Below are 111995 nucleotides of genomic sequence, written 5' to 3' on the forward strand. Positions count from 1 at the left end.
GTTGGGGGTGGGGGCGGTGTTGCTGGCGGGTTTGGGGCGTCTGACGCAAGTCTCTCAGCCCAGCCCTCCCGAAACGTCGGACCGCCCAAGTGGGGAGGGGGCCGACCGACTCGATTATGGATTCAACGCCGATCGTTCAAGTCGGTGAAATTTTCCAATATCCCCCAATCAGTTCCCTCTCCCTTTGGGAGAGGGCTAGCGATCAGAAGGACACCACCGCCGGTTGCGACAAACGCAACACCGACAAATCCCCCGTAATCCGCTTGAACGCCAGACGAATCGCTTCGATATCGGCGTCATGTTTCGCCGTGTTCTCGTGCAGGATCACGATCACCTTGGTCGCCAGCCGCTCCGGCTCTTTGGCCCCGTGATCCCGCCACTGACCATAGGCATCGAACACACTGAAACCGTCCGGAAACCGCGACGTGACTTCCTGATCGAGAAACTCGCGCCAGCGCGCGGGGCTGACCACGCCTTCCTTGCCCTCCAGCGGCCCCACCGAGAAATACAGCTCGGTGCGGATCCACTGTGCCTGCGCCGGCCGTGTGGGGTCGCCTTGCAGGGTGGAACTGGCGGGATCTTTGGTATGAATGGAGGCGGGCGGCGTGGCACAACCGGCGATGGCGAGAAACAGCGCGGCCACGACAAGGCTTTTTGGCATGGAACTTCCCTTTATTAATGAGGTGCAGGCAGAGGCACATTATAAAGGGCGAGGTTAATAGCGATAAAAGATTAAAAAGTTTCCATCGACAAACTTATGGAATAAGAAAGCCTGCGGAAAATAAATCAGCCTGGTTAGAACGATTATTTCTGGCGGTTATTTAAATAGATGTACTTGGCATATCCATAACCTGTATTTCATCGTTACTGTTACATGCTTCTCTGCAATCACATCCATTTAGAAGCTAAAGCATTTAAAACCCGATCAGCCACGACACTATTGCAGTTCCCGCGCCGTTTTTTGCTGCTCGGCCATCATCTTGTTGTCCCCCCGGCAATCCTTAGAATCGCTCCCATCAGCTTTGTCCGACTCTTCAATCCTTCAGGGAGCTCCACATGATGAACGCCATGCAGATGCAAATGCCGATGAACGCCAACATGCCAATGATGCCGATGATGGGCATGCCGATGATGATGGCGACCATGAGCTGCGAAATGATGGACGACGGCATGATGTGTAAGATGATGCCGGCCGCTGGCATGGACATGGCCATGTTCAAGAACAGCGCTGAAATGATGCAGATGATGATGAACTGTGGCATGCCGATGATGATGCACTGCGGCAACATGAGCATGATGTGCATGTCCCAGGCGGCCATGGCCATGCCGATGATGAACATGATGATGCCAATGCCGATGATGGGCATGCCGATGCCGTCGATGAAGTGCGTCATGGAATGCACCATGATGGCTGACGGCATGATGTGCAAAATCATGCCGATGGCCGGCATGAACATGGACATGATGAAGAACTGCTGCGCCCTGATGATGAAGATGATGAACGACTGCAGCATGCCGATGATGATGAGCTGCAACGGCATGCCGATGATGTGCTGCACCTGCTGATTCACGGGATTTCGTGAACCACGCAAAAGCCCCCGAGGCCATGGGCCTCGGGGGCTTTTTCATTGCCGGTCAGTCCAGGCGTTCGGGGTAGGTGACCACCAGGTAGGCCACCGCTTCGCTGTCGGCGGGGTTGCGGTAGCGGTGGGGCTGGTCGGCGTAGAACAGGATCGAGTCGCCGGTCGACAACAGATAGCGCTCGTCATTGACGCTGATTTCCAGTACGCCCTGGGCGACCACCAGATTTTCCTGAACACCGGGGCCATGGCCTTCGGAGTGATCTTCACCCAACGCGCTCAAGCGCAATTCGTAGAATTCCGACTGACGCGCCACGTCGAACGGGAACAGCGCGCGGCTGACGAAGGCGCCATTGGCACTCACCAGCCGTTTGCTCTGGCTCGCCGACAACACGGCCACCCCTTCAAAGGCGCGGTGTTCGAGAAACGCGGCCACCGACACCTTCAGCCCTTTGGCGATCTTGCACAGTACCTTGATCGACGGCACGCTGCGCCCGGATTCGATCTGCGCCAGCATCGCCCGGCTCACGCCGCACTGGCGGGCGAGTGCATCGAGCGACAAGTGCCGTTTGCCGCGCAGGCGTTGCAGGTTCTGCGCGACCCGCTCGCAGATCGGGTCTTCTTCCAGTGATTCGAGGTTGTTCAAGTCCAGCACAGGTTCGTCGGCGCTCGCCAGAAAGCGCGAGGGTTCGTGCGCGTTCACGCTTGCCGGGGCTCGTTCGAACGGGCGGTCTGCACCCACTGAAAGGCCTGGTAGCCGGCATTGCGCGCATACATTTCCCACATGGCCCGCGCCCGTTGCTGGGCCTGGCGGCGTTTGCGGTAGCTGGCGAAGTCGATCAGGTTGTCAGTTGGCTTCATGGCGCACTTCACTGTGTTCAATGACGGGATGGAGTGAGAGTACGCGGATATTTTTATAACGATAAATACTTATTTTGTATTTATTAATTCTTTTTTGTTCTTTGCTGCGCTGCCCGGATTTTCTCCCTTATCGCCCCTCATGCTGCTTGCGAAACGCCCCCGGCTGCACGCCCATCGCCTTGGCGAACGCGCGGGTAAACGCCGCGATCGACTGATAGCCGACAGCCGCGCACACCTGCTCGACCGTGTGATTGGCCTTGAGCAACTGGCAGGCATGGCGGATGCGCAGCGCCAGCAACACTTGCCCCGGCGACTGGCCGGCCAGTTCATTGAAACGCTTGAAGAACGCCGAGCGCGAAAGGCCGATGCACTCGGCCATGCTTTCCAGCGACCACGGCAACTGTGGCTGCGCGATCAATTGATCCAGCAGCGGCGCGAATTGCGGATTGCGCGCCAGCGCCACCAGCCCGCCCAGCGACGGGTTGTCCGCCATTTGCTGGCGCAGCACGTAGAGAAACAGCAAATGACTCAAGCGCTCCAGCAGCGCCGAGGAGGGCGCCGGCAGGCGTTCGCATTCTTGGAGAATCAATTCGAACAAGGCCCGCGCCGCACTCGAGGCAGGGTCCCCGGCACGCAGAATGATCCAGCCCGGCAGGCCTTCGATGATCAAGGACGACAATCCCGACTTGAAATGGAAGAAGCCGCAGACCAGTCCGACGCCGTCTTCGGCCTGGGCGTCCAGGCTGGTCATTGCCATGCGCGGCAAGGCGTGCGCGGTCTGCACATCCTCGGCGCTGGACAGCCGGTAATCCAGGTCGCGCAGGAGAAACACCGCATCCCCGGCATTCAGGCGCAACGCCTGGGCCTGCCCGTCGAGATGCAGCCAGCAATGTCCTTGCACGATCAGGTGAAAACTTGCCCGCGCCAGGCCGTGGGTGCTGGCATGCCAGCCACCGCAGTAGCGCCCGACGTGGAACAGGCTGGCGTCGAGTTCGAGACTTTCTAATAACCAATCAACCAGTGGGCTGGACGAAATCATCTAATGGAAACACTCAGGAGCAAGTAATCGCTACTTTAGAATATGGATCGGAATTCTTATAACCAACAGACTTGCCGGACACCCCATCGCAGGAGTCCATCCCATGTCACGCGTCACTCTACACACCCTGCAAAGCGCTCCCGAAGCGGCCCGGCCGTTCCTGGAAAACGCGCAGAAGAATTCTGGATTCATTCCAAACCTGCTGGCCGTCCTGGCCAATGCGCCGGCGGCGCTGGAAACCTACGTTACGGTATCGGCGCTCAATGGCAAAGCCGAGCTGAGCCTGGCCGAGCGCGAAGTGGTGCAGTTGATCGCGGCCACTCACCACGGCTGCGATTTCTGTGTCGCAGGTCATACCGCCGTCGCGCTGAATAAGGCAAAACTGCCGCCGGAAGTAGTCAGCGCCCTGCGTGAGAAAGCCACCGTGCCGGTGGAAAAACTCGAAACCCTGGCCGCGTTCGCCCGTGAAGTCATCGCCACCCGGGGCAACGTCAGCGAGCAGACCTACCACCAGTTCAAGGCCGCCGGTTACACCGAGGGCAATGCGCTGGAAGTGATCCTCGGCGTGAGTCTGGCGACCCTGTGCAACTTCGCCAATGTCTTCGCTGATACGCCGCTCAACCCGGAACTGGCGCCGTATCGCGCGTGACCGGCCCGACAACGATTCAAGCTGCGTGGTCTATGGTTGACGCTGCGCACGGACAAGGAGAGACACGACATGCTCAATCCGGCATTGAGTCAATGGCTGGACAGCCACGCCCAGGCACTGGATCTGGGTGACAGCGATCCGCAGCAGGTGCTTACGCAACTGGCCGCTGCCGACGTCTTGCGGGTCGGTTTCGATGCGCATCTGGGCGGCAGTGGCGGCAACGTCTCGGACGCCGTGGAAGTGCTGGCCGAGGTTGCCAGTCATTCGTTGGCCGCCGCGTTTGTGTTCTGGGGGCAGCGGGCGTTCATCGAGTACCTGCTGCAAAGCCCTAACGCAGACCTGCGCGAACGCCTGCTGCCGTCGCTGCTCAGCGGCGAGCTGGCCGGGGCGACCGGTTTGTCGAACGCGATGAAATTCCTCTCCGGGATCGAATCCCTGCAAGTCCGCGCCCGGGCCGAAGCCAAAGGCTGGAGCCTGAGCGGGCGGTTGCATTGGGTGACCAATCTGCGCAAAAGCGGCTTTGTGGTGGCGGCCGCCATCGAACGCGGGGAGGGCGGTTCGCCGTTTGTCCTGGCGATTCCCGGTGACGCCAATGGCGTGCATCGTTCGGCGGATTTGCAATTGATGGGCTTGCAGTCGAGCAACACCGCCGCCATCGATTTCGCTCAGGTGCAGGTCGACCGCCAATGGTTGCTGCATGACGATGCGCGGACGTTCTTGCCGGCGGTGCGGCCAGCGTTTCTCGGCTTGCAGTGCGGCATGGCGATCGGTCTGGCGCGGCGTGCCCTGGCGGAGGTGGAAAGTCATTTGCAGGACGGCCGCTCGATCCTGCTGGAGCCGTTGCGCGAACAGCTTCAGCAGTTGGCGCAGGCCGTGGATACGCTTAAGCAAGGCCTGCTCGACGGGCGATTCCTGGCGAAACCGGCGGCGCTTTTCCAGGTGCGCATTGCCCTCGCCGAATCGGCGGCGAACGCTGTGCAACTGGAGCTTCAGGCCAGTGGCGGCAAAGCCTATCTGAACGAGCATGGCAGCGGTTTCGCCCGTCGCTGGCGCGAGTCGGCGTTCGTGCCGATCGTCACGCCGAGCCTGGTGCAACTGCGTGCCGAACTGCAACGGCAGAAGCAGGAAGCGGCGGTATGAGTCATCCGTTGCTGCATGCCCGCGACATCAGTCTTGGCTATCCGCGTGCCGAGGGTTGGCACACGGTTCTGGAGGCGTTCGATTTGCGCCTGCAGCCGGGGGAGGTGGTGTCGATCCTCGGCCCCAGCGGCGTCGGCAAATCCAGTCTGTTGCGGGTGTTGGCCGGTCTGCAACCGCCCCGGCAGGGCAGCGTCAGCCTCAATGGCGAGGCGCTGGCCGGCCCGCATCCTCGGGTCGCGGTGGCGTTTCAGGATCCGAGCCTGTTGCCTTGGCTGACCCTGGAGAAGAACGTCGCCTTCGGCCTGGATTTCGCCCGGCAGCCGAATCTGAGCGCGGAGCAACGCAAGGCCCGGGTCGACCACGCCATCGCGGCGGTCGGCCTCGAACACGCCCGGCAGTTTCACCCGGCGCAGTTGTCTGGCGGCATGGCCCAGCGCACGGCGCTGGCCCGTTGCCTGGCGCGGCAGCCGCAGGTGTTGTTGCTCGATGAACCCTTCGGCGCTCTGGATGAAATCACCCGTGCCGACATGCAACAGCTGTTGCTGCAACTGATTGCCGAGCACCACACCGCGGCGGTGTTGATTACGCATGACATTGACGAAGCCCTGCTGCTCTCCGAGCGGATTCTGCTACTGGGTAACAGCCCGGCGCGGATCCTCGGTGAGTGGCGCGTCGACCTGCCTCAGCCTCGCGCGGAGCTGGTGGACGAACTGGGCGCACTGCGTATCGAGATTCTCAAAACCCTTCGGCGGGCGAGCCGCAATCCACTTTCCCCACCATTGCCCGAACCGTCGGAGATTGACCATGTGCCTGGACGACTTCACTCACACACGTCGTGACTTCCTCAAACTCAGCGCCTTGCTGACCGCTGGCGGCGCCTTGCCGCTGCTCAACAGCCTCAACGCGCGAGCGGCGTCGGAGCCGAATGCGCCGGTGCGCATCGGCTATTTGCCGATCACCGACGCCACGCCGCTGTTGGTGGCGCATAACAACGGGCTGTTCGAAGCCGAGGGCATCCAGGCCGAGCGTCCGGTGCTGCTGCGCAGCTGGGCGCAAGTGATCGAGGCGTTTCTGTCCGGGCAGGTCAACGTGATTCACCTGCTGTCGCCGATGACGGTCTGGGCGCGTTATGGCAGCAAGGTGCCGGCCAAGGTCGTGGCCTGGAACCATGTCGGCGGTTCGGGCCTGACCGTCGCGCCGGGCATCACTGACGTCAAGCAACTGGGCGGGCAAGCGGTGGCGATTCCGTTCTGGTACTCGATCCATAACGTGGTGGTGCAGCAACTGTTCCGCGATCACGGCCTGGAGCCGGTGAGCAAACCGGCCAGCGCCGCACTGGCGGCGAACGAGGTCAATCTGCTGGTATTGCCACCGTCGGACATGCCGCCGGCACTGGCGAGCAAACGGATTGCCGGCTACATCGTCGCCGAGCCGTTCAACGCCCTGGCCGAAGAACTCAAGGTTGGCCGGGTGCAGCGCTTTACCGGCGACGTCTGGCGCAATCACGCCTGCTGCGTGGTGTTCATGCACGAGCAGGATCTGAACAACCGCCCCGAGTGGTCGCAGAAAGTGGTCAACGCCATCGTCAAGGCCCAGGTGTGGACCCGCGAAAACCGCGCCGAGGCGGCCAAATTGCTGTCCAAGGACGGCGACAATCGCTACACCCCGCACGCTCAGACCGTGTTGAACCGGGTGCTGGCGCCGGCTGCGGCGGATCGTCAGCAGTACGTGGCGAGCGGCGCGATCCAGCACAGCCATTGGGACGAGCAGCGCATCGACTTCCAGCCGTACCCGTTCCCCAGCTACACCGAGGAACTGGTCAAGCGCCTCAAGGACACGCTGATCGAGGGTGACAAGGGTTTTCTCGCCAACCTCGATCCGCAACATGCCGCCCGGGACCTGGTGGACGACCGCTTCGTGCGCAATGCAATCGCGGCGGTCGGCGGCATGCAGGCGTTCGGCCTGCCCGAAGGCTTTGAGCGCAGCGAGGAGTTCAGTCTCTGATGAGCAAACCGACTTCAACGCTTGTCCATGGCGCTCTGGGCGCAGCAGGGCTGTTGGCCCTGTTGCTGCTGTGGGGGCTGGGCGTGCATCTGGCCGGTGGCGGCGAAGGGCTGGCGGCGCGTTTTTCGCCGCAAGCCACGTTGACGAGTCTGATTGAACTGCTCGGTCGTGCCGAGTTGTACGAGCATGTGCTGGTCAGCCTGAAACGAATCGTCGTCGGTCTGCTGCTGGCGTTGCTGATCGGCGTGCCGCTGGGGCTGATGATCGGCAGTTACCGCCACCTCGAAGCGGCAACCACTCCGGCCTTTCAGTTTCTGCGGATGATTTCGCCGCTGTCGTGGATGCCGGTGGTGGTGATGCTGATGGGCGTGGGCGATCAACCGATCTACTTCCTGCTGACCTTCGCCGCGATCTGGCCGATCCTGCTCAACACCGCGGCCGGCGTGCGACAACTCGATCCACGCTGGCTGCAATTGAGCCGCAGCCTCAGCGCGACCCGCTGGGAAACCCTGCGCAAAGTCATCCTGCCCGGCGTGGTCGGCCATGTGCTGACCGGCGTGCGGCTGTCCATCGGCATTCTGTGGATTGTGCTGGTGCCGTGCGAAATGCTCGGCGTCAGCGCGGGGCTGGGCTATTTCATCCTCGATACGCGGGATCGCCTCGCGTACTCGGAGCTGATGGCGATGGTGCTGTTGATCGGCGTGCTGGGATTCGCTCTCGATGCGCTGGCGCGTGGGCTGCATCGGCGCTGGGCGCCGGCCTGAACGGTTGCAGATAAAGTTGCGGTCATCGATGCAAAAACGGCGCGAGGCTTCCAAACCTCGCGCCGAATGCTTATTTACTGGCGTTCAACACAATCCGATACCGCGCCTTGCCGCTGCGCAGGTGATCCACGGCTTCGTTGACCCGGCTCATCGGGAATTCCTCGACCTGCGGCAGGATCTGATGCCGGGCGCAGAACTCCAGCATGGTCGCCGTGGTGCCGGGCGAGCCAACCGGTGAGGCGGACAGGCTTTTCTGCTGCGGAATCAAATTGAACACATGCACCGGAATGGCGTCGGGCACCACGCCGACAAAGTGCAGGCGGCCCTTGCCGCGCAGGGTGGCGAGCATCGCCGTCCAGTCGAGGTTGGCGTTGGCCGTCACCAGCAGGAAGTCCAGGGTGCCGGCAATGCGTTTCAGCGCATCGCTGTCGGTGGAGGCGACCACGTTATGCGCACCGAGGCGTTTGGCTTCCTCTTGCTTGCTCAATGACGAGGTGAAGGCGGTGACTTCACAGCCCCAGGCGTTGAGGAAACGCAAGGCCAGATGCCCCAGCCCGCCGATGCCGACCACGCCGACCCGGTCGGTTGGTTTGATGCCGAACTGCACCAGCGGATTGAACACCGTGGAGCCCGCGCAGAACAGCGGGCCGGCCTTCGCCGGGTCCAGACCGTCGGGAATCGGCGTTGCCCAGGCCCAGTGCGCACGCAGGTGATCGGCGAAGCCGCCGTTGCTGCCAATGATCGTCGGTTGCACCGTGGTGCACAGGTGATGGGAACCGCCCATGCACGAAGAACAATGCATGCAACTGCCCTTGTACCAGCCGATGCCGACCCGCTGGCCGACCTTGAGTCCGCGTGCCTGCGGGCCGATGCGCACGATGCTGCCCACCACTTCATGGCCGGGGATGAACGGGTACTGGCTGATGCCCCAGTCGTTGTCGATCAGCGACTGGTCGGAATGGCAGACGCCGCAATATTCCACGGCGACTTCGACTTCCTCGTCTCCCAGCGGGCCGGGATCGTAGCTGTAGCGCTCCAGCGGCGCGCCGGCTGCTGTGGCGGCCCAGCCGGTGAAGGTCGAGAGTTCGGTGCTGTTGCTCATAGGGACACCTCCGGATCAGGAGACCGGGGCCTGGCAGCCCTGGCGCCGCGGACGCAGCGTGAAGAGTCTAGCGGGTCATCGAGTAATCGCTACAGCCAGTTTTCGACGATGCGCCGATCCAGTTCCTCCCAGAGCGCCATGCCCAGCACGCGGGTGGTGTTCAACCCACGCAGATAGCCACGCAACTGATTGGCGGTATCGCGCACGCGTTCGGCGTCGGTGTCTTTCTGGATCAGCACGGTTTCGTATTCCACCAGATAGTCGGCCACGCGCTCGCGGAACTCGGGCAATACGGCATCGCGGATCAGATCAAAGGTTCGCACAAGTCATCCTCGGTTTTTTTCGTTGTATTGAGTGTGTCGCAGTCTGCACGGGGTTGAACTATCGCTTCAAGTAATAGTGACCATCACCAAACGCAAGTTCTGCTTTGGCGCCGATGAGCGGAAAATCGCCTCCATCGAAACGCTGCTCAAGGAATTTGCGCGATGAACAGATTGACCCGACTGGCTGTAGTCGCCCTGCTGATGGGCGGGGTTGCAACGATTGCACCGGCTTACGCAGACGACACCCAGTCGTGCCACTTTCTACCCATCGCCGGCAGCAGCGCCGGGCTTGCGCACTCGCAAACGGTCGGTGTGCTGTACAGCGAAAACACGCTGGACGACCTGCAATACCTTGAGCGCTACCACGATGTGGCAGTGAACGGTGCGAAAGACGCGCTCGATGCGCGGATTCGCGAGGCCTTCGTCAGCAGCTCCGACCCGGAACTGGCGATCGACTGGCTGACCCGTTCGCTGCAACAGCAATTTCTCTCGGTGACGGTCTACGCCAGTCTCGATGAACTGGTGCAGGCCAAACCTGATCTGGTGGTGATGCTCGACACCCACAACCGCTTGCTGACCCAGCGCAACAGCCAGGTAGAAGCACGCTTCGCCGCGCGCTTCTACGACGCCGGCCTGCAATACATCGGCAAGGCCGAAGGGGCGGTCGAGAAGCAGATGCCGTCGGTGTGGGTCCACAACAAGGGAGCGCCGGAGATTGCCGCGCAGATCGAGCAACAACGTGATCTGCAACTGAGTGCCTTGAAGCAGTTCGACGATTCGCTCAAGGCCCTGGTGACCGCTGGCTGATGGCATGACTCAAAACAGCGACGAAAGCGCCCGTAACGCCGAACGTCGCTGAGAACCGAACCTTTATTTTCAGGATTTTATCCATGCGTGCTTTTTTTGTTCCCGCCCTGGCGTTTGCCGCTTTGCTGACGGGGTGTGCTTCGGCACCGAACGACCCGACGCTGACCCTGCAAACCCACAAGACGCCTGCGCAGTACGCCGAATGCGTGGTGCCGAAACTGCAGGGCAGTTCGCTGAACCCGACGGTGTCCCAGACCCAGCGCAGCTACCGCATCGTGGTGCCGAGCAAAGTCGCGGCGGACAACGTACTGGAGGCTTACAAGGCCCAGGATGGTGGCAAGGTGTTCTTGTACGAGCGCCACTTGCTGGCCTCGAGCTTCATGCCTTCGAGTTTTGAACGTGCCGCCCAGGAATGCCTGTAACCGCTGAACGTTTTTGAAGATGCTCCTTTGGTTGGCCGCAACCAACCAATTTTTTGCCCCGCGCCATGCGGGGCTTTTTTTTGCCTGGCGTTTTTCATGGGCAAGCGAGCGCTGGATCGGCAGCTACGCTGGTGGGGTTACGAACCCGCAAGCAAGGGAGCACGAACATCATGAGTGAAGAGCAGCAAGGCCCGGCTTCGGCGCTGATCGACGCCAGAATCAAGGAGCTGGGCGACTGGCGCGGCCAAATGCTGGCCGAGATCCGGGCGATCATCCATGGGGCGGATGCCGAGGTGGTCGAGGAGTGGAAGTGGCGGGGCGTGCCGGTCTGGTCACGGCACGGAATCATCTGCACGGGGGAGACTTACAAGTCGGCGGTGAAGATGACATTCGCCAAGGGGGCCGCGCTGAAAGATCCGTCGAAACTGTTCAACGCCAGCCTCGAAGGCAATACCCGGCGCGCGATTGATTTTCACGAAGGCGACAGCATCGATGCCCAGGCGTTGAAAACGCTGGTGCGTGCGGCAATTGAGTTGAATAAAAAGAAATGAATCTGACCACTTGAACAAGTGATCTGGAGGATTTTGCGGAGGGAGGAGATAGAGAAAATGGCAGGGGCGGCTGGATTCGAACCAACGCATGGCAGGATCAAAACCTGCTGCCTTACCGCTTGGCGACGCCCCTGAAGCTTTTGCCGCAGTCCCGAAGGGTCTGCTGCAAGAACGGGCGGAAATTTACCAACATTCGAGGCGTCTGGGAACCCCCGAAGGCAAATAAATTTCATGGAAAACAGCTACTTATTTTCCGAACCGGCCGAAATGCAGGTTTTGCCGCCGATTTGCTCCGGCAAACCCGACGCAAAACCTGCAAGCGGACCACCCTCAATTGCCGTCCGCCACCTTGCGCTCGATCTCGTCGACCTTGCGTTGCAACGCTTCGGCGTCCTGTTCCTTGGTGCGGGTGGAAGAGGGCGTGATGACCTCGTCCACGGCTGCGGTAGCGCGATCCGGGTCCGTCAGATCCCGTTCCACGACATTCACCGGTTTACCCGAGGTATCGGTGGGCGGGGCATTGGACGGGGCGGTGGATGAGCGGTCGTCGTTGTTCATGATGCTGTCCTCCGTAGGTTTAAACGTTGGATGCAGCGGCAGAACGCGAGTTCGAGTTTTTTACCGGCCGCCCCGGCCTTGAGGACAGAAAGCGCATCTTGCGGACCGATCGCGCAGGCATTTGATTCGCGAGGCAACTTGTCACAATCGGTATTTTTTCATTGCCGATAGTGATCAGCCCAACGCGTTTTCAATGAGGCTGCATCGTGTTTCAACGTCTTCTGTGTTCGCTGTCCGTCCTGAGCCTGTCCATCGCCGCCGCCCAGGCCGCCGACGATTCCACCGCCCTCAATACCCCGCGCCTGACCGGGATCGACAACTTTCGCGACATCGCCGGCACCACCACCGCCTACGCCACGGCTCACGACGGCATCATGCGCGCCGGGGTGTTCTATCGCTCCAATGCGTTGACGCCGACCGCCTCGGACCTGACGACCCTCAACGGTCTGGGCATCAAGGCCATCTACGACCTGCGCACGCCCAGCGAAATCGCGGCCACCCCCGATACCCTGATCAGCGGCGCGACCTACCAGAACATCGACATCATCGGCAGCGCCACGTCCGGCGCCAACATCACCACTGTTTCGTTCAAAAGCGCCGCCGATGCTATCGCGATGATGCAGCAGACCAACCGCGCGTTCGTCAGCGATGCCGGCATGCGCAGTCAATTCAGCGTGCTGTTCAATGAACTGGCCCGGGTCGATGGCGCGGCGCTGTTCCATTGCACCGCCGGCAAGGATCGCACCGGCTGGACCGCTGCCGTGTTGCAGAGCATCGCCGGGGTCGACAGCGCGACCATCATGAACAACTACCTGGCGACCAACGATTACACCGCCGCCCGTGTGGCCGCGACCTTGAAGGCATTGCCGCCGAGCATGGCGACGGTTTATGCGCCGTTGCTGGGTGTCGAGGCCAGTTACCTGCAAGCGGGCCTGGATCAGGTCACCGCGCAATACGGCAGCATGGACAACTACCTCAAGCAAGGGCTGGGATTGTCCCAGGAAACCCTTTACGTGCTGCGCGGCAAAATGGTCGAGTACAACAGTCTGCCCGGCCAGGCGGGTCTGGTCGGCAACGCCGCTGCCGGCGCGCAGTTGTTGCAGCAGTTGCAGAACAGCGACCTGTCGGGCACCTACAGCGCCTACAATTACTACCTGCAATCGGCGATCGACGGCGGCAGCCTGGGAGGCGTCGAGTCCACGGTCGGCGGTCAGGTGCACGCCGATGCGGCGAGTTACCTGCTGCGTCAGGACGCGATGATCGAGCAGGCCGCCGCGCCCTACGCCAGCGGCACTGACCTTAAGGTCGGCCAATATCGCCTCTGGACGACGGCGCTCGCCGGTTATCTGGGCACCGACGGTTCGTCCCACGCCGCCAGCAGCAATGAACACAGCCAGGGCATGATGGTGGGCGTCACCCGGCGTTTCAGCGAACAACTCAGCGCCCATGGCGGTTTCGGCTACAGCAAGGGCAGCGTCGGCGGGGCCGGTGGCGAGGCGGATACCGATTACACCTTCCTCGCACTGGGCGCACGTTTCGCCCCCAATGGACTGGAGCGCGGGCTGTTTGTCGACGCCGATGCCAGCGCCGGTTACATCGACTACGACAGCAAGCGCGACCTCGGCGCTGGCCTGGGTTCTGCCAAGGGCAACAGCCACGGCAACCTGACCGGCGCAACGCTGGCGCTGGGTTACCGTTTGCCGGTCGATGGCGTGACCCTCGAACCGCGCCTCGGTATGCGGATCAGCCGCGTGGACCTGGCCGGTTTCAAGGAAAAGGGCAGCGAACTGGCGCTCGATGTCGATGACCTGCAGCAAACCCGTCGCAGTGCCGTCGCCGATCTGAATGCGTCATTCGCACCGGTGACGATGGGGGCCTGGCAACTGGTGCCCGGTGTTCGCGTCGGTTACGAACATGTGCTGGGAGACCATGAGGTCGACAGCGAAGGCCATCTGTTGGGGCTGGATATCGAACAGCACGCGGCGTTCGATAACCGCGACCAGTTCAGTGGCGCGGTGAACGTCATGGCCAATCTTGGCCCGCTGAGCGTGGGGGCCGAAGTCGGTGCCAGTGGGGGCGGTGACAGCCATGGCTTTGCTGGCAGCCTCAAGGCCAGCTACCTGTTCTGACCGGCCAGCGGTGGCGAGGAAGCGAGGTTCTTCGCCACCGTTTCAACGCAGTCCTTTGCGGACATCTGCCGGACTGACGCCGTAAGCACGCTGAAAATACTGACAAAACCTGCCGACATTGCTGAACCCGTATTGCAGCGCCACCTCGCTCACCGACGACACCGTGCCTAGCGCCAATGCCTCACGGGCACGCGCCAGCCGCACCTGCCGCTGATACGCGACAATCGAAGTCCCCGTAAACCGCCGAAACCCGTCCTGCAAGGCGCGCAGACTGACGTTGCTCAACTGCGCCAGATCCGTACCGCTGACCAGGTGCTGCGGATGCGCCTGGATGTATTCGATCGCCTGTTTCACATGTCGGGGCGCAATCATCGGCTGTGGATGGCGCAACGCTTCGCTGAAATTGTGCGGCCAGGCTTCCAGCACCGCATCCACCAGCATCTCGCGCAGGCGTGACGGCAGCAGGGTGCCAGCGCTCATCAGCAGGTCGAACTCGGTGCCGGTCGCCAGGTCGATCAGCGCACGGATGCCCTGGCACGCCGCGCTGTCGAGATTGACCTTGGGTTCGAACTGCAGCTTTTGCAGGATCGGCCTGCCGAGCAGCGTCGACAGGCGCTCGGTGAGAATCCGGCGGCCAATCGACATGCCGCGATGGGCGTGATCGTCGATGAAACGCATCGAACGCAGTTCGGCCTTGTCAACGGCCAGCCCGACCTGCGTCGTGCCCAGCGATTCGGTGGCGTGGTTGAAGAGGATTTTGCCGGCGCTGGGAATGACAAACGTCACTTCATCGAACGGCAGCGGAAATTCGACGGCGAAATCGCCGCGATAGTGCATGCGCCGGAAACTCACGTCTTCGTAGCGGCCATACACGCCGCCAATGACGATGTTCTTGGGCGGTGGCGGAGAGTCGCCGTAGCGGTTGCCGAACATTTTGGAGAACAGGGCGCCGAAGTCGTCGCAGTTCATGTCATTGGATCTGAGGATGATGTGCTGTCGCGTCGTGCCTGAGTACACCTGAGGTCGCCTTGGCTATGTGCGGGTCGGACAAACGCCGGGACGTTAGCAGGCAGAAATGACAGATTCGTGACTGGCAGGCCGGCGGGCCTGCCAGTGTTCGCGGGCGGTCGGCATCAGGCCGACAGTGACCATGCCCATTCAAGGGCATGGACGGGTCAGGATGAAAAATTCGTCAAATTCGCTTAATTGATTAGCCCGCGGCCGGGCCCGCATTGATCCGCAGTTCGGCACACAGTCCGCCCTGAGGGCGGTTGTAGAGTTGCAGCGTGCTGCCGAGCTTGTTGACGATCATCTGCACGATCGCCAATCCCAGGCCTGCACCATTGGCATGGCCCTGGCTGTAGAAACGCTCGAACAACCGCGCGTAGTCCTGTTCGTCGATACCCGGACCTGCGTCTTCGACGCTGATGCATGCGGCGCCGCAGGGGTGGGGGGCGACCTGAACCCGGACTTCGCTGCCGGGCGGCGCGAAGTTGAGCGCGTTGGTTACCAGGTTCTGCAAGGCGATGGCGAGGGCCACCGGATCGGTTTCGACCGGGCAATGCTGGTCGCTGTCGAGGATCAGATCGACGTTTTTGGCCAAGGCCAGTGGTGTTAACTCGGCAAGTTCTTCACGCACCAGCGCGGTCAGCTCGACCCGGGTTTTTTCCGCCGCCGCCAGGCGCGGTTCGATGCGGGCCATGGTCAGCAACTGACTGGCGATACGCGTGGCGCGATCCACGGCGCTGACCAGAAACTCCAGCGCCTCGGCCTGTTGCTGCGCACTGGTGGCCAGTTGCGCGTTCTGTGCATGGATGCGCAGGATCGCCAGCGGTGTGCGCAGCTCGTGGGCCGCATCGGCGATAAAACGCCGCTCCCGTGCCAGCAGGTCATCGATCTGCTGCAACAGGCGGTTGAGCGCGGTTTGCATCGGTTCGAGATCGTTAGGCAGAGGACTCAGGTGCAACGGCTTGAGGGTGTCGGTGTCGCGACCCCGGATTGACTGGGCCATGACCCGCAACGGTTGCAAGCCCCAGCCGATGGTCAGCCAGATCAACGTCGCCAGCAACGGCACGCCGATCAGGCTTGGCCACAGTGTGTGGCCGACGATGCGCTGGATCAGATCCTGCCGGATGTCATCCCGTTCGCCGACCCAGATCAGCAGCCCCTGTTGCGTATCCTTGAGCAGAAACGCGCACCAGTCTCGACCGTTTTCCATCAGGTCATGGGAGCCGAGGGTGGCCGGCGGTTGATCGAGCAGCGGCGCCTCAGCCGAGCGCACCAGCAACTGGCCGTCGTTGCGCCAGACCTGAAAGGTCAAACGCGTCTCGTAGGGATGTAACGCCTCGCCATCGTCCATCCGGCTCATGGCCTCATCGAAGGCGCGATGCAGGCGATCCCAGTCGTTATCGTCGGGATCGCGCTGGGCCAGCACGCCTTGCAGCAGGCGCGCACTCTGCGCCAGTTGGGCGTCGTAGATCTCTTCGATTTCGTGGTGGCTGTAACGCACCACCAGCCATGAAATCAGCACATCGCCGATCAACACCAGAATCAGCACCGGCACCAGAATCCGCGCACGTATGGACATCATGGCTTGAGTTCCACGACGTAGCCGACGCCGCGTACGGTGCGGATCAGTTCGGCGCAAAGCTTTTTACGCAGATTATGGATCAGTACCTCCAGCGTGTTGCTCTCGACCCGTTCCTGCCAGCCGTACAGCGTGCGGGACAGACGTTCGCGGGTGACGACCTTGCCGGGGCGGACCATCAATTGATGGAGCAGCTGATACTCCATCGGCGTCATCACCACGTCGTTTCCTCGCCACGTGACCTGCTGGCTGACGGGGTCGAGGCAGACGCCGGCATGTTCCAGCACCGGTTGCGCACGCCCCTGGCTGCGCCGCAACAAGGCACGGATACGGGCCTTGAGTTCGTCGACATCGAACGGTTTGATCAGGTAGTCGTCGGCTCCGGCATCCAGCCCGGCGATGCGTTCTGCGGTGCCGTCGCGCGCGGTGAGGATCAGCACCGGCAGATCCTGCTGGCTGCTGCGCAACTGTTGCAGCAGCGTCAGGCCATCGAGCTTCGGCAGGCCGAGATCCAGCAGCAACAGGTCGAAGCTCTCGCTGCGCAAGGCATGCAAGGCACTGGCGCCGTCCTGCAGCCAGTCGAGGGTGTAACCCTCGTTGCTCAGGGCAACGCGGATGCCCTGGATGAGGGCGAGGTCATCTTCGACCAGAAGTAGGCGCATGGTGGTGCTCGCAAGGCAATCGATGGCGTGACGGCGCAATCATGCCGTCCGCGCGGGCGTCATGGCAGTTCTGACATCGGTAAAGATGTAACGGCGCGTTGCCAACTAAGGTTTCACTAAGGTTGCTTTCGCACAGTGGAGCTTTCCCGTCCCGTGAGAGTGTTTCCATGCGCAAGCTACTGCTGTTGTCCCTGATCGTCGCCAGCCCGCTGGCCATCGCCGGCCCGCAATGCACCACTGCCGAGCGTTCGCAATGGCAAGACCAGAAGGCCTTTCAGGAACAACTGAAAAGCCAGGGTTATGAAATCAGTAAATTCAAAGTCACCGATGGCAATTGCTACGAGATCTACGGCTTCGACAAGGACAAACGCAAGGTCGAGATCTATCACGACCCGGTCAGCGGTAAAGCAGTCAAGACCGAGATCAAGGGCTGATGCCAGGCGAATCCCTGCGCCTGTGGGACCCCGTAGTGCGGCTGTTCCACCTGTCCATCGCCGGCGTCTTCGTTGGCAATTACTTCTTTAATGAAGCGGGCGACGACTGGCATGTCTGGCTGGGTTACTACGCCATGGGCTGGCTGCTGGTGCGGCTGGTGTGGGGATTCATCGGTCCGGCCAGCGCGCGCTGGTCGGACTTCTGGCCGACGCGCGCGAGACTGGCAGCCCATGTTCGGTCGCTGCTTGAGCGGCGTCCGGAGCACCGTCTCGGGCATTCGCCGATCGGTGCGCTGGTGATGATTCTCTTGCTGTTGGCGATGCTGACCGCCGGTCTGAGCGGCTGGGCCATGGAAGAAGTCGATGCCTTGTGGGGGGCCGACTGGCCGCTGCAAGTACACGAAACTGCTGCCGACGCCTTGCTGGTGATGGTCGCGATTCACATCGCGGCAGCGCTGTTCGAGAGTTTCCAGGTGCGCGACAACCTGCCGTTGTCGATGCTCACGGGACGCCGGCGGCGTTTACCGGACGATCCGCAGCGCTGACACGGAGGTTTTTTTTGATGCCTTTTCATCCTGAATCTGCCGTGAGCCTTTTATGCGTGCGCTGTCCTTTCGCTTGAAATTCCTTATCGTGGCGCTTGCCGTCAGCCTGATTTTTTTCGCGGCGTGGCGCAGTCATCCCGCGCATGTGCTGGCGCCTTTCGCCGACACTACTCCCGACGTGCCGGCACCGGTGGCCGTTGCCGAGCCGACCTACAGCAGTCGTTTCGTGTCATCCGAACTGGATGATTTCGTTCATTCGTCATCGGTCACGGCGCTGCCCGGCGGCGACCTGATGGCTGTGTGGTTCGCCGGCTCGCGTGAAGGCGCCGCCGACGTGCAGATCCGCACCGCACGTTTCAACGCGAGGGCGGCCGAGTGGGGCGCCGAGCAAGTGCTGGCGACCCGCGAATCGACGATCGCCGGCACGGGGCGCTACATCCGCAAATTGGGCAATCCGGTGATTGCCCTGGCACCGGATCAGCGTCTGTGGATGTTCTATGTCTCGGTGTCCGTGGGCGGTTGGGCCACCAGCGCGATCAACGTGATGGTTTCCGATGACCTGGGGCGCAACTGGTCGGCGTCGCGTCAACTGGTCACGTCGCCGTTCTTCAATATCAGCACGCTGGTGCGCGCGGCGCCGGTGTTCCATGCCGATGGCTCGATTGGCCTGCCGGTGTATCACGAGTTCATGGGCAAGTTTGCCGAGTACCTGTATCTGAGCGCGGATGGCGAGGTGATCGACAAATTCCGCATCAGTCGGGGCAAGCATTCGTTGCAGCCGACCATCGTCCCGCTCGACGAGCGCCGCGCGGTGGCGATGCTGCGCTATGCCGGTGACACCCATCATCGGGTCCTGGCCAGCCGCACCGACGACGCCGGCCAGACCTGGAGCGAACCGTATCCGCTGGAACCGTCCAACCCCAACTCGTCGCTGGCGGCGGTGGGCACCGCCGATGACGGTTTGCTGGTGGCGCTCAATGACCTGCGCGACGGGCGCTTCAAGCTCAGCCTGTACGGCACGGATGCCAGTCTCAACGACTGGCGCAGTGTGATCGAGCTTGATCAGTCACCGGACCCGCGCGGTCAACCATTCTCGCCTGAGGCCTACAAGGCAATTATCGGCGAAGGTTTTCGTGCATCCAGCGGCGCGCAACGTCTGCCGCTGGAACAGCGTTTCCTGAGCAATCTGGACTACCGGGTGTGCAAGCCCGAAGGCTGTGAGTTCGAGTACGAGTACCCGTATTTCAGCCGTGGCAGCGATGGCCTTTATCACCTGGTTTATTCGTGGAACAACACCTTCATCAAACATGTCAGCTTCAACGATGCCTGGCTGGCGGAGCGCCTGTGATGCTGTTTCTCTGGCAAGCCCATTTGACGTTCATCCTGCTCGGTTTTGTTCTGCTGGGCTCATTGCGTGCCACCCATGGCTGGCGTCCGTGGCTGTTACCCGTGCTGGCAGTGACAAGCTTTGTTCCACTCAACGGTCTGCCGCTGGCGGCGTATGTGCGCAGCTATACCGATGATCTGGCGATCACGACGCTGGTGTTTCTCGGTTGGGCCAGTCTGTCGCGTTTGGGTGTCGCACAGCCATTGCAGCGGCCTGCACGCCTTCAGGTGCTGCTCCTGTTTGCCGGTCTGGCGCTATCGCTGTATCCGGCGACCTTGGGCCTGACCTATTTCGACCCTTACCGCTGGGGTTTCAATCCGCGCCCGATGATTGTCCTGACGGGGCTGGCGGCGCTGGTTCTGCTGTGGCTGCGCAATGGCTTGGCGGTGGCGATGCTGGCCCTCGCCACACTGGCGTTCGCCCTGCGCCTCAAGGCATCGGAAAACTATTGGGATTACCTGATCGATCCGCTGCTGGCGGGGTACTGCCTGATCGCCGCAATCATGCTTGCCGCCAAAGCGCTGTGGCAGCGGCTGCGTCGCCCATCAACAGCGGCGACGCCTTCAATCTGAACGAATGACATCGAGGTAAACGATGGGGTGGTTGCAATCGCGTCGCCTACGCTACGGCGTGGGTGCGGCAGGCCTGTTGTTCGCGCTGCTGGCGCTGCTCAGGCTGGGGTTTGTGCTCGGGTTTTCCGGGATCGAAGCCGGACGGCTTTTTGCTGATCCGCAGTGGCTGGAAACGCTGGGCATCGGCCTGCGTTTCGACTTGCGTCTGGCAATCTTGCTGATGTTGCCATTGGCGCTGCTGGCCTGGCTGCCGCGCTGGAACCTCACCCGTGTGGCGCTGCTGCGCAAGGTGGCAAGGGCCTACTGGCTGCTGGTGTTGGGGCTGATCGGTCTGGTGTACGTCATCGATTTCGGCCATTACGCCTACCTCGGTGTGCGGATCAATGCCACGGTGTTGCGCTATCTGGAGGATGCGCAGATCTCATGGCAAATGGTCTGGGAAACGTACCCGGTGCTGTGGATCGCTCTCGGCTGGCTGGCCGGCGTGATGCTGTGGTTCCTGGGGTTCTTGCGCCTGGAGCGGCTGACGCTGGCGCAGAAACCTCGGCAGATTCGCCGTGCTTCGCTGGCATTGGGCACGGGAGCAGCAATGGTCGCTGTGCTGCTGGCCCTTCTCGGACGGGTGGAAAACCTCAACCTGGAAAACCCGGTGCCCCTGCGCTGGAGCGATGCGTTCTTTTCCGGCAATGCGCAGGTCGCTGCGCTGGGGCTCAACCCGGTGCTGTTTTTCTACGACACCCTCAAGGCCGGACAAGCGCAGTTCGATGAAGCGCAGGTGAGGGAGCATTACCCGGTGGTATCGCGCTATCTGGGAGTGGATCAGCCTGACCCGCAGGCCTTGAACTTCGACCGTCAGCAAGGAGTGCAGCCCTATCGGGTTGCGGCCGGGCGGGCGCCGAACGTGATGTTTGTCATGCTCGAATCCCTTGGCGCCAGCGCCGTGGGCGCCTACGGCAATCCGCTGAATCCGACACCGAATCTTGATCGCCTGGCGACCCAGAGCTGGTTCTTCAAGCACTTCTATGTGCCCGTCACCGGCACCGCGAAAACCGTGTGGGCGAGCATCACTGGCGTACCGGACGTGACCCGCCAGGAAACCGCGACCCGCCATCCGCTGATCACCCGTCAGCACACGCTGATCAACGCCTTCAGCGATTATCAGAAGCTGTACATGATCGGTGGCAATGCCGGGTGGGCCAATATCAATGCGTTGATCCAGCAAAGCATCGATGGGGTGCGCCTGTATCAGGAAAGCGACTGGCGTTCGCCGCTGGTGGATGTGTGGGGAATCTCCGATCTGGATCTGTTCAAGGAGGGCGACCGGATTCTGCGTGAGCTGCCGCAAGACCGACCCTTCTTCGCCTACGTACAAACCTCGGGCAACCACCGACCGTTCACCATTCCCAGGGACAACGACGGTTTCGAAGTCAGCGCGCTGTCTCTCGAACAGGTACAGAGCGCCGGATCGCGCAGCGTCGAACAATACAACGCAGTGCGTCTGCTGGACTTCAACATCGGTCGGCTGATGGAGCTGGCCAAGGCTGGCGGTTATTACGACAACACGATCTTTGTGTTCTTCGGCGATCACAACACGCGCATCAGCCGCATCCCGCACATGCCCCCGGCGTTCGAGCAACTGGGGCTGGAAAGCAACCATGTGCCGCTGCTGATTCACGCGCCAGGCCTGCTTGAACCCCGGGTGTTCGACGAGGCGACCGGGCTGGCTGATTTACTGCCGACGGTGGCCGGCATCGCGGGTATCCCGTTCAGCAACGGCGCGATGGGACGTGACATTCAGCAACCGTCTGCTGAGGGTGAACGGGTGGTGCCGCTGGTGCTGCGCGAAGGCACCTTCCCGGTGATCGGCGGAGTGACCCGCGATTACCTGCTGCAAATGCAGCACGACGGCAGCGCGCCGACCTTGCATGATTTGAAGTCGAACACGCCGCTGGAAAACGTCGCCGGGCAGCACCCCGAGGAGTTTCGGCGCCTGACCGAACTCACCCGAGGCCTGCACGAAAGCGCACGGCTGATGCTCTACCGCAACGTGCGCTGAGCGGCATCAACTCAAGGTACTGGGCGCCACTCCCAGCAGACGCGTCAGGTTGTTCATGATCGCTTGCTGGCGCATCCGGTCGGCCTGGTATTCGGCTTCGGCGGCGGCGACATCGGCGGCGCAGTGCGGGCAGGTCGACTCGTGGGGGTGGATGTACTGGCGACAGCCGCGACACAGGCTCAGGCGTTGCGGGATGCGGCCCTCGTCCGGTGATTTCTGGCCCTGATTGATCCACGCCAGTTTGATCACCTGGCCGCTGTCGCTGACGCTGGCGACCTGTTCGCCGGTGTCGATGCGTTCGGTGATCAGGTCGAAGCGGCCGACGGCGAAGGATTTCTGCGCGGCGTCTTCAAGCTTGACGATGCGTTCGCGCAGTCCGCGTTTTTCCAGTTCCAGGGTGCGGTAATGGCAGTAGGGGTTGTTGCCGGGTTTGCCCAGAAGCGAGTGTGACGTCCAGGTGCAACCACCCCGGCAGACGTCGTTGTAATAGCAGGTGCGGCAATAACCCCACAGGTCATCGACCGAGCGCAGACGGCCGAAGTGGATGCCTTCGCTGTAGTGCCAGATGTCGTGCAGGCTCATGTTGCGTACGTTGCCGCCGGAGAAACCGACGGTGGCCAGCGACGGACAGCCTTTCACCGTGCCGTCCGCTTCCAGCGCCAGCACGGTCTGGCCGGCCGCGCAGCCGCTCCAGTGAATGCGCTCGTCGCCGAAACCGCGCCACAGGTGTTCGTAAGGGCCGTAGTAACCGATGTTGTTGCCGACGTTCATCAGCAGGCCACGGTCCAGGCCTTCGCGATACAGCCGCGCGAGCAGCGGCATCACGTCGAGCAATTGATAAGGCTGCAACAGCAGCTCCGGGTGATCGACCGCGTTGCCCATCGCCACGGTGAGCTGGATCTGCCAGTGGGTGGCGCCGAGTTCGATGATGGTGTCCATCAACTCCGGCAGGTCGGGCAGGGTGGCCGCACCAATCTGCGTGTTGACGCTGACCGCGAGTCCCGCAGCCTTGGCGCGGCGCAGGGTGTCCACGGCCTTGTCGAATGAGCCGGGTACATTGCGCACTGCGTCGTGCAAGGGCGCGAGTCCGTCGAGGGAAATGCCCACGCCGTTGAGGCCGGCGTCCACCGCTGCCTGCATCTTCGCCGGGGTCAGGTTGCGCCCGCCGGTCTGGATGGCGCAGTACATGCCGTGGTCGTGAATGGCGCGAATCAGTTGCGTCCAGTCCTTGCGCAGATAGGCCTCGCCGCCGATCAGGGTGATCTCGCGGGTGCCGAGGGCGGCCAGGGAGTCGATGACGTCCAGGCATTCGCGGGTATTGAGCTCGTCGGGGCGCCGATGCCCGGCGCGGGAGCCGCAATGCAGGCACTTGAGGTCGCAGGCCAGGGTGATCTCCCAGACCACGTGTACCGGCACGTAGCGTTTGAGATCGGTTTCGCTGAGGTAGCGGGCAGGGCGGTTGTCTGTCATGGGAATCCTTTTGCACAGGCCTGTGCACGGCACGAATGGACTGACCTCGGGGGTGCTGGAACACCGGGCGCGACCCCTTTCGGCGGCGCCCGGTGTTGTCGCTTAGCGCGCTTCCAGTCGCGCGATTTCCGCGTTCAGCTGACCGAGCGCAGTGCGCAAGGCGTCGTGGTGAGCCAGTTGCTGTTCGCCCTGTTGCACGGCGACCTTGATCTGCGCCAGATCACCGCTTTCCCGGGCCGTCTGCACGGCCACCGCATACAGCGGCACAGCGTGATGGGGCGGCGGCTCGACGGTCGATGCCTGATGCACCGCCACGTGTCTGACCTGGTGCCACTGACCGCCTTCGTTGTAGCGGTAATCGACAAACCCGCTGGTCCAGTTGTCGAGGATGCCCTTGAGGCCGAAAGTCTGGGCGATCTGGCTCAGCGGACCGCTCGGGCTGCCGGCGAGGGTGAGGATGATGTGACTCTCGACCGACGGGGTCAGTTTGGCCTCGGAATAGTCGCCCCAGACGCGGGCATGGAAATTGAGCGGCGGCCAGGTGCTTTGAAAGATGCTGGCAACGCCGCTGACTTTTTTGCTGACGGTGTTGACCAGCAGGTCGAGGGTCAGAACCGGTGCGCCGAGCAGTGAATTGCTGGCGATGAGGCGGGTGTGGAAAAGTCCGATCGACATGATGTTACTCCCTTGAATGATTGGCGGATTCAGTGGCCGGATCAGCGTGCTTGCAGCTTGCTGATTTCGCCCTTCGCGGCTTTTACTGCCTCCTGCAGTTCGGGCTGCTGATCCAGTTGCTGTTGGGCCAGCTTCGCCAGGCTCTTCATCTGGGCCAGGTCACCGCTGCTGATTGCGCTCTGGATCGGCGCGGCGTACAGCGGCAGGATCGGCGGGTTCGGGAGAATGACCGGGCCGGGATTGAAGGGTTGAAAGACGTGCGACGGAACCTCGACCAGATGCGCGGGCACGTTGTTCACCTCATGCCAGCGCTGGCCATCGAAGTATTCATAGTTGGCCACGCCTTCGCGCCAGTCTTCGCCGACCACCAGATGGATCTTGAAATTCACGATGGAGTTGGAGCCGGGGCCGCCGTGGTTACCCTGGGCGGTGATCAGGATCTTGCTGACGGCGGGTTTCATGACCGTCATGTAGGTGTATTCGCCCCAGACGTCCGAGTCGATGTCGAGCGGCGGGTTGGTCGCCTGGGTGATGGCGGCGGTGCCGGTGACATGCTTGTCTGGCGTGGAAACCAGCAGGCTGAGTGAAAGGCTTTGCGCACCCGGCAGGCCCGTGCCGATCCGGTAACTCACAGGAAACAAGCCGACGTTTTGTTGCTGAACAGAACCAGACATGTTGATTGCCTCCATTGCAGTGGGTAATGGCCCTAGGGTTTTTCCAGACGGGAAACTTCCCTGGCCAGTTTTTCGTACGCGGTTTTCAGCTCTTTCGCTTCCGGCTTCGTCGAATCGCGCTGCTTCAACAAAGTCTTCATCTGCTGCAGGTTGCCTCCAGTGATCGCGTCCTGGATGGCCACCCCGTAAGGGGGCATGTTGTGATTTGCACCGGTCATATCGAGGGCTTCCTCGCAGGTGTTGCCGTACAGCCCCCGTCGACGCAGGGGCGCCTTTCCTGGCGGGCAGGCAACATCTCTCGTCTGGAAAACCGGCAATGGTTTTCCCGGTGAGGTCGCGACCTGAACCGTCCGGATCTGGTGGTGAATTCGAGTCTGCGCGGCTCGACGAACAGTCGTCGGGTCAGGCGCGGGCGCCGTCAGCCGAAACCGTCAGGTCTGGCCGCAGGGGGCAACGAAGGGGGCTGCCGGAGGGGCAAGCGGGGGAAGTGCGTCTGTACGTTGTTCATCTTTCTGTCCTTGATAGAAAGCAACGAAATACAGGGATCGGTCATTCACTCTTCAAGAGTGCAAACCTGCGCAAGCACAAAAAACCATCCCTGATTTATCTTCCAGTGCTGCTGATGGCGAGCGACAGACGGGCTGCTCGTCACGTGGCCAGCATTTCGCCAGCCACGCAACCCTAGACCCGAATCCGCGCGCCTGCCAGAAAAAGCGCCGAACGGTCATGGTGGTTTGCAAGAGGGAAATTGGCGGTTCAGCAAAGGGGTTGACGATAACCGCTTCAACCGCTTGATTTGCGTTCCTTATCCCGCCCGGCCCGGATTTACGGGAGAAGAACGGGGCGCTGGCGACTCGGGTCGCAAGCTTGCTACCCATTGCTGCACGGACCCGAGTGAAGTCATCATGCGCGCGATGCTCACCCCAACCGCCGAGGCCGACATGCCCCTGACCTTGCTCCTTCGCTGCAACGATCTGGCCAGCACCCGCGACCATTACCGGGATGTCCTCGGCTTTACCGTGACGGACTCATTCGAGCCGACCATCACCGCGCAGCTCGAGGACAGCCGGCTGATCTTCACCGGGCAGGATCTCTGGTCGCTGCCGGTTTCCTGCTCCGGGACGTTCTACTTTGCGGTCAGCGATGTCGAGCGTTACTACCAGTCGATCAAGGACAAAGCCGAGATTGTCTGGCCGCTTCAGGAAATGGCCTATGGCTCACGGGACTTCGGCATTCGCGACTGCAATGGCTACCACCTGGCGTTTTCCCAGATCGAGCCGCGCTGATCTTCAGGCAAAAATTCCCAGCAGCAGCGTCGCCAGAATCACCGTCGAAGCCCCGCCGATCCGCGTGGAAATCTGCGCGAACGGCATCAGTGACATGCGATTCGACGCCGACAGGATCGCCACATCGCCGGTGCCGCCCAGGCCGCTGTGGCAGCAGGTGACGATGGCCGATTCGATGGGGTACATCTTCATCAGGTTGCCGATGAAGAAACCGGCGACGGTCATCGACACCACCACGCTGATGCACACCAGCACATACCCCACCGAGAACACCTTCACCACGCTGTCGAGCGGCACATAGAGCATGCCCAGGCCGATCATCACCGGCCAGATGAACGCTGACGACACCAGTTTGTAGAACGACTGCGCGCCTTTCTCCAGCCGCTCCGGCAGCACCCGCACGTATTTGAACAGCACCGCCGCGAGAATCATCATCACCGGCCCCGGAATGCCGACGACTTTTTCCAGCAGGCCGCCAAGCACGAAGAATGCGCAGATGATCAATACGCCGGCACCCATCAGTCGCAGGTCGATGTGGGTGGCGGTTTCTTCCTTGACCTTGAATTTGTCGTTCTCGGCCTTCGCCCGAATCAGCGCGCCTTCGCCGTTGATCGCCGGGCGTTTCAGGGCCATGCGGGCGAGGTAACCGGCGCAGATGATCGCCGCGATGTTACCTACCACGGCGGCCGGCACCAGTTGTGCGACATAGATGTCCGGCGTGCCCCCGAGGATTGCCGAGTAGGCCAGGGACAGCGGCAGAATCCCTTCGCCAATCCCGCCACCGATGATTGGCACGATGATGAAAAAGAACGTGTGGTAAACGCTGTAGCCGGCGAGTTTGCCGACGATCAGCCCGCTGGCGACCGCCGCCAGAGTGCCGACGAGCAGCGGGATGAACATGCGCAGCATGCCCTGCACGAGAATGAACCGGCTCATGCCCAGAATGCTGCCGACCACCAGGCTGGCGATCACGAAATACAGGAAGTTGGCTTCCTTCATCAGCATCTTCGTGGCGTCGAGGGTCGGCGCGCCGAAGAAGCCGTAGAACACCAGGATCGACGGCAGCATCAGGCACAGGATCGCACCTCCGCCGATTTCCTTGAGCAGCGGCAGGCGCGAGCCGATCTGGCCGAAAAAAACGCCCATGGTCATGATCACCGCGAGGCCGCCGATCATGTTTTTCGGCAGAAAACCCAAGTGTGCCGAGAGAAACACGATCACGGCGATGCCGAGGAATATCGGCAGCGGGATCACGCCGATTTCGTAACTGCGCAGGCGTTGCAGCCAGCCGCCGGAGCGGCCGTCGTCAAGTTTCAGGGATTGCTCAAGGGCATCGTTCATGACGCTGTTCCTCATGTTTGTTTTTATCGAGGATTCAAGGAAAACCACGGTGAACCGGCAGCGCGTGGCGGTCCGGTGATTTGATGGTATCTTTCGCAAATCACGCGATAAACAACGGAAGTATGCGGCGTATGAACACGAATCGTGACCAATTCCCCTTGCCCGAAGACCTCAAGGTCTTCCTCACCGTGATCCGCAAAAACGGCTTCGCCAGCGCCGCCGACGAGCTGGGTTATTCCCCGGCCTACGTCAGCAAACGCATCTCGGTGCTGGAAAGCACGCTGGCGACGCGACTGTTGCACCGCACCACCCGGCGCATCGCGTTGACCGACGACGGTGAGCGAGTGCGGGTCTGGGCGGAAAAACTGCTGGGGGAGTTCGATCATTTTCTCGGCGAGATCTCCCAGGCCCGGCACCAGCCCAGCGGTTCGCTGCACATTTGCAGCAGCTTCGGTTTCGGGCGCAATCACGTAGCGCCGGCGATCTGCAAGCTGTCGCAGACCTATCCCAAACTCGACATTCGCCTGGATGTGTTCGACCGGGTGGTGGACATCGTCGGCGAGGGTTTCGATCTGGAAATCCTCGTCGGCGACGACCTGCCGGGTCAGCACCTGGGGCGCAAACTGGTGAGCAACCGCCGCGTGCTGTGCGCAACGCCCGAGTACCTGGCGCGGCGCGGTACGCCGCAATCCCTCGATGACCTGAAAGATCACGATTGCCTGGTGCTCAAGGAGCGCAACAATTCGTTCGGCGTGTGGAACCTGACTCGCGACGGGCAGGAGGAATCGGTGCGGGTCAGCGGCCCGTTGTCCTCCAACAGCGGCGAGATCGTGCTGGAGTGGGCGTTGAGCGGCGGCGGGATTCTGCTGCGTTCGATGTGGGACGTGAAACCGATGCTGGAGCAGGGCCGGCTGGTGCAGGTGCTGGAGCAATACACCCAGAGCGCCAACGTCTGGGCGGTTTATCCAACCCGGCTCAGCGAGTCGGCGAAATTGCGGGTTTGCGTGGAGTTTCTGGAAGCATATTTCCGCGACATGTCTGTCGAATAAAAAGCTCGGGCGCTATCAGCGCCCGGGCTTTTTTATCAGCCCAACCAGGGATTGTCCGCCAGATGCCGGGCTTCGAAGGCGCGGATCTGCCCGGCCCGTTGCAGCGTGGTGCCAATGGCATCGAGCCCCAGCAGCAGCGATTGCTTGCGCAGTTGATCGATCTCGAAACCGATCACTGAGCCGTCCGCCAGTTCGATGCGTTGTTCCGGCAGATTGACGCTGATCTGCGCCGTGGCGGCGATGCTGCTGGCCTCGGCAACGCGCTTGAATTCGGCCTCGTCCAGTTGAATCACCAACACGCCGTTGCGCTGGCAGTTGTCGTAGAAAATCCCGGCGAACGTGGTGCCGATCAGTGCGCGGATGCCGACTTGCTTCAAGCCCCAGACCGCATGCTCGCGACTGGAGCCGCAACCGAAGTTGGGGCCGGTGACCAGAAACGTCGCGGTATTCCACGGCGCCTGGTTGAGCACGAACTGCGGATTCGGCTCGCCGGAAGCGAGGAACCGCGAATCGAAGAACAAGCCGCGATCCAGCCCCTGGCGATCAATGCCCTTGAGAAACTGCTTGGGCATGATCACGTCGGTGTCGATGTTGGCGGCCAGCAACGGCGCGGCGCTGCCGGTGACGGTGTTGAATGTCTGCATGGTTCAAGCCTCCTGCGCGAACGTGCGCACGTCAGTCAAATGCCCGCTGATGGCGGCGGCGGCGACCATCGCCGGGCTCATCAAGTGAGTACGCGCCCCGGCGCCTTGACGGCCCTCGAAATTGCGATTGGTGCTGGAGGCGCAACGGTCGCCGGGGGCGAGTACGTCATCGTTCATCGCCAGGCACATCGAGCAACCCGATTGTCGCCATTCGAAACCGGCGTCGAGAAATATCTGCGCCAGCCCTTCATCTTCGGCCTGCTGCCGAACCAGCGTCGAACCCGGCACGATCATCGCCCGTACGTGAGTCGCCACATGCTTGCCGCGCACGACACGGGCGACGTCACGCAAGTCTTCGATCCGTGCGTTGGTGCAGGAGCCGATGAAGGCATGGCTGATCACCACGTCGCTCAGGGGCATGCCAGGTTGCAGGCCCATGTAGTCGAGGGCGCGTTGCAGGCCCTGACGCAAAATCGGGTCGGGTTGCGCGGCCGGGTCCGGCACATGCCCGCCGACCGGGGCGGCCTGGTCGGGGCTGGTGCCCCAGGTGACCATCGGCTCCAGCGCCGCGACGTCGAGGGTTACCTCGCGATCGAACACGGCGCCGTCGTCGCTGTGCAGCGTTTTCCAGTGCTCGACGGCACGCGTCCAAAGTTCGCCCTTGGGTGCGCGCGGCTTGAGTTGCAGGTAGGCGAAGACCTTGTCGTCCGGCGCCATGAACGCGCCTCTGGCACCGGCCTCCACGGCCATGTTGCAGATGGTCATGCGCGCTTCGACGCTGAGGGCTTCGATCGCCGGGCCGGCAAATTCGATCGCATAACCGGTGGCCCCGGATGCGCCGATGTTCTCGATCAGCGCCATGATGATGTCCTTCGAAGTAACGCCTGCGCCGAGCACGCCGTTGACCGTCACGCGTAGGGTTTTCAGGCGTTTGTAGACCAGGGTCTGGGTCGCCAGCAGGTGCTCGATCTCCGAGGTGCCGATGCCAAAACCAAAGGCGCCCAGCGCACCGTAAGTGGTGGTATGGCTGTCACCGGCGGCCACGACCATGCCGGGCAGAATGAAGCCTTGCTCCGGCGCCACCACATGTTCGATGCCCTGGCGTTTGTCGAGGACATCGAACAGCTCGATACCGAAATCCCGGCAATTCTTCTCGAAATACGACACTTGCTGCGCGCCGCCGGCGTCCGGCATCGTCGCCGTGCGGGCAGGGGCGGTGGGGTTCACATGATCGACCACCGCCAGCGTCGCCCCCGGCCGCCAGACTTCACGTCCAGCCTCGCGCATCCCGCTGAAGGCTTGCGGGCTGGTGTACTCGTTGGCGACCTGACGGTTCACATAAAGCAGCACATGGCCCTGATCGTCGAGGGTGCAAACGGTGTGGCTGTCGATGTGCTTCTGGTACAGCGTTCTGGGGCGGCTCATGGGCGTTGGCTCTTTTCGGTCGGTTCGGACTACCGAAAGAATATTCAACGCGGGATTTGCATCAAGATTGCTTTAGTAAAGCTGTTAATCATGAAGTGTGAATAATCAAAGGCTGTGGCGTTGTTGCCCTCTCCCTTGGGAGAGGGCCTGGGTGATGGGGCGAGGGATTGCAGCTCAAACCTCCGGCAGCTTCGCAATCACCTTGATCTCGAAATCAAACCCGTACAGCCACGTCACCCCCACAGCGGTGATGTTCGGAAACGGCGCCTCGCCCCAGAACTCCGGCACGACTTCCCAAATGGTTTCGAACTTGGCCTGCGGGTCGACCATGAACACGGTCACATCCACCACATCGTCAAAACTGCAGCCCGCCGCATCGAGAACGGCATTGAGGTTGCTGAACGCCAACCGCACCTGCTGTCGCAGATCCGGCTCAGGCGAGCCGTCTTCGTGGCTGCCGACTTGCCCCGAGACAAACAGAAAACCATTGGAGCGCACGGCTGGCGAGTAGCGATTGCGCTCGTAAAGCGCCTGGCGTTTGGGTGGGAAAACGACGTCACGGGTCATGGGGTGTCTCCTTCAAGGGGGTTGAACCTGTGTTGAAGGAAATTTAAAGCGCTTGCGCCGGGCGGATAAACCAGCAACCTTGGCGATCACTGTTTTTGAAATCCAAACAATCGGCGCGAAATCCGGGGTGCCAATGGACCGTTTTGATGCAATGCAGGCGTTCGCGCGGGTGGTGGAGGCGGGCAGCTTCACCAAGGCGGCGCAGACGCTGCACATGAGCAAGACCACCGTGACGCATCTGGTGCAGCAACTGGAAGCACGACTGCGGGTCAAGTTGCTCAACCGCACCACGCGCAAGGTCAACGTCACCGTGGACGGCGCGGCGTACTACGAACGGGTTATCAGGCTGCTGGCCGACATGGAGGACGCCGAAACCAGCCTGTCCGGCGCTTCGGTCCAGCCCAAGGGACGTCTGCGTGTGGACGTGCCCAGTCCGTTGGCAAAGCTGATTCTGGTCCCCGCGTTGCCCGGGTTCTATGCGCGCTACCCGGACATCCAGATCGAGATGGGCGTCAGTGATCGCATCGTCGACATCATCGATGAGAACGTCGATTGCGTGGTACGTGGCGGTGAATTGCGGGATCAGTCGCTGATGGCCCGGCGGGTCGCCGATCTTCAACTCGGAGTGTTTGCGGCGCCGGATTACCTGGCCCGCGCCGGCACTCCGGTAGATCCTCGGGAGCTGGAAAACTCCGATCATCGCGTGGTCGGCTTCCTCTGGGCGCGCACCGGCAAACCGTTGCCTTACTCCCTGAGCAATCACAACGAACGACTGGAAATACGCGGCCGTCATGCCCTGGCCGTGGATGACGGCAATGCCTATCTGGCAGCGGGCCTTGCCGGTCTGGGGGTCATATGGCTGCCCAAATACATGTCCGATGCCCATCAGGTGCGGGGTGAACTGGTGCCGCTGTTCGAAGACTGGCGCCTCGATCCGATGCCGCTGTACGTCGCCTATCCGCCGAACCGGCATCTGAGCCGCAAGGTGCGGGTGTTCATCGACTGGGTCGCCGAGGTCATGGCCCGGCACGCACCGCTCATTGATCGGCCAGATGCTTTAGCAGCCACTCGGTAAAGGCCCGCGCCATCGGGTCGCTTTCACTGTCGCGGTGGGTCAGTAACGCCCAGTTCGGGCCGCGGATGGTGTTCTCCGCCAACGGCTGCAACAGCCCGTCGGCGCGCGCCTGGCGGCTGAGCAACTGGCTGACCAGGGCAATGCCGAGCCCGCTGCAGGCGGCGTCCAGCAACAGCCCCGGGTCGGAAAAATTCAGCCCCTGACCTTGCTGGCCGACATCGATCCCGGACTCCACCGCCCAATGGCTCCAGTCCATCTCCCGCTCGCCGTGCAGGGTGGTGCGCCGGGCTGGCGCAACCGCCAGCAGGCTCGGATGGCACGCCGGATACAGCCGATCGGCATGCAGCACACGGAAGCTGCATTCAGCCTGCGAACTGATGTCGTCGCGCACCGCGAGGTCGATGGTCTGGGTCGCCATGTCTGGCACTTCGTCGGTGCTGAAAATCCACAAATCCACCTCTGGATGCTCGCGACGGAATTCGCCCAGGCGCGGCAGCAACCAGTGCCGGGCGAACGCCGGTGTGGTGTTGAGCACCAGTTGATTGGGTTTCTGATATTGCCCCAGGCGCCGGATGCCCACGGCCAATTGCTGGAGCATCGCCTGGGTGGTGCTGAGCAGATCGTGGCCGGCATCGGTCAGGGCGACGCTGCGTCCGCTGCGGAAAAACAGCGGCTGCTCAAGGTATGCCTCAAGGCTGCGGATCTGCTGGCTGATCGCTGACTGGGTAAGGCTCAGCTCTTCGGCGGCCTTGTGAAAACTCCCCAGTCGAGCCGCCGCTTCGAAGCCGCGCAGGGAGCTGAGAGGTGGCCAGTGTTTCAGCATGATCGATAAGTTCCTCTAATCATTTATCCGCTAAATCCATCGTTTGTTCGCCCTGAAGGGCCTGCGTAGCATAGCTGCCAACGCCGCCAAGGCTGTTTTTCATTGAACACAATGGCTTAACTCAAAGGGCTTTTACCATGCAGCAGAACAATAAAAACAACAACGGTTGGATGATGCCGGCTGAGTGGGTGACCCACGCCGCGACGTGGATGGTCTGGCCGCACAATCAGGCGCTGTGGGAGTCCGGTTGGGGCGTGACGCTGCCGCTGGTGCAGGAAGATTTCGCCCGGGTGGCCAACGCCATCGCCCGGTTCGAACCGGTGAAAATGGTGGTCGATCCTTCCGCCGTCGCCAGCGCCAAGGCCCTGTGCGGGCCGAACATCGAATTGATTGAGCTGGCGGTCAACGACAGTTGGTGCCGCGACTCCGGCCCGAGTTTCGTCTGCCATCCGCAACAAGGCCTGGCCGGGGTGAGCTGGCGCTTCAACGCCTGGGGCGGCAAATCGGCCCATGATCTGGACGAAAGCCTGGCCCGCCGCGTGCTCAATCAGTTGGGCGGCGAATGTTTCGGCACGTCCCTGAGCAACGAAGGCGGGGCGATTCACGTCGATGGCGAAGGCACGCTGATCACCACCGAATCGGTGCTGCTCAATCCCAATCGCAACCCCGGCGTGAGCAAGGCCGAAATGGAAGAAATCTTCAGCCGCCTGCTCGGCGTGAAGAAAACCATCTGGCTGCCGGGTGACCCGGATTATGTGACCGGCGACATGACCGACGGCCACGTTGATGGCGTCTGCGCCTTCGCCCGTCCGGGCGTGCTGCTGGTGGACGCGACCCATGACGGCAGCTCGGTGTACGCCGAAGTCGTGCGGGAAAACCGTCGTGCGCTGGAGCTGGCGACCGACGCTCAGGGACGCAAATTCGAGCTGATCGAACTTTATGAAGCCAGCGATGCGGTGGACACCGAGGCCGAAGTGTTCTGCGCCTCGTACACCAATTTCTACATCGCCAACGGCGCGATCATCATGCCGGCCTACGGCATCGACGCTGACAAGGTCGCCGCCGAAACGCTTGCCCGGGCCTTCCCGGGCCGCGAAGTGGTGTCGGTGCGCATCAATCATCTGGCCCATGGCGGCGGCGGGGTGCACTGCATCACCCAGCAACAGCCGGCCTGGCCGGTGGAGGGTTGAGTCATGACGCTGTTGAACATCGCCACCACCCAGATGCCCTGCACCTGGGATCTGAAAAGCAACCTCGATCTGGCTGAGGTGCTGGTACGCGAAGCCGCCGCGAAGGGCGCGCAGGTGATCCTGTTGCAGGAGCTGTTCGCCACGCCGTACTTCTGCATCGAACAGAACCATGCGCACATGGCCCTGGCCGAGGAATACCGCGACAGCAAAGTGTTGGCGCGCTTCGCCGCCCTGGCCCGTGAACTGGGTGTGGTGTTGCCGCTGAGCTGGTATGAAAAGGCCGGCAACGCCTACTTCAACTCCCTGAGCGTGGCCGATGCCGACGGACGCCTGCTCGGGGTCTATCGCAAGACCCACATCCCGAACGCCATCGGCTATCAGGAGAAGGAATATTTCAGCCCCGGCGACACCGGTTTCCGCGTCTGGGACACCGCGTTCGGCCGGCTCGGCGTGGGCATCTGCTGGGACCAGTGGTTCCCCGAGACTGCGCGCTGCCTGGCGCTGATGGGCGCCGAAGTGCTGCTGTTTCCCACCGCCATCGGTTCGGAACCGGGCTGCGCGGAGCTGGATTCCCGGGACCACTGGCAGATGACCATGCGCGGCCACGCCGCTGCCAACCTGCTGCCGGTGATCGCGTCCAACCGGGTGGGTCATGAAGTGGCGGGCAGCGACGCGGATCTGCAAATGCGCTTCTACGGCTCGTCGTTCATCAGCAACCACAAGGGCAAGTTGCTCGCCGAAGCCGACCGTGACAGCACTGGCGTGCTGGTGCACACCCTTGATCTGGCAGCCATGCGCGAAGACCGTTTGAGCTGGGGCATTTATCGCGACCGGCGCCCGGAAATGTATGGCGCCTTGTTGAGCCAGGACGGCCGCCACCTTCACGCCCGCTGGAATCCTCAAGGAGTCTGATATGCATACCCCGAACAAGTGGTTGCTGGGCGCTCTGGGCTTGGCGCTGGCCGGTTTGGTGCCCGCCGTACACGCCGAAGACAAGACCCTGCGGTTGTACAACTGGGCGGATTATTTCGCCGAAGACACGCTGACGAAGTTCACCGCCGAGACCGGAATCAAGGTGATCTATGACGTCATGGACGGCAGCGAAACCCTGGAAGCCAAGATGCTCTCCGGCGGTAGTGGTTACGACCTGATTTTCCCCGGCGACACCGTGGCCGAGCGCCTGATGCGCGCCGGCAGTCTGTTGCCGCTGGAACCAGCGAAAATCGCCGCGATGAGTGATATCGAACCGGGTCTGCAAAAACTGCGCAGCCACTACGAACATTCGAACAAGGCCACTGTGCCGTATACCTGGGGCACTATCGGCCTGACCTACAACGCCGAACAGATCAGACAGCGCATGGCCGATGCGCCGGTGAACAGCCTGGACATGCTGTTCAAGCCGGAGCTGGCGGCGAAGTTTGCCGATTGCGGGATTTCGATGATCGACTCGCCGGACGAAGCGCTGGCGGTGGTGCTCAACTACCTCGGTCGTGATCCGCGCAGCGGCAAGCCGGCGGATCTGGCGGCGGCCAGTGAAGTGCTGATGAAGCTGCGGCCGTACATCCGCAAGTTCCAGTCGCAACCGGTGACCGATCTGGTCAACGGCAACCTGTGCCTGTCGCTCGGCTACAGCGGCGACATGACCCAGGCCCAGCGCACTTCGGACAGCGCCGGCAAGAAGACCCAATTCCAGTACCGCGTGCCCCGCGAGGGCACCACGGTGTGGATGGACACCATGGCCATTCCGGTCGATGCCAAACACCCGGAGTACGCCTACGCCTTCATCAACTTCGTGATGCGCCCGGAAAACATGGCCGCCATCAGCAATTTCACCGGTTACCCGACCTCCAACGCCAAGGCCCGGGCCGGGGTGGACGAGGTCATGCGCAACAACCCGGACATCTACCTCGACGAAGCGACCTATGCTCGTCTGATACCGGGCAAGGACATTCCCCAGGCCGACATGCGCGCGCGTATGCGCACCTGGACCAAGTTCAAGACCGCCACTGCAAAGTGATTTTTATCCGGGCCGCCCGGCGGCCCATTACAACATCAGGAACGTACACATGCCGACTCGTCGCGAGTTCATCAAACAGGTTTCCGTCGCCGCCGGTGTCGGCGCCGCTGTCATGGGCCTCGGCCTGTCACCGGCCCGCGTGCTGGCGGCCGGCGCAGGGCGCTGGTTCATGCCCGACGAGGGCGACAAACATGAGCGCGCGTTCATGGCATTCGGCGCGCAGGACGCGATCTGGGAAGACTTCACCGAAGACGTCCAGGAAGCCCTCGGCCGCATCGCCCGGGCCATTGCCCGTTATGAGCCGCTGACGATCTATTGCCGCAGCGGTGAACGCAGCCTGGCTGAAGAGATTTGTGGTACATCGAACATCACCTACCAGACCGCCGCGCTGGATGACATCTGGATGCGCGACATCAGCGCCAACTTCGTCATCGACGACAACAACGGCCTCGGCGCGGTGGATTTCAACTTCAGCGGCTGGGGCGGCAAGCAGCAACATGCCAAGGACGCGAAGATCGCCAAGCGTGTCGCAGCCGATGCGCAAGCGACCTACATCCGCAGCGAGCTGGTGGGCGAGGGCGGCGGTATCGAAGTCGACGGCCACGGCACCGCGATCATGACCGAGAGCTGCTGGATCAACAGCAATCGCAACCCGGACTGGAGCAAGGCGGATGTCGAGGCCGAACTCAAGGCACGCCTGGGCCTGCGCAAGATCATCTGGCTGCCGGGGATCAAGAACAAGGACATCACCGACGCTCACGTCGACTTCTATGCGCGCTTCGTCAAACCGGGCGTGGTGATCGCCAACCTCGACACCGACGAGGAGTCCTACGATCACAAGGTCACCCTGGCGCACCTGGAAATCCTCAAGAAAGCCACCGACGCCGATGGTCGTGCGCTGCAAATCCATGTGGTGTCGCCACCGCTGAAACCGCGCAAGAGCAAGTTCAACCAGGACAATCCGGACTTCGCCGCCGGCTACATCAACTACTTCGTGATCAACGGCGCGGTCATCGCCCCGGAGTTCGGCGACAAGGCAGCGGACAAGAAGGCCTACGATTTGCTGAGCCAGCTCTACCCGGACCGCGAGGTGGTGCAAATCAACATCGACGCCATTGCGGCGGGGGGTGGCGGGATTCACTGCGTGACCAGTCATCAACCGGCGTAATACCCGTAATGACTGCTCCCACGCAGAGCGTGGGAACCTTCGATAACAGATCAGCGGAAACGCGCGGGAAGCGCCTCGGCGAACGGATAGAAGTCAAACCACGGTTTGGCTTCTTCGAGAACCTGGGCAACGGAAGGGCGCTGCACCAGTCGTTCGAAATAGGCATGCAACCGGTGGTGATCCTCGGGAATTGGCACCAGTGTGCTCGCATAGAACAACGCGGGGGCGGCAGAGCAGTCGGCCAGGCTGAAATCCGGGCTGGCGACCCATTGGCCGCTCGCCAACTGCTGTTCCAGCATGCCGTACATCGTCAGCAGGGTGGCCCGTTCGCCGCTCAGGTCAGCGTTGCCGGCATGGATGCGGTCGGCAACGATTCTCTGCAACGGCGTCTGCCCGTAGTGATCGAAAATCCGGTCCCATAACCGTACTTGCAACGCGGTGTCCCAGTCTTCGGGAATCAGCTTCGTCGAGCCGCCATGGACGTGATCCAGATACTCGATGATCACACTCGACTCCGCGATATTGCGCTGGCGGGCGCGATCCTGAATCACCGGGAACTTTACCAGCGGCCACAAGGCCCGCAACTCCTCGCGTTCGGCCTCGCTGGAGAGGTCGATCAGGCGTTTTTCGAAGGCGACCCCCTGTTCATACAGGGCGATCAGCACCTTGTGGCAATAGGACGACAGCGGGTGGTAGTAGAGGGTCAGATCCATGGGGCGGTGCTCCGGGGCAGCGGCAAAAGGCACTACACAGGTATAGCTCGCCTGTGCACCGGCAGTCTTCACTTCGCTTGATAGTAGCGGATCAATTGCCTCGATTTGATGAAGGTGACGTAGCCGAGCGCGGCCATCAGCAATAACGCCAGTGCCGGACCAGCAGCGTTGGCTCCCGTGTTGAATTGGACATAGAGCGAAAAGACGAGGATCAGTGCGACGTAACTTGCCAGGTGTTTGTTGAAAAACGCCAGAAGCAGCGCAACGCTTGCGACGATCACTGAGTGGGCGACGGTGATCAGTCCCATTTCCATCAACAGTGAAGAGGGGATGCTACCGAATTTGAGTTGGGCGACCGTCACCGGGATTTCGTACAGAAACCATTGCAACGTGCCGACCAGCAGCAGGCTGAGGGCAGTGATCGACAGTAAGTGTTTTGTTCTGGAGCTCATTGGCCTTCCTTGCGTTCATGCGCCGCTGCGGCGAGTTGTTCAGTGTCTACCCGCACAAAAACCGAGTCGCCCACCGCTGTCAGCACATCTCCGGCGTAGACCTCGCAGATCACCCGGGTCTTGCGCCCGACTTCGCCCTCGACTCTTGCGCTAAGGGTCAGCGGCACGCCCATTGGTGTCGGTTTGATGAACTTGATGCCGAGGTTGCCGGTGACGCAGTTGATGCGCGGCAGGCTCTGCGGTTCGCGCTGTTCGGCGCGGTAGTGGTAGGCCATTGCGGTCCAGTTGGAATGGCAGTCCACCAGCATGGCGATCAGCCCGCCGTAGACCAGTTCCGGCCAGCCGCAGTACATGGCTTCGGGCAGGTGCTCGGCGATGACATGCACGCCGTCCTCGTGCCAATGGCTCTTGATGTGCAGACCATGGGGATTGCTGCTGCCGCAGCCGAAACAAACCCCTTCCGGAGCAGCGGTGTCTTGCAGGGCAGTGCCGAGAGTCGTCATGCCGGGATCATCCTTAAACAGTGAGCAGAACCGGGGCGGATTCTAACCCTGAACGGCTCGGTTTGAGGATGCTCTCCTACAGTTTCGGAGGACTCCTTGTGGGAGCGGGGCTTGCCCGCGAAGGCGTCGGGTCAGTCAATATTATTGCGACTGGTCCGACGCCTTCGCGAGCAAGGCCGCTCCCACGAGGAGGGGGAGCGGTTTCAAGAATGCTGAATATCCCGATCCTTGGTTTCCGGCAGGAAGAAGATTCCCAGCACCGCTGTCATCACCGCAATCACGATCGGATACCACAAGCCGTAATAGATATCTCCGGTTGCGGCGACCATGGCAAACGCCACCGTCGGCAGGAACCCGCCAAACCAGCCGTTACCGATGTGATACGGCAGCGACATCGAGGTGTAGCGAATCCGCGCCGGGAACAGTTCCACCAGCCACGCCGCAATCGGCCCGTACACCATGGTCACGTAGATCACCAGAATGGTCAGCAGGAGCAGCACCATCGGGTAGTTGGTCTTGGCCGGGTCTGCTTTCTCCGGATATCCGGCCTCTTTGAGTGCGGCGCCGAGGCTGGCGGTGAAGGCGTCGTTGCGGGTCTTGAAGTCGGCGGCGGGCAGGGCGCTGCCCTCGAAGCTCTCGATCACTTTGTCACCGATACGCACCTGCGCCACGGTGTTCGGTTCGGACACGACGTTTTCGTAAGGAATGGCCCGCTTGGCCAGCACGGTTTTCGCCAGATCGCACGAACTGGTGAATTTGGCCTTGCCCACCGGGTCGAACTGGAACGAGCACTGGTCGGGGTTGGCGATCACTTTGACCGGGTTCTTCTCCTGGGCGACGAACACATCCGGGTTCCCGTACTGGGTCAGCGCATGGAAGATCGGGAAGTAGGTCACCGCCGCCAGAATGCACCCGGCCATGATGATGCCCTTGCGGCCAATGCGGTCGGACAGGCTACCGAACAGCACGAAAAACGGCGTGCCGATCAGCAGCGAACCGGCGATCAGCAGGTTGGCGGTCTGCGGGTCGATCTTCAGCGTCTGCAACAGGAAAAACAGCGCGTAGAACTGCCCGGTGTACCAGACCACCGCCTGGCCGGCGGTGCCGCCGAGCAGGGCCATGATCACGATTTTCAGGTTGTCCCAGCGGGCGAAGGATTCGGTCAGCGGCGCTTTCGACGCCTTGCCTTCGGCTTTCATCTTCATGAACACCGGCGATTCGTTCAGTTGCAGGCGGATGTACACCGACACCGCCAGCAGCAGGATCGACAGCAGGAACGGAATCCGCCAGCCCCAGGCCTCGAACGCTTCAGTACCCAGCGCGGTGCGGCACGCGAGGATCACCAGCAGCGACAGAAACAGCCCAAGGGTCGCGGTGGTTTGAATCCACGAAGTGAAATAGCCACGCTTGCCCTTCGGCGCGTGCTCGGCCACATAGGTCGCCGCGCCGCCGTATTCACCGCCCAACGCCAGGCCTTGCAGCAGCCGCAGGGTGATCAGAATGATCGGCGCCGCGACCCCGATGGTCGCGTAACCGGGCAGGAAACCCACAATGGCCGTCGACACACCCATGATCACGATCGTGATCAGAAACGTGTGCTTGCGCCCGATCATGTCGCCCAACCGCCCAAACACAATCGCCCCGAACGGCCGCACCGCAAAACCGGCGGCGAAGGCGAGCAGGGCGAAGATAAAGGACGTGGTCTCATTCACACCGGCAAAGAAGTGTTTGGCGATGATCGCCGCCAGAGAGCCGTAAAGGTAAAAGTCGTACCACTCGAACACCGTCCCCAGGGACGAGGCAAAAATGACCTTGCGCTCCTCCTTGCTGACACTGTGATGCGGGGCACTGCCTGTAGACATGCTGTCGAGAACCGCCATGAGTGTTTCTCCGTCGTGCTTTTTATTGTTGCAGGCCGGAGCACCTGACAGTGTTGCTGTACCCATGGCCTGGGGTCGTTGTCGCATCGCCCGTGTATCAAGCGGGCACAGACTGACGGCCTCACCCTTGGGGGGAGGTTCCCTTGAGCATAGCTGTCGAAACACGTTCCTTCTTCAAACGGCGCCCGGGGCCTGTAAACTGGCCGCCCGAAATGGCGCGCATCCTTGAATGAACGCGCCGTCGATCACTTTCAGCAAAGGATTTTCCCATGGCCAATCAAGACCTCAGCTACACCCCGGACCCGGATGCAGACTCGATTTCTTCGGACGTCGTCGGCTTCAACGGGATTCTGGTGTCGACCCAGATTCCGACCCGCGCCGATGGCAGCCTGGAGCTGGGGGATGTCACGTTGCAGAGCGAATGCACCTTGCAGGCGCTGAAAGTGGCGCTGGAGAAGGCCGGCAGCTCCATGGATCGGGTGATGCACCTGACCATTTATCTGACCGATATGGCTGATCGTGCGGCGTTCAACGAGGTTTACAAGCGTTTCTTCGCCAAGCCCTGGCCCGTGCGTGCGGCGGTCGGCGTGGCTGCGCTGGCGGTGGAAGGGATGAAGGTCGAAGTCACCGCGATGGCCGCCAAGGCCTGAGCCTTGCCTGACCCGGTGGGAGCGGGCTTGCCCGCGAAGGCGGCCGAATGGCCTGACCAGGGCAGTTGCTCCCACGGGATCGGCGGTGTTTTTGCCGCCTCGGTTGCCACCCGGCAGCACAGGCGTGCCCGGCGGGCGTTTCGCGGCTACAATGCGCGCCTCGACCGTGAAAGCCTGACTAAAAAAACATATGTCCTTGCCCAAGCATCATCTGGAATTGCTCAGCCCTGCCCGTGACGTGGCCATCGCCCGCGAGGCGATCCTGCACGGCGCCGATGCCGTGTACATCGGTGGCCCGAGCTTTGGCGCGCGCCACAACGCCTGTAACGAGGTGAGCGAAATCGCCGAGCTGGTGGAGTTCGCCCGCCGTTACCACGCGCGGATCTTCACCACCATCAACACCATCCTGCACGACAACGAACTGGAGCCGGCGCGCAAGCTGATCCATCAGTTGTACGACGCCGGTGTCGATGCGCTGATCGTCCAGGATCTGGGCGTGATGGAGCTGGACATTCCGCCGATCGAGCTGCACGCCAGTACCCAGACCGACATTCGCACCCTGGAGCGGGCCAAGTTCCTCGATCAGGCCGGTTTCTCGCAACTGGTGCTCGCTCGTGAGCTGAACCTGCAGGAAATCCGCGCCATCGCCGACGAAACCGACGCGGCCATCGAATTCTTCATTCATGGCGCGCTGTGCGTGGCGTTTTCCGGCCAGTGCAACATTTCCCACGCGCAGACCGGGCGCAGCGCCAACCGTGGCGACTGCTCCCAGGCCTGCCGTCTGCCGTACACCCTCAAGGATGAAAAGGGCGGCGTGATCGCCTACGAAAAACACCTGCTGTCGATGAAGGACAACAACCAGAGCGCCAACATCCGCGCGTTGGTCGAGGCCGGTGTGCGTTCGTTCAAGATCGAAGGTCGCTACAAGGACATGGGCTATGTGAAGAACATCACCGCCTATTACCGCCAGCGTCTGGACGCCGTGCTCGAGGACCGCCCGGACTTGGCCCGCGCCTCCAGCGGCCGTACCGCGCACTTCTTCGTGCCGGACCCGGAAAAAACCTTCCACCGGGGCAGCACCGACTACTTCGTCAGCGAGCGCAAGATCGACATCGGCGCCTTCGACTCGCCGACCTTCACCGGTCTGCCGGTGGGCATCGTCGAGAAAGTCGGCAAGCGTGACATGCAAGTGGTCACCCATGAGCCGCTGTCCAACGGTGACGGCCTCAATGTGCTGGTCAAGCGTGAAGTGGTCGGTTTCCGCGCCAACATCGCCGAGCCGAAAGGGGAGTTCGACGAAGACGGCCAGAAACGCTACCGCTACCGCGTCGAGCCGAACGAGATGCCGGACGGCATGTACAAGCTGCGCCCGAACCATCCGCTGAGTCGCAACCTCGACCACAACTGGCAGCAGGCCTTGCTCAAGACTTCCGCCGAGCGTCGTATCGGCGTGAGCTGGCTGGCGAAGCTGCGTGAAGAACGTCTGGAACTGACCGTGACCAGCGAGGAGGGCATCAGTGCCAGTGTCGCTCTGGACGGCCCGTTCGGCGCGGCCAACAAGCCGGAACAGGCGCTGGACACCTTGCAGGATCTGCTCGGCCAACTGGGCACCACCCAGTACCACGCCACTTCGATCAAGCTGGACGCGCCACAGGCGTTCTTCATCCCGAACTCGCAGCTCAAGTCGCTGCGCCGGGAAGTGATCGAAGCGCTGACCGAGGCCCGCGTCGCCGCCCACCCACGCGGTGGCCGCAAGGCCGAAACCACGCCGCCGCCGGTGTACCCGGAAGCGCACCTGTCGTTCCTCGCCAACGTCTACAACCAGAAAGCTCGCGACTTCTACCATCGTCACGGCGTGAAACTGATCGACGCCGCCTACGAGGCCCACGAAGAGGCGGGCGAAGTGCCGGTGATGATCACCAAGCACTGCCTGCGTTTCTCCTTCAACCTGTGCCCGAAACAGGCCAAGGGCGTGACCGGCGTGCGCACCAAGGTCGCGCCGATGCAGTTGATCCACGGCGATGAAGTGCTGACGCTGAAGTTCGATTGCAAACCGTGCGAGATGCACGTCATCGGCAAGATGAAGGGCCACATCCTCAATCTGCCGCAACCGGGCAGCGTGGTGGGGCATATCAGTCCGGAAGACCTGATGAAGACCATTCCGCGGGCGCCGCACTGATCGAGCGGTTGTACAACGGGCAATAAAAAACCGGTGACATGAGTCACCGGTTTTTTATTGCCTGGACGAAACCTCAGCCGGCTTCGAAACGCGAGGCCGGTGGCGGCGCGGCTTCGCCGCTCAAGGCATCGACCATCGGCGGATGTTCCTGGGCTGCCTGGCGCAAGTCTTCGGTGACCCGCAGTTCCGCACCGGTCGGCGAGAACGTCGCCGCTGCCGCGAACGGCGCCGGATTGGCCGGCACCGGGCGCTTGCCTCGGCGCCAGAGGAAGAACATCACCATCCCCAGGTTGACCAGCGCAAAGGCCCAGAACAGGCCGGTTTCGCCGTGAGCATTCATTGCCGGGGAAATCAGCAGCGGACTCATGGCCGAGCCCAGCGAGTTGATCAGCAGCATGCCCTGGATCATCGGCACCAGCGTCTCGACCGGGGCGCGGTCGGCGGCGTGGCTGACCGCCACCGGGTACAACGCGAAGATCCCGCCGCCCAGCAGGAACAACATTGCCGCGAGCATCGCCGAGGACAACGGCACCAGCACGATCACCAGCGATAGCACGGTGCAAACCGCACAGAGCACGGTCAGCACTTGCAGGCGATCCTTGCGGTCGGACCAACGCCCGACCGGGTATTGCAGCAACATCGCGCCGAGGATCGTCCAGGCCATCATGTTGCCGACTTCGCCGATGTTCAGGCCGATGCGTTGCAGGTACAGCGGCAGCAGGGTGTAGACCGCCGCGATGGTCACGCCGGAGCCGAAGCAACCGACCAGCCCGGTCGGCGACACACCCAGCAGCGCCCGAGGCTTGAGCGGCTCGACCTGTTCCAGCAGCGGCGAGACGCGCGGCAGGATCACGATCGGCAGCACCGAGAGGGTCGCGAGCATGCCCGCGACCATGAACGGCGCGCCGTCGCTCAGACCGGTGATCTTGCCGAGGAAGGCCTGGCCGAGCACGCCGGCGCCGTAGAGGACGATCATGTACAGCGCGAGCAGGCGGCCACGGATCTTCGCGTCGCCGGCCAGCAGCAGCCAGCTTTCGATCACCAGAAACACGCCCACCGTCGCCCAGCCGTTGATCAGACGCAGGACGAGCCAGCCCCAGGTGTCATAAAACAGCCCTTGCAGGAGGATGGTCGCGGCGATCAGCGAAGCGAAGCTGCTGTAGGCGCGGATATGGCCGATGCGCAGGATCAGCCGGTCGTTGAAGATCGCGCCGAGGGTCAGGCCGATGAAATAGCCGGAGGACACCAGGCCGATCATCGTCGCCGATTCGCCGGCGGCGCCCAGGCGCAGGGTGGTCAGGGAAGACAGAAAACCGTTGCCCAACGCAACAATGAACAGCCCGAGCAGGGGCGCCAGCGCCATGGCCAGCAAACGCGGTGTCATAAAAACCTCAAGTGATCGAACAGCGGAACGTGCGCCTCTGCGCAAGCGCGTGCCAAGCCGAAGTGTGTTGTGGGCAAACGTCGGCCGAACGGGCAGGACGGTTGAGCCGGGCACACTGCGGATGAGTGGTCGGCTGTTCAAACTTGGGTGTTGTCATGGCTGCGGGCAGGCACCGGTCCGGCGACTGCAAGAGGAGGCGCGATTTTAAGCCTTGTGCGGTATTTGCCAAGGTGCGGCGCCTGCGGCGTTGGGACGCACCCCCTCACTCCGGCCCTCTCCCAATCTGCACGCCCGTGCCGGTTGGGGCGAATTGCATTCATTCCCGAGTATTTTGTCCGTCCGGCGGTTAGCATGACGACCTATCCTTGCACTGAACGACCTGTTCCAACGACATCGACGGACCGCATCTTGATCGAACGACGCCAATTCAGCGGTGGCATGAAGGGTAAGAACCTTCGCTACCTCAACGAGTCAACCTCCGGGCCAGGCCGCACGACCCGCGCGGGGTTTGTGCTGCTTGAGCATTTTTCCCTGCCGGCCTTCACCCAGTCGCTGGATACCCTGGTGACTGCGAACCTGCTGCGCCCCGGCCTGTTTTCGTCGCGCACCTTCGGCCTTGCCGATGGCGAAGTCATCAGTGACCTCGGGTTGGTGATTCGCCCGGATGCGCGGCTTGACGCGAGTGCGCTGGGAGAGCTCGATCTGCTGGTGATCTGCGGCGGTTACCGCACCGAGCTGAAGGCCTCGGATGAGTTCGTCGCGTTGCTGAAAACGGCGGCGGAGGCGGGGATCTTGCTCGCGGGGTTGTGGAACGGCGCGTGGTTCCTGGGGCGGGCCGGGGTACTGGAAGGCTACCGCTGCGCGATCCACCCGGAGCATCGGCCGGCGCTGGCGGAGATTTCCAAGGCGACCCAGGTCAGCAGCGAACCCTATGTGATCGACCGCGACCGCCTGACCGCATCGAGTCCGTCCGGGGCCTTTCACATGGCGCTGGACTGGATCAAGAGCCTGCATGACAAGGCGCTGGTCGAGGGTATCGAGGACATTCTGGCGTTCGAGGAATCGCGCTATCGGCGGATCAAACCGACCGAGAACATTTGCGTCAGCGCGCCGCTGCGCGAAGTGGTCAAGCTGATGGACGCCAACCTCGAAGAGCCGCTGGAGCTGGAGCAACTGGCGGTGTATGCCGGGCGTTCCCGGCGCCAGCTCGAACGGTTGTTCAAGGAGCAACTGGGCACCACGCCGCAGCGTTACTACATGGAATTGCGCATCACCGAAGCCCGGCGATTGCTGCAACACACCGAGCTGTCGCAAGTGGACGTGCTGGTGGCTTGCGGGTTTGTCTCGCCGAGCCATTTCAGCAAATGCTACAGCGCCTATTTCGGTTATCGCCCGTCCAAGGAAAAACGGCTGGTCAAGTGACCCGCCGTTTTTTGCGCAAGCGTCAGAGGTGGTCGGCGTCGATGATCGCCTTGGCGAACGCCTGCGGATCTTCCTGCGGCAGGTTGTGGCCGATGCCGCCGTCGATCAGGCGGAACTGGTACTTGCCGGTGAAGCGCTTGGCGTAGTCCTCGGGCGCCGGGTGCGGCGCACCGTTGGCATCGCCTTCCAGGGTGATGGTCGGCACGCTGATGGACGGCGCGGTCGCCAGTTTCTGTTCCAGCACCTCATACCGGCTTTCGCCCTGCACCAGGCCCAGACGCCAGCGGTAGTTGAACACCGTGATCGCGACGTGATCCGGGTTCTGCAACGCTTTGGCGCTGCGGTCATAGGTGGCGTCGTCGAACGCCCATTTCGGTGAGGCCAGTTGCCAGATCAGCTTGGCGAAGTCGTGGGTGTTTTTCGCGTAACCGGCTTCACCCCGCTCGGTGGCGAAGTAGAACTGATACCACCATTGCAGTTCAGCCTTGGGCGGCAATGGTTTCTTGCCCGCCGCCTGGTTGCCGATCAGGTAACCGCTGACCGACACCAGCGCCTTGACCCGCTCCGGCCACAACGCCGAGACGATATCCGCCGAACGCGCGCCCCAGTCGTAACCGCCGAGTACCGCCTGCTGGATCTTCAGCGCGTCCATGAAGTCGATGACATCACTGGCGAGCGCGGCGGGCTGGCCGTTGCGCACGGTTTTGTCGGAGAGGAAATGAGTGTCGCCATAACCCCGGGCGTAAGGCATCAGCACCCGATAACCCTTGGCCGCCAGCAACGGCGCCACTTGGTCGTAGCTATGAATGTCGTACGGCCAGCCGTGCAGCAGAATCACCACCGGGCCATTGGCCGGACCGGTTTCGGCGTAGGCCACGTCAAGCACCCCGGCCTTGACGTGTTTCAGCGGGCCGAAGGGCAGGTCGGCGTTCACGCGGGCGGCAGGCTTGATTGCCTCAGGCGCGGCGGTCTGGGCGTTGGCGGCGCCCATCGCGCCGAATTGCAGCAGTGCGGTCGCCAGAATCGACAGCCCCAGCAGGCGGCGACGGCTATTGGCGGACGGCGAGGTGTGCAGTGCATTCTTCATGGGAAGTCTCCTTTGCGATCGACGGGGGCGGGGTCCGGCTGAACCCTTCAAACCTGGACGCCAGTAAAGCCCGACGACGTATCCGGGCTGTTTCAGATTCCCTCGCAAAATGCCGACGACTGTATCCCCGCCAGGTTCGTACACACTGCGATACAAACCCCGGGCAGAAAAAAGCCCCGAATAATCGGGGCTTCGCCATTTATGTTTTGCGCTTATGCCTGCGTGACATGCTTGGGCCCGGCCAACGCCCAGGCGATCAGTCCGATCAATGGCACAAACACGATGAACACGATCCATACGCCCTTGTCGCTCGATTTCCCTGCGCTCTTGCGCACCCGATTGATGGCCCATAACTCGATGAGCAACAACACGACTGCCAGAACGATCCACGTGGTTTCGATATGCATGAGCTACCTCCTGATGGTCTGTTCGTTAGGCGGGCTCGTGGGGGTGGGGTTCATTAAATTTGCCGGTTGCTGTCGGCCTCGACGCCTGCATGAAGCCAGGACTGTCGTCGCAATCATTTGAATTTCCGCGCAGACCCCGACAGAATCGCGCCCCGATCCGACCCTGGTTGCGGGTCATCCAAGGTTGAGTGAGGTTGCGGTTGAACGAACAGACATTGTCCCGGCGCCTGGAGCGCGTGGCGGCGCATGTGCCGGCCGGTGCGCGGCTGGCCGATATTGGCTCGGATCATGGTTATCTGCCGGTGGCGCTGATGCGCCGTGGCGCGATCGCGGCGGCGGTGGCCGGTGAGGTGGCGTTGACGCCGTTTCGCGCGGCTCAACGTACTGTGCGCGAGAACGACCTGGACGAACAGATCAGCGTGCGTCACGCCAGCGGTCTGGCGGCAATCGAACCGGACGACCGCATCACCGCCATCAGCCTCTGCGGCATGGGCGGTGAAACCATCCGCGACATCCTCGACAGCGGCAAGGCGCGCCTGAGCGGCGAGGAGCGGCTGATCCTGCAACCCAACGGTGGCGAGCAACCGCTGCGTCTGTGGCTGATGGAGAACGGCTACCGCATCCTCTGCGAGGAAGTGCTGCGGGAAAATCGCTTCGACTACGAAATCATCGTCGCCGAGCGTGACGGGCCGGTGATGTACAGCGCCGAGGAACTGTACTTCGGGCCGTTGCAAATGCAGGCGCGCAGTCCGGCGTTTGTGCAGAAATGGCAGCGTATGTTGCTCTTGAAGCGCCAGACGCTGGCCCAATTCGCCAAGGCTCGAAAAGTACCCGAGGACAAGGCAAAGGACATTGCGCGGCAGGCTGAGTGGATCAGTGAACTGTTGGCTTGAGCTGTTACCCGATGGGAGCATCCGCCGGCTCAAAGCGATCGGACGTGTCCATCCGCACATTGCGCAGGCCGACGGTTTGCAGATGCGACGCATACAGCGGCTCTGCAAAGTAACTGATCAGAATGCAGCGTCGACGCCCACCGCTCGCGTTCAGACTGCCGGCATGCACCAGGTCGGCATCGAACACCAGGATGTCGCCCGCCGCGCCTGAAAGCTGCACTGATCGCGATTCGTCATTGAAGTCGTCCGGCGGCGCTCCCGGCTCCGGACGGTGGCTGCCAGGGACAATCCGTGTCGCGCCGTTCTCGGGGCCGTAGTCGTCGAAGTAGGCGAGGGCGTTGACGATGTCGCCGGGTCGTTGCGCCGACAAGTCGCGGTGCAACTGTTGATGACCGCCGCCAGCCACCGGCTCGCGACCTTCCACCTGCGAGAGAAAGAACCGCTCGCCAATCAACTCGCCTACCACCGCCAGCAATGGCGGCAGACGACAGACCGCCTGAATCCGCGAGTCCACATCCAGTTGCGAATGGCGCCAGTCGACGCCACGGGGCACCGGCCATTGATTCGACGGCTTCACGCCGGCATCGAACGTGGCCCGCAGGTCAGCCAGCCATGCGCCGGGGATTGCCTGACGGAGCAGGGCATAGCCGTTTTGGTGGAGGTGTTCGCGGTCACTTGATTTGCGTCGGATCTCCGATAGCCCAGGCAATTCCGTTTCCTCGGTCCAGTGACGTGATAAACGCCATGTCGTGTGGGTCGATGCTGAACCCGAAAATATCAAGGTTCTGGCGCATACGGATGGGGTTCAGGCTTTTGGGCAGCACCGCGTACCCATTCTGGACGCCCCACCTCAGAAGCAACTGTGCCTCGGAAACCGCGTATTTGGCCGCCATGTTCTTGAATACATCGGTGTCGGCCGACGATTCCTTTGGTTTTGCGCTGTCCTGTCCCGCACCGGTTCGCCAGGTGGAGAGTGGCGCCAGACTACTATAGGCAATCGGCGAAATTTCACTGGCCTTCATGTAGGCAAGCAGGTCGGGTTTCTGCGACCAGGGATGCAGTTCGATCTGGTTGGCGTCCGGCGCCGGGAGTCCGGCGAGTTTGATTTCCTCCAGATGGTCCTGATTGAAATTGCTCACCCCCACGGCCCGCACCTTCCCCGCACGCTTGAGTTGCAGAAGGGCGTCCCACTGCTCGATGCGCTTTTCGCCACCGTGCGGTGAGTGAATCAGATACAGGTCGATGTAATCGAGGCCCAGGCGTTTCAGGCTGGCCTCGAATTCAGCGATGGTTTCCGAGGCGGACTTCGGCGACTCACCCCAGCCTGGATTGCCAGGCCAGAGTTTGGTCGTGACGAAAATGTCTGAACGCTTGAGACGGGCGGATTTCAGCCCCTCCTGAACACCTTCGCCGGTGCCGGTTTCGTTCTCGTAAACCGAGGCGGTATCGATATGTCGGTAACCGCATTCAATGGCGTCCGACACCGCTTTGGCGGTATCCGCCGGGGGAATGAGATAAGTCCCGAACCCGACGGCGGGAATCTGTACGCTTTCATTGATGGGAAAGGTGTTCGGCGAAGCGCTCATGACGTGCCCTCACAGGGGTAAAAACGATTGTTTTTTACGATGGCTTGAACAGGTTTTCCCAGCCCAGGAAAGGTCCGAGCGGGATGATGTCCCAGTCGATGAAACCGAACTTCGCCAACGGGAAATCGAGCAACACTTGGCGGGCTTCTTCCGTCGAGTCGCACTCGGCGATGATTGCCACACCCGGCCGGTCCTTTCGAAAGTAAATGTCGCGAATGAACTCACTCTTGTAGAGCTTCCACGCGTGAACCACTTCATCGAGCAGATGAGCGCTGAATTGTTCGTGGTTCACATCCGGCAGCGGGACATCAAGACAGATCATTTTCATGAGGAATACCTGGAGTCATGCAAGGGGCTGGCGGGCTTTTGTCACGCGGCAGGAGTCAGGCGGCTGACCTGCTCGGCGACGCGCTGCCCGAGGTACGCGGCGGTTTCGAGATCGCTGGTGATCGGTGAAATGTCGGGCGAAACGTCATCGGATTGCGCCATGGCGCCCAGCCAGCTGCCCAATCGGTTGAGTTCGTTGGGGCCGCGTCCCGGGAACAGATCGAGACCGACCCACAACATCCCGTGCTGGGCCGCGAAGAGGGCCATGGTGATCAGCGAATTGAGTTTGTCGCCATTCTGCGCGCCGGAGTTGGTGAAGCCGGCAGCAACCTTGTTGCGCCAGGCCATGGGCGTCCAGGCCGTGCGGGTCGCGTCTTCCATGAACTGCTTCAAGCGCGCACTGACGGTTCCGTTGTAAGTCGCAGAGCCGAAAATCAGGGCGTCGCTTTCGGCCAGGGCGTCCCACGAGATTTCGTCAGTACCGACGGCGATCAATCGGGCCTTGGCGCCCGTTACACGCTCCACCCCCTTCGCGGCCGCTTCGGCCTGCTTTTTAGTGTGGCCGTAGCCGCTGTCGTAAACGATGGATACCAACACGGTGATGAACCTCGATAGTGAGTGATGCAGCGGATTTTCACTCGCCGCATTGCCTACCGGAAGAAAGGTACAGGTTGAACCACTCTCAATCTGAAGTTTAGAATCTGCCGCACAATCCACGGGGGAAGGGCGTATGGATTCATCGCAACGCGTGCGTGCAATCGTCTCGTTCATCCAGGCCGTGGACGCCGGAAGCTTCGCCGCCGCCGGGCGAGTTCTGGGGCTGACTTCCGCCGCGATCAGCAAGAACGTCGCCAGCCTGGAAAAGTCGTTGGGGGTTCGCCTGATGAATCGCACGACCCGCTCTCTGACCTTGACCAGCGAGGGCGAGGGATTTCTGCGTCAGGCGCGAATAGCGCTGGAGGCACTCGACAGCGCGGTCGACATGATTGCCGCCCGCCGCGCGGTTCCCAGCGGCAAGGTTCGGATCTCGACCAGCGCGGCTTTCGGCAACGATCATCTGTTGCCGGCGCTTCCGGCGTTGCTCGCGCGCTACCCCGCGTTATCGATCGAGGTCGATTTTGATGACCGGATCGTCGATATCGTGAAGGAGGGCTATGACATCGTCATTCGCGGCGGCAGCATCGCGGACTCTGCCCTGGTGTCGCGGCCGGTGTGCAAGTTGAATGCGGTGTTGATCGCGTCGCCCGAATACCTCGAGGCTCACGGCACGCCGAAAACACCCTCAGACCTCAACAACCACCGGCTCATCGCGCGGCGCTTTCTGGGCGGGCGCGTTTCGCCCTGGATCTTCAAAGCGGCGGACGGCGCGCTGACGACCCTGGACCCCACGGACGTCGCGGTTCTCACGCTCTCCGGGCCGGAGGCATTGGTTCAAGCAGCGCGTGACCATGTCGGAATCGCCCAGGTCGGGGTGCATCTGGCGTGGGAGCATCTGCGCAATGGCTCGCTGAAAGTGCTGCTCCACGAACAGCATCAACCGGGCAATTACGAAATGGTCATGCAATACCCCCATCGCGCACTCATGGCCCCGCGAGGGCAGGTGACGGTGGATCACCTGCTCGCGGCGTTTTCGGGGGATGAGAACTTGCATGTCACGATCGAGTCGCTGGAGGCTTATGCGGTGTGAGTCCGCCGAGTCTCAGTTCAACGCCGCCGCCTCCTGAAGATTCAGCGAGCTCGTTTCCGGAGCCATCCACCAGGACACCAGCAGCCCCACGAACGTGATCACGGTGGCGGCGTACATGGTCTGTTCCACACCGAGGCTGTTGAGCGAAACCGGCACCAGATAGGTCCCGGCCGCCGCGCCGATCCGGGAAAACGACGTGCCCATGCCGACGGCGAAGGCGCGTATTTCGGTGGGGAAAATTTCATTGGGGTAGACCAGTGTCAGCACCTGGGCGCCGCCAATGAACAGGGCGTAGAGCGAGAAGAACAGCACGATCAGCGGGCCGTTGCCGGCGTGGTAGATGCCGAGCCCGAGCAAGGCGAGCCCAGAGAGCAGGAAACTGTAGATCAGCATCTTGCGTCGACCGACACGGTTGACCAGGCGGGTGGCGATCAGGCAGCCCAGCACGAAGAACAGCGTGATGATCACCGAGCTGAACGATCCCATGTCGCCCGCGACATTGAGTGCCGCCAGTACCTTGGGGGCGAAGGCGTAGACCGCGAAAACCGGAATGATGGAACAGGTCCAGAACACGATCACGAAGAACATGCGCTTGCCATAACCGGAGCACAGCAGACTGCTGAATGGCAGTTTTTGCTCTTTGGATTGTTCGGGGAGATTGGCCAGCGAAAAGTCGGCACCGTAGACCTGTTTGATGACGGCGTCGGCCTCGGCAAAACGTTGCTTGCCGATCAACCATCTGGGCGATTCAGGCGTACCGAGGCGCACCAGAAACAGCCATGCGCCAAGTATCGCGCCACTGGCCAAGGCCCTGCGCCAGGCATCCGTTGCACCGCTGCGCAGGATCACTTCGCCGAGGACGTAAGCGACTGCCGCTCCGATAAACCACAGCAGCGCCAGGGCCGCCAGACGGGGGCCTCGGTCGCGTTGCGGGAGAAACTCGACGAGCATTGACGTGGCGACCGGATATTCGATCCCGACGGCGATCCCCACCAGAAGACGCAACACGAAAAGGGCAACGGCGGACTCCGCCCAGAACGTACCGAGCGACGTGGCGATAAAGATTACTGGTCCGACAAAGAAGATGAGTTTGCGGCCCAACAGGTTCGTCAGCCAGCCGCCGACGAAGCCGCCAAAGAAGATGCCAATCAAGGCCGAGGCGGCGACCATGCCTTCCCAGAAACTGTTCAGGCCCAACCCTGACGACATTTGCAACATGACCACGCCGATCATGCTCAGCAAGTATCCGTCTACAAACGAACCTCCTGCGGAGCGGACGGTGAGCTTGCGGTGAAATCCGTTAAGCGGCACATCTTCAACTGACACACATGAGTTATTCATTGCGGTTCCCTGATGCGGCGCCCGCAGCGATACGGGCGCGAGCATCCCTGTCCTGCGCATTGACTGGCAGGACAGGGCTGTGGAGCTTCGAATGCGGGTCGATCCCGGCGGGTGAACGGTTCGCGGGATCGACCTGAGCGTTACTGCTGGGCGGCTGCCACGGCAGGGGCCGATTTGAAGATGGCCTGGTAGGTGTCTTTGTGGTCGGCGTAGTACTGGGCGACGACCTTGTCAGACGAAGACGCGCGGGCTTCTTTCATCATGTTCTCCAGGTCCTTCATTGGAATATTGAAGTGCGCGAAGAAGTAGGCGACTTGCGGATAATCCTGAGTGAATCCCTTGCGCGCCACGGCATGGATCTGCTCGGCCTTGCCATAGACTTCTTTCGGATCGTCCAGGTAGCGCAGCGACCAGGTGGAGAACATCCAGTGCGGGCTCCAGGCATTGAGCAACGCCCATTGGCCGCGTTTGGTGACCCGCTCGAACTCGTTGAGCATGCCGGTTTCGGAGGAGGCCACCAGCTTGTAGCCGTCGAGTTTGTAATCGGCGATAGCGCGGGTAGCCGTTTTGTACTGACCGTTGCCCACTTCGGAGGTGAGGATCTTGCCGCCGAGTTTTTCTCGCACCTCAGGCTTGTTCAAGTCTTCGATGCTCTTGAGCTCACTCTCTGGAATGCTGGTCGGCACCGCCAGGCCAAGACGTCCCTCGTAGAGCACGCCGAGGTCTTCCAGTTTGTCGCCGTATTTGTCCCAGAACGGTTTGTGGCTGTAGGTGAGCCACGCCATCGGGATCATGTCGACCTTGCCGGCCGTCATCGCCTGGAACTGGATGCCGATATCGGCCATCACCAGTTTGACGGGTTGCTTGAGCTGATCCTGCAGAATCGTGGTGGCGAGCTTGGTGGTAATTTCCGCATCGGCCCAGTTCACCCATCCGATGGTGAGCGGCTTGGCTTCGTCTGCATGAGCGAGGCTGGCGAATGCAGCGAAGGTAACGCCAGCCATCCAGCAGCCGGTTTTTTTTGCGAAGGACATTTGGGTGATCATCGGGCATCTCCAATGTTATGTGTTATTGGTTTGGCAGATAGATGATTGGGGGCCTGCCTCGAGTTGTTGTGATTCGCTTGCGCAGCGTTTTCTTCGAGGCGAGTACCGTTGTTTCAGCTCAGTCGTTTCGTGGGATCGAGTGCTTTTTTTCTCCTTTTCGAGGTTCAGATGTACTGATAGCGATTGATGATGGGGACGCTGATCGTCCAGCTGCCCTCGACACCTTTGCGAATGGTCACGAGCTTGCCCGGACTGATCGAAACCGGTGGATTGGTCGGGCTGTGGATCACCGCTTCACCGCTCTGCACCACAAACCGGACGTCCCGGTCGTAGCTGTATTCGAAGCGGTCGGTATCGTCGCTTTCCCACAGCTCCCATTGCTGGGACTGCTGCTGTTCTTCGGCCGTAGCCTGACGCTGGATAATCTGGGTCATGCGGTTTTTCCTGAAGGCATCCGGCCGAGATCTTTATTGGCCCTGGGAACGGCGAGCTGGCTGTGGAACGGCAGCGAGTCAGGCGCCAGAGGCTGCTTGCCCAACAGAATGTCGCTGGCCTTTTCCGAGAGCATGATCGTCGCCGCGTTGATGTTGGCGCTGGGCACCGACGGGAACACCGAGGCGTCGATGACGCGCAGATTTTCCACGCCGAGGACGCGCAACTGGCTGTCCACCACGGCGGTCGGATCGTCGATCCGGCCCATCTTGCAGGTGCCGCAAGGGTGATAGGCACTGGCGGCGTCTTCGCGAATGAAGTCGTCCATGGCCTTGCCGTTACGGATGTGGACGCCAGGCGTGTCTTCACGGTAGTTGTAGCGCTTGAACGCGGGCTGCGCGGCGAAGTCCAGCCCCAGGCGCATGGCCTCGCGCATGACGCGCCAGTCCTCATCGGTCGCCATGTAGTTGGGGTCGATGCGCAGCGGATCCGAGACCTTGGCGCTACGCAGGCGCACGTTGCCCCGGCTGGTCGGGCGCATCGGCCCTACGCCGATTCGATAGCCATAGGTCGTGGCGACAGGAATCCAGTTCTTGTCGAAGAACACCGGGAAGAAGTGGAACTGGATATCCGCGTGCGGCGTCGTCGGCGAACTGTTGAGGAACGCCCCCACATGGCACTGGTTGACCGACGCCACACCTTTTTTGAAGCCGAACCACTGCATGCCGGCCCAGAGCATGCGATGGGGCTGCAGTTCCCGGTTAAGCGAAACCGGCTCCTTGGTCTCGATCTGAATGTGGCATTCGAGGTGATCCTGCAGATTCTCGCCGACACCCGGCAGATCAACCTGACAGCTGATCCCATGCTCACGCAGGTGCGCCGCCGGGCCGATCCCGGACAGCATCAACAGTTGCGGCGAGCCGAATACGCCGCAGCTGACAATCGATTCCTTGCGGGCGCGGACGTCGATCATCTTGCCTTTGTGAAGGACGCGGAAACCGACGGCGCGCTTGCCCTCCAGAAGGATTTTCTGGACTTCGCAACCGAGCCAGATCGTCAGGTCCGGGTGCGCACCCATCGTGTGCAGATAACCGTAGGCCGAGCTGTTGCGGATCCCGTCGCGAACGCTCATTTCGAAGCGCGAAACGCCTTCCTGACGAAAGCCGTTGACGTCGTCCGTCAGCGCAAACCCCGCCTGCTGGCCGGCGTCGAGGAATGCCGCGTTGAGCGGGCTGAGCTTTTCCTGACGCTGGGCACGGATCGGCCCGTCCTGACCCCGGTACTGGCTGTCGATCACGCTGGATTCGATCTTCTTGAAATACGGCGCGCAATCCGCCCAGCTCCAGCCGGTGGCACCCTCAGCCTCCCAGCGGTCGTAATCCAGCGGATGGCCGCGCAGCCAGGTCATGCCGTTGATCGATGACGAACCACCCAGCAGGCGTCCGCGCGGCTGCTGAATGCAGCGATTGTTCAAGTGGGTTTGTTCTTCGGTGTAGTACCACCAGTTGTATCGGGAGGTGGGTTTGAACGCCGAGCGCAGACCGGCCGGCATACGAATGATCCACGACTTGTCGGACGGGCCGACTTCCAGCAGCAACACTTTGAATCCCGCATCGGAAAGCCGGCGCGCCTGCACACAGCCCGCAGATCCAGCACCTGCGATTACATAGTCAAATTCGGCGTTCATTCGGTTTTCTCCAGCGCAATCGAACAGGCGTACTTCATCGAAAGGGCAGGTCTTGAACGAGACATAGATCGAGCAACCCCGGCGCTAATGTTTTTGTTGTTGAGAGGGTTTGATTAGGCGTTGCCAACACACTATCCAACCGGGCTTTGTGTGGATATTTAATAAAAATTAAGCGCGGCTTAAATAATCGTTATGCGTGGCGACGGTTGGCCTGGCGTTCTGCGCATTGAGCTGCCGACCCCGCGCGCGTAGCATCCGGGGCAGTCATTGATGAGTTTTCGGGAGGCAGGGTGAGGCAACTGGATCTGGCATTGCTCCATGCTTTTAAAGTCATCGTCGAGTGCAAAAGCCTCTCGGTGGCTGCGTTGCGCCTGCACAAGACGCAAGCGGCGATCAGCATTCAACTGAAGAAGCTGGAAGAACTGGTCGGCAAACGCCTGATCGATCGTGGCCACCAGACCGCCGAGCTGACTCGCGATGGCGAGCTTCTGCTGCAATACGCTCACAAGATGCTGGCCCTGAGTGATGAGGCCATGGCGCTGTTCATCGAAGAGGAAATCTCGGGAACCGTGCGCTTTGGCATTCCCGACGACTACGCCAGCGCATTCCTGCCACCGGTACTCCAGCAGTTCACCCAGCGTTACCCGAACGTCAGGCTCAAGATCCGTAACGACATCAGCCAGAACCTGTTCACCGGGCTCGAAGGCGGCGACCTGGATCTGGCCCTGGTCACCCAAAGGAATGGCGACGGCAATGGCGAGATTCTGCGCAGTGATCAGCTTCAATGGGTTGCCGGCGAAACCTACCGGCTCGCCCCCGATGAACCGCTGCCGCTGGCGCTGTACCCGCACGGTTGCGGGTATCGCCGGCAGATTCTCACGGCGCTGAGCAGCAGCCAGAGAGAGTATGAAATCGCTTTCGAATGCACGGGTGTGACGGGGGTCCAGCTTGCGGTGGAAAGCGGGCTGGCCGTGGCCGCGACGTCGGTGCCGCTGATTCAATCGGGTTGGCAGGTGCTGGACGCCGCTGCCTGCGGATTACCGACCCTGGGCAATGTCACCATCGAGCTGAGGATGGGCAAGAATCAAAGCAATCCGGCGGTTGAGTATTTTGCGCAGGAGTTGCGCAGGCACGTGGTTCAGAGTTGAGAATATCCGCAGCCCCTCACCCCAGCCCTCTCCCGGAGGGTGAGGGACTGAGATTTCAAGCCGATCACCGGATCAAGCACATCCGCGCGTCAGGAAGCGTCCTGATAACTGCACCCCACATACAGATCGCTGTCCTTGTTTTCCGTGGAAAGCACTCGCACGATCGCGCCGTTGCCGAGGCTGCGCTGGTAGTCGACGTAGCCTTCGGTATCCAGCACCTTTTTCAGTTTCAGCGTGCTGGCGAGCTTCTCGGCATCTGCCTTCGGGCTGCTGCTGGCGGTTTGCAGGAAGAAACCGAAGCGATCAATCATCACCGCAGTGCTCGACGACACCCCATGCACCGTCAGCGCCGGCGTGACCTGCCATGCGCCACCGCCCCACGGTGTGTGTGCTTCATCGTTGGCGAGTGACAATTGCTTGGCATCCACCAGCTCGTTGAACGCGCCGACCTGCTTCAAATTGCCCTGGCACTCGGCCAAAGCCTGGAACAGCTCGCCGTGAGTCGGAGTGGCCGCCGACGCGGACAAAGTAAACAGGCAACCCGCCAGCGTGGCGATAGCAAAAGAGACTTTCATGACGACATCCTTGTTGGGTTCACCCCACAGGTGAAGAGCGCCCGGGGAGAACAGCGTTAGTTATGGTTATTGAACTCGCGATCCGTTTGCACAAAGGTCTGCGCAACGGGCCTGAAGTGTGCCATAGCCAGGTTCGCCAAGGGATCAGGGCTTCCCTGAGTGGGCACTTCGCGACGTTCACCTCCCGCAATAACGAAAAAGCCCGGCGGATAAGGCCGGGCTCTTGTCGAGCATTACGGTAAAGCCATGCATTCAGACGGCACGGCGTTCGATCAGACGATCCGAGCCGCTTTCCGCAACGGCGTCGCTGAACAGCGGGTCGGTCTGAGTCGCGTCGGCAACCGCATCGCTGAACAACGGATCGGTTTCAGTGGCGGCAGCAACGGCATCGCTGAACAGTGGATCGGTTTGGGTCGCGGCGGCAACAGCGTCGCTGAACAGTGGATCAGTTTCAGTCGCCGCTACAGCGCGTCTTTCCAGCAAGCGATCAGCGCCGCCTTCAGCGACCAGAGGCTGCGTGGAGGAAGCAGCGAAAGCGTTCAGCGCGAAGACCGAGAGAGCGATGCTGAGAAGGGTTTGGCGTTTCATCTTGTGTGCTCCGTGAGGCAGTGGTTGGGTATGGAGCCGATCTTACGCCGCTGATTTGATATGAGAACTTCATTGAGTTGATGATTGCTATTGATGCGGTCAATGGCTCAAATCGCCATTCCTTCCAGGAATCCAGTATGTAGAGGCATCGAACCGACAACTTCGTAGTCCCTCGCATTTCGTCATCTACAATTTTGATCTGACTCCATTTTTTGGATGTGTCGAATGGAAACGTTTATCGGCGTGTGCGCTGGTGTCATAGGCATAGTTCTCGGTGTCATTGGGGTTGTTGCGTCGCTGCACCCGCCCAAAACACGCAGCGCAAAAATGGCCGTAGTTGCACTGTTCGTGGTGCTCTCAGCGCTGGCTGTTGCTACAACGGTAGTGGATCGCCAACGGGCGGAGCGAGATGCCTTGGCAATCAATCGGGATCTGAGTTTGTTAAAGGATTCGTCGTCCGCTCTTACAAAAAAAAATGATCAACTTCTACAAGATAATTTGGCTCTGGAAGCAAAGATTGCTGAGATGGCGCAAGCGCCACTGCGTCTGGCGTTGGAGCAAACACTGAAGCGCGATATCAAGCAGCATCTGGAGCGTGTTGACGGTTTTTTATCCAGCGAAAATGACGAGTTCAACCGTGATAGCGGGCAGGAATCAAATGAGGAGCATGCTCAGCGCTATTCAATATTTCGCCGCCAACTGGCATCGGATTACGTGTCCAAATACTTTTCGGAAACGCGTGCATTGCTTTTGCGAGCCGCCAATTTGAAGTTGATCCCCATGCAGAGTTTTGAGATCGACGGGCGGTTTATTGAAGCAGGGATGATTCCATACGTAGATGAGCTTCAAAAGCTCTCTACAAGAATGGCTGACTAAAAATGAAGGACGGCTAACGCTACGGATGCCTAATCAATACAGGCCATGTTCACTTCCTGCAGGAGGCAGTCACAAGTGACCGCCTCCAACCACTCCCACCTAATCCACCGCTTCGGCCACCCCCTGATCCTCGCCCAGAAACCCGCCACTCTGATGCTGCCAAAGCCGCGCATAGGTGCCGTTTTTCCCGAGCAGCTCAGTATGAGTTCCCTGTTCAATAATCCGCCCCTCATCCATGACAATCAGCCGATCCATGGCCGCGATGGTTGACAGGCGGTGGGCGATGGCGATGACGGTTTTGCCTTGCATCATTTCATCGAGGCTTTCCTGGATGGCCACTTCGACTTCCGAGTCGAGGGCGCTGGTGGCTTCGTCGAGCAGCAGGATCGGCGCGTTCTTGAGCATCACCCGGGCGATGGCGATGCGTTGGCGCTGGCCACCGGAGAGCTTGATGCCGCGCTCGCCCACCAGGGTGTCGTAGCCGCTGTGACCCTGGCGGTCGCTCAGTTGGCTGATGAAACCGTCGGCCTGGGCGTTGGCGGCAGCGCGGTGTACCTGTTCGTCGGTCGCGTCCGGGCGGCCGTAGGCGATGTTGTCGCGGATCGAGCGGTGCAGCAGGGAAGTGTCCTGCGTGACCATGCCGATGGTGCTGCGCAGGCTGTCCTGAGTGACATGGGCGATGTTCTGCCCGTCGATGCGGATCTCGCCGCTGTCCACGTCATAGAAGCGCAGCAGCAGATTGATCAGCGTGGATTTGCCGGCGCCGGAGCGGCCCACCAGGCCGATTTTTTCGCCCGGGCGGATGTTCAGGCTCAGGCCATCGAGCACCTGGCGTTCACCGTTGTAGTTGAAGCGCACCTTGTCGAAGGTCACCGCGCCGCCCATCGGCACCAGCACGCCGGCGTTCGGCGCGTCCTGCACCTTGGGGCCTCGGGTCAGGGTGTCCATGCCGTCCTGCACGGTGCCGATGTTTTCGAACAGCGACGTCATCTGCCACATGATCCAGTGCGACATGCCGTTGATACGCAGCGCCATGGCGGTAATCGCCGCCACCGCGCCGGTGCCGACTTCGCCCTGGTGCCACAGCCACAAGGCATAGCCACCCGCACCCATAATCAGGCCGACCACCAGCGCCTGATTGACGATTTCGAACTGGCTGACCAGACGCATCTGGCGGAACCCGGTCTGCTTGAAATCCTCCATCGCCGCCCGCGCAAAGTGCGCTTCACGCTTGGAGTGGGAGAACAGTTTCACCGTGGTGATGTTGGTGTAGGCGTCGGAAATCCGCCCGGTCATCGACGACCGTGCGTGGGCCTGTTCCTGGCCGACCTGGCCCAGGCGCGGCACGAAATACAGCATCGCCAACCCGAACAACGCGACCCAGGCAATGAACGGCAGCATCAGTTTCAGATCGAAGCCGCCGGCCAGGGCGATGATCGCAATGAAATAAACGCCGATGCCGGGGGCGATTTCGATCACCGTGAACAGCACTTCGCGCACGGCCAGCGCCGTCTGCATCACCTTGGTCGTGACCCGACCGGAAAACTCATCGGAAAAAAACGAAAGGCTTTGCCGCAGCATCAGCCGGTGGAAGTCCCAGCGCAGCCGCAGCGGCAGATTGATCGCCAGAATCTGGTGCTGCACCATCGTGCGCAGCGCCACCAGCCCGATGCTGGTCACCAGCACCACGCCGATCCCCCACAGCACGCGGCTTTCCTGCCCACTGACATCGCCGCCAGCCTTCCAGGTCGCCAGCAGATCCACGACCTGCCCGAGAAACGAAAACAGCCAGGCTTCATAGATCGAAACGCTGGCACTCAACAGTGCCAGCGCCAGCACATAACCGCGCGCGCCACGGGTGCAGGCCCACAGAAACCTCGCCAGGCCGGTCGGTGGCGGTGGCAGTTCATCAGGCGGGAAGGGGTCGAGTCTTCGTTCAAACACGCGAAGCATGGTGGTCTCCGAAATGATCAGCTGGCGGGGATTCTGCCATTTAACGGTGGGCTTGAGGGTTTTGCAGATGATGGGTTGACCCCATCGAAGGCTGGGTTGCTGCACTTTGTTGAGCGGTGACTGGCTTCGGGCCGCCATTCACGTAGCCAATTTTTTTGAATGTAGGCTTTAATGTCCGGGCTCATTGGCCGCTGCACCCACTATCAAGGAAGAAACCATTTTGAAACGAGCATTCGGCGCTCTGCTGTTGACCTGTTTGACGACTTTCGCCCTCGCTGACGAGCGTCCCGTCGGTTTTCAATCCTCTACGTTGACGGACCCGCAACACGACCGCGCACTGGAAATCGTCGTCTGGTATCCCGGCGCAACCGCTGCCGCCAAACAGATGATCGGCGATGACGTGGTGTTCGTCGGCGCACCCGCTGTGCGCAATGCCGCGCCCGTGGCCGGCAAGCATCCCTTGGTGGTGCTTTCTCACGGCTACCGGGGCAACTGGAGCAACCAGATCTGGCTTGCCAGCGCCCTGGCGCAGAAGGGCTACATTGTCGCAGCGGTCAATCACCCCGGCACCACCACTCACAACCTCAGCCCGCAAGCAGCGGCGCAATTGTGGCTGCGTCCCGACGATCTGCGCCGAGTGATCGATGGAGTCATGGCGCAACCGGAAAAGTTCGGCGCCGTCGCCAATGACCGAATTGCCGTCGTCGGCCACTCCCGCGGCGGCTGGACCGCGCTGGAAATCGCCGGCGCGCGTTTTGATCCGGAGCGCTTCGCCCAGGACTGCAAAACCCATCCGCAACTGTCCAGTTGCAGCGTGTATGGAAAGATCAATCCCACCAACACCGCGCAATCCAACGCCGCACTGGCGGGTGACTGGCGCGATAAACGCGTCACCGCCATCGTTTCGCTGGACCTGGGCCTGTCACGCGGCCTGACCGATCAGAGCCTCGCCGCGCTCCCGGTGCCAGCGCTGGTGATCGCGGCCGGCGTGCCGTCGCGCGACCTGCCCGCAGAACTGGAGTCCGCCAACCTCGCCAAACGCCTGCCGGCGGCTTCCAGTCATTACGTCGAAATCAGCGATGCCAGCCATTTCAGCTTCATGTCGCGGTGCAAACCGGGCGCGGAGGCGATGCTTGAAGAGGATGTGCCGGGTGACGGGATCATTTGCCGGGATGGCGAGAACGGGCGTCCGCGTGAGGTGATTCAGCAGCAGGTTGTGGCGCTGATAGAAGATTTTCTGGCGCAGTCATTTGCCTACAAGCAAGGCGGTTTGTAAAAGGGCGGAGCGATAGCTGCCGACCACACCCGACAGCTTCGCTCGTCATCCGGCACGGCTTGCGAATCAATGGCGCCCTGGGCGCTCAAGAGCGCGCGAAGACAACGGAGTGGACATCACGATTGAAGTTCGCGTCTCGCCGTAAAGGTTGATCCGCTCGATCAAGCGCTCAAGGTCGCTCATGCTGGTCGCGACCAGTCGCATGACGTAGGAATCGGCCCCGGTGACATGGTCGCATTCGAGAATTTCAGGAATCGAGCGCAACAGATCCAGAAATTTTGCCTTGGCCGGCTGGGGCACCGTCATCGCAATCAACGCGGCTACCGGGTAACCCGCCGCAGCCAGATTGACGCGAGCGGCATAACCTTCGATGACCCCCACCTCTTCGAGACGCCTGACGCGCTCCGTGACGGCCGGCACGGAAAGGTGGACTTGGCGTGCAAGCTCCGTATACGTCATCCGGCCATTGCTTTGGAGATTGCCGAGTATTTTCCAGTCGATTTCGTCCATATTCTTTAATTTTTAAGTAAAGGAGGGATTATTCCTTTAAAACTGCATTCTTCGCAAATTGAAGAATGCCTACGATGACCACTGAATTCGACGTGCATCGTAAGGGGAAGGCATATGTTGTTCATCAAAGCGGTCGTCATCGGCTGTTCGATTGCTGCACCGGTAGGGCCGATCGGGCTGCTCTGCATTCAGCGCAGTCTGAAGCGCGGATTTCGTTCAGGATTTGCGACCGGCATGGGCGCTGCCAGCGCTGATGCGATCTACGGGCTGCTTGGCGCGATTGGCGTAGCGGGAGTCGCCCTGTCCTCACCCTCGCTCGCGATGATCCTGAAGATCATGGGCGGCGCGTTTCTCGTGTGGCTCGCCTGGGGCATTGCCCGGGACATGCGCAAGCCCTTGTCGGAATCGAAGGAAGAAGCGTCGGCAGCGGCGGCTCGGGATTTTCTGACCGCGTTTGGCCTGACGCTCTCCAACCCCATGACCATATTGTCCTTCATCGCCATATTCGCGGCGCTCGACCCACTCAGCGGCGGCCACGACCAGACCGGCAACACAATGTGGCTCGCCACCCTGACAATGGTCGCCGGCGTGTTCCTGGGTTCTGCGGCCTGGTGGCTGTGCTTGAGCGGCACAACGTCCGTGCTGCGGCAAAAAATGTCGGCTTCATTCATGCACGCAGTTTCCTCCGTGTCGGCGCTGGCTATCGGAGCGTTTGGATTGGTGCAGGTGGTCAGTGGCGTGCGTGCTGTCCTCTGACAAAACCGCTAGCAGAGGGCGGACTTCGGATACACGCGATCCGAAACCGCCCTAGGGAACCACGGTTTACGCTACTTCAACATGGTCCAACGCTTGATTCACCGCCAACTCGGCAACCATCACCACCTGCGCGATACCCAACGCCGTTTTGCGATGCGAATGGTCGAGTGTTGCTGCGAAGTTGCTGAGCATTTCGCTGACTGAGCCGAGGTTTTCGCTGGCGTTGGCGAGCAGCGATTCGGTGTTGTACTTGGGATTGGCCATGTACATGGCCTCGGGTTCGTTGCAGGACGACATGATCCGCGCGGCCGGGGAAAGGTAATGGTCGAGCGCACGCTCGGCGGCATCGTGGAATTTCTTCGAACCGGGACATTCGTAGGGCGAGGCGGGGTCGGTTTCCAGATTGGGTTCTGGTGGGTTGGGTGTGATTTTGAACATAGATGAAACTCCAGCACTTAGTAAAAGGGGAGTCATCCACTCTCGCTACCAAACGAGGGTGGCGACCATACACAGGTTGGTAGACCGGAGCACTGGAACCGGCGCTTCCGAAGAAGCCCTGAGCATGGCCACCATAAATCCGGTCGCAACAACGCAACCGCACAAGGCGACGCAATGCATCAGCGCTACGGGTCTACCAAACCCGATCACTGGTTTTCAGTGACGGAGAAATGATGGAAGCCGTGGCGTAGACGCACAAGCCGGCGGATTCTGGCGTAGGTGTAGGGAATGGCGCAAGGTGTTGTAGCCCTTTGCGGGGAGATGAGAGTTTGATTTAAACGGCTGTGTTTAGATCAATGAGGATTGTTTGAGAGCAGCTAGGCTCACGCTGCGATTGGCACAGGCTACAAGGAAATTTGAAACGGACAGAAACGTACGAAATGCTTTTGCGTCCTCGCGTGAAAGGTCGCTTCCGGCCAGAAGCGGACATCGGCAAGCGACCGCTGTCGGCCAAAAGCGATCAGTCGTGGCCGTTATCATTTGCATTTGTTAGGTCCAGCGACAGCATTAAATTCAACATGTGATGCATCCTTTCGTGGTGTTGCTCAGTTATCCGTGATCAGTAGACGTCAGGATCACTGTCATAGCTATCAGCGTTGTAATCGTCTATCGCAGATTGGGAATGCCTTACTCCAATCTCCACATTGCCCCAGTCTTTAACCATTTTTGCCGCGCCGTGAAAGCCGGGGAATAGAGTGGAGCCATCAACGCCCATTTTAGAACACAAATCCAACAGTTCCGGCGCCTCGCTAACTGGTAGCGTCAGTTTAAAAAGCGGTGTGTAGCCACCTCTTATATCGTAGATTTCTTGAACGTCCTCAAGCGCGTCAGGTGTGTATACGTCGTCTACACTGTAATCCTTCGCATGGTGAGCAGTGAACAAACCAGACTGTGCCGCTTGATTTTGACTTGTGCCTCCCGGTGGTCTAATGATCTTCAAGGTTTTCCAAAAAGGTGCATAGGTGGTTTCCAGAGCCCATACAGCGATTTTAGGCATTCCCATAAAATCAATCTCAAAGCTAGCTGAGGATGCAGCAAAGTAACATGCAACAAAGCTTCTATCAGTCCAGTCTAGGAGACGCGTTGGCACCTCGTAATGTTGAGCTATTGCCATGATTTGGTGCATTTCTTGCTGAGGCCATGGCAAGTGCCCGCTCATGAATGTGTGTTGAGCTGATAGCAGTCTATCTCTGATCTGCTCTGTATATCCGGGCACAATCAATCCCGACCTATCACAGCCATCTAAGAATTTCTTCAGGATGTCCAACTCAAAGCGAATCTGTCCTGAGCTTGATTTATCGAGCATTCTTCGAGGAGAGTCGTACCCAAATGAACCTTTGCCATTGCGGCACACAGAAGGGGTTAGCTTGTATTCGTCGCTTGGCTGGCCCCTGAAGACGTATTTCCCGTTTTTCCAAACTTCATTAAGAGGTGAAACGTAATCAAGCAACTGACGCGCAGTCTCAAAAGGCTTTTCGATTGGGCTTCCCATCGTTCCTTGATCCTTGTTCCATTGGTTGTATCCCATTGTACGGACCACTGATCAGCAGCAGCAACGGCTTAGAAGGCGTTCTGAGGTGTTTTGAAAGAAAGGGCTAGAAAGACGTTTGGAAGCGCCCGCTACCGGCCAGGAGCAACTGGTGGAAGGAGCGATGGGAAATGAGTAGCTATGCTTCTTCTAATGTCGGAGCTTAGTCGACCGCAATGTATTGAACTGATCGTGAGGCTCGTAAAAAAGGAACGACATGAAATTTCTACTCCCCCAACTGTCGCAAAACCCGCCAGTCAACCGGTTGCTGCGCGATATGTCCGTACAGCGTCGTTTACTGCTACGTTAGTCCTCGTATGCCCTGCGCCCTGTGCCTCAAAGAAGCCGAGCTTCGCCGTTCGCACGTCATTCCCGAGTTCCTGTACGAGACACTCTATGACGAAAAACACCGGCTTCAGGTGCTGTCCATCATTCCGGAGCAAGCGAATTGGCGCGAGCAAAAGGGGTTGCGAGAACGTTTGCTGTGCGATGCATGTGAAAAAAAGCTGTCGGTTTGGGAGCGCTACGCAAGCTTGGTACTCAAGGGGGGCGTGTCACTGACCGTCAGGCAAGAGGGCAATATCGTCCACATCTCGGACCTCGACTACCGCCAGTTTAAGCTGTTCCAGCTTTCCGTACTGTGGCGGGCCGGCGTTTCCTCATTACAGTTCTTCGAAAACGTCCAGCTCGGAAAACACGCAGAGGCCCTGCGCCGCCTTCTCCTAGCCGGTGACCCGGGTTCCCCTGAGCGGTATGGTTGTTTCATGTTCGGCCTGAAGCACGAGTCTGGGGCTTTCACCGGCCTCATCATGCAGCCTGGAAAAGTGCGCCTCAGTGGCCACATCGCATATCGATTCGTCTTCGGTGGCTTTCTCTGGGCTATGCTCGTATCTAGCCACGACCTTGGAGCGCCTTTGAATCAGTGCACCCTCAGCGCCGCTGGCAACACGGCTATTCTTTTGCGCAATGCAACCGACATGGAAAACTTGGTCAGCTTCTCGGCGGAACTTGGTCAAATGGGGCGTGCACCGTCCCCGTGAGAAAGAAGTGCAAAAGCGAGGGACAAATTGAAGCTGTACTACTTAACTTCAGAGAAGTGGGCGAAAGTCATTCTGCATGAGCGACGTCTCAAGCTATCGACCATAGCAGAGTTAAATGATCCTTTTGAGTTACTCGGTGCATCAATAGGAGAACCTGCGGCACGCAAAGTTCTTAGGTACGTCCAAGGGCGTGTCACCGATACGTTCGGCTTGGTGTGCATGAGCACGACTTGGCAGAGTCCGGTGATGTGGGCGCACTACGGCGACAAACACAAGGGCGTATGCCTAGGCTTTGAGGTGATCGAACAAAGACTCCGGGAAGTCATCTATGAGCCAAAAAGACTTAGTAAACTTCTTGGGGAAAGTCCCTGCTTAGGCAATGTGACTGCCGAAGTGTTGAACACTCTACTCACGACCAAGTCTGTGGAATGGTCCTATGAGAAAGAACATCGCTTGATCGTTCGCTTCGACAACGCGCTACCAGGCCGCAATGGAATGCATTTTCTGCCATTCAACAATGAGGTCCTTGTGTTAAAAGAAGTGATTCTAGGTAGTCGCTGCGATTGGACCTTACAAGCAGCTAAGCGTGCGGTTGGCAAAGTACCGCATCAGGTATCGCTGAAACGAGTGCGCCCGTCGTTCAAAGAGTTCAAAATGGTTCAACAACGCAAGGAGCCTATCGTCTATGTCAAACCGAAAACCTAACTCTGTCACGCAGCGCCTGACTACATAATTAGTGTCCGCTTTAGGTCGATTGATACCGGTGGTGACAGGTAGAGAGCGGCCAAAAACTGCCAATATTGACTGGTTGGCAGAACAATGGAATTCCTGCGAGGCAAACAATCAGTCAGGTCCTTATTCCGGGCACTTTAAGAGCGTTGGAACTGAGTTCCGAGAAGTCGAAGAAAAATCGATTGAGGAAACTGGCGAGATTGCGAAGAAGCTCCTAGGAGCCCGTAGACGCCAGCGCCAACCTGTTTCGGTGTGGCTAGCGTCACCATGGGCAATCTGGGCCAGAAACCGACTAGTAGAGTGTGATCATCCTGAGAAGATGATCATCAGGCTTATACTCTAGAGCAACATTCATGCGGGCGATGCGGCCTGACGCGGATCGTGGAACCTCAATTACTACGTTGAATATTTTCACATCGAGATCTTTCAAGTAGCGAAGATTATATATATAGCTTGCTTCAATTTTTGACCGTATTAGATTCGTCAGTTGCACTTTGTCAAGCTCAACAAGATCGCCTTTTATCAGTTTCCCTACATTTATTAAATATTCATATTTTGCGTCTTCTATTTGAATATCCATGTCTGCTAACGGAGATACCACATCTGAAATTGCATTCAGTGAGAAGTGCGTATCCGTCTCGAATCCTGGCCAAGTCGGCCGTTCGATTTTATAGCTAAGGAAGTGGTTGAAGTCGTGCGATTGAATGCTCCGTATTTGATATCCAAGATCCTCAAATGGATAGAATGTGATATTGATATTTTCATCATTCGACCGATCATCCTCATGAGGGAGAATGATCAGGTTCTCTCGTTTTATGCATACATTTACTAAAATAGTAGAAAGGTAGGCCTTTACAGAGGAAGCGTAAGTGGTCGGAATGAATCCCAGATACGCTGAAAATGATTTTAACCCTTCATGGATTCTTTCCAAAGACGTATCGGTTACATTCGTTATATAAACGCAAAAAAGAAGGTTGCTGTGTTTATATTCGAACGATTTTGTAAGGATTAAGTTCTCAGAGAGTAGATTGAATACAAGTTCTTGTTTTTCATTGCTCGCGACGAGGTCTCCAGCGAGAATACTCTGTGTGCTTCTAGGATCCAAAAAAGGTAAAATCGCCTGCATTGCCTCGCGACCATAACTGCTAGATTCTATTGCCGTTGAATCGAAAATAAGTCCAATTTCGTTATTCTCCAAAGATGGAACTAGCGCTGTTTTTAGTTTTGCATAGTCCACGCCGCTCTTCTTAAGATCGCGAACGGTATTTTGAAACATAGATTGAATTTCGGTCATCATTCTCGATTGAGAAACTTCAAAAGCATCGCTAGTTACTTCGAGGAAAACGTTTCCTCTTGCATTTAGGGTAAAAATCGTATCCATTTTAAAAGTCCATGAGAACAAATTTTATGCGCGGACATATGCTCAAGTAACGATGACTAGAACATTAACATTCTTTACTCCACGGCAGGGTAGGATAGCCAAAACTTACCGGAAAATAGCCTCCTCACAGACGTCCGCTTTTGTCCGATAGCAGACCCTCATTCCCACAACCTCCCTTTAAGTCACCGGCTTAGCCAACTCAATCCCCGCCGCCCCCAACCGCTTCAAAATCTCAAACAACAAATCACTCTTCGTCACCCCCACAATCCTCGGGCTGCCCACATACCCCGTCACCGTCAACGTAATCCCGTCCGGTGTCAGTTTGCTGAACCTCACAAACGGTGCCGGTTTCTCCAGGATGGTTTCGTGCTCGGTATAGGTATCCAGCAGCAAGCTCTTGACCTGTTCCGGATCGATATCCAGCGGGAACATCAATTCCAGCGTCGCCACGCCTTGGGCGCTGCCGCCGAGGGTGACGTTGCGCAGGTTTTGCGAGATGAGTTGGGAGTTGGGGACGATGACGATGGAGCGGTCGCTGAGCTGGATTTCGGTGGCGCGGACGTTGATGCGGCGGATGTCGCCTTCGACGCCGCTGATGCTGATGAGGTCGCCGACTTTGACCGGGCGTTCGGTGAGGAGGATGAGGCCGGAGACGAAGTTTTTCACGATCTCTTGCAGGCCGAAGCCGATGCCGACGGAGAGGGCGCTGACGATCCAGGCGAGGTTGGTCCACTGCACGCCGAGGGAGGAGAGGGTGAAGAGGATGACGGTGGCGTAGCCGATGTTGGAGAACAGGGTGCTTAAGGACGCGCACATGCCCGGGTCCATGTCGGTCTTGGGCAGGAATTCGTTGTCGAGCCAGCGGCGCAGGGCGCGGATCAGGTAGATGCCGATCATCAGCGCCAGTACGGCGTTGATCAGGTGGCCGGGGACGATGTTGAGTTTGCGCAGGCCGGCGCCGCCGAGGATGGTGCCGATGTTGGCGAGCAGTTGGCCGAGGGTGGTGCCGATGCCGCCGACGAAGAGGGTGATCACGCCCAGCAGCAACAGGCCGGCGCGGCCGAAGCCGGCGGTCAGGATCGCCATTTGCTCCAGGCGTCGGTCGCTGACGCCCAGCAGTTGCTTAAGGGCCTTGCCGCTGGAGTGTTTCGGCGAGAAGAGGAATGCGCAGCCGTCCTTGAGCACTTGCATCAGCAGGTAGAAACCGGCGAGGACGATGTAGCTCCAGACCAGTTCGTAGGTGACGAAGCGGGCGAGAGACACGTAACCGGTGAGCAGGGCGATGATCGAGATGACCATCGACAGGCTGGCAACGGTGTAGATCACCCCGGCCAGGGTATTGCCCGCCGCCGAGGTGTCGCCGGCAGCGACCAGCGCCTTGCGCACGCGGGCGGTGCGGACCAGCAGCGTCACAACGATTGCCATGACCAGCACCGCTGTTATGCCACGGCCGGCCATCACAATCTGGCTGCTCATGCCGGAGGCGTTGCTGATCTGGATCAGCGTCACCAGCACCAGCAGGGTGCCGGCGAGCAGGCGCGGGAACGGTTTGAGGGCGAGGGCGACTTGGTCTTCGATCGATGGCAGGCGCCATGACGGGTGTTCGGTGGACAGCAACGCGCGGCCCAGGCTGGTGATCATCACGCAGGCATAGACGGCTTTTTCGAATTCGTCGGAGAAGGTCGCCAGCATCGGCGAAAGCGGCACATGGCGTGTGCAGGCGTAGTAGAGCAGCTCCAGCGCGATGGCGGTGGTGGCGAGCGTGGCCAGGGCCGAGGCGAAGGCCAGTGAGCTGCGGCGCAGGCGTCCTTCGGGCATGCGGTGGATGCAGAATTGCGCGAGCCAGCGGTCGGCGAGGCGACGGCCGACGGTCCAGATCAAGGCGGCCAACAGCACCAATAACGTCGTGAAGAAGCGCTGGCCGGGTTCCCAGGCCTGGGCGCCGGTTTGCCGGATCTGCTCGCCGAACGCTTGCCAGCGCTGTCGGTCATCCGGCGATGGGTCGAACAACGGCGTCCAGAACGACGGGTTGAGAATGCTGTAGGTGCGCAGGGTCAGCTCGCTTTCGAGCAGGTTGCGGCGGATGCCGGCGATGTGGGTGATCAGGTCGGTGGCGCTTTGCTTGAGCGCGGCGAGGTTTTTCAGGGTGGTGTCGACTTTGTTTTTCTGTTCGGTCAACGAGGCGCGTTGGGCGGCGATGTCGGCCTGTTCGGGGGCAATCGCATCCGCCGGCGCGGCGCCGAGGACGCTGAGTTGCACGCTCAGTTGGGCCTGTTGCGGCAGCAGCGATGCCGACAGCCGATCGACGTCAAGGATGAACGACTGCACCCGGTCTTGCGGGCCTTCGAGCTGGGCGTAATTGTTGGTGGAGGAAATCTGCTGCTTGAGTTCGTCCAGGCGTTGTTGCAGCGCTTGCAGATCAGTCGCCGAGACACCGGGCAGCGGGGCGGCAATGCCGGCATTGGCGGTGTCGGGCGGATCGGCGGCGAAGGCGGCCACGACACTTGGGCCGAGCAGGGTCACGGCGATGAAAATCAACGACTTCAAGGCATTGCGCATGAGCGGGCTCGATTCCGGTTGATCACACAAACATTGAGGTTAGGTGATCGGGCCGGGGATCGAGGAAAAGTTTCAGGGTGGGTGTGCCATCCCCCCACATCCCCTGTGGGAGCGGGCTTGCCCGCGAAGGCGATGGGTCAGCTACATAAAGACCGACTGACAGGACGCCTTCGTGGGCAAGCCCACTCCCACGAGATCACCAGGAGAGGGCTGCCTTAGAACGCATACGGAATACTGATCTTGGCCCAGAGCATTTCACCCTCCGGCCGGTTCTCCACATCGAACTCCTTGGCCCAGCGAATCTCCGCGCTGGCGTACTTGAGGAAGGTGAAGTACAGCGCCGGGCCGATGGCGAACACTTTGCCGCGCACGCCGTCGTTCACGTCTTCGCCGGCAAACTGCACGGTATGGCCGAACTGTTTGTCGTCGGTGGTCTGCTTGAGGAAGTAACCGTTGACGCCGAGCCGCAGGTCATCGGTGACCCGGTAACTGGCCGAATAATCGAAATGGAAGATCTGCCCCGACTTGTAGTCGGTGTCCTTGTTTTTCTCGTTGAAGCTGTAGGTGGTCTTCATCGACACCTCGGTGCGCTCGGTTGGCAGCCAGGTGAAGGAGAACAGGGGTTTGTAGGTGTAGAAATTGTTGCTGGTGTTGGCCAGGCGATCGACGCTGTATTCGCCGGTGGGCACGGTGACTTCCACCGCCGCGCCGAGGGTCAGGTTCTTGCCCATGTCCCACAGGATGATCGGCGCGAATGTGGTATCGCCCATGCCTTCGCGGGTGTCGCTGAGGCCGAATACCGAGACTTCCTGTTTCAGCCACGGCTGGGCGATGTAGCCGGCCAGACGTCCGCCGAGAATCCGTACCGGGCTCAGGTAGTCGAGGCGAGGGATGACGGCCGTGGACTCGATCTCGACATTCGGCACCTTGCCGCCCAGCGAGCTGATGTTGAATTTGGTCGCCTTGTAGTGGTTGTAGTAGAGGTTGAACGCGACCATGTTTTCCGGGAGGTTGTCGACGTCCAGGGGCAGGACAAAGAATCCGTCGGTGCCGGTGCCGATATTGTCGACGCCGGCTTCGGTCGCCAGGGCCGGCAAGGTTACGGCACTGGCGGTCAGCATCAGGGCGAGATGCGCAGGGAATGTCGCGCGGTTCTGGGTCATGTCCGTCCTCATTATTATTGTGATTGGGCGTACCGCCGGCGCACATGGCGCCCGGCACCATAGAAATAAGCCGTTGTCGTACGCCAGGGCAGGGTATTGGCGGACACGTAGGGGGACTTCTGCGGACAGCCCGTCAACCCTGTGCTAACTTCTTTCGACATAACCGGTTACAAAAATAACAATTCAGCGTGATCCGGGATGTCCACCTCCATGAATATGAAAGTCGTCGACCCCACCTACGAACTGGCGCTGGTGTCGCCGTTCCTCTTGCAGACCCTGGCCGAAGTCGCCGCCAACAAGGGCATCGACCCCGAGAGCCTGTGCCGTGGCCTGGGTTTTACCTGCGAAGACTTGCAGGACCCGGCGCAACGCATTTCTTATCGCCAGGCCGTCGCCATGATCCAGCGCGCGCTCAAGGTCCTGCCCAATCAGGGGCTGGGGCTGTGGGTCGGCGCGCAGAATGTGCTGGGCACGCTTGGGTTGCTGGGGCATGTGCTGTCGCTGTGCAAGAACCTGCGCGACGCGTTTGCCCTGGGGATTCGTCATCAGCACACGTCGGGCGGGATCGTAGTGTCCAGCGTTGAGGTGGTGGGCGAGCAGGTGTACCTCGACGCCGAGTGCCGGCTGCCGTTTGCCGAGATTCAGATGTTTGCGGTGGAAGAGTTTTTCGCCAGTTTGCTGGTATACGGCCGGGCGCTGGTGGGCAATGACTTCAAAGCGATTGCCGTGGAATTCGTACATGCGGCGCCGGATTACGTCGACGAATACCACCGGCTGCTTGGGCCGCAGGTGCGTTTCGGGTGCCTGCACAATCGCATGTTGATCGATGTGCGCTGGCTGGATGTGAACCTGCCGAACCATCATTCCCTGGCGTTGCGTCAGGCGGTGAAGTTGCTGGAGCTGGAAGCGGCGCAGGTGCATCAGAAACTGGATCTGATTCAGGCGGTAGAGCGGGCGATTGCCCGGGACCTGAGCCAGGGCAGTCATATCGAGAAGATTGCCGGCGACCTGAACATGAGCAGCCGCACGTTGCGCCGCCGGTTGACCGAGCATGCGCTGACGTTCGAGGCGCTGCTGGAGCAAGTGCGGCAGGCGCGGACGATGAGTTTGTTGGCGAACCCGGAAATGCCGATCGAGCGGATCACGGAGGAGGTCGGGTACAGCGATGTGCGCAGCTTTCGCCGGGCGTTCAAGCGCTGGACGGGGATGAGCCCGAGTGCGTGGCGGCAGGAGCCTGCGGCCTGATTCTCTGGCGCATCGAATCCCCCACAAACCATCCGCCTACAGGTAAACTCCGCGCCACTTTCTCAAGGAGTTCACATGAGTTACTACCAGCCGGGCATCCTCGCCACCCCCGTTCCCCCGCAAGCACGTCACCTGTTTTTCGCTCTCGAATCGGTTGAAGCGCTGCCGCAGGCGTTCGACAACCTGCTGAATCTGGTGGATGGCAAGTCGGCGGTGGTCGGTTTCGGTGAGTCGCTGGTCAAGGCCTTGAACGTCCAGGTCGACGGCTTGCGCAGCTTCCCGGCGCTGACCGGTGTCGGCGTGGAAAACCCGTCGACCCAGCACGCCCTGTGGGTCTGGCTGCACGGCGTTGACCGTGGCGAGCTGCTCAATCGCAGCACCGCCGTGGAGGCCGCGCTGGCCCCGGCCTTGCGTCTGGTACAGATGAACGAAACCTTCCGCCACATGAACGGCCACGACCTGACCGGTTACGAAGACGGCACCGAAAACCCTCACGACGAAGCTGCGATTGCCGCTGCGTTGCTCGGCGAGGGCGCCGAAGGTCTGGTGGGTGGCAGCTTCGCCGCGATCCAGCAGTGGCAGCATGACCTCAAGGGGTTCCACGCGTTGTCCGCCGAAGACAAGGACAACATCATGGGCCGCCGCCTGAGCGACAACGAAGAAATCGACGACGCGCCGGTCTCCGCCCACGTCAAACGCACCGCTCAGGAAAGCTTCGCTCCCGAGGCATTCGTTGTCCGCCGTTCGATGCCATGGATCGAAGGTGACCGCGCCGGGCTGATGTTCCTCGCGTTCGGCTTCTCCCTCGACGCTTTCGAAGCGCAATTGCGCCGCATGAGCGGCCTGGAAGATGGCATCACCGACGGTCTGTACCGCATCAGCCGGCCGATCACCGGCGGCTACTACTGGTGCCCGCCGCTGAAGGATGGTCATCTGGATTTGCGCGCGCTGCGCATCGGCTGACGGGTACAGGATAAGGAGCAGGACATGGACGTGAACGTGGTGCGCTGGGGCATGATCGGTTGTGGCAGTGTCACAGAACGCAAGAGCGGGCCGGCCTTCTACAAGGCGCCGGGTTCTGCGCTGGTGGCGGTCATGGGCCGCCGTCTCGATGCTGTCAGCGATTACGCCGCGCGCCATGGCGTCGCTCGGGTCTATACCGATGTCGAGGCGTTGATCAACGACCCGCAGGTGGACGCGGTGTACATCGCCACGCCCCCTGACACTCATCACGCCTACAGCCTGAAAGTCGCCGCCGCCGGCAAGCATTGCTGCGTGGAAAAGCCCATGGCCCTCAACGCCGGGCAGAGCCGCGACATGCAGCGGGTGTTTGCCGAAGCCGGGCTGCATTTGTTCGTCTCCTACTATCGCCGCTCGTTACCGCGCTTCCAGCAGGTGCGGCAGTGGCTGGAGGAGGGGCGCATCGGCGAAGTGCGGCACCTGAGCTGGACGCTGACCAAGGCGCCGTCGCCCATGGATCTGGACGGCAGCGCCAACTGGCGCACTGACCCGGCCGTGGCGGGTGGCGGTTATTTCGCTGACCTGGCCAGCCATGGCCTGGACCTGTTTCAGTACCTGCTGGGCGATATCGTCGAAGTCGCGGGGCTCACCGCGCGCCAGGCCGGACTGTACGCGGCCGAGGATGCGGTCAGTGCCAGTTGGCGTTTCGCTTGCGGGGCGCTGGGCATGGGCTGCTGGAACTTCGTGGCGGATCGGCGCGAGGATCGGGTCGAGATCATCGGCAGCCAGGGACGGATCGGGTTTTCGGTGTTCGACGAGCATCCCGTGCAACTGCATGCCGAGGAGCACCTCAGTCTGGACATTCCCCACCACGAACATATCCAGTGGCACCACGTCCTGGGCATGAACGCGCACATTCGCGGCACCGCGCAACACCCGGCCACCGCCGCCGAGGCCTTGAAGACCGACTGGCTCATGGACCAGATCCTCAAGCGCTCCTGACCGTATTCCCCTGTGGGAGCTGGCTTGCCAGCGATCGCGGTGGAGCGGCGCATCTAAGGTTATGCCCAAACAATATTTCTCAAGCTTGTCATAACGTCTCTAAGATCACGTCATAACTCGTTATAACAAGTGATCCCGTGATGACCGATAACGTTCTCTCCCTCAGCAGCGTCCCGCTGCACACCCAACTGCGCGATGTCCTGCGCGCCCGCATTCTCGATGGGGAATACCCGCAAGACAGCCAGATGCCGTCCGAAAGCGAGCTTGGCGCGTTGTTCAAGGTCAGTCGCATCACCGTGCGCCAGGCCCTGGGCGATCTGCAAAAGGAAGGGCTGATCTTCAAGATCCACGGCAAAGGCACCTTCGTCGCCAAGCCCAAGACCTTCCAGAACGTCAGCAGCCTGCAAGGTCTGGCCGAGTCCATGACCGGGCGCGGCTACGAGGTGATCAACCGCCTGCGCAGCTTCAAATTCATCCCTGCCGACAAGCGCTTCGCCGAGCGTCTGCAAGTGGCGGAAGGCGAGGTTGTGGCGCAGATCAAACGCGTACGCCTGATCAACCGCGAGCCGATCTCCCTGGAAATCACCTACCTGCCCAAAGCCATCGGCGAGCGGCTGGAGAAGGCTGACCTGGTGACCCGCGACATCTTCCTGATCCTGGAAAACGACTGCGGCATCGCCCTCGGCCACGCTGATCTGGCGATTGACGCGGTGCTCGCCGACAGCGACCTGACCCAGGCACTGAGCGTCGAGGCCGGCTCGCCGATCATGCGCATCGAGCGTCTGACCCACGATGCCAGCGGCCAGCCTCTGGACTTCGAACACCTTTATTACCGTGGCGATGCGTTCCAGTACCGCCTGCGGATCGACCGGCAAAAAGGGGAGCAGGCATGAGTCGCAACGTTCTTGAACAGGAATACGACATCGTCGTGATCGGTGGCGGTACGGCCGGGCCGATGGCGGCGATCAAGGCCAAGGAAAACAATCGCGACCTGCGGGTGCTGCTGGTCGACAAGGCCAACGTCAAACGCAGCGGCGCGATCAGCATGGGCATGGATGGCCTGAACAACGCGATCATCCCCGGCCACTCGACGCCGGAGCAGTACACCAAGGAAATCACCATTGCCAACGACGGCATCGTCAATCAGGCGGCGGTATACGCCTATGCGACGCACAGTTTCGAAACCATCGAGCAACTCGACCGCTGGGGCGTGAAGTTCGAGAAAGACGAAACCGGCGATTACGCGGTGAAAAAAGTCCACCACATGGGTGCCTATGTGCTGCCGATGCCGGAAGGGCACGACATCAAGAAAGTCCTCTACCGCCAGTTGAAGCGCGCGCGGGTGAGCATCACCAACCGCCTGGTCTGCACTCGTTTGCTGACTGACGAGGAGGGCGCGGTCAACGGCGTGATGGGCTTCGATTGCCGCACCGCTGACTTCCATGTGATCAAGGCCAAAGCGGTGATCCTCGCGTGCGGTGCCGCCGGACGCCTCGGCTTGCCATCCTCGGGCTACCTGATGGGCACCTACGAAAACCCGACCAACGCCGGTGACGGTTACGCCATGGCGTATCACGCCGGGGCCGAACTGGCGAATCTTGAGTGCTTCCAGATCAACCCGCTGATCAAGGACTACAACGGCCCGGCCTGCGCCTACGTCACCGGCCCGCTGGGCGGCTACACCGCCAACAACAAGGGTGAACGCTTCATCGAGTGCGATTACTGGAGCGGGCAGATGATGTGGGAGTTCCACCAGGAGCTGGAAAGCGGCAACGGCCCGGTGTTTCTCAAGCTCGATCACCTGGCCGAGGAAACCATCCAGAACATCGAGGAAATCCTTCACAGCAACGAGCGCCCGAGTCGCGGTCAGTTCCACGCCAATCGCGGCACCGACTACCGCACGCAGATGGTCGAGATGCACATCTCCGAGATCGGTTTTTGCAGCGGCCATTCGGCGTCCGGGGTGTGGGTCAACGAGCGTGCCGAGACGTCGGTCAAAGGCTTGTACTCGGCCGGCGACATGGCGGCGGTGCCGCACAATTACATGCTTGGGGCGTTCACCTACGGCTGGTTTGCCGGGCATAACGCGGCGGACTACGTCGCCGGGCGCGAGTTTTCCGCGCTGGATGCCGGGCAGATTGCCAGGGAACAGGCGCGGGTCTACGCACCGCTGGACCGCGAACACGGTCTGCCGCCGGCCCAGGTCGAGTACAAGCTGCGGCGTTTCGTCAACGACTACCTGCAACCGCCGAAAGTGACGAAGAAGATGCAGATCGGTCTGCAACGCTTCAGCGACATCGAGCGCGATCTGGATGAAATGAAGGCCAACAACGCCCACGAATTGATGCGCGCCATGGAAGTCAGCGTGATCCGCGACTGCGCTGAAATGGCCGCACGGGCCTCGCTGTTCCGTGCCGAAAGTCGCTGGGGCCTGTATCACTATCGGGTCGACCACCCGCAACGCGACGACCGCGAGTGGTTCTGCCATTGCCATCTGAAGAAGGGCGATGACGGCCGCATGACCAGTTTCAAGAAAGCCGTCGAGCCTTACATCATCCCGCTCGACGCCGAGGAAATGCAGGCCTACGACCGCTTGCGGGTTGGCGCCTTCGCCGCTTGATACACCGATAAGAGAGAACCCGAACCATGGCCTATCAAGCCCAGGAAATCTTCTTCCGCTCCAATGCCCCCGTCACCGTGGACGAGGACAAATGCATCGCCGAAAAGGGCTGCACCGTCTGCGTCGATGTCTGCCCGATGGACTTGCTGGCGATCAACCCGGCGACCCAGAAGGCCTACATGGCGTTCGACGAATGCTGGTACTGCATGCCCTGCGAAAAGGACTGCCCGACCGGGGCGGTGAAAGTCGAGATTCCGTATTTGTTGCGCTGAGACACCCTTCTGTCGGAGCGACTTGCCCGCGAAGAGGCCCGCCCAGACACCGCAAGACCGCCATCCGGCCACCCCCGGACGCCTGAAATCGAACACCCCTCGTTTCCCACCGTGCCCTGATCACGGCGGAGACGAACATCCTATAAATGATTCGAGGGGAAACACTCATGTTGCGTGCAGCAATCGCCGGTCTGGTACTGGCTTCATTCACCTTGTCCGCTTCGGCGCAAACCATCCGCATTGCCATCGGCACCCAGGACACCACGATCAACTGCGCCGCTGGCGGTCTGTTGATTCGCGAGCTGGGCCTGCTCGACAAATACCTGCCCCACGACGGCGCCTACAAGGACGCTAAATATGATGTGCAGTGGAAGAACTTCACCAGCGGCGCGCCGCTGACCAATGAGATGGTCGCCGGCAAACTCGACTTCGGCGCCATGGCCGATTTCCCCGGTACGTTCAACGGCGTGGCCTTCGAAACCGCCGGCAAGCACAGCCTGTTCATCAGCGTGCTGTCGGGCAGCATCAAGGGCAGCGGCAACGGCATCGTGGTGCCGAGCGCCTCGGGCGTGCAGTCGCTGAGCGAACTCAAGGGCAAGACCATCTCCGTCCCGTTCGCCTCCACCGCTCACGGCATGTTGCTGCGGGCCGTGGCGGAGCAGGGCTGGGACCCGCTCAAGGACGTGAACATCATCGCCCAGCCGCCGGAAGTCGCCGGCTCCGCGTTGCAGGCCGGCAAGATCGACGCCCACGCCGATTTCGTGCCGTTCGCCGAGCTGTTTCCCAGCCGTGGCTTCGCCCGCAAGATCTACGACGGCGCCCAGGCCAACGCCCCGACGTTCCACGGCGCGCTGGTGGATCAGGCCTATGCGAAGAAATACCCGGAAATCGTCGTCGCCTATCTGCGTGCGAGCATCGAGGCCAATCAGTTGCTGGCCGCTGAACCGGAGAAGTACAGCGAACTGATCGCCAAGGTCACCGGCGTCGATGCCGAGGTCAACTACCTGTTCCACGGCCCGCTCGGCGTGCAGACCCGCGACCTGAGCTGGAAACCGGAATACCGCCAGGCGGTCGGCACCGCTATCGACACCCTCAAGCTGCTGAAAAAGGCTGACCGGGGACTCGATCTGAATACCTTCATCGACGACCAGTACATCCGCGCGGCGTTCAAGGCGTCGAATCTGGACTACACGGCGCAACTGGCCAATTACGCGCAGACGCCGTTGAAGTCGGTGGATGCAGCCACCGGCAAAACGATTACGGATTTCAGCCATGTCGCGGAGATCTGGGTGCGGGGTGAGGACAAGGTGCGTCAGTACGCGTCTGCCGAAAGTGCCTTCACCGCGTTGGCCGGGTTGAAGCAGGAAGGCAAGAACATCCGTGCGGTGTATGCCCAGGCCAGTGACAGCGGGATCAAGTTGCTGGCGGAGCAGGCGTGGTTTGCCAGCGATGCCAAGGGACGCTTGAGCGCGTTTCTGCTCAAAGGCCAGGCCCAGCAATTTGCTTCGGCGCAGGGCGGCAAGGTGTTCGACTTTGCCGATGCCACGACCCAGGCCGTTGCCAGCCGCTAAAAACACTAGCCCTCCCGAAACGTCGGACCGCCCGGAGGAAGAGGGGACTGATTTTGGTGTTTGGGCTTAATGCGTCGGTCTGAAATTTCGAGTCGAGCCTGGATTTTGAAGGGCATGAAGATCGGCTCCCTTTCCCCCTCGCCCCTCTTGGGGGAGAGGGCTGGGGTGAGGGGGTTGGATCTGCGCCACACCACAGCCTCAAAACTGGAAACCCATTAATGAAAACACCCAAAACCCGCTGGATCTCCAGAGCCGCCTCGCTGCTGCTCTGCCTGCTGTTCTGGCAACTCGCCGCCAGCCAGCACTGGAATCTTGGCCTGGTCACATTCGCCAACGTGCCAACACCTTGGGCCGTGATCGAAGCCGCCCTCGGTCTCGGCGACTCCGGCAAACTCGCCCAACACCTGAGCAGCAGCCTCGCCCGGGTCTTCGCTGGCTACCTCGCTGCGCTGCTGCTCGGCATTGCTCTGGGCCTGGCCATCGGCCGTTCGAAATGGGCCGAAGACCTGCTGCTGCCACCGCTCGAAGTGTTGCGCCCGATCCCCGCCGTGGCGTGGATTCCGCTGGCGATCCTGATGTTCCCGTCGTCGGAGCTGTCGATGGTGTTCATCACCTTCACCGGCGCGCTGTTCCCGATCCTGCTCAATACGGTACACGGCGTCGAAGGTGTCGATCCACGCCTGATCGCCTCGGCCAAAAGCCTTGGGGCAGGGCGCCGGGCGATTTTGCTGGAGGTGATCCTGCCGGGCGCCGCGCCGAGCATCATCACCGGCCTGGCCATCGGCATGGGCACCTCCTGGTTCTGTCTGGTGACCGCCGAAATGATCTCCGGCCAGTTCGGCATCGGTTATTACACCTGGGAGTCCTACACCATCCAGAACTACCCCGACATTGTGGTCGGCATGTTGCTGATCGGCGTGTTGGGCATGGGCAGCAGTCTGTTGATCAAACGCCTGGGCGGGTTGTTCACGCCTTGGCATCGACCACGAGGAAAAGCCTGATGAGCGTGATGCAAACCCCCGAAGGGCGGATCGACATCCGCCAGCTGTCGATTGTCCTCGGCCAAGGCAAACAAGCCTTTGAAGCGGTGCAAGGCCTGGACTGCCAGATCGAACCTGGCCAGTTCGTGTGTATTCTCGGGCCGTCCGGTTGCGGCAAGTCGACCTTGCTCGGTGCGCTGGCCGGGCACCTGCAAGCCCATGCCGGCACGCTGAAAGTCGACGGCGCCGACGTGCCCGGGCCGTCACCGCAGCGCGGCATGGTGTTCCAGCATCACACGCTGTTCCCGTGGCGCACGGTGCGCGACAACGTGGCGTTTGGTCTGAAAATGCGCGGCATCGGCAAGGCTGAGCGTCATCGTGCTGCCGATGAAATCCTCACACTGGTCGGCCTCGACGGCTTCGGCGAACGCTGGCCGGATCAGCTTTCCGGCGGCATGCAACAACGGGTGGAAATCGCCCGAGTGCTGGTCAACCGGCCACGCCTGCTGCTGATGGACGAACCTTTCGGCGCGCTGGATGCCCTGACCCGGTTGAACATGCAGGAACTGCTGCTGGACATCTGGATGCGAATCCGCACCACCGTGGTGTTCGTCACCCATGACATCGACGAAGCGCTGTTTCTTGCCGACCGCCTGCTGGTGATGAGCGCGCGACCAGGGCGGATCATCGAAGACCTGCGCCTGGATTTCCCGCGCCCCCGCACCACCGAACTGGTCACCAGCGGCGAGTTCTCACGGCTCAAACGCCATTGCCTCGAACTGCTGCGCCATGACAACGACCGGCCGCTGCCGCGCCTCAACCCGCTCGGCCTGCCTCCTGAAAACCCTTTGCCGCGATTTGCCCTATGACCTCATTTTTTGCTGTGACCGATAACCACGACATCCTTGCCCTGCAACCGCGTCTGACTGCTGACGATGCCGGGGTGCGACGGATTGCACTGATCGATTTGGCCGACCTCGAAGAGCCGGACGGCTTGCTCTGGCTGGTCGAACGACTGGTGCAGGACCCTGCCGAGGAAGTTCGCGCCGAAGCCGCGCGTTTGCTGGAGGCCTGGGAGGACGGGCCGGTGGTCGAGGCGCTGTGTCAGGCGCTGACCGATCCGTCGCCCGCGGTGCAGGCGGCCGCTGCGCAGAGTCTGAGCCTGCTGAAGACGGAGGCGGCCGGTCGGGTGATTCTGCCGTGGACCGGGCATGCCGAGGTCGGCGTGCGAATCGCTGCGTTCCGCGCCTTGCGTGAGCTGCGCTTCCCCGAGGCCGCGCCGGCCGCCGTCACGGCGCTGAACGATGCCGATGCCAATGTGCGCCGCGAAGCGGTGGGTGTGCTCGGCTGGCTCAAGCAGCTCGACGCCTTGCCAGCGCTGGCGCGACTGGCCGCCGATGACCCGGACACCGAAGTCCGCCGCGCCGCCACTGGCGCCCTTGGCCTGGCTTCCGGCGCCGAAGTGCTGCCGGCCCTGCGCCGCGCCTTGCAGGACAACGCCTGGCAGGTCCGCGAAGAAGCCGCAACTACCCTGGGCAAAGTCGGTCAGCCAGACGCCGGCCCGGCGCTGATCGAAGCCCTCGGTGACGATTACTGGCAAGTGCGCCTGCGCGCCACCCGCAGCCTGGGACGCCTGCGTTATGCCGCCGCCCTCGAAACCTTGATCGATACCCTCGGCCATCGCATCAGCAATCTGCGCAAGGAGGCCGCGCTGGCTCTTGGGGAACTGAATGATCGCGGCGCGATGGCAGCCTTGCAGGCGGCACAGGACGATGGCGACCCGGAAGTGCGCAAAGCCGTGCGCATTGCCTTGAGTCAGTTGCAATGAGCCCGCTGGCGATCGGCAATTCCCGGAGCGAACAGCGCCTGCGCCTGACCTGGCCGGACGGCCGCGAATCGTTGCTCGATCACGCCGAACTGCGCCGCCAGTGCCCGTGCTCGCAATGCCGCGCCTTTCGCCTGCGCGGCCTGACGCCGATGGTCGATGAGCGCGTCCGGGTGGTCGAACTCAACCCCCAGGGTTATGGCCTGCAACTGGTGTTCAGTGACGGCCATCAGCGCGGCATTTATCCGTGGGCTTATCTGGCACAGCTCGATTCCTGACCTTTAGTGGGCGTTAGGGACGCGCGCGAGTAAGCGATTCTATTGCCCGGCCGTCATCGCCGGCCGACAACTGTGAAACATATCCAGCGAAGGTTGGTACAGCGAAGTCCTCACCTCGAACAACCCCAGCACCGAATGGAACAGGTTGTCATGGCTCAGGTCCGCTTGCCCGCGCTTGCCCTCCAGGCAACCCCGGTCAATGCCCGATTGCGCCAGGGTGCCGTTGCCGAACCACATCACCATCGGCACATGGGTCTGCGCTTCCGGCGCCAGGGCGTACGGTGCGGCATGCAGGTAGAGGCCGTTTTCACCGAGCGATTCGCCATGGTCGGAGACGTAGAGCATCGAGGTGTCGAGGCTGTCCTGATTGTGCTTGAGCAGTTCGATGACCTTCGCCAGGAAGTGGTCGGTGTAGAGGATGGTGTTGTCGTACACGTTGACCAGTTCTTCACGGCTGCAACTGCCCAACTGATTGGTGTGGCAGATCGGTTGGAAGCGCTCCAGTTCTTTCGGGTAGCGCTCGTAGTATTCCGGGCCGTGGCTGCCGTCGGCGTGCAGGACGATGATCGCGTTGCCCTTGAGGCTGTCGATGTAGCCCTGCAAATCCGCCAGCAGCGCTTCGTCGAGGCAGTTGTTGCCATCGCAGAACGGCCCCGGCTGGTTCTTCGCGATGTCACGGTTCGGCACGCGCAGGCAGGTGCCCTTGCAGTCGCTGTTGTTGTCCAGCCACAGCACTTGCACCCCGGCCCGTTGCAGGATGTCGAGCAGGCCTTCGTAGGTTTTGCCTTTCTTGTCGCTGTAGTCCTCGCGGGGGAACATCGAGAACATGCACGGCACCGACACCGCTGTGGAAGTGCCGCAGGCATGCACCTGGGTGAAGTTGAGGATGTCCAGTTTGCTCAGTTCGGGGTTGGTTTCGCGTTCATAGCCGTTGAGCGAGAAATGGTCGGCGCGGGCGGTTTCGCCGACCACGAACACCATCAGCGATTTCTTCTCGCGACTGGCTGCCTTGGCGCTCATCACCGCGTCTTCGCCGATGGCCTGCACCACGAAATGCTTTTTGATCCCCAGGCGTTGCTTGGTGTACTTGCTGATCGCGTAGATGTAGTTGGTCGGATTGATGAAGTGGGTGAGTTTGTCTTCCTGACGGAAGATCGGCGCGTAGGTCGAATAGAACGCGCCCACCGAAGCACCGATCACCAGCACGCAGGCGGCGACCACCAAAATCTTGTTCAGCAGCCCGCGAAAGAACGGTCGGTAGCTCACCGGCCAGCGCCAGATCAACACCACCGGCAGCACGCCGAGCAACAGCACATAGGCCAGCAGTTTGCCGCTGAACAGGGCGGCGGCTTCGCCCGGATTGGTTTCGAACACGTTCTGAATCATCACCGTGTCGATGGTGATGCCGTATTCGTTCATGAAATACGCGGCGCAGGCCGAGAGCAGGGCGACCAGGGTCAGGGCCGGTTTCAGCGTCCAGCGAAACGACACCAGGGTCAGCAGCAGGGTGATGGCGGCCCACAGGAACAGCCCGAAGGAGGCAAAAAACGCCAGTTTGTGCGCACCTTGCAGGGTAATCAGCGTGCCCAGCGCCTTCCAGGTCGCCAGGTTGTACAGCGCCACCAGTGCCAGGGAAAACAGCAGCACCAGCCGGGTTGGAGTGATGGACGGTAAGCGCGATCCTTTGCCCAAAGCCATTCGAACATTCCTCTACTCAAATTAGAAAACACACGCGGTTGCGCGTGTAACTGTAGAAGAACATTGGTAAAAATTTTGTAAACATCCTGTAACAAACGGTTTTCTTGTGGGAGCGGGCTTGCTCGCGAAGGCGGCAGACCCGCCGGTATCCATTTCACTGATCCACCGCATTCGCGGGCGAGCCCGCTCCCACAAAAACACAACAGTGCTTGCCGGTCAGAAGGATTTGCTGACGCTGGCGATCACCGTCGCCGTACACACATCCTTGAATCCCCAGTTGCTCAGGCACTGGGTTTGCGACAGATCGGTGTCGACATAACTCAGACCCAACACCACACCCGCCAGGTCATGGGTCAGTTTCACCTCCCACTCGCGGTAAGCCTCTTCGCCACGACCGGACGCCGAGTACAGGTGCGGGTCCTTGAAATCTATGTTGCCGTAACGCAGCTTCAGCGCGGAATCGAGCGGCAGCTCGGTTTCGTAGCTGATGTAGCTGTAAAGCGAACTCTGTTTGCTGTCGACGCCCGGCGCGTCGCTGGAGTAATACGCCGCCACTTTCACTCCGTAGGCGCCGAGAATCGCGTAGACCTCGCCCTGATTGAACTGACTCTCCTTGGGGTAGGCGTACTTGATGTAGCCCAGATCCAGGCTCAGCGCCTCGGTGGCCTGCCATAGCCAGCCGGCGTAGTAATCGACTTCCTGGCGGGTCTTCAGCCCGCCACCGAAATCGACGTTGGAGGTCCAGGCGCCAAGGTACAGGCCGCTGCTGTGGGCCAGGGTCAGGCCAGCCTGCGCGGCCGGATCGTTCTGGGTTTGCGAGATGCCGCGAGTGCGGTAGTCGCTGGCCAGGGTCAGATCCACCAGCACGGCGAAATCGTCGTTCAGGGGGACGGCGTGGCCGCTCAGGGGCAGCAGACTGGAGAAACCGAGGGCGAGCGAAGGCAAGGCTTTCATGTGAAGTCCCGTTGTTGTGATTGTTATGGGCAGGAAAAAGCGCTGGGGGAGGCAAATGCGGGAGCGGGCAGGCCCACTCCCACACGTTTTGGGCTGCCTGTCCTATCGGCGGCGGGCAGGTCCCAAAAGAAGATCTATGTTGTTTTTGCTTTCAAAGACTTGGCGCGTAAACCTGACGGCCGCCGAACCATGTCTGCAACACCTGGGTGTCGTGCAATGCCTTGTCATCGACGCTGAACACGTCGCGGTCGAGGACGATGAAGTCAGCCTGCTTGCCGGGGCTCAGCGAGCCGATCTGCTGATCCAGGCCAATGGTGCGCGCGGCGTTGGCGGTGTAGGCGTAGAACATGGTTTCGCGATCCAGACGCTCGTCGGCGTTGAGCACCCCCAGCGGCCCGACGCGCGTGATGGCCTGGGCCATGGCGTTGAACGGGTTGGGCGATGACACTGGCCAGTCGCTGGCGCCGGCAATGGTCGCGCCCTGTTTCAACAGCGAATGCGCCGGGTATTGATAGCGAAAGGCGAGGGCGCTGACGTAGGGCTTGATCATGTCCGTGGTGTAGTCGTCGGCACTGGCCCACAGCAGTTGCATCGAAGCAATCACGTTCAGCGGCTTGAAGCGGGCGAACTCTTTCGGGTTGACCATCTGCAAGTGGGTGATCGAGTGAGTCACACCGCTTTGCCGATCCTTGCGCGCCTGGGCGATACCGTTCAGCGATTCGCGTACCGCGCGGTCACCGATGGCATGAATGTGTACCAGCCAGCCGCGCTGGTCGATGGCGCTGACCAGTTCGCCGAAGTGTTGCGGATCGATCAGCAACTCGCCCTGTTTGTGCGAATTGCTGTAGGGATCGATCATCGCCGCACTCTGCGCCGGGTATTCGATCACGCCGTCGGCGAAGATCTTGATGCCCGGCAGCGTCAGGTTGGGAATGCCCTGGAACTGCTGGCGCACCTTGTCCAGCACGTCGAGGTCGGCCGGCACGCTTTTCGGGTTGGCCACCAGCAGGGCGGCGACATGGGCGCTCATGCCGCCGCTTTCGGACAAGGCTTTGTAGGCCGGCAGCACGCCGACGGTTTTCTCGGTGGGTTTGAGGGCGAATACCGGCTCGCCCGGTGCTGCGTTGGCGGCGGGATCCATCCACGCTGTGATGCCGAGGCTGTTGTTGTAGCGCACGGCGGATTGCGCGGCCTTGAGCATGTCGGCGGGGCTTGGCACTGGCATTTTCGAGGCGACCCGGTCCCAGCCGGCGTCCACCAGAAAGCCATTCGGCTCTCCGCTGGCGAGTTTGCCGATGGTGTCTTTTTCCGCGTCCGGCAGGGTTTTCAGAAGGGCCGCATCAATGCCTGCGCGCTTGAGCATCACGTTGTTGGCCCACGCGGTGTGGTGATCGCTGCCGGTGAACACCACCGGCACATCGGCCCATTCACCGCTGTTGAAGAGCTTGCCCAGCGCTTCGGCCTGCGCCCAGTACGCCGAACTCATGCCGGCCACGCTCAACACGTCGCCATGCCGGGCCTTGCCGTCGTCCCGCCAGCCGCGCAGACGCTGTTGCAGTTCATCGAGGCTGACCACCTCGTCTTCCATGTTCGCCGACACCATCTCCAGACCGCCGAAAATCGCGTGGGAGTGGCTGTCGATCAGGCCAGGCATCAGCGCCTTGCCGGCCAGGTCGATGACTTGGGTGCCGGGCTCGATCAAGGCTTTGATCTGGGCGTCGCTGCCGACTTTCAGCACCTTGCCGTTTTCCACGGCCAGGGCCTGAACCTTGGGTTGAGCGCGGTCGGCGGTAAAGATCTTGCCGTTGACCAGCACCAGATCGGCACCGGCCATGGCTTCCAGAGAGGCAAAACTCACAGCGGCGGCGAGCAGGCTTGGGATGAATCTTTTCATTGAACATTTCCTTGTTATTGCTTTTGATGGCGAGATTAGTAGCTGTCGACGCCTGACAGAACGCCTCGCTCACGAAAAACGTTTTTGCCTGAATGGAAAAAGCATGGACAAGTTGGGTGCATTGAAAATGTTCGTGGTCACCGCGCAGCTCGGCAGTTTCAGCCGCGCCGCAGAGCAATTGGGCAAGACCCCGTCGGCCCTGACCAAAGCGGTCAATCACCTGGAAGCCGAGCTGGGCGCGCGGTTGTTCGAGCGCAGTACCCGGCGGATTCTGCTCACCGAAATCGGCCGGCTCTATCTGGAAACCGCGCGTCAGGTGTTGCAGCGACTGGAAGAGGCCAGCGAGGAAATCGAGCAGTTGCAGCATGGCCTGCGCGGCAGCCTGAAAATCACCGCGCCGCTGGCTTACGGCCGGGCGTTTCTCGATCAGGTGTGTGACGGCTTTTTGCAGCAATACCCGCAGATCAGCCTGCAAGTGGACCTGTGCGACGAGTTCGTCAATTTGCTGGAAAGTGGTTACGACCTGGCGCTGCGCGAGGGCCATGACGACTTGCCGGGGTTGATTGCGCGGGTGGTTGGCAGCAATCGTCTGGCGTTGTGCGGCAGTCCCGAATACCTGGCGCGCAAGGGGCTGGAGGTGACGCCGCAAACCCTCGATCAGCATGAATGGCTGCTGTACCGGCATCCGCTGCTCAGCCGCGAATTCTGGTGGGTCGAGCGCGATGGTCAGCGCCTGAGCCTGGCACAACCGACGACACCGCTGTTGCGCAGCGACAATTACGACTTGCTGCTGGCGAGTGCCCTGGCCGGACGCGGCCTGCTGCACACGCCTCTATGGAGCGCCGCGCCGTACATCGCCGACGGGCGACTGGTGCGGGTCATGGCCGATTACGACATCGACCCGGACAGCTTCGGCCCGCACATTCTCGCGGTGTACCCGAGCCATCGGCGGGCCACGGCCAAGGTGCTGGCATTCATTGATTACATCGCAGGGTTTCTTGCCGAGCGTGAGTTGAGCTGATCGCTCCCACGCAGAGCGTGGGGAAGATCAAAAACGTTGCGGCATGAGTCGACCTGACTGGCGGTGCTTGTCAGGAAAAAACCGAAAGAGTACAAATGTACTCCATGACCCATTTGACTCCCCGCCGTACCGCCATCCTGACCTTTATCCGCGAACGCATCGCCGAACACGGTCAGCCCCCAAGCCTCGCTGAAATCAGCGAGGCTTTTGGTTTTGCCTCCCGCAGCGTGGCGCGCAAGCATGTGCTGGCGCTGACCGAAGCCGGGTTTATCGAGGTCAATCCGCATCAGGCCCGGGGCATTCGCCTGCTCAACCAGCCACCGCGCCCGGAATTATTGGAGGTTCCGGTGCTCGGACGGGTGGCCGCCGGCGCGCCGATCGGCGCCGACGCCGACATCCACAACCGGCTGATGCTCGACCCGGCGCTGTTCTCCCGGGTGCCGGACTACATGCTGCGAGTGCAGGGCGATTCGATGATCGAAGACGGTATTCTCGACGGCGATCTGGTCGGCGTGCGGCGCCATCCCGAGGCGCTCAACGGCCAGATCGTCGTGGCGCGGCTGGATGGCGAAGTCACCATCAAGCGCTTCGAGCGGGTCGGCGATGAGGTGCGCCTGCTGCCGCGCAACCCGGCGTACCAGCCGATTGTCGTGCGGGCCGATCAGGACCTCGCCATCGAAGGCGTGTTCTGTGGTCTGGTGAGGCAAGGCTGATGGGCGCCGTCGTTGCGCTGGATACGCTGTTCAATGGCGGCCAAGTCTGGAAGGGCCGGCCTGCGCCTGCGACCGCCAGCCCACAACCCACCGGGCACCCGGCGCTGGATGCGGCACTGCCCAACGGCGGCTGGCCGGAGGCGGCGTTGAGCGAAATCCTCGTCGCCGGCCCCGGTGTCGGCGAACTGCAACTGGTGTGGCCGACCCTGGCGCGACTGTCGGCGGCGGGTGAACGCATCGTGCTGGTGGCGCCGCCATTCGTGCCGTACCCGCAGGCCTGGGTGAATGCCGGGGTCGATCTGCGCCAGTTGTCAGTGATCCAGGCCAGTGAACGCGATGCGTTATGGGCCGCGGAACAATGCCTGCGCTCGGGCAGTTGCGGCGCGGTGCTGTGCTGGCCGCACAAGGCCGATGACCGTGCCTTGCGGCGTTTGCAGGTGGCGGCGGAAACCGGCCAGACCCTCGCATTCGCGTGGCGCTCGCTGAGCGAAGCGCTCAACCCGTCGCCCGCCGCGCTGCGGATTGCCATTGATGCGCGACCGGCGCAGTTGCGCGTGCTCAAGTGCCGTGGCGGTCTGGCGCGCACGGCGCCGATTGCCTTTGCCGTGGGGCACTGAGCCATGCGCTGGGTGTGCATTCTGTTCCCGCAACTGGCCCTCGACGCCGTGCTGCGCCAACGTCCCGATCCCGAACAACCGCTGGCGCTGCTCAGCGGCCCGGCCCAGCGCCGGGTGCTGCAAGCGGTCAACGCCTCGGCGCGAGAGCTGGGCCTGCGTCCCGGTCAGTCGATGACCGCTGCGCAGGCTTTGAGCAAAGGTTTCGCCACCGCCGATTACGATGTGGCCGAGGCCGAACATTGGCAGCAGTTTCTTGCCGCGTGGGCCTATCGGTTCAGCGCCCAGGTCAGCGTGCATTACCCGCGCACGGTGGTGTTTGAAATCGAGTCCAGCCTCGGTCTGTTCGGCTCCTGGGCGCAGTTCGAGGCACGATTGCGCACGGAACTGACCGACTTGGGCTTTCGCCATCGCATCGTCGCCGCGCCAAACCCGGTGGCGGCGCGAGTTCTGGCGAATGCCTACGACGGACTGGTGGTGCCGGACGGCGAAGCCTTGCGTTATCACCTCGGCCAGTTGCCCATTGACCGCGTCGGGTTTGAGCCGGACGTGGCGACGGCGTTGTCGCGCATGGGGCTGCGCAATCTCAGCCAGGTGCAGGGCCTGCCGCGCCAGGCCCTGGCCCGGCGCTTCGAGGCGCCGATGCTCAAACACCTCGATACGTTGTTCGGCGCACGTCCGCTGGCGTTGGCGTTCTATCTGCCACCGGATCGCTTCGATGTGCGGATCGAACTCAACTTCGACGTGCAGTCCCATCAGGCGCTGCTGTTTCCGCTGCGCCGCTTGACCGGCGATCTGGCGGCGTTCCTCTGCGGACGCGACAGCGGCGTGCAGCGTTTCGATCTGCATCTGGAACACGCCGGGTTGCCGGACACGCTGATCAAGGTCGGCCTGCTCAGCGCCGAGCGCGATCCGGCGATGTTGTTCGAGCTGGCCCGGGGGCGACTGGAGCAGGTGCAGGTTGAGGCGCCGGTACGTGGTTTTCGCCTGCGCGCCGAAGACCTGCCGAGTTTTGTGCCGCAGTTTCAGGAACTGTTCGACGACCGTCCGCAACAGACCCTGCCCTGGGAGCAACTGCGTGAGCGCCTGCGCGCGCGGCTCGGGGACGACGCGGTGCAGGGATTGCGCTTCCAGGCCGATCATCGCCCCGAGTGTGCGTGGCAGAGCGCCGATGACCAACAGCGTTGTTCCGCGTTGCCGGGGGTACAGCGTCCGGGATGGCTATTGAACGAGCCGCAAACCGTGGCCGAGGGTTCGGCGCGGATTCTCATGGGACCGGAGCGCATCGAGTCCGGCTGGTGGGACGGTGACGATGTGCGCCGCGACTATTACCTGATCCAGAACCGTGCCGGCCAGCAAGGCTGGGCCTATCGGGCAGTGGGTGAGGGCGGGCCGTTGTGGCTGCAAGGCTGGTTCGCATGAGCGGCGGCTATGCCGAATTGCACTGCCTGTCGAATTTCAGTTTCCAGCGCGGTGCTTCCAGTGCCCTGGAGTTGTTCCAGCGCGCCAGACAGCATGGCTATCAGGCGCTGGCGATCACCGATGAATGCACCCTGGCCGGGATTGTCCGCGCTTGGCAAGCGGCCAGGTCCGTGGAGCTGCCGCTGGTCATCGGCAGCGAAGTACGCCTCGATCACGGGCCGAAACTGGTGCTGCTGGTGGAGAGCCTTGAGGGTTATCAGGCGTTGTGCGGCTTGATCACCCGCGCCCGGCGACGCACGCAGAAAGGCCAGTATCAGGTGCTGCGCGAGGACTTCGCCGAGCCGCTGCCGGGGTTGCTGGTGCTGTGGGTGCCGGACGCGGTCGATGACGTGGAAGAGGGCCGCTGGCTGAAACAGACCTTCGGCGAGCGTCTGTGGCTGGCGGTGCAGTTGCATCGCGGGCAGGACGATCAGCGGCGGCTGGCGGCGTTGTTGCAGTTGGCCGGTGAGCTGGAGATCCCGGCGGTGGCCAGCGGCGATGTACACATGCACGCCCGTGGCCGGCGCGCCTTGCAGGACACCATGACCGCGATCCGCCACCACGTCCCGGTGGCCGAGGCCGGGTTGCGTTTGCACCCCAACGGCGAGCGGCATTTGCGCAGCCTCGACGGCTTGCGGGAACTGTATCCGTCGGCCCTGCTGGACGAGTCGGTGAAGCTGGCCCGACGTTGCAGCTTCGATCTGGGGCAATTGCAGTATCAATATCCGAAAGAGCTGGTGCCCGAGGGCTACACCGGCCGTTCCTGGCTACGACACCTGACGAAAAAGGGCCTCGCCTGGCGCTGGGAAAAAGGCGTCCCGTTCAAGGTGTTGAGGCAGATCGGCAAAGAGTTGAAGTTGATTGGCGAACTCGGCTACGAAAGCTACTTCCTCACCGTCCACGACGTCGTGAAATTCGCCCGGGATCAAAACATTCTCTGTCAGGGCCGTGGTTCGGCGGCCAACTCGGCGGTGTGTTACGCCTTGGGCATCACCGAGATCGACCCGGATCGCACCACATTGCTGTTCGAACGCTTCATGTCGAAGGAGCGCAACGAGCCGCCGGACATCGATGTGGACTTCGAACATGAACGCCGCGAAGAAGTCCTGCAATACGTGTTTCGCCGTTATGGCCGGCACCGCGCGGCATTGACGGCGGTGGTCAGCACTTACCACGCCGCCGGGGCGGTGCGCGATGTGGCGAAGGCGCTGGGCCTGCCGCCGGATCAGGTCAACGCACTGGCCGATTGCTGCGGTCACTGGAGCGACGAGACGCCGCCACTGGAGCGGCTGCGCGAAGGCGGGTTCGACCCGGACAGCCCGGTGCTGCGGCGGGTCTTGAGCCTGACCGGGCAACTGATCGGCTTCCCCCGGCACTTGTCGCAGCACCCCGGTGGTTTCGTGATTTCCGAGCAACCGCTGGACACCCTGGTGCCGGTGGAAAACGCCGCGATGGCCGAGCGCACGATCATCCAGTGGGACAAGGACGACCTCGACGCGGTCGGGCTGCTCAAGGTCGACATCCTCGCGCTTGGCATGCTCAGTGCGATTCGCCGCTGTTTCGACCTGTTGAGTCGTCATCGCAACCGGAACCTTACGCTGGCGACCATTCCGGCAGAGGACAAGCCGACTTACGACATGATCAGCCGTGCCGATACCATCGGTGTGTTCCAGATCGAATCCCGGGCGCAGATGTCGATGTTGCCCCGGCTGCGGCCACAAAAGTTTTATGACCTGGTGATCGAAGTGGCAATCGTCCGGCCGGGGCCGATCCAGGGCGGGATGGTGCATCCGTACCTGCGGCGCAGAAACGAGGAAGAAGAGACAACCTATCCTTCGCCGGAATTGAAGGTGGTGCTCGAACGTACCCTCGGCGTGCCGCTGTTCCAGGAGCAGGTGATGCAGATCGCCATTGTTGCCGCCGGCTATACCCCCGGCGAGGCCGATCAGTTGCGCCGTTCGATGGCCGCCTGGAAACGTCACGGCGGGCTCGAACCCCATAGGGAGCGCTTGGCCACCGGCATGCAGGAAAGGGATTACACCCCGGAATTCGCCGCGCAGATTTTCGAGCAGATCAAAGGCTTCGGCAGTTACGGTTTTCCCGAATCCCATGCCGCCAGTTTTGCCTTGCTGACCTACGCCAGTTGCTGGCTCAAGTGCCATGAACCGGCGGCGTTCGCCTGTGCGCTGATCAACAGTTGGCCGATGGGTTTTTATAGCCCCGACCAGATTCTTCAGGACGCCCGGCGCCATCATTTGCAGATCCGCCCGGTGGACGTGCGCGCCAGCGATTGGGATTGCAGCCTGGAACCGATGGCCGGCGCGCAACCGGCGATCCGCATGGGCCTGCGCATGATCAAGGGCTTTCGCGAGGACGATGCCCGGCGCATCGAAGTGGCGCGCCAGTGCGGAGCGTTTGCCGATGTCGGCGAATTGGCCGAGCGCGCAGGGCTTGATAGCCGGGCACAGGCGTTGCTGGCGGACTCCGGGGCCTTGCGCGGCCTGGCCGGCCATCGTCATCGGGCGCGCTGGGAAGTGGCCGGGGTGCAGAAACAGCTCGGCTTGTTTGCCGGGTTGCCGAGCCAGGAAGAGCCGGAAGTGATACTGCCCAAACCAAGTGTCGGCGAGGATTTGCAGGCCGATTACGCCACCGTTGGCACGACTCTGGGGCCGCATCCGCTGGCGTTGCTGCGCGGCGAGTTGCGGGCACGGCGTTGTCGCAGTTCCCGGGAGTTGCTGGATGTCGAGCACGGACGCCCGGTGAGCATCGCCGGGCTGGTGACCGGACGACAACGGCCGGGCACCGCCAGCGGCGTGACCTTCGTCACCCTCGAAGACGAATTCGGCAACGTCAACGTAGTGGTCTGGCGCGATCTGGCCGAGCGCCAGCGTCGGGTGCTGGTCGGTTCGCAATTGCTCAAGGTCGACGGACGCTGGGAGCGGGAGGGCGAGGTGCGGCACCTGATTGCCGGACGCCTGAGTGATCTGAGCCCGCTGCTCGACGGCATCCGCGTGCAGAGCCGCGATTTTCACTGATATCGCTTGATGTGGGAGCAACTGCCTTGGCCATGTCATTGGGTCGCCTTCGTGGGCAAGCCCACTCCCACAAAAAAGCACTGCACTCCAATGTGTGGGCAAACTTGCTCCCACAGGATTGTGAGCGCTCAGGCGTCAGCGCTCGGGCCAGAACCGCTCGCCGCCCCCCGGCGCCTCCGTCCATGCCTGCAACGAGCGGGTCGGCAGGTCGAAGTAGTCCCGGGTTCGTGCATAGCCATGCCCGCCCATGCGACCAATCGCATCCAGGCCCAATTGATCGATGTACAGGGTTTTCGGGTCGATCAGTTCGTCGCGCACATGGGCCATCAACACCTCGCCAAAAATGATCTCCCGCGATTGACCGATCGACAGCGCCATCATGCGGCGGCATTCCAGTGCCACTGGTGCTTCGCCGATTCGTGGGCATTTGACCGTGGTGCCGGGGATCGCCGTCAGGCCTGCCGCCGTCAGCTCATCGAAGCCGGGGGCGAACGGCACCGCGCAGACGTTCATCGCTTCGACCAGCGCATCGCTGACGATGTTGACGGTGAACTCCTGGTTCAACTGGATATTGCGCGTGGTGTCCTTGGGGCTCTGGTCGCCGTAGTTTTCCACGCCGAGCGCGAGGATCGGCGGGTCCGCCGACAACGCATTGAAGAAACTGAACGGTGCGGCGTTGACCCGTCCCTCGGCGTCGACCGTGGTCACCAGGGCAATCGGTCGGGGCACCACGCTGCCGATCAGGATCTTGTATTTTTCCCGTGGGTTGAGCTGGCTGAAATCGAAGCTGTGCATGGCAGAAATCTCTAGAGAAGTGGATCGATGGCACTCAATGGCGCTTCGGCGCTGTAGTCGTCGGCGAACGGGATGGCCGGCTGGAACAGGGTTTTCCAGTCCGGTCGGCCATGGGCGCGGTCGCTGTGGCTGCGCAGCAGTTTTTCGTATTGGCGTTGTGCCTGGCGTTGCAGGGTGGGGTAGTCGACGCCGCTGACCTGACCGTCGTGCATCACGCAGCGACCGTCGATGTAACTGGCGATGCAATCGTCGCCGCGCCCGGCCAGCAGCAGGTTTTTCAATGGATCGAACAGCGGCCCCAGGTGCAGGCCGCGCAGGCTGAACACGGTGATATCGGCTTTGGCCCCTGGCGCCAGCCGTCCGAGGTCATCGCGGCCCAGTGCCTTGGCACCGCCAAGGGTGGCGGCGTTGTACAGGTCGAGGCTACCGGTCAGCGAGTTACCGCCCTCCATCAGCCGCGCGACGTTCAACCCATGACGCATGTTTTCCAGCAGATCCGCCGGCCAGGTATCGGTGCCGAGGGCGAAGTTGATGCCTTTGGCCCGGTAGCGGCCGAACGAGTTGAGCGCTTCACCGTCGCGGGCGAACACCAGCGGGCAATGCACCAGACTGGCACCGCCATCCACCAGCCGTTGCAGGTCGTCATCGCCGCTGGTGTAGATGCCGTGGGGCAGCAGGCTGTGCGGATTGAGCAGTTGCAGTTGTTGCAGCCAGTGCAGGGGCGACACGCCGTGCAGACGTTCCACCATGGCGTATTCGCCGGGGGACTGGCAGCAGTGCAAACGCAGCGGTGCCTGCAGTTCTCGATTGAGCGCAGCGGTCTGCCGCAACAGGGCCGGGGTGCAGGTCTGGATGCGATCCGGCAGCAATGCGCCGCGAATCAGATCACCGTGGCTGCCGTTGAATTCATGGAAAAACCGCTGCGCCGCTTGCAGTCCCGCCAGGCCTCGGGCCTCGTCCCAGTGGTGGCCGAGGCTGCCGTCGGTGCGCCAGTAAGCCATGCCGCTCATGTAGCAAGGGCCGAGATAAGTGCGCAGCCCGAGTTCGGCGGCGACCCCGGCGACGGCGGCAAACTCGTCATAGGTTTCCGCCCACTCGCGGTAGTACATCGAGGTGATCGGCATCGCTGTGGTGATGCCGTTGCGGATCAACTGGGTGAAGGCGTAGCGATACTTGAAGACTTCCTCGTCCGGGCTGTAGCTCTCACGGGGGCCGGCGCTCAGGTAATCCTCCGACCACATGCGGCCCATGAAACGCTCGTCGCCGTTGTCCAGGGTGAGGACGGTGGAGTCGAGGTCGCCGAGGGCGTCGAGGTCAATGAAACCGGGGCCGATCAGCGCGTTGCCGTAGTCGATCCACTGATCCACCGGCCCCGGATAACCGCGTCCGACGAACTCGATGCGCGAGCCGTTGAACACCACTTCGCCGTCGCGCCACAGCACGTGCCGGGCACCGTCGAAGCCGACCACGCAACTGGCCTTCAGGCCGATGCGTTTCACAGCCGGCTACCCAGCAGACGCCCACCGCTGGCGATCAGTTCACCGCCGCGATAGACCTCGCGCAGGGGCCGCGCGACCACGGCCTCGCCAAGGGTTTCGACCGGCATCAGGAGAAAGTCCGCCGGCCGGCCGATGTCGAAACCATGCTCGACCCCCAATGCCCGAGCGCCATTCAAACTGGCTGCGTCGAACGCCGCCGCCAGTTCTTCGTCCTTGGCCAGATCGAAACGGAACGCCAGCAGCATCGCCCGCTCCAGCATGTCACCGTTGCCCATCGGCGACCACGCATCGCGGATGCCGTCGGAGCCCAGGCAGACATTGACGCCAGCCTCGCGCAGGGCCAGGAACGGCGGCACCGCGCAATCGGCCGGCGCCGAACTCATCAGGGAAATCCCCAGCGCCGCCAGACGTTCGGCAACCGGTCTGACCTGGCTCCACGGCAACATGCCGAGGCAATAGGCGTGGCTGATCATCACCCGGTTGTGCAGGCCGAAACGCTCGGTGTAATCGACGATCCGCGCGATCTGCCACAGGCCCAGTTCGCCTTTGTCATGCAGGTGGATGTCGACGCCACGCTGGAATTCGCTGGCCAGTTTGAACACGAAGTCCAGTTGCGCGATCGGGTCATTGTCGATGCCGCAAGGGTCGAGGCCGCCGACGTTCTCCACGCCCAGGGCCATGGCTTCGCGCATCAGTCCGGCGGTGCCGGGGCGGCTGATCAGGCCGGTTTGCGGGAAGACCACCAGTTGCAGGTCGATCAGGTCGCGGTAGCGCTCACGCAGTTGTTGCATGGCTTCGACGTGGCGCAGGCCGAACTCCGGGTCGATGTCGACGTGACAGCGCAGGGTCAGCGAGCCACGGGCGATGCAGTTTTCCAGCAGCGCACCGGCGCGTTCGGCGATCGGCGCCTGCACTTCGCGCAGCACCCGGCGCTCGTTGCTGATGTAGTCCTTGAGCGTCGGGCCGGCGCTGTTCGGGCGCCAGGGCTGGCCGTAGAGGGTCTTGTCGAGGTGGACATGGCTTTCCACCAGGGGGGCGGTGAGCAACTGGTTCTGGCCGTCGATGTCGGTGGCGGCGAGCGGGGCGCTGGAGGCCGGACGGCGTTGGGTGAACCGGCCGTTTTCGATCAGCAGGTCTTCGGCGGGGGCACCGTAGGGGCGAATGTTTCTGAGCCAGCGGGGGTGGGACATGGGAACCTCGGTGTTCTTTGAAATTTTTTCCCTCACCCTGGCCCTCTCCCGGAGGGAGAGGGGACCGAATGGGGGATATTGAAGAGCTACGCCGACCTGAATGTTTTCCCCTGAATCCATAATCGACCAGGTCTTTCAGGTCGGCGGATAGCGCAAGACAACTCGGTCAGTCCCCTCTCCCTCCGGGAGAGGGTTAGGGTGAGGGGGCTCTTCGAGGTCAGTCTGCAAAGTCGGCGTTTCACTAAAACCAGCGATCCACGATCAGCCCTTGAGCTTCGACCAGATGCGGTCCTGCAGCTCCCGCGCCTTGTTGCTGCATTCCTTTTCCGGGCGCAGGCGCGAGGCGTATGCCTCGGGCATGTTGATGGCGTCCATGACTTTCCATTTCGGATCGAGCAACCCATCGCTCTGGATGCCGTTGGCATAGGCAATGGCGTTGGACACCGCTGCCGCGTTTTCCGGTTTCATCATCCAGTCGATGAAGACCTTCGCGTTATCCGGATGCGGCGCGCTTTTCGGCACGGCGAAGTTGTCCTGGAACATCGCCACGCCCTCACGGGGATACACGTACTTGATGGTGTTCTTCTGCAATGTTGCGCGGGCGGTGGAACCGTTCCAGTTCTGCATCATGATCACCTCGCCCGAAGCCATGCGGTCGACGGTGTTGTCCGAGCTGTACATCTTCAAAAACGGCTTCTGCTTTTGCAGCAGCTCAAGGATGCGCTTGGCTTCCTGCGGGTTTTCCGTGCATTCGTCGACGTTCAGATAATGGCTGGCGGCGTTGATCACGCTGCTGGAGGTGTCGAGGGCAGCGAGCTGGCCTTGCAGTTCCTTGCGCGGCTCGAAGAACTCTTTCCACGAATCGTCCAGCTTGCCGCCGGGCACCCGCGCGCTGTCATAGGAAAAACCGGTGGTGCCCCACAGATACGGCGCGGAAAACTTGCGTCCCGGATCGAAGGCCGGATCACGGAACGGCCCTTTGACGTACTGGAAATTGCTCAGGGTCGGCGTGTCGATTTCCAGCAGCAGGTCCTGCTTGATCAGGGTCTGCATGATCGATTGCGACGGCACGATCACGTCATACGCCGCGCCGCCGGCCTGCAATTTGGCGAGCAGGGTTTCGTTGCTGTCGTAGCCGTCCATGGTGACCTTGATCCCGGTCTCCTTTTCGAACTTGGCCAGCAGATCCACCGGGTAGTAATCGGTCCAGTTGTAGAAAAACAGCTCCTTGGGCTCGGCGGCGTGGGCGCTGAACGCGGTGAAACAACTCAGGGCCAGACCGGAAATTGCCAGACGCATGCTTTTGACTTTCATGAACGGAGCGCTCCAGGTTTATTGTTGTTTGCCGCGTTGGCCCAGCCAGAAGGCCAGCACCACAAGGACGATGGAAATCACCAGCATCAGGGTCGATATCGCGTTGATTTCCGGGGTCACGCCGGCCTTGATCGCCGAGAAGATGTACACCGGCAACGTGGTCGAGCCGGGGCCGGCGACGAAGAAGGTCATGATGAAATCGTCGAGGCTGACCACGAACGCCAGCACCGCCCCGGACAGCACAGCTGGCCACAACAGCGGCAAGGTCACCCGGCGGAATACCTGCCACGGGTTGGCGTACAGATCGTTGGCGGCTTCCAGCAGGCTTTTGTCCAGATCATTGAGCCGTGCGCGGATCGGCAGGTAGGCGAACGGAATGCAGAAGCCGATATGGGCGACGATCACCGTCATCAGGCCGAGCTTGATCCCCAGCGCCATGAACAGCAGCAGTGTCGCCACGGCGGTGACGATCTCCGGCAGGATCAGCGGCAGGTTGATCCCGCCCTCGACCATTTTCTGTCCGTAGAACGGCCGGTACGTCGCCAGTGCCGCCAGCAGCGCAATCGCCGTGGCGCAGACGGTGGCGATGGTCGCGACGATGATCGAGTTCAGTGCGGCGGTCTGGATCGACGGATTGGCCAGGATGCGGCCGTACCAGGCGAACGAGAATTCGGTCCACACCGTCGCCGAGCGGTTGGCGTTGAAGCTGTAGACGATCAACACCAGGATCGGTAGGTACAGGTAGGCGAGGATCAGCAGGCTGACCTCCCGGGTCGCGGGGAGTTTTTTCAGGTGCAGAGAAATCATGCTTTGGCTCCCCGGTTCAGGGTTTTCGCCGCGCTGCGGCTGTAGAGGGCGTAGAGCACCAGTGACAACAGCAGAATCCCCAGCAGCAGGAACGACAGCGAACTGCCCAGCGGCCAGTTGCGCGCGGTGCCGAACTGCTGCTGGATCAGGTTGCCGATCATCAGGGTCTTGCCGCCGCCGAGAATCGCCGGGGTGATGAAGGCGCCGAGGCTCGGCACGAACACCAGCAGGGCGCCGGCAATCACCCCCGGCATCGACAGTGGCAGGATGATCCGCCGCAACGCGTGCCAGCGATTGGCGCCGAGGTCGTAGGCGGCTTCCACCAGGCGCCAGTCGAGTTTTTCCAGGGTCGAGTAGATCGGCAGGATCATGAACGGTAGAAAGCTGTAGACCAGGCCGATGCTGACCGCGAAATCGTTGTAGAGCAGGGTGATGCCGCCGGCACTTGGGAACAGCGCGTTGAGGGTCTGGGCGACCCAGCCCTGTTCACGCAGGATGATCAGCCAGGCGTAGTTGCGGATCAGCAGGTTGGTCCAGAACGGGATGGTGATCAGCAACACCATCAGATTGCGTCGGCGCGGGGTCAGGCTCGACATCCACAATGCCACCGGAAAGCCGAACAGGAAGCACAGCACCGTGGTGCCGCCCGCCTGAAGCACTGAACGCAACAACGCCTGGGCGTAGACCCAGTTCAGTTCCAGTTCGCCGTCGAAACCTTCCTGGAAAAACAGCTGCACATAACTTTCCAATTGCCATTGCGCCTGCCAGTCGACGCCGCCATAGGTGTTGCGCGGGAGCAGGCTGATGTAGCCCATGATCCCCAACGGAATGGCGATCAGGGCGAGCAGGGTCAAGACCACCGGGCTGAGCAACAGCGCGCGGTTGAGGGACGGGGACGTGCTGCTGACGCTCATCTCAGGCCTCCATCAACAGGCAGGCTTGCGGCGGCAGATGCACGGCCACGCGCTCGCCGACCGCGCGGCCACGGTTCAGGCCTTCGTTGTTCTCGCGCAGCATGACTTTGATGTCGTTGTTCAGGCGGCACTGGTAGAGCGTCGCGGTGCCGACATACAGAACCGCTTCGATCACCCCGCGCAGGTGATGGGGCTGGCTCGACTCGACCAGTTGCGAACGCTCGGGACGAAACGCCAGTTGCACGCTGCTGCCATTGACGCCCTGGGGCAGGCAGGGGATTTCCACCGGCATGCCGTTGGGCACAAAGATGTTTTCGTTGTGCTGGCCGCGCTTGAGCTGGCCGGGGAGGAAATTGATGTCGCCGATGAACTGCGCGACGAAGCGGTGTTGCGGGCGTTCATAAATGTCGGTAGCGGTGCCGATTTGCAGGATCTTGCCGGCAGACATCACCGCGATCCGGTCGGACAGGGTCAGGGCTTCCTCCTGATCGTGGGTGACGAAGATGAAGGTGATCCCGGCTTCCTGCTGCACGCGCTTGAGTTCGACCTGCATTTCCTTGCGCAGCTTCAGGTCCAGCGCCGACAGCGGCTCGTCGAGCAGCAGCACTTTCGGTTTCGGCGCCAAGGCCCGGGCCAGGGCCACGCGTTGCTGCTGACCGCCGGACAACTCCGCCGGTTTGCGCCCGGCCAGATGCTCCATCTGCACCAGCGCCAGCATTTCGTCGACCCGCGCCGGAATCTGCTTGCGATCAAGACCCTGCATCTCGAGGCCGAAGGCGATATTCTGCGCGACACTCATGTGCGGAAACAGCGCGTAGCTCTGGAACACCGTGTTGACCCGACGCTTGAACGGCGGCAGGTGATTGACCGTTTCGCCGGCCAGACGGATTTCCCCGTCGCTGACGTGTTCGAAACCGGCGATGGTGCGCAGCAGGGTGGTCTTGCCGCAGCCGGACGGGCCGAGGAGGGTAAAGAACTCGTTGTCGGCGATGTTCACCGAGACGTTGTCTAGGGCGGGGGCCAGGCCCGGATCGTCGGAATAGCGCTTGGAAACGTTGCGCACTTCAATTGCTATTGGTTGACCCATAATGGTGCAATCCTCTAATTATTGTATGCAATATCTGAATGCAATTTAGAAATACCCGGATTAATCTGCCGGTGCAACTCCCTTTTTCCGTGGCAGTGCATTCGCCAGGGGATGGTTGCCCGGTGCTGAAGGAGTGTTCGAATGACCGAAAAGAAAACCGAAACCACGGTCGACCGCGTCTACCAAGGGGTTTACGAGGCGATCAGCAAGCGTTCGCTGCGCCCCGGCATGAAGCTGGGCGAAGCGTCGCTGGCGGAGCTGTTCAATGTCAGCCGCACGTCGGTTCGTGCCGCGCTCAAGCAATTGGAGGCCGACGGGCTGGTGACCACCGAGCCCAATAAGGGTGCGTCGGTGTCCCTGCCCAGCGATGAAGAGATCCGTTCGCTGTTCGAAACCCGGCGTCTGATCGAGATCGGCATCGTCACCGAGCTGTGCCGACGCAAGGACACGGCGGCAATGCGCGACCTGCGCGATCATCTGTTGTTGGAAGATGAGGCCCACGAGGCCGGTGATCACGAGCGGCTGATCCATCTGCTCGGCGAGTTCCACATCAAACTGGCCCGCAGCCTGAACAACCCGGTGCTGCTCGACTGGTTCCAGAAACTGATCTCCCGCGCCTCGCTGTATGCCGCCGCACTGGACGATGACAGCCACCAGGCCTGCCGCGACGACGAGCATCTGCGGCTGATCGAGTACATCGAGGCCGGCAACCAGAACGCCGCGATCGAACTGACCTGCATGCACCTGGACGGCATTCAGAAGGCGATTCTCGACGTCGCCGCAAAAATGAAGACGGGCTACCATCCGCTCAAACACTTGATCGAAGTCTGAGTTCCGGGCGAAGGTGCAATCGGCTATACCTCTAATGAAACCATTTGCCGTTGGCGAAGCTCGAAACAGACGGGCGTGGCGTCAGGGGCGTTGCGAATCAGTCGGTCGAAAATCACGGGACATTGAGCCAGTCGATGCAGTTTTTATCCGATAGCCATGGTTGCGCGGGTTGGAAAGGCGAGATGGCCGGGCGCATTCGTGCGTACGACTGGAGCCAGACCGATCTTGGCCCGCTGGAAACCTGGCCGGCCAGCCTGTGCAGTTCCGTGCAGATGATGCTGGCCTCACCGCTGCCGATCGTGATGCTTTGGGGCCATGCCGGCTACATGATCTACAACGATGCCTACTCCGAATTCGCCGGTGGCCGGCATCCTTATCTATTGGGCTCGCCGGTAGAGATGGGCTGGCCGGAAGTCGCCGACTTCAACCGCAATGTCGTCGACACCTGCCTGGCTGGCGGCACGCTGGAGTACCGCAACAAGGTGCTGGTGCTGTTGCGCAACGGCGTACCGGAAGATGTCTGGCTCGACCTGTATTACAGTCCCGTCTCCAACGATGACGGGGTGCCGGCCGGCGTCATGGCGATGGTGGTGGAAACCACCGAGTTGGTGAAATCCGAGCGTTTGCGCCAGGCTGCGGAAAATGCCTACCGCGCCGACAACGAACGGGTGCGCCTGGCGCTGAACGCGGGGGCCTTGCTCGGCTCGTTCGTCTGGGATGTGAAGCGCGATGTGCTGTCGGCTGACGAGCGTTTCGCCCGCACCTTCTCCTATCCGCCGGATCAGGACCTGAGCAACCTGCCGCAGTCCATCGCCGAAGCGCACATTCATCCGGATGATCGCGCCTGGGTGCAGGAGCGCGTCAGCCAGTCGGTACAGACCGGCGAACCCTACAACGCCGAATACCGCGTGCTGCGCGCCGATGGCAGTTACCTGTGGGTGCTTGCCAGCGGTGCTTGCGAGTTCAACGAGCAGGGTGAGGCGTTCCGCTTTCCCGGTGTGCTGATCGACATTCATGAACGCAAGATCGCCGAAGAATCCTTGCTCAAGTTCACCCGCAACCTCGAACAGCGGGTGGCCGCTGAAGTCGAGGCGCGGCTGTCCGCCGAGGAACAACTGCGCCAATCACAGAAGCTCGAAGCCATCGGTGGCCTGACCGGCGGTGTGGCCCACGACTTCAATAACCTGCTGCAAGTGATCGCCGGCAACCTGCACCTGCTGGCCCGCCATGAACCGGGCAATAGCAATGTGCAGCGCCGGGTCAGCGCCTCGCTGGCGGCGGTCGAGCGCGGCGCCAAGCTGTCATCGCAACTGCTCGCGTTTGCCCGTCGCCAGCCGCTGTCACCCGCGGTGTGCAATCCCCGGCAGATCTTCGAAGGCCTCGGCGAATTGCTGCAACGGGCGTTGGGAGAAACCATCCAGATCGACGTGCGCTTGCCCCAGGAACCGTGGCACATCAACGTCGACCGCAACCTGCTGGAGAACGCCATTCTCAATCTGGCGATCAACGCCCGCGACGCCATGAAAGGCGAGGGCACCATCGTGCTCAGTGCCCACAACACGCCGCTCGATAAAGCGTTTTGTGCCGGCAAGGGCATCGTTCCGGGGGATTTTGTCCGGGTGGCGGTCAGTGACAGCGGCGTCGGCATCGCCCCGCACATGCTGGAACAAGTGTTCGAACCGTTTTTCACCACCAAGGCCGACGGCCAGGGCACAGGCCTGGGACTGAGCATGGTGTTCGGTTTCGTCAAACAGAGCGGTGGTCACGTCGAGATCGAAAGCCATGTCGGTGAGGGCACGCGGGTGCTGTTGTACTTCCCGCGCAGCCTGCGACCGTTGCGCCATGAAGCTTCGAGCGCGAGTGAGCAGTCAGGTGGCGGCCACGAAACCATTCTGGTGGTCGAAGACAACGAGGCGGTGCGTGCCTCGGCGGTGGAGCTATTGCGCGAGGAAGGCTATCGCGTGCTCACTGCCAGCAACGGTGATATCGCCATGCAAATGCTGCTCGAAGGGGCGGAGGTCGACCTGATCTTCACCGATGTGGTCATGCCGGGGCTGATCAAAAGCTCCGATCTGGGCGCCTGGGCCAGGGTTCAGGCGCCGCCGGTGGCGGTGCTGTTTACCTCCGGGCATACCCGCGACATCATCTCGCGCAATCACCAACTCAGTCCCGACACTCACCTGCTGGGCAAACCCTACAGCCCCGAAGCGCTGTTGCAGATGATCCGTTCGGTGCTCGGTGGCTGAGTTCTTCCCCGCGTTGCCGCATTGCCGCATTCCATTCTTCCAATCAAGGCTGGCCGATGACTGACAAGCGCAGCTCCCATTCCACCGCGGGCATGGTCCGCGTGCGCGGTGCCCGAGAACACAACCTGAAGAACGTCGATGTCGACATCCCCCGCGATGCGCTGGTGGTGTTCACCGGGGTGTCCGGTTCGGGCAAGTCGTCGCTGGCGTTTTCGACGCTGTACGCCGAGGCGCAGCGACGCTATTTCGAATCGGTGGCGCCCTATGCGCGACGCTTGATCGATCAGGTCGGCGTGCCGGATGTCGATTCCATCGAAGGCTTGCCGCCCGCCGTGGCCCTGCAACAGCAACGCGGTACGCCGAGTACGCGCTCCTCGGTGGGCAGCGTGACCACTCTGTCGAGCCTGATCCGCATGCTGTATTCCCGCGCCGGCAGTTATCCGCCGGGCCAGCCGATGTTGTATGCCGAGGACTTTTCGCCGAACACGCCCCAGGGCGCGTGCCCGGAATGTCACGGTCTGGGGCGGGTCTACGAAGTCACCGAGGCGCTGATGGTGCCGGACCCGAGCCTGACCATTCGCCAGCGCGCCGTGGCGTCCTGGCCGCTGGCCTGGCAGGGACAGAACCTGCGCGACATCCTGGTCACCATGGGCATCGACGTCGATATTCCCTGGCACACACTGCCGAAAAAGCAGCGCGACTGGATTCTCTTCACCGAAGAAGCCCCGACCGTGCCGGTGTACGCCGGGCTGACCCCGGAAGAAACCCGCGTCGCCCTCAAACGCAAAATGGAGCCGAGTTACCAGGGCACTTTCACCGGCGCCCGGCGCTACATCCTCCACACGTTCACCCATTCGCAAAGTGCGCTGATGAAGAAGCGCGTCTCGCAATTCATGCTCGGCAGCCCATGCCCGTTGTGCGAGGGCAAACGCCTGAAGCGTGAGGCGCTGTCAGTGACGTTTGCCGGTTACGACATTGGCGAATTGTCCCGGATGCCGTTGCTGCAGTTCGCCGAAGTGTTGAAACCGGTGGCGGCGGCGAGCTACCTGGAGCACCCCGATGAAACCGGCGAAACCCTCAGCCACGCGCAGACCCGCGAAGCTCGCCAGCAGCGCATGGCCCACGGTGCCAGCGGCCACGCCAACGCCCCGGATGTGCGACACACACCGAATCTGTCGCTGGAAAAACGCCTGGCGGCGCAGCGCATCGCCGAGGATCTGCTGGAGCGGGTCAGCACCCTGACTGACCTCGGCCTGGGTTATCTGGCGCTGGAGCGCAGCACGCCAACCCTGTCGTCCGGCGAGTTGCAGCGCCTGCGGCTGGCGACGCAATTGGGCTCGCAACTGTTCGGCGTGATCTACGTACTCGACGAGCCGTCCGCCGGGCTGCATCCGGCCGACGGCGAGGCGCTGTTCGAGGCGTTGCAGCGTTTGAAGGCCGATGGCAACACGCTGTTTGTGGTCGAGCATGATCTGGAAACCATGCGCCGCGCCGACTGGCTGATCGACGTCGGCCCGGCGGCGGGCGAAAAGGGCGGTCGGGTGTTGTACAGCGGGCCGCCGCCGGGGCTGGCTGAAATCGATGACTCGCAGACCCGCGCCTATCTGTTTGCCAAGGATTCGCGTCCGCTGCGTGCCGCGCGCAAACCGTCGGGCTGGCTGAAACTGCAAGGCATCACCCGCAACAATCTGCACAATCTCAGCGCGGAGTTTCCGCTGGGCTGTTTCACCTCGGTGACCGGTGTGTCGGGTTCCGGCAAGTCGAGCCTGGTCAGTCAGGCGTTGCTGGAACTGGTCGGCGCGCAACTGGGACGTCCGGTCAGCGAGGCGGAGCCGGAAGAACTCAGCCTCGAAGACGACACGCCGCAGGTCAGCACCGGGCAAGTGGTCGCCGGGCTGGAGTCGATCAAGCGTCTGGTGCAGGTCGATCAGAAACCCATCGGCCGCACGCCACGCTCCAATCTCGCGACCTACACCGGGCTGTTCGACAACGTGCGCAAGCTGTTCGCCGCCACCCCCGAGGCGCGGGAGGCGGGTTACGACGCCGGGCAGTTTTCCTTCAACGTCGCCAAGGGCCGCTGCCCGACATGCGAGGGCGAGGGGTTTGTCAGTGTTGAATTGCTGTTCATGCCCAGCGTTTATGCGCCGTGCCCGACGTGTCACGGCGCGCGCTACAACCCGCAGACCCTGGCGGTGCAGTGGCAGGGCCTGAGCATCGCCCAGGTGTTGCAATTGACCGTGGATGAAGCGGTGACGGTGTTCGCCGAACAACCGGCGATCCGCCGCTCGCTGGAGGTATTGCGCGACATTGGCCTCGGCTACCTGAGGTTGGGGCAACCGGCGACCGAGTTGTCCGGCGGTGAGGCGCAACGGATCAAACTGGCCACCGAGCTGCAACGCAACCAGCGCGGCGCGACGCTGTACGTGCTGGACGAGCCGACCACCGGATTGCATCCACGGGATGTCGACCGTTTGCTGGAACAGCTCGATCTGCTGGTAACCGCAGGGCATACGGTGATTGTGGTCGAGCATGAAATGCGCGTGGTGGCGCAAAGTGACTGGGTCATCGACATCGGGCCGGGGGCCGGAGATCAGGGCGGCAAAATCGTCGTGGCCGGAACGCCGCAGAAAGTCGCTGCGAGCAAGAAAAGCCGGACGGCCCCGTTTCTGGCCCGGACATTGGCCTGACTCGAAGGATTTGTGAGGCGGGTGATTTTTGTGGGAGCGGGCTTGCCCGCGAAGGCGTCAGGTCAGCCAGCCATTGCGCTGAATGATGCACCGCTTTCGCGAACAAGCCCGCTTCCACATTTGGTTTACCGGTTTATTTGCTCGGATGTTTGGCTTGCAGCTCTTTGGCATGCGCCAAGTGTTTTTCCAGGGCTGGCAGCATCTTCTGGGCGAAGGCCTTCAGTTCGGTGGCGCCCTTGGTTTTGTCGTCGGTCACGGTGTTGGCTTCTTTCTTGAACAGCTCGATGGTTTCTTCGTGGGCCTTGACCTGATTGTTGGCGTAGGCCGCGTCGAAGGATTCATCGCGCATGTCGAGGATCTTTTCCTTGGCCTGCTTGACCAGTGTTGTGGTGTCCGGCACTTCGATGTCGTTGGCCTTGGCGATGGTCGCCAGCTCGTCGTTGGCCTTGCCGTGATCGGTAATCATCTGCTCGGCGAAGGCCTTGATGTCGGCCGACGCGCTTTTTTCCAGGGCCAGGCGACTGGTTTCGATCTCGGCGATGCCGCCGGCAGCGGCGTTATCGACAAAATCGTTGGAGGTGGCGGCGAAGGCACTGCCCATGCCGGTGCTCAAAGCGACAGCCAGGGCGAGGTGACGCAGGTTGAATCCGTCCATTGGTATTTCTCCACGCAGGTTTTTGTGAGCGTTATCCAATGGAGGGAGCGCGGCGGACAAAGGTTTGATCGTATTTGCGAAAGGGCGACGAACGGACATCGCGGTTCTGACAGGGGGGTCGACAGAAGGGGCCGAGGCGGGCCATTCTGCATACCGGCGGCGCAATCAGTGGCGCTGGCCGTCGATCAATTACGGAGGTGTTTCATGCCGGTTCCCCACGATCTGTATCAGGATTTGAGTATCACCAAGGAAAAGATCCAGCAAATACGCTCCCAGGACCCGCATCTGGACGCACTGATCAATAAATATCTCCAGGCGGACAAGGAAGTGGTCGAAGCTGAAACTGCCACCTCCGACGCTCCCAGCGATGACGTGTTGCGCAAGCTGAAAGAAGTCCGGGTATTCGTCAAAGATCAGATTGTCGCGAACTTGCAGCAGCACCTCTGACCTGCGGTTGATCCGCCGACCGTCGATTGCATGATCTCCGATGGCGGATCAATTGGAACGCCCGCCGCGACCGGCACCTCGAATGTACAGAGTCCGAACCCATCGACTCCTTGCGAGGTGCCTCATGACCGACCCCAGATTCCCCAGTGAAGAGCAGGGCGCATTCGACCCCGTGCCCACCCATCCCGAACCCAACAGCCCGGCGCACACCACGGCCCATCCTGAAAAGGAACCGGGACCTGAGGATGTGCCTGAGGATGAGGACCCGGACACGTTCGATTCGTCCGGGGCCTGATCGGTAGTGATTGACAGGCTTACTTCAGCGCCGCCGCCAACGGCAACCGCGCCATGTGTGTCGCCTTCAGTGAGCCCAGGTACAACCAGTCGCCGTACTCGCGAGCCGTGGTGATCGGCGAGTAATTGCCTTCACTGGAGTCCTGCAGATTGGCGACGACTTTGCCGTCCGTATCCAGGCCGAGCACAAAGCCACGCCGCTCGATCGGCTTGGGCAGTACGGTCATCGCCCGTACCAGCATCTTGCGCACGAAGGGGTGTCCGGCGGTGCGATCGAGGATGGGATTGCGCGGCGTGTACAGCGCCACCCAGAACCGCTCGCGACCGTTGAACGCGAGGTTGTCGGGCATGCCCGGCAGGTTGTCGATGAACAGATCGTGGGTGCCGGCTTTCGGCCCGCTCAGCCAATAACGACTGATGCGGTAGGCGCCGGTTTCGTTGACCAGCACGTAAGTGTCATCAGGCCCGAGGGTCACGCCGTTGGCGAATTGCAGGTGATCCAGCAGCACCGTGGTTTTCCCGGTCTGAAAGTCGTAGCGCAACAGACGCCCGTCGCCACCATGTTCGACGATCGCCTCGAAGTCATGGCCGTAACCCCAGCGGCTCGACGCGTCGCTGAAGTAGGCGTAATGCCCGGATTTGTCGATGGCGACATCATCGGTGAAACCGAACGGCAAACCGTTGGCTTCGGTGGTCAGCGGAATCAGCCGTCCCTGGGCATCGAGAGACAGCAGCCCTTTCACCCCATCGGCAATCACCAGCAAACCGTTCGGATGCCGCGCCAGTCCCAGCGGACGCCCGCCGGTATCGGCCAGCACCTTGCGCTGCTGGCCGTCGAGGCTGCTCTGGATCAGGCGCCCGTCATGCAAACCGGTGATCAGCAGGTCGTTTTCCAGCAGCAGCGCTTCGGGGCCTTCGATGTCGCTTGGCCCCACCTTGACCGCCGCCTTGAGCCGTTGATTGTCGGCGTAGACGCCCTCGCTCAGCGACGGCGCCGGTTGCGGCGTCCAGGCGACCGGCTCGACCCGGGTCGGCATCAGCAACAGAAATCCCAGTACGATCACCAGCAGCAGCAAAACTCCGTGGCGCAGCTTCATGCGCTGGCCCGCGCGAGCGCCAGATGTTCGATGGCCCGGTCACGCAGGGCCAGCATCGACGCCGCTGACTCCCGGTCGATGCGGCGCTTGAGCAGCACCTGATTGGCCAGGCGCATGCCCAGGCTGTCGAAACGGTAATCCAGAGTACGCACGA

109 protein-coding genes and 1 tRNA gene (1 of these 110 running past the window's edge) are annotated in these 111995 nt (G+C 61.4%); 53 read left to right on the forward strand and 57 right to left on the reverse strand.

All coding sequences use genetic code 11. From position 1 onward, the window contains the following. Positions 1-202 precede the first annotated feature (202 nt). Positions 203-661: a DUF3574 domain-containing protein gene (locus tag KVQ74_RS03635; protein ID WP_217829640.1), complete on the reverse strand. Its 459-nt coding sequence runs from the start codon at positions 659-661 to the stop codon at positions 203-205. Between the two features lie 395 nt (positions 662-1056). Here KVQ74_RS03635 and KVQ74_RS03640 point away from each other — a divergent pair, with 395 nt between their 5' ends. Next, entirely contained in the window at positions 1057-1566 is a 510-nt protein-coding gene (locus KVQ74_RS03640) for a hypothetical protein (RefSeq protein WP_217829641.1), read from the forward strand. Between the two features lie 69 nt (positions 1567-1635). On the opposite strand, the gene KVQ74_RS03645 is transcribed toward KVQ74_RS03640, so the two are convergent. The 3 genes from KVQ74_RS03645 to KVQ74_RS03655 all read right to left on the reverse strand — a co-directional run bounded on the left by KVQ74_RS03645 (position 1636) and on the right by KVQ74_RS03655 (position 3480). Further along, positions 1636-2226 (reverse strand): helix-turn-helix domain-containing protein, encoded by a 591-nt coding sequence (locus KVQ74_RS03645; RefSeq protein ID WP_217829976.1) that lies wholly within the window; start codon positions 2224-2226, stop codon positions 1636-1638. Between the two features lie 53 nt (positions 2227-2279). Further along, on the reverse strand, positions 2280-2441 hold the full coding sequence (locus KVQ74_RS03650) for a hypothetical protein (RefSeq protein ID WP_217829642.1): 162 nt from the start codon (positions 2439-2441) through the stop codon (positions 2280-2282). Positions 2442-2568: 127 nt separating this feature from the next. Beyond that, complete coding sequence (locus tag KVQ74_RS03655; RefSeq protein ID WP_217829643.1) at positions 2569-3480, reverse strand: AraC family transcriptional regulator; 912 nt, start codon at positions 3478-3480, stop codon at positions 2569-2571. A gap of 103 nt (positions 3481-3583) precedes the next feature. Between KVQ74_RS03655 and KVQ74_RS03660 the strand changes: the two genes are divergently transcribed. The 5 genes from KVQ74_RS03660 to KVQ74_RS03680 all read left to right on the forward strand — a co-directional run bounded on the left by KVQ74_RS03660 (position 3584) and on the right by KVQ74_RS03680 (position 8037). Further along, entirely contained in the window at positions 3584-4129 is a 546-nt protein-coding gene (locus KVQ74_RS03660; RefSeq protein WP_217829644.1) for a carboxymuconolactone decarboxylase family protein, read from the forward strand. Between the two features lie 69 nt (positions 4130-4198). Continuing rightward, positions 4199-5269 carry an acyl-CoA dehydrogenase family protein gene (locus KVQ74_RS03665; protein ID WP_217829645.1) on the forward strand — a complete coding sequence of 357 codons (1071 nt, stop codon included), beginning with the start codon at positions 4199-4201 and terminating at the stop codon, positions 5267-5269. After that, a complete protein-coding gene (locus KVQ74_RS03670; protein WP_217829646.1) occupies positions 5266-6108 on the forward strand; it encodes an ABC transporter ATP-binding protein in 843 nt (280 codons plus the stop codon). The genes KVQ74_RS03665 and KVQ74_RS03670 overlap by 4 nt, the downstream gene beginning before the upstream one ends. After that, positions 6074-7273, forward strand: coding sequence for an ABC transporter substrate-binding protein (locus tag KVQ74_RS03675; protein ID WP_217829647.1), 1200 nt, complete (start codon positions 6074-6076; stop codon positions 7271-7273). The genes KVQ74_RS03670 and KVQ74_RS03675 overlap by 35 nt, the downstream gene beginning before the upstream one ends. Beyond that, positions 7273-8037 carry an ABC transporter permease gene (locus tag KVQ74_RS03680; RefSeq protein WP_217829648.1) on the forward strand — a complete coding sequence of 255 codons (765 nt, stop codon included), beginning with the start codon at positions 7273-7275 and terminating at the stop codon, positions 8035-8037. Before KVQ74_RS03675 ends, KVQ74_RS03680 begins: the two co-directional genes overlap by 1 nt. A gap of 70 nt (positions 8038-8107) precedes the next feature. Here the strand turns inward: KVQ74_RS03680 and ahr are convergent, their stop codons facing one another. Both ahr and KVQ74_RS03690 read right to left on the reverse strand, forming a co-directional pair. Beyond that, positions 8108-9139, reverse strand: a complete 1032-nt coding sequence (ahr, locus tag KVQ74_RS03685; protein ID WP_217829649.1) for an NADPH-dependent aldehyde reductase Ahr — start codon at positions 9137-9139, stop codon at positions 8108-8110. An 89-nt stretch (positions 9140-9228) separates the two neighbouring features. Next, positions 9229-9462 (reverse strand): hypothetical protein, encoded by a 234-nt coding sequence (locus tag KVQ74_RS03690; protein ID WP_217829650.1) that lies wholly within the window; start codon positions 9460-9462, stop codon positions 9229-9231. 162 nt (positions 9463-9624) lie between these two features. Between KVQ74_RS03690 and KVQ74_RS03695 the strand changes: the two genes are divergently transcribed. From KVQ74_RS03695 to KVQ74_RS03705, 3 genes are all read left to right on the forward strand, one after another. Then, complete coding sequence (locus tag KVQ74_RS03695) at positions 9625-10269, forward strand: ATPase (protein WP_217829651.1); 645 nt, start codon at positions 9625-9627, stop codon at positions 10267-10269. An 83-nt stretch (positions 10270-10352) separates the two neighbouring features. Then, positions 10353-10691, forward strand: coding sequence for a YajG family lipoprotein (locus KVQ74_RS03700; RefSeq protein ID WP_217829652.1), 339 nt, complete (start codon positions 10353-10355; stop codon positions 10689-10691). A 170-nt stretch (positions 10692-10861) separates the two neighbouring features. After that, the gene (locus KVQ74_RS03705) at positions 10862-11242 is read left to right on the forward strand and encodes a DUF1801 domain-containing protein (RefSeq protein WP_217829653.1); all 381 of its coding nucleotides are present in this window, start codon (positions 10862-10864) and stop codon (positions 11240-11242) included. Positions 11243-11300: 58 nt separating this feature from the next. On the opposite strand, the gene KVQ74_RS03710 is transcribed toward KVQ74_RS03705, so the two are convergent. Together KVQ74_RS03710 and KVQ74_RS03715 are read right to left on the reverse strand one after the other, a co-directional pair. Then, a tRNA-Gln gene (locus KVQ74_RS03710) sits at positions 11301-11375 on the reverse strand. 197 nt (positions 11376-11572) lie between these two features. After that, positions 11573-11800 (reverse strand): hypothetical protein, encoded by a 228-nt coding sequence (locus tag KVQ74_RS03715; protein WP_217829654.1) that lies wholly within the window; start codon positions 11798-11800, stop codon positions 11573-11575. 206 nt (positions 11801-12006) lie between these two features. On the opposite strand from KVQ74_RS03715, the gene KVQ74_RS03720 reads away from it, so the two are divergent. Next, a complete protein-coding gene (locus KVQ74_RS03720) occupies positions 12007-13929 on the forward strand; it encodes a tyrosine-protein phosphatase (protein WP_217829655.1) in 1923 nt (640 codons plus the stop codon). Between the two features lie 42 nt (positions 13930-13971). Here KVQ74_RS03720 and KVQ74_RS03725 read toward each other — a convergent pair whose 3' ends face one another. The 3 genes from KVQ74_RS03725 to KVQ74_RS03735 all read right to left on the reverse strand — a co-directional run bounded on the left by KVQ74_RS03725 (position 13972) and on the right by KVQ74_RS03735 (position 17178). Next, the gene (locus KVQ74_RS03725) at positions 13972-14898 is read right to left on the reverse strand and encodes a helix-turn-helix transcriptional regulator (protein ID WP_217829656.1); all 927 of its coding nucleotides are present in this window, start codon (positions 14896-14898) and stop codon (positions 13972-13974) included. A 241-nt stretch (positions 14899-15139) separates the two neighbouring features. Beyond that, positions 15140-16519, reverse strand: a complete 1380-nt coding sequence (locus tag KVQ74_RS03730) for an ATP-binding protein (RefSeq protein ID WP_217829657.1) — start codon at positions 16517-16519, stop codon at positions 15140-15142. After that, a complete protein-coding gene (locus KVQ74_RS03735) occupies positions 16516-17178 on the reverse strand; it encodes a response regulator (protein ID WP_217829658.1) in 663 nt (220 codons plus the stop codon). The genes KVQ74_RS03730 and KVQ74_RS03735 overlap by 4 nt, the downstream gene beginning before the upstream one ends. 167 nt (positions 17179-17345) lie before the next feature. Between KVQ74_RS03735 and KVQ74_RS03740 the strand changes: the two genes are divergently transcribed. The 5 genes from KVQ74_RS03740 to KVQ74_RS03760 are packed head-to-tail and all read left to right on the forward strand — an operon-like array spanning position 17346 to position 22172. Next, positions 17346-17612 (forward strand): PepSY domain-containing protein, encoded by a 267-nt coding sequence (locus tag KVQ74_RS03740; RefSeq protein ID WP_217829659.1) that lies wholly within the window; start codon positions 17346-17348, stop codon positions 17610-17612. After that, entirely contained in the window at positions 17612-18157 is a 546-nt protein-coding gene (locus KVQ74_RS03745) for a cytochrome b/b6 domain-containing protein (protein ID WP_217829660.1), read from the forward strand. The genes KVQ74_RS03740 and KVQ74_RS03745 overlap by 1 nt, the downstream gene beginning before the upstream one ends. A gap of 52 nt (positions 18158-18209) precedes the next feature. Next, positions 18210-19505 (forward strand): sialidase family protein, encoded by a 1296-nt coding sequence (locus tag KVQ74_RS03750; RefSeq protein WP_217829661.1) that lies wholly within the window; start codon positions 18210-18212, stop codon positions 19503-19505. Next, a complete protein-coding gene (locus tag KVQ74_RS03755) occupies positions 19505-20116 on the forward strand; it encodes a hypothetical protein (RefSeq protein ID WP_217829662.1) in 612 nt (203 codons plus the stop codon). Before KVQ74_RS03750 ends, KVQ74_RS03755 begins: the two co-directional genes overlap by 1 nt. Positions 20117-20138: 22 nt before the next feature. Next, positions 20139-22172: an LTA synthase family protein gene (locus KVQ74_RS03760; protein ID WP_217829663.1), complete on the forward strand. Its 2034-nt coding sequence runs from the start codon at positions 20139-20141 to the stop codon at positions 22170-22172. A 6-nt stretch (positions 22173-22178) separates the two neighbouring features. On the opposite strand, the gene KVQ74_RS03765 is transcribed toward KVQ74_RS03760, so the two are convergent. The 4 genes from KVQ74_RS03765 to KVQ74_RS03780 form a co-directional block, all read right to left on the reverse strand. After that, positions 22179-23642, reverse strand: a complete 1464-nt coding sequence (locus tag KVQ74_RS03765; RefSeq protein WP_217829664.1) for a GDL motif peptide-associated radical SAM/SPASM maturase — start codon at positions 23640-23642, stop codon at positions 22179-22181. Positions 23643-23744: 102 nt separating this feature from the next. After that, positions 23745-24317, reverse strand: coding sequence for a DUF1842 domain-containing protein (locus KVQ74_RS03770; RefSeq protein WP_217829665.1), 573 nt, complete (start codon positions 24315-24317; stop codon positions 23745-23747). A 41-nt stretch (positions 24318-24358) separates the two neighbouring features. Next, entirely contained in the window at positions 24359-24991 is a 633-nt protein-coding gene (locus tag KVQ74_RS03775) for a DUF1842 domain-containing protein (RefSeq protein ID WP_217829666.1), read from the reverse strand. A 32-nt stretch (positions 24992-25023) separates the two neighbouring features. Then, positions 25024-25209, reverse strand: coding sequence for a DUF1843 domain-containing protein (locus tag KVQ74_RS03780; protein ID WP_217829977.1), 186 nt, complete (start codon positions 25207-25209; stop codon positions 25024-25026). Between the two features lie 687 nt (positions 25210-25896). Between KVQ74_RS03780 and KVQ74_RS03785 the strand changes: the two genes are divergently transcribed. Further along, positions 25897-26277, forward strand: coding sequence for a VOC family protein (locus KVQ74_RS03785; protein WP_225929852.1), 381 nt, complete (start codon positions 25897-25899; stop codon positions 26275-26277). 3 nt (positions 26278-26280) lie between these two features. Here the strand turns inward: KVQ74_RS03785 and KVQ74_RS03790 are convergent, their stop codons facing one another. After that, positions 26281-27618 carry a 2-hydroxycarboxylate transporter family protein gene (locus tag KVQ74_RS03790; RefSeq protein WP_217829667.1) on the reverse strand — a complete coding sequence of 446 codons (1338 nt, stop codon included), beginning with the start codon at positions 27616-27618 and terminating at the stop codon, positions 26281-26283. A 131-nt stretch (positions 27619-27749) separates the two neighbouring features. Between KVQ74_RS03790 and KVQ74_RS03795 the strand changes: the two genes are divergently transcribed. After that, positions 27750-28667, forward strand: coding sequence for a LysR substrate-binding domain-containing protein (locus tag KVQ74_RS03795; protein ID WP_217829668.1), 918 nt, complete (start codon positions 27750-27752; stop codon positions 28665-28667). Positions 28668-28702: 35 nt separating this feature from the next. Here KVQ74_RS03795 and leuD read toward each other — a convergent pair whose 3' ends face one another. The 3 genes from leuD to KVQ74_RS03810 all read right to left on the reverse strand — a co-directional run bounded on the left by leuD (position 28703) and on the right by KVQ74_RS03810 (position 31303). After that, positions 28703-29311, reverse strand: a complete 609-nt coding sequence (gene leuD / locus KVQ74_RS03800; RefSeq protein ID WP_217829669.1) for a 3-isopropylmalate dehydratase small subunit — start codon at positions 29309-29311, stop codon at positions 28703-28705. 3 nt (positions 29312-29314) lie between these two features. Beyond that, entirely contained in the window at positions 29315-30736 is a 1422-nt protein-coding gene (gene leuC, locus KVQ74_RS03805) for a 3-isopropylmalate dehydratase large subunit (protein ID WP_217829670.1), read from the reverse strand. A gap of 174 nt (positions 30737-30910) precedes the next feature. Beyond that, on the reverse strand, positions 30911-31303 hold the full coding sequence (locus tag KVQ74_RS03810) for a RidA family protein (protein WP_217829671.1): 393 nt from the start codon (positions 31301-31303) through the stop codon (positions 30911-30913). A 133-nt stretch (positions 31304-31436) separates the two neighbouring features. Here KVQ74_RS03810 and KVQ74_RS03815 point away from each other — a divergent pair, with 133 nt between their 5' ends. Beyond that, positions 31437-32378: a LysR family transcriptional regulator gene (locus KVQ74_RS03815; protein ID WP_217829672.1), complete on the forward strand. Its 942-nt coding sequence runs from the start codon at positions 31437-31439 to the stop codon at positions 32376-32378. Here KVQ74_RS03815 and KVQ74_RS03820 read toward each other — a convergent pair. Next, complete coding sequence (locus KVQ74_RS03820) at positions 32341-33201, reverse strand: LysR substrate-binding domain-containing protein (RefSeq protein ID WP_217829673.1); 861 nt, start codon at positions 33199-33201, stop codon at positions 32341-32343. The genes KVQ74_RS03815 and KVQ74_RS03820 overlap by 38 nt on opposite strands. Positions 33202-33338: 137 nt before the next feature. Here KVQ74_RS03820 and KVQ74_RS03825 point away from each other — a divergent pair, with 137 nt between their 5' ends. Genes KVQ74_RS03825 through KVQ74_RS03840 form a run of 4 tightly spaced genes read left to right on the forward strand, consistent with a single transcriptional unit; the run spans position 33339 to position 37576 of the window. Next, positions 33339-34391 (forward strand): agmatine deiminase family protein, encoded by a 1053-nt coding sequence (locus KVQ74_RS03825; protein ID WP_217829674.1) that lies wholly within the window; start codon positions 33339-33341, stop codon positions 34389-34391. Between the two features lie 3 nt (positions 34392-34394). After that, the gene (gene aguB / locus KVQ74_RS03830) at positions 34395-35303 is read left to right on the forward strand and encodes an N-carbamoylputrescine amidase (protein ID WP_217829675.1); all 909 of its coding nucleotides are present in this window, start codon (positions 34395-34397) and stop codon (positions 35301-35303) included. 1 nt (position 35304) lies between these two features. Then, on the forward strand, positions 35305-36408 hold the full coding sequence (locus KVQ74_RS03835; protein ID WP_217829676.1) for an extracellular solute-binding protein: 1104 nt from the start codon (positions 35305-35307) through the stop codon (positions 36406-36408). 49 nt (positions 36409-36457) lie between these two features. Then, positions 36458-37576: an agmatine deiminase family protein gene (locus tag KVQ74_RS03840; RefSeq protein ID WP_217829677.1), complete on the forward strand. Its 1119-nt coding sequence runs from the start codon at positions 36458-36460 to the stop codon at positions 37574-37576. Positions 37577-37626: 50 nt separating this feature from the next. On the opposite strand, the gene KVQ74_RS03845 is transcribed toward KVQ74_RS03840, so the two are convergent. The 4 genes from KVQ74_RS03845 to KVQ74_RS03860 form a co-directional block, all read right to left on the reverse strand. Continuing rightward, entirely contained in the window at positions 37627-38289 is a 663-nt protein-coding gene (locus KVQ74_RS03845; RefSeq protein WP_217829678.1) for a glutathione S-transferase family protein, read from the reverse strand. Between the two features lie 68 nt (positions 38290-38357). Beyond that, the gene (locus tag KVQ74_RS03850; RefSeq protein ID WP_217829679.1) at positions 38358-38741 is read right to left on the reverse strand and encodes a hypothetical protein; all 384 of its coding nucleotides are present in this window, start codon (positions 38739-38741) and stop codon (positions 38358-38360) included. After that, positions 38738-39244 carry a PaaI family thioesterase gene (locus KVQ74_RS03855; RefSeq protein WP_217829680.1) on the reverse strand — a complete coding sequence of 169 codons (507 nt, stop codon included), beginning with the start codon at positions 39242-39244 and terminating at the stop codon, positions 38738-38740. The genes KVQ74_RS03850 and KVQ74_RS03855 overlap by 4 nt, the downstream gene beginning before the upstream one ends. 203 nt (positions 39245-39447) lie before the next feature. Continuing rightward, positions 39448-41124, reverse strand: coding sequence for an MFS transporter (locus tag KVQ74_RS03860; RefSeq protein ID WP_217829681.1), 1677 nt, complete (start codon positions 41122-41124; stop codon positions 39448-39450). 269 nt (positions 41125-41393) lie between these two features. Between KVQ74_RS03860 and KVQ74_RS03865 the strand changes: the two genes are divergently transcribed. Then, positions 41394-41774, forward strand: a complete 381-nt coding sequence (locus KVQ74_RS03865; protein WP_217829682.1) for a RidA family protein — start codon at positions 41394-41396, stop codon at positions 41772-41774. 190 nt (positions 41775-41964) lie between these two features. Next, positions 41965-43953 (forward strand): peptidase U32 family protein, encoded by a 1989-nt coding sequence (locus tag KVQ74_RS03870; protein WP_217829683.1) that lies wholly within the window; start codon positions 41965-41967, stop codon positions 43951-43953. A 73-nt stretch (positions 43954-44026) separates the two neighbouring features. Here KVQ74_RS03870 and KVQ74_RS03875 read toward each other — a convergent pair whose 3' ends face one another. Next, positions 44027-45337 (reverse strand): MFS transporter, encoded by a 1311-nt coding sequence (locus KVQ74_RS03875; protein ID WP_217829684.1) that lies wholly within the window; start codon positions 45335-45337, stop codon positions 44027-44029. Positions 45338-45745: 408 nt separating this feature from the next. On the opposite strand from KVQ74_RS03875, the gene KVQ74_RS03880 reads away from it, so the two are divergent. Continuing rightward, positions 45746-46759 (forward strand): GlxA family transcriptional regulator, encoded by a 1014-nt coding sequence (locus tag KVQ74_RS03880; RefSeq protein ID WP_217829685.1) that lies wholly within the window; start codon positions 45746-45748, stop codon positions 46757-46759. A gap of 22 nt (positions 46760-46781) precedes the next feature. Here KVQ74_RS03880 and KVQ74_RS03885 read toward each other — a convergent pair whose 3' ends face one another. Then, positions 46782-47846: an alpha/beta fold hydrolase gene (locus KVQ74_RS03885; RefSeq protein ID WP_217829686.1), complete on the reverse strand. Its 1065-nt coding sequence runs from the start codon at positions 47844-47846 to the stop codon at positions 46782-46784. A gap of 212 nt (positions 47847-48058) precedes the next feature. Next, positions 48059-48253: a PLDc N-terminal domain-containing protein gene (locus tag KVQ74_RS03890; RefSeq protein ID WP_217829687.1), complete on the reverse strand. Its 195-nt coding sequence runs from the start codon at positions 48251-48253 to the stop codon at positions 48059-48061. A gap of 200 nt (positions 48254-48453) precedes the next feature. Here KVQ74_RS03890 and KVQ74_RS03895 point away from each other — a divergent pair, with 200 nt between their 5' ends. Next, the gene (locus KVQ74_RS03895; RefSeq protein WP_217829688.1) at positions 48454-49146 is read left to right on the forward strand and encodes a tRNA (adenine(22)-N(1))-methyltransferase; all 693 of its coding nucleotides are present in this window, start codon (positions 48454-48456) and stop codon (positions 49144-49146) included. A 4-nt stretch (positions 49147-49150) separates the two neighbouring features. On the opposite strand, the gene KVQ74_RS03900 is transcribed toward KVQ74_RS03895, so the two are convergent. The 4 genes from KVQ74_RS03900 to KVQ74_RS03915 are packed head-to-tail and all read right to left on the reverse strand — an operon-like array spanning position 49151 to position 51656. Continuing rightward, entirely contained in the window at positions 49151-49855 is a 705-nt protein-coding gene (locus KVQ74_RS03900) for a phytanoyl-CoA dioxygenase family protein (RefSeq protein ID WP_225929854.1), read from the reverse strand. Next, positions 49818-50732 (reverse strand): aldo/keto reductase, encoded by a 915-nt coding sequence (locus tag KVQ74_RS03905; protein WP_217829689.1) that lies wholly within the window; start codon positions 50730-50732, stop codon positions 49818-49820. Before KVQ74_RS03905 ends, KVQ74_RS03900 begins: the two co-directional genes overlap by 38 nt. 34 nt (positions 50733-50766) lie before the next feature. After that, entirely contained in the window at positions 50767-51060 is a 294-nt protein-coding gene (locus KVQ74_RS03910) for a superoxide dismutase (protein ID WP_217829690.1), read from the reverse strand. Positions 51061-51101: 41 nt separating this feature from the next. After that, positions 51102-51656 carry a flavodoxin family protein gene (locus tag KVQ74_RS03915; RefSeq protein WP_262146340.1) on the reverse strand — a complete coding sequence of 185 codons (555 nt, stop codon included), beginning with the start codon at positions 51654-51656 and terminating at the stop codon, positions 51102-51104. A 133-nt stretch (positions 51657-51789) separates the two neighbouring features. Between KVQ74_RS03915 and KVQ74_RS03920 the strand changes: the two genes are divergently transcribed. After that, on the forward strand, positions 51790-52746 hold the full coding sequence (locus KVQ74_RS03920) for a LysR family transcriptional regulator (RefSeq protein WP_217829692.1): 957 nt from the start codon (positions 51790-51792) through the stop codon (positions 52744-52746). A 12-nt stretch (positions 52747-52758) separates the two neighbouring features. Here KVQ74_RS03920 and KVQ74_RS03925 read toward each other — a convergent pair whose 3' ends face one another. The 4 genes from KVQ74_RS03925 to KVQ74_RS03940 all read right to left on the reverse strand — a co-directional run bounded on the left by KVQ74_RS03925 (position 52759) and on the right by KVQ74_RS03940 (position 57252). Next, positions 52759-54087: an MFS transporter gene (locus KVQ74_RS03925; RefSeq protein WP_217829980.1), complete on the reverse strand. Its 1329-nt coding sequence runs from the start codon at positions 54085-54087 to the stop codon at positions 52759-52761. Between the two features lie 140 nt (positions 54088-54227). Continuing rightward, positions 54228-55133 carry a glycine betaine ABC transporter substrate-binding protein gene (locus KVQ74_RS03930; protein ID WP_217829693.1) on the reverse strand — a complete coding sequence of 302 codons (906 nt, stop codon included), beginning with the start codon at positions 55131-55133 and terminating at the stop codon, positions 54228-54230. A gap of 164 nt (positions 55134-55297) precedes the next feature. After that, positions 55298-55567, reverse strand: coding sequence for a cupin domain-containing protein (locus KVQ74_RS03935; RefSeq protein WP_217829694.1), 270 nt, complete (start codon positions 55565-55567; stop codon positions 55298-55300). Continuing rightward, positions 55564-57252, reverse strand: a complete 1689-nt coding sequence (locus tag KVQ74_RS03940; RefSeq protein WP_217829695.1) for a choline dehydrogenase — start codon at positions 57250-57252, stop codon at positions 55564-55566. The genes KVQ74_RS03935 and KVQ74_RS03940 overlap by 4 nt, the downstream gene beginning before the upstream one ends. A gap of 311 nt (positions 57253-57563) precedes the next feature. Here KVQ74_RS03940 and KVQ74_RS03945 point away from each other — a divergent pair, with 311 nt between their 5' ends. Beyond that, positions 57564-58400 carry a LysR family transcriptional regulator gene (locus tag KVQ74_RS03945; RefSeq protein ID WP_217829696.1) on the forward strand — a complete coding sequence of 279 codons (837 nt, stop codon included), beginning with the start codon at positions 57564-57566 and terminating at the stop codon, positions 58398-58400. 89 nt (positions 58401-58489) lie between these two features. On the opposite strand, the gene KVQ74_RS03950 is transcribed toward KVQ74_RS03945, so the two are convergent. Together KVQ74_RS03950 and KVQ74_RS03955 are read right to left on the reverse strand one after the other, a co-directional pair. Beyond that, a complete protein-coding gene (locus KVQ74_RS03950) occupies positions 58490-58975 on the reverse strand; it encodes a hypothetical protein (protein WP_217829697.1) in 486 nt (161 codons plus the stop codon). A gap of 252 nt (positions 58976-59227) precedes the next feature. Further along, entirely contained in the window at positions 59228-59563 is a 336-nt protein-coding gene (locus KVQ74_RS03955) for a hypothetical protein (protein ID WP_217829698.1), read from the reverse strand. Between the two features lie 225 nt (positions 59564-59788). Between KVQ74_RS03955 and KVQ74_RS03960 the strand changes: the two genes are divergently transcribed. Beyond that, complete coding sequence (locus KVQ74_RS03960) at positions 59789-60439, forward strand: hypothetical protein (RefSeq protein ID WP_217829699.1); 651 nt, start codon at positions 59789-59791, stop codon at positions 60437-60439. 99 nt (positions 60440-60538) lie between these two features. On the opposite strand, the gene KVQ74_RS03965 is transcribed toward KVQ74_RS03960, so the two are convergent. Continuing rightward, a complete protein-coding gene (locus KVQ74_RS03965) occupies positions 60539-62392 on the reverse strand; it encodes an ABC transporter ATP-binding protein (protein ID WP_217829700.1) in 1854 nt (617 codons plus the stop codon). A 220-nt stretch (positions 62393-62612) separates the two neighbouring features. On the opposite strand from KVQ74_RS03965, the gene KVQ74_RS03970 reads away from it, so the two are divergent. Further along, a complete protein-coding gene (locus KVQ74_RS03970) occupies positions 62613-63668 on the forward strand; it encodes an alpha/beta hydrolase family protein (RefSeq protein ID WP_217829701.1) in 1056 nt (351 codons plus the stop codon). Between the two features lie 66 nt (positions 63669-63734). Here KVQ74_RS03970 and KVQ74_RS03975 read toward each other — a convergent pair whose 3' ends face one another. Then, positions 63735-64178 (reverse strand): Lrp/AsnC family transcriptional regulator, encoded by a 444-nt coding sequence (locus tag KVQ74_RS03975; RefSeq protein WP_217829702.1) that lies wholly within the window; start codon positions 64176-64178, stop codon positions 63735-63737. Between the two features lie 114 nt (positions 64179-64292). On the opposite strand from KVQ74_RS03975, the gene KVQ74_RS03980 reads away from it, so the two are divergent. Further along, positions 64293-64934, forward strand: a complete 642-nt coding sequence (locus KVQ74_RS03980) for a LysE family translocator (RefSeq protein WP_217829703.1) — start codon at positions 64293-64295, stop codon at positions 64932-64934. 66 nt (positions 64935-65000) lie between these two features. On the opposite strand, the gene KVQ74_RS03985 is transcribed toward KVQ74_RS03980, so the two are convergent. Together KVQ74_RS03985 and KVQ74_RS03990 are read right to left on the reverse strand one after the other, a co-directional pair. Next, positions 65001-65372: a DUF6124 family protein gene (locus KVQ74_RS03985; protein WP_217829704.1), complete on the reverse strand. Its 372-nt coding sequence runs from the start codon at positions 65370-65372 to the stop codon at positions 65001-65003. Between the two features lie 619 nt (positions 65373-65991). Next, positions 65992-66924 carry an FRG domain-containing protein gene (locus KVQ74_RS03990; protein WP_217829705.1) on the reverse strand — a complete coding sequence of 311 codons (933 nt, stop codon included), beginning with the start codon at positions 66922-66924 and terminating at the stop codon, positions 65992-65994. 353 nt (positions 66925-67277) lie between these two features. Between KVQ74_RS03990 and KVQ74_RS03995 the strand changes: the two genes are divergently transcribed. Both KVQ74_RS03995 and KVQ74_RS04000 read left to right on the forward strand, forming a co-directional pair. Further along, positions 67278-68000 carry a hypothetical protein gene (locus tag KVQ74_RS03995; protein ID WP_217829706.1) on the forward strand — a complete coding sequence of 241 codons (723 nt, stop codon included), beginning with the start codon at positions 67278-67280 and terminating at the stop codon, positions 67998-68000. Between the two features lie 27 nt (positions 68001-68027). Then, positions 68028-68705 (forward strand): DUF2971 domain-containing protein, encoded by a 678-nt coding sequence (locus KVQ74_RS04000; RefSeq protein ID WP_217829707.1) that lies wholly within the window; start codon positions 68028-68030, stop codon positions 68703-68705. A gap of 319 nt (positions 68706-69024) precedes the next feature. Here the strand turns inward: KVQ74_RS04000 and KVQ74_RS04005 are convergent, their stop codons facing one another. The 3 genes from KVQ74_RS04005 to KVQ74_RS04015 form a co-directional block, all read right to left on the reverse strand. Beyond that, positions 69025-70113 carry a hypothetical protein gene (locus KVQ74_RS04005; RefSeq protein ID WP_217829708.1) on the reverse strand — a complete coding sequence of 363 codons (1089 nt, stop codon included), beginning with the start codon at positions 70111-70113 and terminating at the stop codon, positions 69025-69027. Positions 70114-70290: 177 nt separating this feature from the next. Next, positions 70291-72672: a DUF3772 domain-containing protein gene (locus tag KVQ74_RS04010; RefSeq protein WP_217829709.1), complete on the reverse strand. Its 2382-nt coding sequence runs from the start codon at positions 72670-72672 to the stop codon at positions 70291-70293. Positions 72673-72887: 215 nt separating this feature from the next. Continuing rightward, the gene (locus tag KVQ74_RS04015) at positions 72888-73835 is read right to left on the reverse strand and encodes a SphA family protein (RefSeq protein WP_217829710.1); all 948 of its coding nucleotides are present in this window, start codon (positions 73833-73835) and stop codon (positions 72888-72890) included. Positions 73836-74045: 210 nt separating this feature from the next. On the opposite strand from KVQ74_RS04015, the gene KVQ74_RS04020 reads away from it, so the two are divergent. The 11 genes from KVQ74_RS04020 to KVQ74_RS04070 all read left to right on the forward strand — a co-directional run bounded on the left by KVQ74_RS04020 (position 74046) and on the right by KVQ74_RS04070 (position 84588). Further along, the gene (locus KVQ74_RS04020; protein ID WP_217829711.1) at positions 74046-75080 is read left to right on the forward strand and encodes an AraC family transcriptional regulator; all 1035 of its coding nucleotides are present in this window, start codon (positions 74046-74048) and stop codon (positions 75078-75080) included. A gap of 75 nt (positions 75081-75155) precedes the next feature. Beyond that, complete coding sequence (locus KVQ74_RS04025; RefSeq protein WP_217829712.1) at positions 75156-76043, forward strand: Dyp-type peroxidase; 888 nt, start codon at positions 75156-75158, stop codon at positions 76041-76043. 30 nt (positions 76044-76073) lie between these two features. Further along, entirely contained in the window at positions 76074-77042 is a 969-nt protein-coding gene (locus KVQ74_RS04030; RefSeq protein ID WP_217829981.1) for a Gfo/Idh/MocA family protein, read from the forward strand. 140 nt (positions 77043-77182) lie between these two features. Continuing rightward, positions 77183-77935 (forward strand): GntR family transcriptional regulator, encoded by a 753-nt coding sequence (locus KVQ74_RS04035; protein ID WP_217829713.1) that lies wholly within the window; start codon positions 77183-77185, stop codon positions 77933-77935. Continuing rightward, positions 77932-79662, forward strand: coding sequence for a fumarate reductase/succinate dehydrogenase flavoprotein subunit (locus tag KVQ74_RS04040; protein WP_217829714.1), 1731 nt, complete (start codon positions 77932-77934; stop codon positions 79660-79662). Before KVQ74_RS04035 ends, KVQ74_RS04040 begins: the two co-directional genes overlap by 4 nt. A 26-nt stretch (positions 79663-79688) precedes the next feature. Then, the gene (locus KVQ74_RS04045) at positions 79689-79934 is read left to right on the forward strand and encodes a 4Fe-4S dicluster domain-containing protein (RefSeq protein WP_007959413.1); all 246 of its coding nucleotides are present in this window, start codon (positions 79689-79691) and stop codon (positions 79932-79934) included. Between the two features lie 146 nt (positions 79935-80080). Next, positions 80081-81505: an ABC transporter substrate-binding protein gene (locus tag KVQ74_RS04050; RefSeq protein ID WP_217829715.1), complete on the forward strand. Its 1425-nt coding sequence runs from the start codon at positions 80081-80083 to the stop codon at positions 81503-81505. Positions 81506-81723: 218 nt separating this feature from the next. Next, positions 81724-82506, forward strand: coding sequence for an ABC transporter permease (locus tag KVQ74_RS04055; RefSeq protein ID WP_217829716.1), 783 nt, complete (start codon positions 81724-81726; stop codon positions 82504-82506). Next, a complete protein-coding gene (locus KVQ74_RS04060; RefSeq protein WP_217829717.1) occupies positions 82506-83354 on the forward strand; it encodes an ABC transporter ATP-binding protein in 849 nt (282 codons plus the stop codon). The genes KVQ74_RS04055 and KVQ74_RS04060 overlap by 1 nt, the downstream gene beginning before the upstream one ends. Continuing rightward, positions 83351-84313, forward strand: coding sequence for a HEAT repeat domain-containing protein (locus tag KVQ74_RS04065; protein ID WP_217829718.1), 963 nt, complete (start codon positions 83351-83353; stop codon positions 84311-84313). Before KVQ74_RS04060 ends, KVQ74_RS04065 begins: the two co-directional genes overlap by 4 nt. After that, positions 84310-84588 (forward strand): DUF971 domain-containing protein, encoded by a 279-nt coding sequence (locus tag KVQ74_RS04070; RefSeq protein WP_217829719.1) that lies wholly within the window; start codon positions 84310-84312, stop codon positions 84586-84588. The genes KVQ74_RS04065 and KVQ74_RS04070 overlap by 4 nt, the downstream gene beginning before the upstream one ends. A 39-nt stretch (positions 84589-84627) precedes the next feature. Here the strand turns inward: KVQ74_RS04070 and KVQ74_RS04075 are convergent, their stop codons facing one another. From KVQ74_RS04075 to KVQ74_RS04085, 3 genes are all read right to left on the reverse strand, one after another. Then, positions 84628-86286, reverse strand: a complete 1659-nt coding sequence (locus tag KVQ74_RS04075; protein WP_404822648.1) for a phosphoethanolamine transferase — start codon at positions 86284-86286, stop codon at positions 84628-84630. 216 nt (positions 86287-86502) lie between these two features. Next, positions 86503-87240 (reverse strand): TorF family putative porin, encoded by a 738-nt coding sequence (locus KVQ74_RS04080; protein ID WP_217829720.1) that lies wholly within the window; start codon positions 87238-87240, stop codon positions 86503-86505. Between the two features lie 151 nt (positions 87241-87391). Next, positions 87392-89134, reverse strand: coding sequence for an amidohydrolase (locus KVQ74_RS04085; protein ID WP_217829721.1), 1743 nt, complete (start codon positions 89132-89134; stop codon positions 87392-87394). 103 nt (positions 89135-89237) lie between these two features. On the opposite strand from KVQ74_RS04085, the gene KVQ74_RS04090 reads away from it, so the two are divergent. From KVQ74_RS04090 to KVQ74_RS04110, 5 genes are all read left to right on the forward strand, one after another. After that, positions 89238-90155 carry a LysR family transcriptional regulator gene (locus KVQ74_RS04090; protein WP_217829722.1) on the forward strand — a complete coding sequence of 306 codons (918 nt, stop codon included), beginning with the start codon at positions 89238-89240 and terminating at the stop codon, positions 90153-90155. 95 nt (positions 90156-90250) lie between these two features. Beyond that, a complete protein-coding gene (gene lexA, locus KVQ74_RS04095) occupies positions 90251-90868 on the forward strand; it encodes a transcriptional repressor LexA (protein ID WP_217829723.1) in 618 nt (205 codons plus the stop codon). Next, positions 90868-91485, forward strand: a complete 618-nt coding sequence (gene imuA / locus KVQ74_RS04100) for a translesion DNA synthesis-associated protein ImuA (protein ID WP_217829724.1) — start codon at positions 90868-90870, stop codon at positions 91483-91485. Before lexA ends, imuA begins: the two co-directional genes overlap by 1 nt. A gap of 3 nt (positions 91486-91488) precedes the next feature. Beyond that, positions 91489-92904, forward strand: a complete 1416-nt coding sequence (locus tag KVQ74_RS04105) for a Y-family DNA polymerase (protein WP_217829725.1) — start codon at positions 91489-91491, stop codon at positions 92902-92904. Further along, entirely contained in the window at positions 92901-95978 is a 3078-nt protein-coding gene (locus KVQ74_RS04110) for an error-prone DNA polymerase (RefSeq protein WP_217829726.1), read from the forward strand. Before KVQ74_RS04105 ends, KVQ74_RS04110 begins: the two co-directional genes overlap by 4 nt. A gap of 135 nt (positions 95979-96113) precedes the next feature. On the opposite strand, the gene KVQ74_RS04115 is transcribed toward KVQ74_RS04110, so the two are convergent. From KVQ74_RS04115 to KVQ74_RS04145, 7 genes are all read right to left on the reverse strand, one after another. Next, positions 96114-96773 carry a flavin reductase family protein gene (locus tag KVQ74_RS04115; protein WP_217829727.1) on the reverse strand — a complete coding sequence of 220 codons (660 nt, stop codon included), beginning with the start codon at positions 96771-96773 and terminating at the stop codon, positions 96114-96116. Between the two features lie 11 nt (positions 96774-96784). After that, positions 96785-98272, reverse strand: a complete 1488-nt coding sequence (locus KVQ74_RS04120) for an amidohydrolase family protein (RefSeq protein WP_217829728.1) — start codon at positions 98270-98272, stop codon at positions 96785-96787. Continuing rightward, the gene (locus tag KVQ74_RS04125; protein ID WP_217829729.1) at positions 98269-99462 is read right to left on the reverse strand and encodes an amidohydrolase family protein; all 1194 of its coding nucleotides are present in this window, start codon (positions 99460-99462) and stop codon (positions 98269-98271) included. The genes KVQ74_RS04120 and KVQ74_RS04125 overlap by 4 nt, the downstream gene beginning before the upstream one ends. Before the next feature lie 261 nt (positions 99463-99723). Next, a complete protein-coding gene (locus KVQ74_RS04130; RefSeq protein WP_217829730.1) occupies positions 99724-100776 on the reverse strand; it encodes an extracellular solute-binding protein in 1053 nt (350 codons plus the stop codon). 18 nt (positions 100777-100794) lie between these two features. Then, positions 100795-101583, reverse strand: coding sequence for an ABC transporter permease (locus KVQ74_RS04135; protein WP_217829731.1), 789 nt, complete (start codon positions 101581-101583; stop codon positions 100795-100797). Beyond that, positions 101580-102497, reverse strand: coding sequence for an ABC transporter permease (locus tag KVQ74_RS04140; protein WP_217829732.1), 918 nt, complete (start codon positions 102495-102497; stop codon positions 101580-101582). The genes KVQ74_RS04135 and KVQ74_RS04140 overlap by 4 nt, the downstream gene beginning before the upstream one ends. A 1-nt stretch (position 102498) precedes the next feature. Beyond that, positions 102499-103584 carry an ABC transporter ATP-binding protein gene (locus KVQ74_RS04145; protein WP_217829733.1) on the reverse strand — a complete coding sequence of 362 codons (1086 nt, stop codon included), beginning with the start codon at positions 103582-103584 and terminating at the stop codon, positions 102499-102501. 141 nt (positions 103585-103725) lie between these two features. On the opposite strand from KVQ74_RS04145, the gene KVQ74_RS04150 reads away from it, so the two are divergent. The 3 genes from KVQ74_RS04150 to KVQ74_RS04160 all read left to right on the forward strand — a co-directional run bounded on the left by KVQ74_RS04150 (position 103726) and on the right by KVQ74_RS04160 (position 109348). Next, a complete protein-coding gene (locus KVQ74_RS04150) occupies positions 103726-104415 on the forward strand; it encodes a GntR family transcriptional regulator (RefSeq protein WP_217829734.1) in 690 nt (229 codons plus the stop codon). Between the two features lie 134 nt (positions 104416-104549). Further along, a complete protein-coding gene (locus KVQ74_RS04155) occupies positions 104550-106661 on the forward strand; it encodes a hybrid sensor histidine kinase/response regulator (RefSeq protein ID WP_217829735.1) in 2112 nt (703 codons plus the stop codon). Positions 106662-106717: 56 nt separating this feature from the next. Continuing rightward, positions 106718-109348, forward strand: a complete 2631-nt coding sequence (locus KVQ74_RS04160) for an excinuclease ABC subunit UvrA (RefSeq protein ID WP_217829736.1) — start codon at positions 106718-106720, stop codon at positions 109346-109348. Between the two features lie 133 nt (positions 109349-109481). Here KVQ74_RS04160 and KVQ74_RS04165 read toward each other — a convergent pair whose 3' ends face one another. After that, positions 109482-110003, reverse strand: a complete 522-nt coding sequence (locus tag KVQ74_RS04165; protein ID WP_217829737.1) for a DUF4142 domain-containing protein — start codon at positions 110001-110003, stop codon at positions 109482-109484. A 204-nt stretch (positions 110004-110207) separates the two neighbouring features. On the opposite strand from KVQ74_RS04165, the gene KVQ74_RS04170 reads away from it, so the two are divergent. Continuing rightward, positions 110208-110450: a hypothetical protein gene (locus tag KVQ74_RS04170; protein WP_217829738.1), complete on the forward strand. Its 243-nt coding sequence runs from the start codon at positions 110208-110210 to the stop codon at positions 110448-110450. 314 nt (positions 110451-110764) lie between these two features. Here KVQ74_RS04170 and KVQ74_RS04175 read toward each other — a convergent pair whose 3' ends face one another. Both KVQ74_RS04175 and KVQ74_RS04180 read right to left on the reverse strand, forming a co-directional pair. Further along, the gene (locus tag KVQ74_RS04175) at positions 110765-111841 is read right to left on the reverse strand and encodes an SMP-30/gluconolactonase/LRE family protein (RefSeq protein ID WP_217829739.1); all 1077 of its coding nucleotides are present in this window, start codon (positions 111839-111841) and stop codon (positions 110765-110767) included. After that, on the reverse strand, positions 111838-111995 hold the final stretch of the coding sequence (locus KVQ74_RS04180; RefSeq protein WP_217829740.1) for a sterol desaturase/SRPBCC family protein. Its footprint extends 988 nt past the window's final position; 158 of the gene's 1146 nt are visible here — the last part of the coding sequence; its start codon lies beyond the right edge, outside the window; the stop codon is at positions 111838-111840. The genes KVQ74_RS04175 and KVQ74_RS04180 overlap by 4 nt, the downstream gene beginning before the upstream one ends.

Origin of the sequence: Pseudomonas botevensis, assembly GCF_019145475.1 — a bacterium.
Lineage (GTDB): Bacteria > Pseudomonadota > Gammaproteobacteria > Pseudomonadales > Pseudomonadaceae > Aquipseudomonas > Aquipseudomonas botevensis.

What these genes read in the sequence shown, in the direction of transcription:
- KVQ74_RS03635 (WP_217829640.1), bottom strand. Translation starts at nt 661, where the DNA reads ATGCCAAAAAGCCTTGTCGTGGCCGCGCTGTTTCTCGCCATCGCCGGT.
- KVQ74_RS03640 (WP_217829641.1), top strand. Translation starts at nt 1,057, where the DNA reads ATGATGAACGCCATGCAGATGCAAATGCCGATGAACGCCAACATGCCA.
- KVQ74_RS03650 (WP_217829642.1), bottom strand. Translation starts at nt 2,441, where the DNA reads ATGAAGCCAACTGACAACCTGATCGACTTCGCCAGCTACCGCAAACGC.
- KVQ74_RS03655 (WP_217829643.1), bottom strand. Translation starts at nt 3,480, where the DNA reads ATGATTTCGTCCAGCCCACTGGTTGATTGGTTATTAGAAAGTCTCGAA.
- KVQ74_RS03660 (WP_217829644.1), top strand. Translation starts at nt 3,584, where the DNA reads ATGTCACGCGTCACTCTACACACCCTGCAAAGCGCTCCCGAAGCGGCC.
- KVQ74_RS03665 (WP_217829645.1), top strand. Translation starts at nt 4,199, where the DNA reads ATGCTCAATCCGGCATTGAGTCAATGGCTGGACAGCCACGCCCAGGCA.
- KVQ74_RS03670 (WP_217829646.1), top strand. Translation starts at nt 5,266, where the DNA reads ATGAGTCATCCGTTGCTGCATGCCCGCGACATCAGTCTTGGCTATCCG.
- KVQ74_RS03675 (WP_217829647.1), top strand. Translation starts at nt 6,074, where the DNA reads ATGTGCCTGGACGACTTCACTCACACACGTCGTGACTTCCTCAAACTC.
- KVQ74_RS03680 (WP_217829648.1), top strand. Translation starts at nt 7,273, where the DNA reads ATGAGCAAACCGACTTCAACGCTTGTCCATGGCGCTCTGGGCGCAGCA.
- ahr (WP_217829649.1), bottom strand. Translation starts at nt 9,139, where the DNA reads ATGAGCAACAGCACCGAACTCTCGACCTTCACCGGCTGGGCCGCCACA.
- KVQ74_RS03695 (WP_217829651.1), top strand. Translation starts at nt 9,625, where the DNA reads ATGAACAGATTGACCCGACTGGCTGTAGTCGCCCTGCTGATGGGCGGG.
- KVQ74_RS03700 (WP_217829652.1), top strand. Translation starts at nt 10,353, where the DNA reads ATGCGTGCTTTTTTTGTTCCCGCCCTGGCGTTTGCCGCTTTGCTGACG.
- KVQ74_RS03705 (WP_217829653.1), top strand. Translation starts at nt 10,862, where the DNA reads ATGAGTGAAGAGCAGCAAGGCCCGGCTTCGGCGCTGATCGACGCCAGA.
- KVQ74_RS03715 (WP_217829654.1), bottom strand. Translation starts at nt 11,800, where the DNA reads ATGAACAACGACGACCGCTCATCCACCGCCCCGTCCAATGCCCCGCCC.
- KVQ74_RS03725 (WP_217829656.1), bottom strand. Translation starts at nt 14,898, where the DNA reads ATGAACTGCGACGACTTCGGCGCCCTGTTCTCCAAAATGTTCGGCAAC.
- KVQ74_RS03730 (WP_217829657.1), bottom strand. Translation starts at nt 16,519, where the DNA reads ATGATGTCCATACGTGCGCGGATTCTGGTGCCGGTGCTGATTCTGGTG.
- KVQ74_RS03735 (WP_217829658.1), bottom strand. Translation starts at nt 17,178, where the DNA reads ATGCGCCTACTTCTGGTCGAAGATGACCTCGCCCTCATCCAGGGCATC.
- KVQ74_RS03740 (WP_217829659.1), top strand. Translation starts at nt 17,346, where the DNA reads ATGCGCAAGCTACTGCTGTTGTCCCTGATCGTCGCCAGCCCGCTGGCC.
- KVQ74_RS03745 (WP_217829660.1), top strand. Translation starts at nt 17,612, where the DNA reads ATGCCAGGCGAATCCCTGCGCCTGTGGGACCCCGTAGTGCGGCTGTTC.
- KVQ74_RS03750 (WP_217829661.1), top strand. Translation starts at nt 18,210, where the DNA reads ATGCGTGCGCTGTCCTTTCGCTTGAAATTCCTTATCGTGGCGCTTGCC.
- KVQ74_RS03755 (WP_217829662.1), top strand. Translation starts at nt 19,505, where the DNA reads ATGCTGTTTCTCTGGCAAGCCCATTTGACGTTCATCCTGCTCGGTTTT.
- KVQ74_RS03760 (WP_217829663.1), top strand. Translation starts at nt 20,139, where the DNA reads ATGGGGTGGTTGCAATCGCGTCGCCTACGCTACGGCGTGGGTGCGGCA.
- KVQ74_RS03765 (WP_217829664.1), bottom strand. Translation starts at nt 23,642, where the DNA reads ATGACAGACAACCGCCCTGCCCGCTACCTCAGCGAAACCGATCTCAAA.
- KVQ74_RS03770 (WP_217829665.1), bottom strand. Translation starts at nt 24,317, where the DNA reads ATGTCGATCGGACTTTTCCACACCCGCCTCATCGCCAGCAATTCACTG.
- KVQ74_RS03775 (WP_217829666.1), bottom strand. Translation starts at nt 24,991, where the DNA reads ATGTCTGGTTCTGTTCAGCAACAAAACGTCGGCTTGTTTCCTGTGAGT.
- KVQ74_RS03780 (WP_217829977.1), bottom strand. Translation starts at nt 25,209, where the DNA reads ATGACCGGTGCAAATCACAACATGCCCCCTTACGGGGTGGCCATCCAG.
- KVQ74_RS03785 (WP_225929852.1), top strand. Translation starts at nt 25,897, where the DNA reads ATGCGCGCGATGCTCACCCCAACCGCCGAGGCCGACATGCCCCTGACC.
- KVQ74_RS03790 (WP_217829667.1), bottom strand. Translation starts at nt 27,618, where the DNA reads ATGAACGATGCCCTTGAGCAATCCCTGAAACTTGACGACGGCCGCTCC.
- KVQ74_RS03795 (WP_217829668.1), top strand. Translation starts at nt 27,750, where the DNA reads ATGAACACGAATCGTGACCAATTCCCCTTGCCCGAAGACCTCAAGGTC.
- leuD (WP_217829669.1), bottom strand. Translation starts at nt 29,311, where the DNA reads ATGCAGACATTCAACACCGTCACCGGCAGCGCCGCGCCGTTGCTGGCC.
- leuC (WP_217829670.1), bottom strand. Translation starts at nt 30,736, where the DNA reads ATGAGCCGCCCCAGAACGCTGTACCAGAAGCACATCGACAGCCACACC.
- KVQ74_RS03810 (WP_217829671.1), bottom strand. Translation starts at nt 31,303, where the DNA reads ATGACCCGTGACGTCGTTTTCCCACCCAAACGCCAGGCGCTTTACGAG.
- KVQ74_RS03815 (WP_217829672.1), top strand. Translation starts at nt 31,437, where the DNA reads ATGGACCGTTTTGATGCAATGCAGGCGTTCGCGCGGGTGGTGGAGGCG.
- KVQ74_RS03820 (WP_217829673.1), bottom strand. Translation starts at nt 33,201, where the DNA reads ATGCTGAAACACTGGCCACCTCTCAGCTCCCTGCGCGGCTTCGAAGCG.
- KVQ74_RS03825 (WP_217829674.1), top strand. Translation starts at nt 33,339, where the DNA reads ATGCAGCAGAACAATAAAAACAACAACGGTTGGATGATGCCGGCTGAG.
- aguB (WP_217829675.1), top strand. Translation starts at nt 34,395, where the DNA reads ATGACGCTGTTGAACATCGCCACCACCCAGATGCCCTGCACCTGGGAT.
- KVQ74_RS03835 (WP_217829676.1), top strand. Translation starts at nt 35,305, where the DNA reads ATGCATACCCCGAACAAGTGGTTGCTGGGCGCTCTGGGCTTGGCGCTG.
- KVQ74_RS03840 (WP_217829677.1), top strand. Translation starts at nt 36,458, where the DNA reads ATGCCGACTCGTCGCGAGTTCATCAAACAGGTTTCCGTCGCCGCCGGT.
- KVQ74_RS03845 (WP_217829678.1), bottom strand. Translation starts at nt 38,289, where the DNA reads ATGGATCTGACCCTCTACTACCACCCGCTGTCGTCCTATTGCCACAAG.
- KVQ74_RS03850 (WP_217829679.1), bottom strand. Translation starts at nt 38,741, where the DNA reads ATGAGCTCCAGAACAAAACACTTACTGTCGATCACTGCCCTCAGCCTG.
- KVQ74_RS03855 (WP_217829680.1), bottom strand. Translation starts at nt 39,244, where the DNA reads ATGACGACTCTCGGCACTGCCCTGCAAGACACCGCTGCTCCGGAAGGG.
- KVQ74_RS03860 (WP_217829681.1), bottom strand. Translation starts at nt 41,124, where the DNA reads ATGGCGGTTCTCGACAGCATGTCTACAGGCAGTGCCCCGCATCACAGT.
- KVQ74_RS03865 (WP_217829682.1), top strand. Translation starts at nt 41,394, where the DNA reads ATGGCCAATCAAGACCTCAGCTACACCCCGGACCCGGATGCAGACTCG.
- KVQ74_RS03870 (WP_217829683.1), top strand. Translation starts at nt 41,965, where the DNA reads ATGTCCTTGCCCAAGCATCATCTGGAATTGCTCAGCCCTGCCCGTGAC.
- KVQ74_RS03875 (WP_217829684.1), bottom strand. Translation starts at nt 45,337, where the DNA reads ATGACACCGCGTTTGCTGGCCATGGCGCTGGCGCCCCTGCTCGGGCTG.
- KVQ74_RS03885 (WP_217829686.1), bottom strand. Translation starts at nt 47,846, where the DNA reads ATGAAGAATGCACTGCACACCTCGCCGTCCGCCAATAGCCGTCGCCGC.
- KVQ74_RS03890 (WP_217829687.1), bottom strand. Translation starts at nt 48,253, where the DNA reads ATGCATATCGAAACCACGTGGATCGTTCTGGCAGTCGTGTTGTTGCTC.
- KVQ74_RS03905 (WP_217829689.1), bottom strand. Translation starts at nt 50,732, where the DNA reads ATGAGCGCTTCGCCGAACACCTTTCCCATCAATGAAAGCGTACAGATT.
- KVQ74_RS03910 (WP_217829690.1), bottom strand. Translation starts at nt 51,060, where the DNA reads ATGAAAATGATCTGTCTTGATGTCCCGCTGCCGGATGTGAACCACGAA.
- KVQ74_RS03920 (WP_217829692.1), top strand. Translation starts at nt 51,790, where the DNA reads ATGGATTCATCGCAACGCGTGCGTGCAATCGTCTCGTTCATCCAGGCC.
- KVQ74_RS03925 (WP_217829980.1), bottom strand. Translation starts at nt 54,087, where the DNA reads ATGAATAACTCATGTGTGTCAGTTGAAGATGTGCCGCTTAACGGATTT.
- KVQ74_RS03930 (WP_217829693.1), bottom strand. Translation starts at nt 55,133, where the DNA reads ATGATCACCCAAATGTCCTTCGCAAAAAAAACCGGCTGCTGGATGGCT.
- KVQ74_RS03935 (WP_217829694.1), bottom strand. Translation starts at nt 55,567, where the DNA reads ATGACCCAGATTATCCAGCGTCAGGCTACGGCCGAAGAACAGCAGCAG.
- KVQ74_RS03940 (WP_217829695.1), bottom strand. Translation starts at nt 57,252, where the DNA reads ATGAACGCCGAATTTGACTATGTAATCGCAGGTGCTGGATCTGCGGGC.
- KVQ74_RS03950 (WP_217829697.1), bottom strand. Translation starts at nt 58,975, where the DNA reads ATGAAAGTCTCTTTTGCTATCGCCACGCTGGCGGGTTGCCTGTTTACT.
- KVQ74_RS03955 (WP_217829698.1), bottom strand. Translation starts at nt 59,563, where the DNA reads ATGAAACGCCAAACCCTTCTCAGCATCGCTCTCTCGGTCTTCGCGCTG.
- KVQ74_RS03960 (WP_217829699.1), top strand. Translation starts at nt 59,789, where the DNA reads ATGGAAACGTTTATCGGCGTGTGCGCTGGTGTCATAGGCATAGTTCTC.
- KVQ74_RS03965 (WP_217829700.1), bottom strand. Translation starts at nt 62,392, where the DNA reads ATGCTTCGCGTGTTTGAACGAAGACTCGACCCCTTCCCGCCTGATGAA.
- KVQ74_RS03975 (WP_217829702.1), bottom strand. Translation starts at nt 64,178, where the DNA reads ATGGACGAAATCGACTGGAAAATACTCGGCAATCTCCAAAGCAATGGC.
- KVQ74_RS03980 (WP_217829703.1), top strand. Translation starts at nt 64,293, where the DNA reads ATGTTGTTCATCAAAGCGGTCGTCATCGGCTGTTCGATTGCTGCACCG.
- KVQ74_RS03985 (WP_217829704.1), bottom strand. Translation starts at nt 65,372, where the DNA reads ATGTTCAAAATCACACCCAACCCACCAGAACCCAATCTGGAAACCGAC.
- KVQ74_RS03990 (WP_217829705.1), bottom strand. Translation starts at nt 66,924, where the DNA reads ATGGGAAGCCCAATCGAAAAGCCTTTTGAGACTGCGCGTCAGTTGCTT.
- KVQ74_RS03995 (WP_217829706.1), top strand. Translation starts at nt 67,278, where the DNA reads ATGCCCTGCGCCCTGTGCCTCAAAGAAGCCGAGCTTCGCCGTTCGCAC.
- KVQ74_RS04005 (WP_217829708.1), bottom strand. Translation starts at nt 70,113, where the DNA reads ATGGATACGATTTTTACCCTAAATGCAAGAGGAAACGTTTTCCTCGAA.
- KVQ74_RS04010 (WP_217829709.1), bottom strand. Translation starts at nt 72,672, where the DNA reads ATGCGCAATGCCTTGAAGTCGTTGATTTTCATCGCCGTGACCCTGCTC.
- KVQ74_RS04015 (WP_217829710.1), bottom strand. Translation starts at nt 73,835, where the DNA reads ATGACCCAGAACCGCGCGACATTCCCTGCGCATCTCGCCCTGATGCTG.
- KVQ74_RS04020 (WP_217829711.1), top strand. Translation starts at nt 74,046, where the DNA reads ATGAATATGAAAGTCGTCGACCCCACCTACGAACTGGCGCTGGTGTCG.
- KVQ74_RS04025 (WP_217829712.1), top strand. Translation starts at nt 75,156, where the DNA reads ATGAGTTACTACCAGCCGGGCATCCTCGCCACCCCCGTTCCCCCGCAA.
- KVQ74_RS04035 (WP_217829713.1), top strand. Translation starts at nt 77,183, where the DNA reads ATGACCGATAACGTTCTCTCCCTCAGCAGCGTCCCGCTGCACACCCAA.
- KVQ74_RS04040 (WP_217829714.1), top strand. Translation starts at nt 77,932, where the DNA reads ATGAGTCGCAACGTTCTTGAACAGGAATACGACATCGTCGTGATCGGT.
- KVQ74_RS04045 (WP_007959413.1), top strand. Translation starts at nt 79,689, where the DNA reads ATGGCCTATCAAGCCCAGGAAATCTTCTTCCGCTCCAATGCCCCCGTC.
- KVQ74_RS04050 (WP_217829715.1), top strand. Translation starts at nt 80,081, where the DNA reads ATGATTCGAGGGGAAACACTCATGTTGCGTGCAGCAATCGCCGGTCTG.
- KVQ74_RS04055 (WP_217829716.1), top strand. Translation starts at nt 81,724, where the DNA reads ATGAAAACACCCAAAACCCGCTGGATCTCCAGAGCCGCCTCGCTGCTG.
- KVQ74_RS04060 (WP_217829717.1), top strand. Translation starts at nt 82,506, where the DNA reads ATGAGCGTGATGCAAACCCCCGAAGGGCGGATCGACATCCGCCAGCTG.
- KVQ74_RS04065 (WP_217829718.1), top strand. Translation starts at nt 83,351, where the DNA reads ATGACCTCATTTTTTGCTGTGACCGATAACCACGACATCCTTGCCCTG.
- KVQ74_RS04070 (WP_217829719.1), top strand. Translation starts at nt 84,310, where the DNA reads ATGAGCCCGCTGGCGATCGGCAATTCCCGGAGCGAACAGCGCCTGCGC.
- KVQ74_RS04075 (WP_404822648.1), bottom strand. Translation starts at nt 86,286, where the DNA reads ATGGCTTTGGGCAAAGGATCGCGCTTACCGTCCATCACTCCAACCCGG.
- KVQ74_RS04080 (WP_217829720.1), bottom strand. Translation starts at nt 87,240, where the DNA reads ATGAAAGCCTTGCCTTCGCTCGCCCTCGGTTTCTCCAGTCTGCTGCCC.
- KVQ74_RS04085 (WP_217829721.1), bottom strand. Translation starts at nt 89,134, where the DNA reads ATGAAAAGATTCATCCCAAGCCTGCTCGCCGCCGCTGTGAGTTTTGCC.
- KVQ74_RS04090 (WP_217829722.1), top strand. Translation starts at nt 89,238, where the DNA reads ATGGACAAGTTGGGTGCATTGAAAATGTTCGTGGTCACCGCGCAGCTC.
- lexA (WP_217829723.1), top strand. Translation starts at nt 90,251, where the DNA reads ATGTACTCCATGACCCATTTGACTCCCCGCCGTACCGCCATCCTGACC.
- imuA (WP_217829724.1), top strand. Translation starts at nt 90,868, where the DNA reads ATGGGCGCCGTCGTTGCGCTGGATACGCTGTTCAATGGCGGCCAAGTC.
- KVQ74_RS04105 (WP_217829725.1), top strand. Translation starts at nt 91,489, where the DNA reads ATGCGCTGGGTGTGCATTCTGTTCCCGCAACTGGCCCTCGACGCCGTG.
- KVQ74_RS04110 (WP_217829726.1), top strand. Translation starts at nt 92,901, where the DNA reads ATGAGCGGCGGCTATGCCGAATTGCACTGCCTGTCGAATTTCAGTTTC.
- KVQ74_RS04115 (WP_217829727.1), bottom strand. Translation starts at nt 96,773, where the DNA reads ATGCACAGCTTCGATTTCAGCCAGCTCAACCCACGGGAAAAATACAAG.
- KVQ74_RS04125 (WP_217829729.1), bottom strand. Translation starts at nt 99,462, where the DNA reads ATGTCCCACCCCCGCTGGCTCAGAAACATTCGCCCCTACGGTGCCCCC.
- KVQ74_RS04130 (WP_217829730.1), bottom strand. Translation starts at nt 100,776, where the DNA reads ATGAAAGTCAAAAGCATGCGTCTGGCAATTTCCGGTCTGGCCCTGAGT.
- KVQ74_RS04135 (WP_217829731.1), bottom strand. Translation starts at nt 101,583, where the DNA reads ATGATTTCTCTGCACCTGAAAAAACTCCCCGCGACCCGGGAGGTCAGC.
- KVQ74_RS04140 (WP_217829732.1), bottom strand. Translation starts at nt 102,497, where the DNA reads ATGAGCGTCAGCAGCACGTCCCCGTCCCTCAACCGCGCGCTGTTGCTC.
- KVQ74_RS04145 (WP_217829733.1), bottom strand. Translation starts at nt 103,584, where the DNA reads ATGGGTCAACCAATAGCAATTGAAGTGCGCAACGTTTCCAAGCGCTAT.
- KVQ74_RS04150 (WP_217829734.1), top strand. Translation starts at nt 103,726, where the DNA reads ATGACCGAAAAGAAAACCGAAACCACGGTCGACCGCGTCTACCAAGGG.
- KVQ74_RS04155 (WP_217829735.1), top strand. Translation starts at nt 104,550, where the DNA reads ATGCAGTTTTTATCCGATAGCCATGGTTGCGCGGGTTGGAAAGGCGAG.
- KVQ74_RS04160 (WP_217829736.1), top strand. Translation starts at nt 106,718, where the DNA reads ATGACTGACAAGCGCAGCTCCCATTCCACCGCGGGCATGGTCCGCGTG.
- KVQ74_RS04165 (WP_217829737.1), bottom strand. Translation starts at nt 110,003, where the DNA reads ATGGACGGATTCAACCTGCGTCACCTCGCCCTGGCTGTCGCTTTGAGC.
- KVQ74_RS04170 (WP_217829738.1), top strand. Translation starts at nt 110,208, where the DNA reads ATGCCGGTTCCCCACGATCTGTATCAGGATTTGAGTATCACCAAGGAA.
- KVQ74_RS04175 (WP_217829739.1), bottom strand. Translation starts at nt 111,841, where the DNA reads ATGAAGCTGCGCCACGGAGTTTTGCTGCTGCTGGTGATCGTACTGGGA.